At 71.6% G+C, this 114,092-nt stretch carries 103 protein-coding genes and 1 riboswitch (1 of these 104 only partly in view); of the genes, 55 read left to right on the top strand and 48 right to left on the bottom strand.

Going from position 1 to position 114,092, the window contains the following annotated elements:
- Positions 1-36: 36 nt before the first annotated feature.
- The 4 genes from ACWD11_RS06460 to ACWD11_RS06445 all read left to right on the top strand — a co-directional run bounded on the left by ACWD11_RS06460 (position 37) and on the right by ACWD11_RS06445 (position 8,998).
- On the top strand, positions 37-1,419 hold the full coding sequence (locus ACWD11_RS06460) for an alpha-amylase (RefSeq protein ID WP_451281611.1): 1,383 nt from the start codon (positions 37-39) through the stop codon (positions 1,417-1,419).
- 128 nt (positions 1,420-1,547) lie between these two features.
- Positions 1,548-6,938: a pullulanase-type alpha-1,6-glucosidase gene (gene pulA, locus ACWD11_RS06455; RefSeq protein WP_451281610.1), complete on the top strand. Its 5,391-nt coding sequence runs from the start codon at positions 1,548-1,550 to the stop codon at positions 6,936-6,938.
- 76 nt (positions 6,939-7,014) lie between these two features.
- A complete protein-coding gene (locus ACWD11_RS06450; RefSeq protein ID WP_451281608.1) occupies positions 7,015-8,619 on the top strand; it encodes a SpoIIE family protein phosphatase in 1,605 nt (534 codons plus the stop codon).
- A 28-nt stretch (positions 8,620-8,647) separates the two neighbouring features.
- Positions 8,648-8,998: a 5-carboxymethyl-2-hydroxymuconate Delta-isomerase gene (locus tag ACWD11_RS06445; RefSeq protein ID WP_389416399.1), complete on the top strand. Its 351-nt coding sequence runs from the start codon at positions 8,648-8,650 to the stop codon at positions 8,996-8,998.
- Here ACWD11_RS06445 and ACWD11_RS06440 read toward each other — a convergent pair.
- The 5 genes from ACWD11_RS06440 to ACWD11_RS06420 form a co-directional block, all read right to left on the bottom strand.
- Positions 8,995-9,684, bottom strand: a complete 690-nt coding sequence (locus ACWD11_RS06440; protein ID WP_389416400.1) for a TetR/AcrR family transcriptional regulator — start codon at positions 9,682-9,684, stop codon at positions 8,995-8,997. The genes ACWD11_RS06445 and ACWD11_RS06440 overlap by 4 nt on opposite strands.
- A gap of 57 nt (positions 9,685-9,741) precedes the next feature.
- Positions 9,742-10,788: a PDR/VanB family oxidoreductase gene (locus ACWD11_RS06435; RefSeq protein ID WP_451281605.1), complete on the bottom strand. Its 1,047-nt coding sequence runs from the start codon at positions 10,786-10,788 to the stop codon at positions 9,742-9,744.
- Entirely contained in the window at positions 10,788-11,735 is a 948-nt protein-coding gene (locus tag ACWD11_RS06430; RefSeq protein ID WP_389416402.1) for a metal-dependent hydrolase, read from the bottom strand. The genes ACWD11_RS06435 and ACWD11_RS06430 overlap by 1 nt, the downstream gene beginning before the upstream one ends.
- 69 nt (positions 11,736-11,804) lie before the next feature.
- Positions 11,805-13,727: a hypothetical protein gene (locus ACWD11_RS06425; RefSeq protein WP_451281603.1), complete on the bottom strand. Its 1,923-nt coding sequence runs from the start codon at positions 13,725-13,727 to the stop codon at positions 11,805-11,807.
- Positions 13,728-13,777: 50 nt separating this feature from the next.
- Positions 13,778-14,278: a tetratricopeptide repeat protein gene (locus ACWD11_RS06420; protein WP_451281601.1), complete on the bottom strand. Its 501-nt coding sequence runs from the start codon at positions 14,276-14,278 to the stop codon at positions 13,778-13,780.
- A 101-nt stretch (positions 14,279-14,379) separates the two neighbouring features.
- On the opposite strand from ACWD11_RS06420, the gene ACWD11_RS06415 reads away from it, so the two are divergent.
- A complete protein-coding gene (locus tag ACWD11_RS06415; RefSeq protein ID WP_451281599.1) occupies positions 14,380-14,781 on the top strand; it encodes a hypothetical protein in 402 nt (133 codons plus the stop codon).
- Positions 14,782-14,849: 68 nt separating this feature from the next.
- Here ACWD11_RS06415 and ACWD11_RS06410 read toward each other — a convergent pair whose 3' ends face one another.
- The 8 genes from ACWD11_RS06410 to ACWD11_RS06375 form a co-directional block, all read right to left on the bottom strand.
- The gene (locus ACWD11_RS06410) at positions 14,850-16,382 is read right to left on the bottom strand and encodes a DUF1996 domain-containing protein (protein WP_389416406.1); all 1,533 of its coding nucleotides are present in this window, start codon (positions 16,380-16,382) and stop codon (positions 14,850-14,852) included.
- 137 nt (positions 16,383-16,519) lie between these two features.
- A complete protein-coding gene (locus ACWD11_RS06405) occupies positions 16,520-17,176 on the bottom strand; it encodes a LuxR C-terminal-related transcriptional regulator (RefSeq protein WP_389416407.1) in 657 nt (218 codons plus the stop codon).
- Positions 17,161-18,414, bottom strand: a complete 1,254-nt coding sequence (locus ACWD11_RS06400) for a sensor histidine kinase (protein WP_389416408.1) — start codon at positions 18,412-18,414, stop codon at positions 17,161-17,163. The genes ACWD11_RS06405 and ACWD11_RS06400 overlap by 16 nt, the downstream gene beginning before the upstream one ends.
- 51 nt (positions 18,415-18,465) lie before the next feature.
- The gene (locus tag ACWD11_RS06395) at positions 18,466-19,494 is read right to left on the bottom strand and encodes an NAD-dependent epimerase/dehydratase family protein (RefSeq protein ID WP_451281596.1); all 1,029 of its coding nucleotides are present in this window, start codon (positions 19,492-19,494) and stop codon (positions 18,466-18,468) included.
- Between the two features lie 126 nt (positions 19,495-19,620).
- Entirely contained in the window at positions 19,621-20,649 is a 1,029-nt protein-coding gene (glnII, locus tag ACWD11_RS06390; protein WP_389416410.1) for a glutamine synthetase, read from the bottom strand.
- A 262-nt stretch (positions 20,650-20,911) separates the two neighbouring features.
- A complete protein-coding gene (locus tag ACWD11_RS06385; RefSeq protein WP_451281594.1) occupies positions 20,912-21,559 on the bottom strand; it encodes a hypothetical protein in 648 nt (215 codons plus the stop codon).
- A gap of 139 nt (positions 21,560-21,698) precedes the next feature.
- Positions 21,699-22,553: a hypothetical protein gene (locus ACWD11_RS06380; RefSeq protein WP_451281592.1), complete on the bottom strand. Its 855-nt coding sequence runs from the start codon at positions 22,551-22,553 to the stop codon at positions 21,699-21,701.
- Between the two features lie 74 nt (positions 22,554-22,627).
- A complete protein-coding gene (locus tag ACWD11_RS06375) occupies positions 22,628-22,990 on the bottom strand; it encodes an arsenate reductase family protein (RefSeq protein ID WP_389416413.1) in 363 nt (120 codons plus the stop codon).
- Between the two features lie 235 nt (positions 22,991-23,225).
- Here ACWD11_RS06375 and ACWD11_RS06370 point away from each other — a divergent pair, with 235 nt between their 5' ends.
- Entirely contained in the window at positions 23,226-23,534 is a 309-nt protein-coding gene (locus ACWD11_RS06370) for a hypothetical protein (protein WP_389416414.1), read from the top strand.
- 571 nt (positions 23,535-24,105) lie between these two features.
- Here the strand turns inward: ACWD11_RS06370 and ACWD11_RS06365 are convergent.
- Both ACWD11_RS06365 and ACWD11_RS06360 read right to left on the bottom strand, forming a co-directional pair.
- Entirely contained in the window at positions 24,106-25,293 is a 1,188-nt protein-coding gene (locus tag ACWD11_RS06365) for a winged helix DNA-binding domain-containing protein (protein WP_451281590.1), read from the bottom strand.
- A gap of 98 nt (positions 25,294-25,391) precedes the next feature.
- Positions 25,392-25,898, bottom strand: coding sequence for a DUF1269 domain-containing protein (locus ACWD11_RS06360; RefSeq protein WP_451281588.1), 507 nt, complete (start codon positions 25,896-25,898; stop codon positions 25,392-25,394).
- A 167-nt stretch (positions 25,899-26,065) separates the two neighbouring features.
- On the opposite strand from ACWD11_RS06360, the gene ACWD11_RS06355 reads away from it, so the two are divergent.
- Positions 26,066-26,341 (top strand): hypothetical protein, encoded by a 276-nt coding sequence (locus ACWD11_RS06355; RefSeq protein ID WP_451120501.1) that lies wholly within the window; start codon positions 26,066-26,068, stop codon positions 26,339-26,341.
- 32 nt (positions 26,342-26,373) lie between these two features.
- Here ACWD11_RS06355 and ACWD11_RS06350 read toward each other — a convergent pair whose 3' ends face one another.
- Entirely contained in the window at positions 26,374-26,634 is a 261-nt protein-coding gene (locus ACWD11_RS06350; protein WP_451281586.1) for an SCO2583/SCO2584 N-terminal domain-containing protein, read from the bottom strand.
- Positions 26,635-26,734: 100 nt separating this feature from the next.
- Positions 26,735-28,144, bottom strand: a complete 1,410-nt coding sequence (gene glnA, locus ACWD11_RS06345) for a type I glutamate--ammonia ligase (RefSeq protein ID WP_250070264.1) — start codon at positions 28,142-28,144, stop codon at positions 26,735-26,737.
- Positions 28,145-28,354: 210 nt separating this feature from the next.
- Here glnA and ACWD11_RS06340 point away from each other — a divergent pair, with 210 nt between their 5' ends.
- The 3 genes from ACWD11_RS06340 to ACWD11_RS06330 all read left to right on the top strand — a co-directional run bounded on the left by ACWD11_RS06340 (position 28,355) and on the right by ACWD11_RS06330 (position 30,633).
- Positions 28,355-28,822: an RDD family protein gene (locus ACWD11_RS06340; protein WP_389418444.1), complete on the top strand. Its 468-nt coding sequence runs from the start codon at positions 28,355-28,357 to the stop codon at positions 28,820-28,822.
- A 101-nt stretch (positions 28,823-28,923) separates the two neighbouring features.
- On the top strand, positions 28,924-30,075 hold the full coding sequence (locus ACWD11_RS06335; RefSeq protein ID WP_389418445.1) for an acyl-CoA dehydrogenase family protein: 1,152 nt from the start codon (positions 28,924-28,926) through the stop codon (positions 30,073-30,075).
- Positions 30,076-30,117: 42 nt separating this feature from the next.
- Positions 30,118-30,633 (top strand): flavin reductase family protein, encoded by a 516-nt coding sequence (locus tag ACWD11_RS06330; RefSeq protein ID WP_451281583.1) that lies wholly within the window; start codon positions 30,118-30,120, stop codon positions 30,631-30,633.
- 19 nt (positions 30,634-30,652) lie between these two features.
- Here ACWD11_RS06330 and ACWD11_RS06325 read toward each other — a convergent pair whose 3' ends face one another.
- The 4 genes from ACWD11_RS06325 to lipB form a co-directional block, all read right to left on the bottom strand.
- Complete coding sequence (locus ACWD11_RS06325; protein ID WP_389418447.1) at positions 30,653-31,354, bottom strand: DUF4191 domain-containing protein; 702 nt, start codon at positions 31,352-31,354, stop codon at positions 30,653-30,655.
- Between the two features lie 59 nt (positions 31,355-31,413).
- Positions 31,414-31,614 (bottom strand): SCO2195 family GlnR-regulated protein, encoded by a 201-nt coding sequence (locus ACWD11_RS06320; protein WP_389418448.1) that lies wholly within the window; start codon positions 31,612-31,614, stop codon positions 31,414-31,416.
- A gap of 246 nt (positions 31,615-31,860) precedes the next feature.
- Positions 31,861-32,826 carry a lipoyl synthase gene (gene lipA, locus ACWD11_RS06315; protein WP_451281581.1) on the bottom strand — a complete coding sequence of 322 codons (966 nt, stop codon included), beginning with the start codon at positions 32,824-32,826 and terminating at the stop codon, positions 31,861-31,863.
- A 106-nt stretch (positions 32,827-32,932) separates the two neighbouring features.
- The gene (lipB, locus tag ACWD11_RS06310) at positions 32,933-33,730 is read right to left on the bottom strand and encodes a lipoyl(octanoyl) transferase LipB (RefSeq protein ID WP_389418450.1); all 798 of its coding nucleotides are present in this window, start codon (positions 33,728-33,730) and stop codon (positions 32,933-32,935) included.
- 234 nt (positions 33,731-33,964) lie between these two features.
- Between lipB and ACWD11_RS06305 the strand changes: the two genes are divergently transcribed.
- Entirely contained in the window at positions 33,965-35,398 is a 1,434-nt protein-coding gene (locus tag ACWD11_RS06305) for a regulator (RefSeq protein WP_389418451.1), read from the top strand.
- A gap of 15 nt (positions 35,399-35,413) precedes the next feature.
- On the opposite strand, the gene ACWD11_RS06300 is transcribed toward ACWD11_RS06305, so the two are convergent.
- Both ACWD11_RS06300 and ACWD11_RS06295 read right to left on the bottom strand, forming a co-directional pair.
- The gene (locus ACWD11_RS06300; RefSeq protein WP_451281578.1) at positions 35,414-36,754 is read right to left on the bottom strand and encodes an NAD(P)/FAD-dependent oxidoreductase; all 1,341 of its coding nucleotides are present in this window, start codon (positions 36,752-36,754) and stop codon (positions 35,414-35,416) included.
- A 171-nt stretch (positions 36,755-36,925) separates the two neighbouring features.
- The gene (locus ACWD11_RS06295; protein ID WP_451281576.1) at positions 36,926-37,822 is read right to left on the bottom strand and encodes a TIGR01777 family oxidoreductase; all 897 of its coding nucleotides are present in this window, start codon (positions 37,820-37,822) and stop codon (positions 36,926-36,928) included.
- Between the two features lie 70 nt (positions 37,823-37,892).
- Here ACWD11_RS06295 and ACWD11_RS06290 point away from each other — a divergent pair, with 70 nt between their 5' ends.
- The gene (locus ACWD11_RS06290) at positions 37,893-38,390 is read left to right on the top strand and encodes a GNAT family N-acetyltransferase (protein WP_389418454.1); all 498 of its coding nucleotides are present in this window, start codon (positions 37,893-37,895) and stop codon (positions 38,388-38,390) included.
- A gap of 54 nt (positions 38,391-38,444) precedes the next feature.
- On the opposite strand, the gene ACWD11_RS06285 is transcribed toward ACWD11_RS06290, so the two are convergent.
- On the bottom strand, positions 38,445-39,629 hold the full coding sequence (locus tag ACWD11_RS06285; protein ID WP_451281574.1) for a MarP family serine protease: 1,185 nt from the start codon (positions 39,627-39,629) through the stop codon (positions 38,445-38,447).
- Positions 39,630-39,788: 159 nt separating this feature from the next.
- Here ACWD11_RS06285 and ACWD11_RS06280 point away from each other — a divergent pair, with 159 nt between their 5' ends.
- Together ACWD11_RS06280 and ACWD11_RS06275 are read left to right on the top strand one after the other, a co-directional pair.
- Positions 39,789-40,601: a peptidoglycan recognition protein family protein gene (locus ACWD11_RS06280; protein WP_451281572.1), complete on the top strand. Its 813-nt coding sequence runs from the start codon at positions 39,789-39,791 to the stop codon at positions 40,599-40,601.
- 104 nt (positions 40,602-40,705) lie between these two features.
- Positions 40,706-40,891 (top strand): hypothetical protein, encoded by a 186-nt coding sequence (locus ACWD11_RS06275; RefSeq protein WP_389418457.1) that lies wholly within the window; start codon positions 40,706-40,708, stop codon positions 40,889-40,891.
- Positions 40,892-40,898: 7 nt separating this feature from the next.
- On the opposite strand, the gene ACWD11_RS06270 is transcribed toward ACWD11_RS06275, so the two are convergent.
- The 7 genes from ACWD11_RS06270 to ACWD11_RS06240 all read right to left on the bottom strand — a co-directional run bounded on the left by ACWD11_RS06270 (position 40,899) and on the right by ACWD11_RS06240 (position 51,504).
- Positions 40,899-41,417: a DUF4240 domain-containing protein gene (locus ACWD11_RS06270; protein ID WP_389418864.1), complete on the bottom strand. Its 519-nt coding sequence runs from the start codon at positions 41,415-41,417 to the stop codon at positions 40,899-40,901.
- Between the two features lie 76 nt (positions 41,418-41,493).
- The gene (locus ACWD11_RS06265; RefSeq protein WP_451281569.1) at positions 41,494-42,480 is read right to left on the bottom strand and encodes a helix-turn-helix transcriptional regulator; all 987 of its coding nucleotides are present in this window, start codon (positions 42,478-42,480) and stop codon (positions 41,494-41,496) included.
- A gap of 87 nt (positions 42,481-42,567) precedes the next feature.
- Positions 42,568-45,270 carry a pyruvate dehydrogenase (acetyl-transferring), homodimeric type gene (gene aceE, locus ACWD11_RS06260; RefSeq protein WP_451281567.1) on the bottom strand — a complete coding sequence of 901 codons (2,703 nt, stop codon included), beginning with the start codon at positions 45,268-45,270 and terminating at the stop codon, positions 42,568-42,570.
- A gap of 252 nt (positions 45,271-45,522) precedes the next feature.
- A complete protein-coding gene (locus ACWD11_RS06255; RefSeq protein WP_389418460.1) occupies positions 45,523-46,152 on the bottom strand; it encodes a GntR family transcriptional regulator in 630 nt (209 codons plus the stop codon).
- A 270-nt stretch (positions 46,153-46,422) separates the two neighbouring features.
- Entirely contained in the window at positions 46,423-48,294 is a 1,872-nt protein-coding gene (sucB, locus tag ACWD11_RS06250) for a 2-oxoglutarate dehydrogenase, E2 component, dihydrolipoamide succinyltransferase (protein WP_451281565.1), read from the bottom strand.
- 60 nt (positions 48,295-48,354) lie between these two features.
- Positions 48,355-49,743, bottom strand: a complete 1,389-nt coding sequence (gene lpdA, locus ACWD11_RS06245; RefSeq protein ID WP_451281564.1) for a dihydrolipoyl dehydrogenase — start codon at positions 49,741-49,743, stop codon at positions 48,355-48,357.
- 243 nt (positions 49,744-49,986) lie between these two features.
- Positions 49,987-51,504 carry a leucyl aminopeptidase gene (locus ACWD11_RS06240; RefSeq protein WP_451281562.1) on the bottom strand — a complete coding sequence of 506 codons (1,518 nt, stop codon included), beginning with the start codon at positions 51,502-51,504 and terminating at the stop codon, positions 49,987-49,989.
- A gap of 345 nt (positions 51,505-51,849) precedes the next feature.
- Between ACWD11_RS06240 and ACWD11_RS06235 the strand changes: the two genes are divergently transcribed.
- The 5 genes from ACWD11_RS06235 to ACWD11_RS06215 all read left to right on the top strand — a co-directional run bounded on the left by ACWD11_RS06235 (position 51,850) and on the right by ACWD11_RS06215 (position 58,366).
- Positions 51,850-53,886 carry a hypothetical protein gene (locus ACWD11_RS06235; protein ID WP_451281560.1) on the top strand — a complete coding sequence of 679 codons (2,037 nt, stop codon included), beginning with the start codon at positions 51,850-51,852 and terminating at the stop codon, positions 53,884-53,886.
- 82 nt (positions 53,887-53,968) lie between these two features.
- Entirely contained in the window at positions 53,969-55,492 is a 1,524-nt protein-coding gene (gene pelF, locus ACWD11_RS06230; RefSeq protein ID WP_451281558.1) for a GT4 family glycosyltransferase PelF, read from the top strand.
- Positions 55,489-56,940, top strand: a complete 1,452-nt coding sequence (locus tag ACWD11_RS06225; protein ID WP_451281556.1) for a hypothetical protein — start codon at positions 55,489-55,491, stop codon at positions 56,938-56,940. The genes pelF and ACWD11_RS06225 overlap by 4 nt, the downstream gene beginning before the upstream one ends.
- The gene (locus tag ACWD11_RS06220; protein WP_451281554.1) at positions 56,937-57,587 is read left to right on the top strand and encodes a spherulation-specific family 4 protein; all 651 of its coding nucleotides are present in this window, start codon (positions 56,937-56,939) and stop codon (positions 57,585-57,587) included. Before ACWD11_RS06225 ends, ACWD11_RS06220 begins: the two co-directional genes overlap by 4 nt.
- A complete protein-coding gene (locus ACWD11_RS06215; RefSeq protein ID WP_451281552.1) occupies positions 57,584-58,366 on the top strand; it encodes an endo alpha-1,4 polygalactosaminidase in 783 nt (260 codons plus the stop codon). The genes ACWD11_RS06220 and ACWD11_RS06215 overlap by 4 nt, the downstream gene beginning before the upstream one ends.
- Here ACWD11_RS06215 and ACWD11_RS06210 read toward each other — a convergent pair.
- A complete protein-coding gene (locus ACWD11_RS06210) occupies positions 58,363-59,148 on the bottom strand; it encodes an adenosylcobinamide-GDP ribazoletransferase (protein ID WP_389418469.1) in 786 nt (261 codons plus the stop codon). The genes ACWD11_RS06215 and ACWD11_RS06210 overlap by 4 nt on opposite strands.
- 76 nt (positions 59,149-59,224) lie before the next feature.
- Between ACWD11_RS06210 and ACWD11_RS06205 the strand changes: the two genes are divergently transcribed.
- On the top strand, positions 59,225-59,989 hold the full coding sequence (locus ACWD11_RS06205; RefSeq protein WP_451281550.1) for a hypothetical protein: 765 nt from the start codon (positions 59,225-59,227) through the stop codon (positions 59,987-59,989).
- Positions 59,990-60,005: 16 nt separating this feature from the next.
- Here the strand turns inward: ACWD11_RS06205 and cobT are convergent, their stop codons facing one another.
- Entirely contained in the window at positions 60,006-61,127 is a 1,122-nt protein-coding gene (cobT, locus tag ACWD11_RS06200) for a nicotinate-nucleotide--dimethylbenzimidazole phosphoribosyltransferase (RefSeq protein WP_451281548.1), read from the bottom strand.
- Positions 61,128-61,260: 133 nt separating this feature from the next.
- Here cobT and ACWD11_RS06195 point away from each other — a divergent pair, with 133 nt between their 5' ends.
- Positions 61,261-61,989 carry a class I SAM-dependent methyltransferase gene (locus tag ACWD11_RS06195; protein WP_389418472.1) on the top strand — a complete coding sequence of 243 codons (729 nt, stop codon included), beginning with the start codon at positions 61,261-61,263 and terminating at the stop codon, positions 61,987-61,989.
- A 15-nt stretch (positions 61,990-62,004) separates the two neighbouring features.
- On the opposite strand, the gene ACWD11_RS06190 is transcribed toward ACWD11_RS06195, so the two are convergent.
- Positions 62,005-63,207, bottom strand: a complete 1,203-nt coding sequence (locus tag ACWD11_RS06190; RefSeq protein WP_389418473.1) for a bifunctional adenosylcobinamide kinase/adenosylcobinamide-phosphate guanylyltransferase — start codon at positions 63,205-63,207, stop codon at positions 62,005-62,007.
- Positions 63,208-63,386: 179 nt separating this feature from the next.
- Between ACWD11_RS06190 and ACWD11_RS06185 the strand changes: the two genes are divergently transcribed.
- On the top strand, positions 63,387-63,599 hold the full coding sequence (locus tag ACWD11_RS06185; protein WP_389418474.1) for a hypothetical protein: 213 nt from the start codon (positions 63,387-63,389) through the stop codon (positions 63,597-63,599).
- Positions 63,600-63,653: 54 nt separating this feature from the next.
- Here ACWD11_RS06185 and ACWD11_RS06180 read toward each other — a convergent pair whose 3' ends face one another.
- The 3 genes from ACWD11_RS06180 to ACWD11_RS06170 form a co-directional block, all read right to left on the bottom strand.
- Positions 63,654-64,721, bottom strand: a complete 1,068-nt coding sequence (locus tag ACWD11_RS06180; protein ID WP_451281545.1) for a S1C family serine protease — start codon at positions 64,719-64,721, stop codon at positions 63,654-63,656.
- Positions 64,722-64,779: 58 nt separating this feature from the next.
- On the bottom strand, positions 64,780-65,517 hold the full coding sequence (locus ACWD11_RS06175; RefSeq protein ID WP_389418476.1) for a class I SAM-dependent methyltransferase: 738 nt from the start codon (positions 65,515-65,517) through the stop codon (positions 64,780-64,782).
- 83 nt (positions 65,518-65,600) lie between these two features.
- Entirely contained in the window at positions 65,601-66,230 is a 630-nt protein-coding gene (locus ACWD11_RS06170) for a DUF3043 domain-containing protein (protein ID WP_389418477.1), read from the bottom strand.
- Positions 66,231-66,506: 276 nt separating this feature from the next.
- On the opposite strand from ACWD11_RS06170, the gene ACWD11_RS06165 reads away from it, so the two are divergent.
- From ACWD11_RS06165 to ACWD11_RS06140, 6 genes are all read left to right on the top strand, one after another.
- Positions 66,507-67,274: a PspA/IM30 family protein gene (locus ACWD11_RS06165; protein WP_451281870.1), complete on the top strand. Its 768-nt coding sequence runs from the start codon at positions 66,507-66,509 to the stop codon at positions 67,272-67,274.
- Positions 67,275-67,295: 21 nt separating this feature from the next.
- Complete coding sequence (gene pspAA, locus ACWD11_RS06160; protein WP_389418478.1) at positions 67,296-67,574, top strand: PspA-associated protein PspAA; 279 nt, start codon at positions 67,296-67,298, stop codon at positions 67,572-67,574.
- A 59-nt stretch (positions 67,575-67,633) separates the two neighbouring features.
- On the top strand, positions 67,634-68,863 hold the full coding sequence (locus tag ACWD11_RS06155) for a sensor histidine kinase (protein WP_389418479.1): 1,230 nt from the start codon (positions 67,634-67,636) through the stop codon (positions 68,861-68,863).
- Positions 68,860-69,543: a response regulator gene (locus ACWD11_RS06150; RefSeq protein WP_451281542.1), complete on the top strand. Its 684-nt coding sequence runs from the start codon at positions 68,860-68,862 to the stop codon at positions 69,541-69,543. Before ACWD11_RS06155 ends, ACWD11_RS06150 begins: the two co-directional genes overlap by 4 nt.
- 132 nt (positions 69,544-69,675) lie before the next feature.
- Positions 69,676-72,777, top strand: coding sequence for an efflux RND transporter permease subunit (locus ACWD11_RS06145; protein WP_451281540.1), 3,102 nt, complete (start codon positions 69,676-69,678; stop codon positions 72,775-72,777).
- A gap of 88 nt (positions 72,778-72,865) precedes the next feature.
- Complete coding sequence (locus ACWD11_RS06140; protein WP_451281538.1) at positions 72,866-75,085, top strand: protein kinase domain-containing protein; 2,220 nt, start codon at positions 72,866-72,868, stop codon at positions 75,083-75,085.
- A gap of 27 nt (positions 75,086-75,112) precedes the next feature.
- Here ACWD11_RS06140 and nadA read toward each other — a convergent pair whose 3' ends face one another.
- Positions 75,113-76,297, bottom strand: a complete 1,185-nt coding sequence (nadA, locus tag ACWD11_RS06135; protein WP_389418483.1) for a quinolinate synthase NadA — start codon at positions 76,295-76,297, stop codon at positions 75,113-75,115.
- A 325-nt stretch (positions 76,298-76,622) separates the two neighbouring features.
- Between nadA and erpA the strand changes: the two genes are divergently transcribed.
- The gene (gene erpA / locus ACWD11_RS06130) at positions 76,623-76,979 is read left to right on the top strand and encodes an iron-sulfur cluster insertion protein ErpA (protein WP_389418484.1); all 357 of its coding nucleotides are present in this window, start codon (positions 76,623-76,625) and stop codon (positions 76,977-76,979) included.
- A 72-nt stretch (positions 76,980-77,051) separates the two neighbouring features.
- Here the strand turns inward: erpA and ACWD11_RS06125 are convergent, their stop codons facing one another.
- Positions 77,052-78,623 (bottom strand): hypothetical protein, encoded by a 1,572-nt coding sequence (locus ACWD11_RS06125; protein ID WP_451281535.1) that lies wholly within the window; start codon positions 78,621-78,623, stop codon positions 77,052-77,054.
- Positions 78,624-78,716: 93 nt separating this feature from the next.
- The gene (locus tag ACWD11_RS06120) at positions 78,717-78,926 is read right to left on the bottom strand and encodes a hypothetical protein (protein WP_389418486.1); all 210 of its coding nucleotides are present in this window, start codon (positions 78,924-78,926) and stop codon (positions 78,717-78,719) included.
- Positions 78,927-79,060: 134 nt separating this feature from the next.
- Between ACWD11_RS06120 and ACWD11_RS06115 the strand changes: the two genes are divergently transcribed.
- The gene (locus ACWD11_RS06115) at positions 79,061-80,035 is read left to right on the top strand and encodes a carbohydrate kinase family protein (RefSeq protein WP_451120567.1); all 975 of its coding nucleotides are present in this window, start codon (positions 79,061-79,063) and stop codon (positions 80,033-80,035) included.
- Between the two features lie 2 nt (positions 80,036-80,037).
- Here the strand turns inward: ACWD11_RS06115 and ACWD11_RS06110 are convergent, their stop codons facing one another.
- Positions 80,038-81,429, bottom strand: coding sequence for an aminotransferase class V-fold PLP-dependent enzyme (locus tag ACWD11_RS06110; protein WP_451281533.1), 1,392 nt, complete (start codon positions 81,427-81,429; stop codon positions 80,038-80,040).
- Between the two features lie 246 nt (positions 81,430-81,675).
- On the opposite strand from ACWD11_RS06110, the gene ctaC reads away from it, so the two are divergent.
- The 4 genes from ctaC to ACWD11_RS06090 all read left to right on the top strand — a co-directional run bounded on the left by ctaC (position 81,676) and on the right by ACWD11_RS06090 (position 86,153).
- Entirely contained in the window at positions 81,676-82,635 is a 960-nt protein-coding gene (gene ctaC / locus ACWD11_RS06105) for an aa3-type cytochrome oxidase subunit II (RefSeq protein ID WP_389418489.1), read from the top strand.
- On the top strand, positions 82,632-84,365 hold the full coding sequence (ctaD, locus tag ACWD11_RS06100) for an aa3-type cytochrome oxidase subunit I (protein WP_389418490.1): 1,734 nt from the start codon (positions 82,632-82,634) through the stop codon (positions 84,363-84,365). The genes ctaC and ctaD overlap by 4 nt, the downstream gene beginning before the upstream one ends.
- Complete coding sequence (locus tag ACWD11_RS06095) at positions 84,362-84,760, top strand: cytochrome c oxidase subunit 4 (protein WP_389418491.1); 399 nt, start codon at positions 84,362-84,364, stop codon at positions 84,758-84,760. Before ctaD ends, ACWD11_RS06095 begins: the two co-directional genes overlap by 4 nt.
- 130 nt (positions 84,761-84,890) lie before the next feature.
- Complete coding sequence (locus ACWD11_RS06090) at positions 84,891-86,153, top strand: Ig-like domain-containing protein (RefSeq protein ID WP_451281531.1); 1,263 nt, start codon at positions 84,891-84,893, stop codon at positions 86,151-86,153.
- A gap of 3 nt (positions 86,154-86,156) precedes the next feature.
- Here ACWD11_RS06090 and ACWD11_RS06085 read toward each other — a convergent pair whose 3' ends face one another.
- Positions 86,157-86,558, bottom strand: coding sequence for a response regulator (locus tag ACWD11_RS06085; protein ID WP_389418493.1), 402 nt, complete (start codon positions 86,556-86,558; stop codon positions 86,157-86,159).
- Positions 86,559-86,736: 178 nt separating this feature from the next.
- On the opposite strand from ACWD11_RS06085, the gene ctaE reads away from it, so the two are divergent.
- The 6 genes from ctaE (at position 86,737) to ACWD11_RS06055 (ending at position 93,837) form a co-directional block, all read left to right on the top strand.
- Positions 86,737-87,357, top strand: coding sequence for an aa3-type cytochrome oxidase subunit III (gene ctaE, locus ACWD11_RS06080; protein ID WP_389418494.1), 621 nt, complete (start codon positions 86,737-86,739; stop codon positions 87,355-87,357).
- A 91-nt stretch (positions 87,358-87,448) separates the two neighbouring features.
- Positions 87,449-88,261, top strand: coding sequence for a cytochrome bc1 complex diheme cytochrome c subunit (qcrC, locus tag ACWD11_RS06075; RefSeq protein WP_389418495.1), 813 nt, complete (start codon positions 87,449-87,451; stop codon positions 88,259-88,261).
- The gene (gene qcrA / locus ACWD11_RS06070) at positions 88,258-89,313 is read left to right on the top strand and encodes a cytochrome bc1 complex Rieske iron-sulfur subunit (RefSeq protein ID WP_389418496.1); all 1,056 of its coding nucleotides are present in this window, start codon (positions 88,258-88,260) and stop codon (positions 89,311-89,313) included. Before qcrC ends, qcrA begins: the two co-directional genes overlap by 4 nt.
- Positions 89,310-90,947, top strand: coding sequence for a cytochrome bc1 complex cytochrome b subunit (qcrB, locus tag ACWD11_RS06065; protein ID WP_389418497.1), 1,638 nt, complete (start codon positions 89,310-89,312; stop codon positions 90,945-90,947). The genes qcrA and qcrB overlap by 4 nt, the downstream gene beginning before the upstream one ends.
- A 138-nt stretch (positions 90,948-91,085) precedes the next feature.
- Positions 91,086-92,150: an anthranilate phosphoribosyltransferase gene (gene trpD / locus ACWD11_RS06060; protein WP_389418498.1), complete on the top strand. Its 1,065-nt coding sequence runs from the start codon at positions 91,086-91,088 to the stop codon at positions 92,148-92,150.
- 75 nt (positions 92,151-92,225) lie between these two features.
- A riboswitch (SAM riboswitch) is annotated at positions 92,226-92,342 on the top strand.
- A 133-nt stretch (positions 92,343-92,475) separates the two neighbouring features.
- Complete coding sequence (locus ACWD11_RS06055) at positions 92,476-93,837, top strand: aminotransferase class V-fold PLP-dependent enzyme (RefSeq protein WP_451281528.1); 1,362 nt, start codon at positions 92,476-92,478, stop codon at positions 93,835-93,837.
- Between the two features lies 1 nt (position 93,838).
- Here the strand turns inward: ACWD11_RS06055 and ACWD11_RS06050 are convergent, their stop codons facing one another.
- Together ACWD11_RS06050 and ACWD11_RS06045 are read right to left on the bottom strand one after the other, a co-directional pair.
- Positions 93,839-94,120, bottom strand: a complete 282-nt coding sequence (locus ACWD11_RS06050; protein ID WP_389418500.1) for an Lrp/AsnC family transcriptional regulator — start codon at positions 94,118-94,120, stop codon at positions 93,839-93,841.
- Entirely contained in the window at positions 94,117-94,854 is a 738-nt protein-coding gene (locus tag ACWD11_RS06045) for a rhomboid family intramembrane serine protease (protein ID WP_389418501.1), read from the bottom strand. Before ACWD11_RS06045 ends, ACWD11_RS06050 begins: the two co-directional genes overlap by 4 nt.
- 154 nt (positions 94,855-95,008) lie before the next feature.
- Here ACWD11_RS06045 and ACWD11_RS06040 point away from each other — a divergent pair, with 154 nt between their 5' ends.
- The 5 genes from ACWD11_RS06040 to ACWD11_RS06020 all read left to right on the top strand — a co-directional run bounded on the left by ACWD11_RS06040 (position 95,009) and on the right by ACWD11_RS06020 (position 100,380).
- The gene (locus ACWD11_RS06040) at positions 95,009-95,248 is read left to right on the top strand and encodes a hypothetical protein (RefSeq protein WP_055541554.1); all 240 of its coding nucleotides are present in this window, start codon (positions 95,009-95,011) and stop codon (positions 95,246-95,248) included.
- A gap of 68 nt (positions 95,249-95,316) precedes the next feature.
- Complete coding sequence (locus tag ACWD11_RS06035) at positions 95,317-96,660, top strand: NYN domain-containing protein (protein WP_389418502.1); 1,344 nt, start codon at positions 95,317-95,319, stop codon at positions 96,658-96,660.
- A gap of 210 nt (positions 96,661-96,870) precedes the next feature.
- Positions 96,871-97,905, top strand: a complete 1,035-nt coding sequence (locus ACWD11_RS06030) for a C40 family peptidase (RefSeq protein WP_389418503.1) — start codon at positions 96,871-96,873, stop codon at positions 97,903-97,905.
- A gap of 218 nt (positions 97,906-98,123) precedes the next feature.
- A complete protein-coding gene (locus tag ACWD11_RS06025; RefSeq protein WP_451281525.1) occupies positions 98,124-99,137 on the top strand; it encodes an NlpC/P60 family protein in 1,014 nt (337 codons plus the stop codon).
- A 52-nt stretch (positions 99,138-99,189) separates the two neighbouring features.
- Positions 99,190-100,380 (top strand): hypothetical protein, encoded by a 1,191-nt coding sequence (locus ACWD11_RS06020; RefSeq protein WP_389418505.1) that lies wholly within the window; start codon positions 99,190-99,192, stop codon positions 100,378-100,380.
- Between the two features lie 43 nt (positions 100,381-100,423).
- Here ACWD11_RS06020 and ACWD11_RS06015 read toward each other — a convergent pair whose 3' ends face one another.
- Positions 100,424-101,659, bottom strand: a complete 1,236-nt coding sequence (locus ACWD11_RS06015; protein WP_451281523.1) for a glycosyltransferase 87 family protein — start codon at positions 101,657-101,659, stop codon at positions 100,424-100,426.
- 119 nt (positions 101,660-101,778) lie between these two features.
- On the opposite strand from ACWD11_RS06015, the gene ACWD11_RS06010 reads away from it, so the two are divergent.
- Entirely contained in the window at positions 101,779-102,921 is a 1,143-nt protein-coding gene (locus ACWD11_RS06010) for a glycosyltransferase family 4 protein (RefSeq protein WP_451281521.1), read from the top strand.
- Positions 102,922-102,984: 63 nt separating this feature from the next.
- Here ACWD11_RS06010 and ACWD11_RS06005 read toward each other — a convergent pair whose 3' ends face one another.
- Positions 102,985-104,781, bottom strand: a complete 1,797-nt coding sequence (locus tag ACWD11_RS06005) for an AMP-dependent synthetase/ligase (protein ID WP_451281519.1) — start codon at positions 104,779-104,781, stop codon at positions 102,985-102,987.
- Between the two features lie 310 nt (positions 104,782-105,091).
- On the opposite strand from ACWD11_RS06005, the gene ACWD11_RS06000 reads away from it, so the two are divergent.
- The 6 genes from ACWD11_RS06000 (at position 105,092) to ACWD11_RS05975 (ending at position 110,037) form a co-directional block, all read left to right on the top strand.
- Positions 105,092-105,889 carry a metallophosphoesterase family protein gene (locus tag ACWD11_RS06000; RefSeq protein WP_389418509.1) on the top strand — a complete coding sequence of 266 codons (798 nt, stop codon included), beginning with the start codon at positions 105,092-105,094 and terminating at the stop codon, positions 105,887-105,889.
- Between the two features lie 83 nt (positions 105,890-105,972).
- On the top strand, positions 105,973-106,416 hold the full coding sequence (locus tag ACWD11_RS05995) for an SRPBCC family protein (RefSeq protein WP_389418510.1): 444 nt from the start codon (positions 105,973-105,975) through the stop codon (positions 106,414-106,416).
- 35 nt (positions 106,417-106,451) lie between these two features.
- Positions 106,452-107,612 (top strand): ArsA family ATPase, encoded by a 1,161-nt coding sequence (locus ACWD11_RS05990; RefSeq protein ID WP_451281516.1) that lies wholly within the window; start codon positions 106,452-106,454, stop codon positions 107,610-107,612.
- 54 nt (positions 107,613-107,666) lie between these two features.
- Positions 107,667-108,170, top strand: coding sequence for a DUF5304 domain-containing protein (locus tag ACWD11_RS05985; protein WP_389418513.1), 504 nt, complete (start codon positions 107,667-107,669; stop codon positions 108,168-108,170).
- A gap of 129 nt (positions 108,171-108,299) precedes the next feature.
- On the top strand, positions 108,300-109,253 hold the full coding sequence (locus ACWD11_RS05980; protein ID WP_383372611.1) for an ROK family glucokinase: 954 nt from the start codon (positions 108,300-108,302) through the stop codon (positions 109,251-109,253).
- 64 nt (positions 109,254-109,317) lie between these two features.
- Complete coding sequence (locus ACWD11_RS05975) at positions 109,318-110,037, top strand: endonuclease/exonuclease/phosphatase family protein (RefSeq protein ID WP_451281514.1); 720 nt, start codon at positions 109,318-109,320, stop codon at positions 110,035-110,037.
- 215 nt (positions 110,038-110,252) lie between these two features.
- Here the strand turns inward: ACWD11_RS05975 and ACWD11_RS05970 are convergent, their stop codons facing one another.
- Together ACWD11_RS05970 and ACWD11_RS05965 are read right to left on the bottom strand one after the other, a co-directional pair.
- On the bottom strand, positions 110,253-110,825 hold the full coding sequence (locus tag ACWD11_RS05970; protein ID WP_389418515.1) for a hypothetical protein: 573 nt from the start codon (positions 110,823-110,825) through the stop codon (positions 110,253-110,255).
- Positions 110,818-111,597, bottom strand: a complete 780-nt coding sequence (locus tag ACWD11_RS05965) for an alpha/beta hydrolase (RefSeq protein WP_389418516.1) — start codon at positions 111,595-111,597, stop codon at positions 110,818-110,820. Before ACWD11_RS05965 ends, ACWD11_RS05970 begins: the two co-directional genes overlap by 8 nt.
- Before the next feature lie 150 nt (positions 111,598-111,747).
- Here ACWD11_RS05965 and ACWD11_RS05960 point away from each other — a divergent pair, with 150 nt between their 5' ends.
- The 3 genes in view from ACWD11_RS05960 to ACWD11_RS05950 are tightly spaced (at most 31 nt apart) and all read left to right on the top strand, a layout consistent with a single transcriptional unit that may run on beyond the window.
- Positions 111,748-112,509 (top strand): lysophospholipid acyltransferase family protein, encoded by a 762-nt coding sequence (locus tag ACWD11_RS05960; RefSeq protein ID WP_389418517.1) that lies wholly within the window; start codon positions 111,748-111,750, stop codon positions 112,507-112,509.
- Between the two features lie 31 nt (positions 112,510-112,540).
- Positions 112,541-113,752 carry a MacS family sensor histidine kinase gene (gene macS / locus ACWD11_RS05955; RefSeq protein WP_389418518.1) on the top strand — a complete coding sequence of 404 codons (1,212 nt, stop codon included), beginning with the start codon at positions 112,541-112,543 and terminating at the stop codon, positions 113,750-113,752.
- Positions 113,749-114,092, top strand: partial view of a response regulator gene (locus tag ACWD11_RS05950; RefSeq protein WP_389418519.1) — the 5' portion only. The gene runs 337 nt beyond the window's last position; only the first 344 of its 681 coding nucleotides appear in the window; its start codon is at positions 113,749-113,751; its stop codon lies off the right edge, out of view. The genes macS and ACWD11_RS05950 overlap by 4 nt, the downstream gene beginning before the upstream one ends.

Below are 114,092 nucleotides of genomic sequence, written 5' to 3'. Positions count from 1 at the left end.
GGCAAGGACGCCTGCTGTCCCCACAAGGAGTACCCCGTGATATCGAGATGGTCCGTCACCGCGACCGCGACCGCGCTCGCCGCCACGGCGGCCGGAGCTCTGGTCCCCGGCACCGCCCATGCCTCCCCACCCGGCACCAAGGACGTCACCGCGGTGATGTTCGAGTGGAACTTCGCCTCCATCGCAAGGGAATGCACCACCACCCTCGGCCCCGCAGGCTACGGCTACGTCCAGGTCTCCCCACCTGCCGAGCACATCCAGGGCGCGCAGTGGTGGACGTCGTACCAGCCGGTCAGCTACAAGATCGCCGGTCGGCTCGGTGACCGTGCGGCGTTCCGGAACATGGTCAACACCTGTCACGCGGCCGGGGTGAAGGTCGTCGTCGACACCGTCATCAACCACATGTCCGCGGGCAGCGGCACCGGCACCGGCGGCTCGTCGTACACCAAGTACGCCTACCCCGGCCTGTATTCCTCCTACGACTTCGACAACTGCACCGCGCAGATCACCAACTACGCGGACCGCGCGAACGTGCAGAACTGCGAACTGGTCGGCCTCGCCGACCTGGACACCGGTGAGTCCTACGTCCGCGGTGCCATCGCCGGGTACATGAACGACCTGCTCTCCCTCGGCGTCGACGGCTTCCGTATCGACGCGGCCAAGCACATGCCGGCCGCCGACCTCGCCAACATCAAGTCGCGGCTGACCAACCCGAGCGTGTACTGGAAGCAGGAGGTCATCTTCGGCAGCGGAGAGGCCGTCCAGCCCACCGAGTACACCGGCAACGGCGACGTCCAGGAGTTCCGCTACGCCTACGACCTCAAGCGGGTCTTCAACAACGAGAACCTCGCCTACCTGAAGAACTACGGCGAGGGCTGGGGCTACCTGAGCAGCGGCGTCTCCGGTGTCTTCGTCGACAACCACGACACCGAGCGCAACGGCTCCACGCTCAGCTACAAGGACAACGCCACCTACACCCTGGCCAACGTCTTCATGCTGGCCTGGCCCTACGGCGCCCCCGACATCAACTCCGGCTACGAGTTCACCGACCACGACGCCGGCCCGCCCAACGGCGGCCAGGTGAGCGCCTGCTGGCAGAACGGCTGGAAGTGCCAGCACGCCTGGCCGGAGATCAAGTCCATGGTCGCCTTCCGCAACGCCACCCGCGGCCAGGCCGTCACCAACTGGTGGGACAACGGCGCCGACGCCATCGCCTTCGGCCGCGGCAGCAAGGGCTACGTCGCCATCAACCACGAGCCGGGCAGTCTGACCCGCACCTACCAGACCTCCCTCCCGGCCGGCACGTACTGCAACGTGCAGAACAACACGACGGTGACCGTGAACTCCAGCGGTCAGTTCTCCGCCACCCTGGGCGCCAACACCGCCCTGGCGATCTACGCCGGCAAGTCCAGCTGCTGAGCCGGAGCGGCCTTCAGGGCTGAAAGCTCTTGCCAATCATTTCAGGACTCTTGCTGTAACGCTTACGGCGGCGATACGGTCGCGCGGGGTCGGACCCAACAGAGCCGTATCGCAAGGAGTTCACGTCAGTGATACCTAGATGGTTGGCGCCGCCCAGGCGTCGTACCGCGTATGCCGGACGGGTCGCCGCGGTCACCGTGACCGCGCTGGCCGCGGCGCTCGTCCAGCCCCTCGCGGCCGGGGCCGACACCCCGCCCGCGCCCCCCTCCGACGCAACGCTGGCGGCCGAGCCCGCCCGGCACGACGTCACCCGCGAGCAGTTCTACTTCGTGCTCCCGGACCGCTTCGCCAACGGCGACACCGGCAACGACAGGGGCGGCCTGACCGGTTCGCGCCTGGCGACCGGCTACGACCCCACCGACAAGGGCTTCTACCAGGGCGGTGACCTCAAGGGCCTGACGAAGAAGCTCGACTACATCAAGGGCCTCGGCACCACCTCCCTCTGGATGGCGCCGATCTTCAAGAACCAGCCCGTGCAGGGCACCGGGGCCAACGCTTCGGCCGGCTACCACGGTTACTGGATCACCGACTTCACCCAGGTCGACCCGCACTTCGGGACCAACAAGGACCTGGAGACCCTGATCGCCAAGGCGCACGCCAAGGGCATGAAGGTCTACTTCGACGTCATCACCAACCACACGGCGGACGTCGTCGACTACGAGGAGAAGTCCTACGGCTATCTCGCCAAGGGCGCCTTCCCGTACCTGACGAAGGACGGCGAGCCCTTCGACGACGCCGACTACGCCGACGGCTCCGCCGGGTTCCCGGAGACCGACGCCGACTCCTTCCCGCGCACCCCGAAGGTGTCCGAGAACAACAAGGTCCCGTCGTGGCTCAACGACCCGACGATGTACCACAACCGGGGCGACTCCACCTTCGCCGGTGAGAGCTCCGCCCACGGCGACTTCTCCGGCCTCGACGACCTGTGGACCGAGCGTCCCGAGGTTGTCAGCGGCATGGCGAAGATCTACCAGCGGTGGGTCAGGGACTTCGACATCGACGGCTTCCGCATCGACACCGTGAAGCACGTCAACATGGAGTTCTGGACCCAGTGGGCCACCGCCCTGGACTCCTACGCGGCCAAGCAGGGCCGGGACGACTTCTTCATGTTCGGCGAGGTCTACTCCGCCGACACCGACGTCACCGCCCCGTACGTCACCGAGGGCGGCCTCGACGCCACGCTGGACTTCCCCTTCCAGGAGGCGGCCCGCCAGTACGCCTCCCAGGGCGGCAGCGCACAGCGGCTGGCCTCGGTCTTCGCCGACGACTACAAGTACACGACCGGCAAGGCCAACGCGTACGAGCAGGTCACCTTCCTCGGCAACCACGACATGGGCCGCATCGGGTACTTCCTCAACCAGGACGACAAGGACGCCACCGACGCCGAGCTGCTGAAGAAGGCGAAGCTCGCCAACGAGCTGATGTTCCTCAGCCGCGGCAACCCGGTCGTCTACTACGGCGACGAGCAGGGCTTCACCGGCGCCGGCGGCGACAAGGACGCCCGCCAGACCCTGTTCGCCTCCAAGACCGCCGACTACCTGGACGACGACCAGATCGGCACCGACCGCACCCACGCGAGCGACGCCTACGACACCGGTGCGCCGCTCTACCGGCAGATCAGTGCTCTCGCGAAGCTGCGCAAGGCCCACCCGGCCCTGACCGACGGCGTCCAGACCGAGCGCTACGCGGCCGACGGCGCGGGCGTCTACGCCTTCTCCCGCTTCGCCACCGACACGACGGAGTACGTCGTCGCCTTCAACAACGCCGACGAGGCGAAGTCGGCGACCTTCGCGACCGGTTCGGCTGGCATGCGCTTCACGGGCATCCACGGCACCGAGGACTCCCTGAGGAGTGACGCCGAGAAGAAGCTCACCGTCACCGTCCCGGCCGGCTCGGCGATCGTCCTCAAGGCCGCGGGCCGGCTCACCGCCCCCGCCGCCAAGCCGGCGCTCACCCTCGAGGCCCCGGCCGCCGGCGCCACCGGCACCGTGGAGATCTCCGCCGACATCGACGGCGGTCAGCTCAACCGGGTCGTCTTCGCCGCCCAGACCGGTACCGGCAAGTGGCGCACGCTCGGCTCCGCCGACCACGCCCCCTACAAGGTCACCCACACCATCGGCAAGGACGTCGCACCCGGCACCGCCCTGCGCTACAAGGCGGTCGTGATCGACTCCGCCGGGCGCACCGCCTCGGCGACGGCCGCGTCCACCACCGGCACCCCGCCGGCCGCGGAGATCCCGACCGCCACCTCCCGGGACTACGCGATCGTCCACTACAAGCGCACCGACGGTGACTACACCGACTGGGGCCTGTACGCCTGGGGCGACCTCGCGGACGGCGAGGCCACCGAGTGGCCGGACAGCCACCCCTTCATCGGCCGGGACGCCTACGGCGCCTTCGCGTACGTCAAGCTGAAGCCCGGCGCCGCCGGCGTCGGCTTCCTGGTCATCGACAAGGACGGCAACAAGGACGTCTCCGCCGACCGCACGATCGATGTCACCAAGACCGGGGAGATCTGGATCGAGCAGGGCAAGGAGGACGTAGTGACCGAGCGGCCGGAGTACCCGGCGCAGGACACCTCCAAGGCCGTCCTGCACTACCACCGCGCCGACGGCGACTACGACGGCTGGGGCCTGCACGTCTGGACCGGCGCCGCGAACCCCACCGAGTGGTCCAACCCGCTCAAGCCGGTGCGGACCGATGCCTTCGGCGCGGTGTACGAGGTGCCGCTCACCGAGGGTGCCGGCAGCCTCAGTTACATCATCCACAAGGGCGACGAGAAGGACCTCCCCTCCGACCAGTCGCTGGAGCTGACGGCCAACGGCCACGAGGTGTGGCTGCTGAACGGCCAGGAGAAGTACCTCCTGCCGCAGCCCGCGGGCAGCGCGGCCGCCCTCGACCTGACCACCTCCAAGGCGGTCTGGATCGACCGGAACACGGTCGCCTGGAACGGCTCGGACGCGGCCGCCTCCACCCAGCTGCTGTACTCGCGCACCGGCTCCATCGCCGTCGAGGACGGCACGCTGACCGGCGCCGACCAGCGCTGGCTCCGGCTGACCAAGAGCACGCTCACCGACGCCCAGAAGGCGAAGTTCCCGCACCTGAAGTCGTACACCGCCTACTCGGTCGACCCCCGTGACCGCGACCGGGTCCGTGAGGCCCTGCGCGGCCAGGTCGTCGCCTCCCAGCGCGCGGTGAACGGCGCGGTGCTCGCGGCGACCGGTGTGCAGATCGGGGGAGTGCTGGACGACCTCTACGACGGCACGCGGGCCGACCTCGGCCCGACCTTCCGCAAGGGCCGCCCGGCGCTGGCCGTCTGGGCGCCGACCGCGCAGTCGGTCAAGCTGGAGATCGGCGGCTCCACCGTCGCCATGAAGCGCGACTCGGCCACCGGCGTCTGGTCCGTCACCGGCCCCGCGTCCTGGAAGAACAAGCCCTACCGGTACGTCGTGAAGGTGTGGGCGCCCAGCGTCCGCGAGGTCGTCACCAACAAGGTCACCGACCCCTACTCCCTCGCCCTGACCGCCGACTCCGAGCGCAGCCTGCTCGTCGACCTCGCCGACAAGTCCCTGACCCCGGCGGGCTGGAGGACGTACACCAAACCCAGGGCCGTTCCGCTGCGGGACGCGCAGATCCAGGAACTGCACGTCCGGGACTTCTCGGTCGAGGACCGCACCGCGTCGGACCCCGGCACCTACCTCGCCTTCACCGACAAGCTCAGCGACGGCTCCCGGCACCTGCGCGAGCTGGCCGAGGCGGGCACCTCCTACGTCCACCTGCTGCCCGCCTTCGACATCGCCACCATCCCCGAGAAGAAGGCCGACCAGGCGACCGTCGACTGCGACCTGGCCTCCTTCCCGGCCGGTTCCGACCGGCAGCAGGAGTGCGTGGCGAAGATCGCCGCGAAGGACGCCTACAACTGGGGCTACGACCCGTACCACTACACGGTCCCCGAGGGCTCCTACGCGACCGACCCGGACGGCACCGCCCGCAACGTCGAGTTCCGCAAGATGGTCAAGGCGCTGAACGAGGACGGCCTGCGGGTCGTCATGGACGTCGTCTACAACCACACCGCCGCCAGCGGCCAGGCCGCCACGAGCGTCCTGGACCGGATCGTGCCCGGCTACTACCAGCGGCTCCTCGCCGACGGCTCGGTCGCCAACAGCACCTGCTGCGCCAACACCGCGACCGAGAACGCCATGATGGGCAAGCTGGTCGTCGACTCGATCGTCACCTGGGCCAAGGAGTACAAGGTCGACGGCTTCCGCTTCGACCTCATGGGCCACCATCCGAAGGAGAACATCCTCGCGGTCCGCGAGGCCCTCGACGCCCTGACCCTGGAGAAGGACGGCGTCGACGGCAAGAAGATCATCCTGTACGGCGAGGGCTGGAACTTCGGCGAGGTCGCCGACGACGCCCGCTTCACCCAGGCCACGCAGAAGAACATGGCGGGGACGGGCATCGCCACCTTCTCCGACCGGGCCCGCGACGCCGTACGCGGCGGCGGACCCTTCGACGAGGACCCCGGCGTCCAGGGCTTCGCGTCCGGCCTGTACACCGAGCCCAACTCCTCGGAGAACAACGGCACCACGGCCGAGCAGAAGGCCCGGCTGCTGCACTACCAGGACCTGATCAAGGTCGGTCTGTCCGGCAACCTCGCGACGTACCGGTTCACCGACACCGACGGCAAGGAGGTCACCGGCGCCGAGGTCGACTACAACGGCCAGCCGGCCGGATACGCGGACGCGCCCGGCGACGCCCTCGCCTACGCCGACGCACACGACAACGAGTCCCTGTTCGACGCCCTCGCCTTCAAGCTGCCCACCACGGTCGGCGCCGACGACCGGGCCCGCATGCAGGTCCTCGCCATGGCGACCGCCACCCTCTCGCAGGGCCCGGCGCTCTCCCAGGCCGGCACCGACCTGCTGCGCTCCAAGTCGCTGGACCGCAACTCCTACGACAGCGGCGACTGGTTCAACGCGATCCACTGGAACTGCGCCGACGGCAACGGCTTCGGCCGCGGACTGCCGATGGCCGCCGACAACCAGTCCAAGTGGCCGTACGCCACCCCGCTGCTCGGCACGGTGAAGGTCGGGTGCGAGCAGATCGACGGCGCCTCGGCGGCGTACCGGGACCTGCTGCGGATCCGGTCCACGGAGGCCGCCTTCTCGCTCGGCTCGGCCGAACAGGTGCAGTCGAAGCTGGCCTTCCCGCTGTCCGGGAGGGACGAGACGCCCGGCGTGATCACCATGACGCTCGGCGACCTCGTGGTCGTGTTCAACGCGACGCCCGAGACGCAGGAGCAGCGGATCGCCGAACTGGCAGGAAAGGGATACGCGTTGCACGAGGTGCAGGCCGCGGGCGCGGATCTTATCGTCAGGACATCGTCGTACGAGAAGGAATCCGGGACCTTCGCCGTTCCGGGGCGCACGGTGGCAGTCTTCTCGCGAACTGCCTGACATCGCACTAAGTTGGGTGGAGCGGTCCCTGTCCGGGGTCCGCTCCACCCTCTCTGCGTTCTGAGGGCCACCGGTGATGGACGGTAACGACCAGCGGCCGAGCGCGACCACCGTGATGGTCGTGGACGACGTGGCGGCCAACCGATACGCCATGGGCGCCGTGCTGCGCCGCGCCGGTCACCGGGTGGTGCCGGTGGCGAGCGGCGGCGAAGCGCTCTACGAACTCGAGGCGCGACTGCGGGGCGGGGCCCTGCCCGATGTGGCGCTCGTGGACGTCGGACTGCCCGACATGAGCGGCTTCGAGCTGTGCCGCCAGGTGCGGGCCCGGCCCTCCACGGCGGATCTGCCCGTCGTCCACTTCTCCGCCGCCGCCATTGGCCCGGGCGACCGGTGCATGGGCCTGGACGCGGGCGGCGACGCCTATCTGAGCGTGCCGGCCGAACCCCAGGAGATCCAGGCCGTGGTGCGGGCGGCGGTGCGCGGCGCGCGCCGCCGCGGCGGCTTCGAACTCCTCGCGCACCGGCTGACCCTGCTGTCCGAGGCGATCGTCACCGTGCAGGCCGCCCGCTGCCCGCGGGAGCTGGCCGAAGCGGCCGCCGAGGGCGCGGCCCGGATCACCGGCACCGACGCCGTCGTCTTCGTCCTCGGCCCGAACGGCGAGATGGACTCGGGCACGTCCAGGAGCCGGCTCGCGATGCCGGACGCCACCGCGCACGAGGCGGTGGCCCGGCTCGTCACCCGGATCGCCGAGGGCCGCACCGGAGTGCACAGCACCGTCGTGCCCGCCCCGCTGTGGCCCGCCGGGTTCTTCCGGTCCGGCCGGCAGGACGACGCCCGGCTGGTGCTGGCGTTCACCCAGGAGGGGCGGACACCGGTGTGCGTGGCCACCCCGGCCCGGCACACCCCGCTGGACGACGTGTCGCTGCTCCGGCTCGCCCAGGCCACCGCCTTCGCCGCCGAACCGCTGTTCATGTACCGGGCGGAACGGCACATCGCGCTCACCCTCCAGCGCAGCTTCCTGCCCGCCCCGCGGCGCCTGCCTCCGCTGCCCGGCGTCGACCTCGTCGTGCGGTACGTGCCCGCCACCCGGGAGACCGAGATCGGCGGCGACTTCTACGCCGCCCTGCGCACCCCGGACGGCATTCTCACCGCGGTCGGGGATGTCGTCGGGCACTCGCTGGAGGCGGCCACGGTGATGGTCGAGATCCGGCACGCCCTGCGCGCCTACTGCGTGGAGGACGGCGATCCCCGGGTGCTGGCGGAGCGGCTCGACCGGATGCTCCAGCACTACCACGCCGAGGTCACGGCGACCGTCTGCCTGGTGCTGACCGACCCCGACTCCGGGCGCCTGCGGATCGCCAACGCGGGCCACATCCCGCCGCTGGTCCTGCGCGAGGACGGCGACTCCGAGTACGTGCAGGTGCGCGGCCCGCTGCTCGGCCTCGGCCTCGACCGGCCCGAACCCACCGAGGTGAAGCTGGCCGCCGGCGACCGCCTCCTGATGGTCACCGACGGTCTGATCGAGACCCGCGGAGTCGACCTCGCCGTGTCCATGGACCAGCTCCGCACCGCCGCGAGCGCGGCCCCGGCGGATCTCGCCTCGCTGTGCGACACCCTGCTGGGCTGCTTCGGCCATGAGCGGGAGGACGACATCGCGATGCTGGCGCTGCGGCTAGGGTGAGCGGTGTCGCCGTAGAACAGGAGTGCCCATGCCACAGATCCTCGTCACCCGGACCGGGCGGGACGATGTCGACTGGGAGGGGTTCGCGAGCGCGCTGCACCAACTGGTCGTCGAGAAGGCCGCCGCCCGCCTGGAGGCGTGCAAGACGCAGGTCGTGCGCGGTGAGGACGTGGCGGTCGGCGCCGACACCGAGGGCCACGGCCTGGTGCATGTCTCGATCGGCCTGCTCGCCGGACGCACCGACGAGACGAAGGCGGAACTCACGGAGGCGGTGGTGGACCTGCTGCGCAAGTTCGTCGAGCCGGAGGACGGCTACCGGATGCAGGTCTCCGCCGAGGTCCGCGACCTCGACCCCTCCTACCGCAAGGGCGAGATCTAGGACGCCAGGGTGATGAGCCGGGCGGCCAGGTCGCTGAAGGGGCCGTCGGCCGGCTCGTCCTTCAGGACGCGGCGCAGCAGCGCCGTCATCTCCTCGTCGAAGGCGGCGCTCACGGCGGCCAGCGCGGCGAAGTCGTGCACCAGCTGCACCTCCAGCTCGGCGCGCGGGATGCGCCGGCCGTCCAGCCAGATCAGCGCCGTCGACTCGGCCAGCGAGATCCAGGACCGGACGACCAGTTCCAGCCGCGCGGGCGGGTCCTGCACCCGCAGATGCGACAGGATCTGGACGTACGCGGCCTGCCGTACGGAGTCGATGAGCGCGTTCGTCGTCGACGAGCCGACCGCCGGGCCGCCGCGCATCAGCGCCGAGAAACCGGGGCCGTGCTCGTCGACGAAGTCGAAGTAGCGGCGCATCACGCGCAGCAGCCGCGCCCCCAGCGGACCCTCCTGCGGCTCCACGAACCGGGACGCCAGATCGTCCGAGGCCCGCTGCAACGCGGCCTCGTACAGGCTCAGTTTGCCGGGGAAGTAGTGGTAGACCAGCGGACGGGAGATGCCCGCGGCCGACGCTATCTCGTCGATGGAGACCTCGTCGGGCGAGCGGCGGCTGAACAGGTCGAGGGCGACGCCGATCAGCTGCTGCCGTCGCTCCTCGACGCCCATGCGGCGGCGCACCCCGGTACTCATACGAACACCTTACCGATCGGATTCGGCCCCCGAACGGGCCGCACCGGCCAAGGATGTTCACATGTCCAGCACCAGGCGCTCACCGCGTGCCCGCGACACACAGATGAGCATCGAGTCGTCACGCTCCGCGTCCGTCAGCAGCTCGTCCCGGTGGTCCACCGCGCCCTCCAGCACCCGCTGTTGGCAGGTCCCGCAGAAACCCTGCTCGCAGGAGTACAGGGTGTCCGGCAGCTCGGCCCGCACGGCGGCCAGCACGGACGAGCCGGCCGGGACGGTCAGCACCCGTCCGCTGCGCCGCAGTTCCACCTCGAACGAACCGTCGCCGCCGGCCGGGGCGCGGGGCGCGAACCGCTCCGTACGGACCCGCGGCGCCCGCTCCGCCACCGCCGCCATGAGCCCTTCGGGACCGCAGCAGTAGACGGCGGCCTCCTCGGGCGCCGCCGCGAACAGCCGGTCCAGATCGGGCAGTCCGTCGTCGTCCTCGGCGACCACGGTCACCCGGCCCTGCCCGGCGTCCAGCTTCTCGACCTCCTCCAGGAACGGCATCGAGGCCCGCGTCCGCCCGCCGTACAGCAGCCGCCAGTCGGTGCCCTCGGGCAGCGCCCGCAGCATCGGCAGGATCGGCGTGATCCCGATGCCCCCGGCGACGAAGACGTAACCGGGCGCCGCCACCAGCGGGAAGCGGTTCCGCGGCCCGCGCACCTCCAGCTCGACACCTTCCTGCACCTGTTCGTGCACCTCGCGCGAACCGCCCCGCCCGTCCTCGACCAGCCGGGCGGCGACGGTGTACGAGGAGGTGTCCTCCGGGTCCCCGCACAGCGAGTACTGCCTCACGAGCCCCGAGGGCAGCACCAGGTCCAGATGGGCGCCGGGCTCCCACCGGGGCAGGTCGTGCCCCTCCAGACGCAGCTTCACGACCCCGTCGGCGATCGTCTCGTGCGCGGTCACCAGCAGCCGCAAGGCCCGGCTCCGGGGCCGCCCGGAGACCGGCTCGTCCAGCGCCGGCATCGGCCACAGCGGCGAGGCCTCGATACGGCGGCGCAGGGCCCGCCTCGCGAGCAGCGCCGCGCCCGCGACGACCACGACCGTGCTGAGCCTCGGCATCACTTGCTCTCCTTCTCGGGGGCGACGGGGGCGACGGTGGCGGCAGCGGCCACGGCGGCAGGGGAGGACGCCAGATAGGCGACCGCCTGCTCGGTGGAGCCCTCCTGGGAGGGGTGGTACTCCCGGCTCAGATAGCGGGGGATCGAGCGGAGCATGTCCCCGGTGGAGGGCAGCACCCCGCGCCGTCCCCGGACGTAGAAGGCCCGGAAACTCGCCCTGCCGTCCAGCAGGGTCGGGTCGTTGGCCATGAAGAAGCGGGCCCCGCGCTGCCACAGGAACACCAGCGCCGTGAACGCCGTCGCCCACGTCCGCACCCGCCGCCGGTAGCCGCCGTCGACATGCAGGAACAGGTCGAAGGCCACGGACCGGTGCTCGACCTCCTCCGCGCCGTGCCAGCGCAGTAGGTCCAGCATGGTGGGATCGGCGCCCCGGCGGTCCAGTTCCCCGGCGTTGAGCACCCAGTGGCCGAGGAACGCGGTGTAGTGCTCGATGGCCGCGATCAGCGCGACCCGCTCCATCAGCCACCAGCGCCTGGCCCGGCCCGGCGGCAGGGTCCGGTCCCCGAGCAGCTTCTCGAAGAGCCAGTCCACCTGCGCGGTGTACGGCGTCGGATCGAGCCCCTGCTCCTTCAGATGCGGCAGGACCTCGTCATGGGCCTGGGAGTGCATCGCCTCCTGCCCGATGAACCCGATGACGTCCTCGCGCAGCCGCTCGTCCCGGATGTAGGGCAGCACCTGCTTGTACACGTGCACGAACCACCGCTCACCCGCGGGCAGCAGCAGGTGCAGCACATTGATGGTGTGCGAGGTGAACGGGTCACCCGGCACCCAGTGCAACGGGGTGCCGTCCCACGAGAAGGACACCTTGCGCGCCTTGAGCGCGGTCCACTCGTCCTCGACGGGCAGGGGCCCCCGGGCCTGCTGGTCAGACCTGGCCTTGTTAGACATGGCGTCAATGTACTGACGGGTAAGTCCGAGGGAAACCCTCCTGCACCGACTTCTTGCCGCCCTCGCGATCTAGCCGAGCGCGTTGATGGCCCGCCCGTCCTCGAGGGTGCCCTTCAGCTCGGCCTGCGCCCCCTGCCGGGTCTTCGCCGCCAGCACCGAGCCCTCGGCGGTCGCGCTCACTCCGCCCGTCGTCCGGATGGACTCCGTGTCCCGGCTGCCCGCCGCCAGCACGTACCAGGCCCCGCCCTGCGACTTCCACAGCACCCCGGCCAGCACATGCGGATCGCGCGGACCGCACGCCGGGACGTTCTCGGCCTTCGCGGCCACCGCCCCGTGGGTGCCGCCCGGCGTACGGAACTGGGCCAGCACGCGTGTGCCGCCGCCCCGCCAGGTCTCGGCGCGGGTGCACGCCCAGTCGGCCGTGCCGCTCGCGTCCGGCAGCGGCTGACTCGCGTACTCCCAGGCGTTCACCGTCCGCACCCCCTGCGCCCGCACCGCCGACAGCGAGCAGGCGTACGGCGCCCAGGTCCGCAGCTCCTCGGCGCCGGAGGCGTCCTTGACCGAGCCCGGGCGGCCGGTGGTCAGCCGGGCCGGGACCAGCTCGCCGAGGTCCGACATCAGGCGGGTGCCGTCGCCGTCGGTCACCTGAAGGACGTTCCAGGAGGTGCAGTTCGACTGCTGGGCGGCCGGGCTGGCCAGCGGTGCGGTCACCCCGTCGGTCAGGGGGAGCGCCATCGCCCCGGAGCCCGGCTTCAGCAGGTCCCGCTCGGCGGCCTTCTTCACCCACGGCGCCATCAGATAGCGGACGTTGACGTCGGCCCGCCCCAGCACCACGGCGTTCGCCTCGGCACCGGTGGCGTTGTCGACCCGCGCGAAGTCCATGGCGGCACCGGCCGTGCCGTCCTTGGGCTCGGCGTAGCGGGCGATGCGCAGTCCGTCGTAGAGGATCACCACGCGTGCGCTGTCCACTGTGCCCGCGTACAGCAGTTGCGGCGGGCCCGCGGGGCCGCCGGAGAAGGTGCCGGGGGTGACGGAGACACTGACCGTCCCGCCGGGGCGGGCCCACACGGCGAGGGCCCGGCGCAGCAGCGCCCGGTCGTCGGTCAGCTCGCCGCGCGCGGGCCAGACGGAGAAGTCGCGGCGGGACGCGGACTGCCAGGCGGCCGGCGGGACCTTCAGCAGCCGTTTCGGGTCGAGGGCGGCCTCGGCGGCCGGGTTCCGCGCGTACGAGGGCGCCGCCGCGCCGTCGGGGCCCCAGCCCTCACCGGGCAGCCCGAGCAGCGCCCCGCACACCACCAGCGCGGCACCGGCGACCAGCGCGGCCCGCATGTGCTGCCTGCGCCGCATCAGATCGGTGGGCCGGGCCTGGAGCGAGCAGGGGTCGAACTCGGGGGAGTCCAGCAGCGGATACTCGGCGGGCAGGTCGTCCGCCTCCTCCAGCGCCTCCTCCACGTCCTCGACCCCGGCCGCCGTCAGCAGCTCGCGTACGTCGCCGTCGGGCAGCTTCTCCAGACCGCGCAGGACGTACGCCGCGCGCCCCGGGCCGGTCAGCGCCGAGAGCCGCTGGTCCAGGGCGAGTTCGTCGGCGCCGCCCGAGCGCGGGAAGAGCCGCAGGCCCCACACCTGGGGCAACAGCGGCGGCAGTTGGGACCGCTTCGGCCAGGCCTTGCGGGCCAGCGGCAGGCCCGCCTCCAGCGCCGTCCGCACCACCTGGAGGCGGACGAAGGCGTACCCGGGGTCGCCCGGCCTGCCGGTCGACTGGGCCGGGATCACGGCGGCGGAGGTCCGGCCGCGGGGCAGGGCCCGCTGGGTGAGGGCGTGGGCGGTCAGGACCCGGCGGTTGCGGCCGAGCCCCGGCGGCAGCACCAGATAGGCGAGCCGGACCAGCCGGGGATAGTGCTCGACGAGCGCGGCCTCGGCCTGTTCGACGTCGACGACGGGGCCGGTGGCGGAGGAGGGCGTGGGGCGCGGGGCGACATCCTGTGACTGCACGTCCAGCCAAACGAGCGACCCGTTGGTTGGTCACCGCCGCCCGGGTGACCTCAGCCGCCGGGCTCCACCAGGGCCCGCGCGTAGTTCGCCATCGACCGCTGGTAGCGCGGCAGATGGGCCGCGAGCGCGCCCAGCACCAGGGAAAGCCCCTCGCGGTCCCGGCCGAGGCTGGACAGACACAGCGCGAGGGTGGCCCGTACCGCGTCGTCCAACTCGTCCGAAGGTGCGTGCAGTTCGGGCGTCAACAGCGCGACGCCCTCCTCGGCCCGCCCGATGTTCCGCAGCGAGCTGGACAGCTGGATCTTCGCCCGGCGGCCCCGGTAGCCGGTGAGCCCGCGCGCCAGGGCCTCCTGGTACAGCGGCACGGCCCGGTCGGGGTGGCCCGTGGAGTCCCAGGCGCAGGCTCGCTCGAAGGGGCCGAGGGGGCTGTCGTCCGGGAGTTCGGCGACCAGGGCGTCGATCACGTCCCGGAAGGCGTCCGCCTCCTCCTCGGCGTAATTCTCGAAGCCCGCCCAGGCGGCCGTTACGCGGTCTTCCCAGTCCTGATTCACCGCAGCACTCTCGCACGCGGGCGGGCACCGGGGCAGCGGTATTTTGAGTGCTCCGCGCGCGGGAGCCGTATCCACCGGGAGGCCCCTGTATGGAGGAACTGATGAAGGTGACCCGACCGATGCTCGCGGCGGTGGCGGTGCTGACGCTCGCGGGGTGCGGCTCCGGCGGTGACGAGGCGGCCGTACCGCAGACGGCGTCCGGCAGCCTGGAGCAACTGGCCGCAGAGGTGAAGTGCGCGCCCGACATACAGACCGACGCCGACGAGATCCGGCAGGCCATCTGCAAGAACCCCGACGGCAGGTTCATCCTCGCCACCTTCGCCACCGACCGCGGCCAGCGCGAGTGGATCAACGGCGCGAAGGACTACGGCGGTCACTACCTGGTCGGCCGCAAGTGGGTGGCCGTGGGCGACGAGACCAGCACCCTGACGTCGCTGCGCGAGACGCTCGGCGGGGACATCGAGGAGGGCACGGACCACTCGGTGCACACCGGCGGCCACTGAGACACGCGAAGGCCGGCGGTGAGGAATCCTCACCGCCGGCCTTCTTCATGGCGCCACCGGCAGCGGTGTCACTGGCAGCGCTGGCCGTTGTTGATGCAGTTGACCATCTTGTTCATCAGCCTCGTGGAGAAGAAGTTGATGAAGTCGTTGTGGTCGGTGATCGGCTTGTGCAACTGCTCCGGGAAGGTGTCCACCGCGTACGGGTTCACTACCTGGCCGTTCTCGATGGTCGGCGGCGGAACGTCGTAGACCAGCCGGACCTGGAGCTGGGGGATCGCCTTGAAGCCGTTGGCGCAGGTGCCGTCGGCCTGGACGAACGCCACATGGGTGCGGTGGTTGGCGCTGTCGATGTTCTGGCCGTCCCAGCAGCTCTGGAAGTTGGTCGTGCGGACCACGTCACTGCCCTCGGGGCAGATCGGGTACTTGTCCTTCAGCTGGACCCGGTTCTCGAAGCCGGTGCAGCTCCAGTTGACGTTGGCGTTGGCGTTGCCGTTGACGAAGGCCTTGGCGTCGCCGGTGATGATGCGCAGCGCCTGCGGCATCGCGACGACCGGACCCCGCTTGTTGCCGACGAACTTCAGCTGGGCCTGGACGGGTTCGAGGATCTTGCCGACGTTGCCCTCGGTGCCGCCACCGGCGTTGTTCTGGTCGAAGTCCTGCGTACCGTCCTGCAGACGCAGCACCGGCCAGAAGTACGACGACCGGTCGCCCTGGTTCTGGCAGGTGGTCTGCGCCCCCGCCAGGTCCTGGTCGCTCGCGAAGGCGTCGTTGTTCTGGTTGCCGACGTAGTCGTGCAGGTGGTGGGCGCCGTTGCTGACACCCGGGGCCACGATCACGTTGTCCGTGTTGTGGTTGTCGTTGCTGTTGGTGCCGCACTTCGTGGTGAAGCTGCCGCGCGAACCGGACCTGCCGTTCGCCTTCAGACCGTTGGCGCCGACCCCCGGCTGGGCGTTGGCCTGCACCTGGGTGATGTCGACGAAGTCGTCCGCGGTCGGGCCGTTGCCGGCCTGTCCGCCGTTGCCCTGGTCCTGGCCGTCACCTTGATCCTGGCCGTCCCCCTCCTGGCCCTGGTCCTGACCGCCGTCGCCGCCCTGGTCCTGGCCGGTCCCGCCGTCGTTGGTCTGCGGCTGATCGGCGGGCGTGCCGGTGCAGCCGGACAGGTTGTCCAGGTCCTCCGAGGCGTTGCCGCCGACGCGGTTGATCTCCAGCTGGATGCGGTCGATGAGGACCTTCCGCCGGTCCTTGAGCGGCTGGAGGATGGCGTTCTGGACGAAGGCGGCGTCCCGGGCCTGGGCGTCACGCGTCGTCGCGAGCCGCTGGTAGGCCTCGGTGATCTGCTGGTCCATCGTGGCCAGTTCGCCGTCGACCTCGCCACGCGCCTGACCCGGCACCTCGGTGAGTTTCTGGCCGACGTCCGGGCAGTCGATGGTGGCGATCTGCGCGCCGGCGGACCTCGTCCGGTTCTGGTCCGGGCCCGACTCGTGCGCGGATGCGTAGAAGTTCGCCCAGATCAGCCCGCCCCCACCGAGCGCTAGGGCCGCCGATGCGGCAATGGCCTTGGTGGCCAGCGGCGTACGGCGTTTTCGTGTGTTGCGTCCCATGGAACTCCTCTGACTTCCTTGCGGGGCAGCGAGGCGCCCGACAGGAGTGAAGCGGCTTCCTTCCATACGGACGCAGTCCCACGGGTGTTCAGCAGTCCCACGAATTTCACCGCAACTGCCCTTCGGCGCTTGTCATTTCACCGCCCTTGGTCCAGATAGGCGAGAACCGCCAGGACGCGGCGATTGTCGTCGTCCGACACCTCCAGATCCAGTTTGGCGAAGATGTTGGAGGTGTGTTTGGCGATGGCCCGTTCCGTGACGACGAGCTGGCCCGCGATGGCCGCGTTGGTCCGTCCCTGCGCCATCAGCTCCAGCACCTCCCGCTCGCGCGGGGTGAGCCGGTCCAGCGGCCGCCGGTCCTCCGCCGCCCGCCGGGTCAGCAGCTGCTGGATCACCTGCGGGTCCATCGCGGTCCCGCCGGCCGCGACCCGCCGTACGGCGTCCGTGAACTGCTCCGCGTCGAACACCCGGTCCTTGAGGAGATAACCGACCCCGCCGTCGCCGTCGGCGAGCAGTTCACGGGCGTAGAGCTGCTCCACGTGCTGGGAGAGCACCAGCACCGGGAGGCCGGGCCGGTCCCGGCGGGCCTGCAGCGCGCACTGGAGGCCCTCGTCGGTGTGCGTGGGCGGGAGCCGCACGTCCACCACGGCGACGTCCGGCTTCAGTTCGGCCAGCGCCCGCTGCAGCTCCGGTCCGCTCTCGACGGCCGCCGCGATCTCGAAGCCGTGTGCCTGGAGGAGCCGGACGAGTCCGTCGCGCAGCAGGAACAGGTCTTCGGCTAGGACAACGCGCAAGGGAGCTCCATGGTGACCAGGGTGGGACCGCCCGCGGGGCTGCTGACGGCCAGGACGCCGTCGAATGTACCCAGTCGGCGCTCCACCCCGGCCAGCCCCGAACCGGCGCCGATCACCGCGCCGCCCTTGCCGTTGTCGGTGACCGTGGCCCGCAGCATGCCCTCGCCGTGATGCAGGTCGATCCAGATCCGGTCGGCGCCGGAGTGCTTGACCGCGTTGGTGAGGACCTCGCTGACGGCGAAGTACACGGCCGACTCCACCGGCGCCGGTGCCCGCCCCGGCAGCTCCACCGTCACCTCGGTGGCCACCGGCAGCCGCAGCGCCAACGCCCGTACGGCGTCGCCCAGTCCGCGTTCGGCGAGGACCGGCGGATGGATGCCGCGCACCAGGTCGCGCAGTTCGGCGAGCGCGTCGACGGAGGACTTGCGGGCCTGCGCGAGGAGCTGCCTGGCCTGCTCGGGGTCCTTGTCGAGGAGCATGTCGACGGTGCTGAGGTCCATGCCCATCGCCACCAGCCGGGCCTGCGCCCCGTCGTGCAGGTCGCGTTCGATGCGGCGCAGTTCGGCGGCGGAGGTGTCGACGGCGTCCCGCCGGGTCTCGGTCAGCACGCGCACCCGCTCGGCGAGCCGGCCCTGGTTGGAGGCGAGAACCGCCCGGGTGAGCGTGAAGTGGGTGTGCAGCAGCCGGGTGGTGTAGAAGTGCGCGAGCACCAGGAACCCGGCGGCCAGCACGGCCGCGCCGAACGCCGAGGCCTGCCCGGTGATCGGCACGAATCCGTACCAGTACCCGTCGGGGAAGATCCGCCACAGCCCCAGCGCCAGCGCGAATCCCTCCAGCGGGTACAGCACGAGCACCGCCGGGAGCAGCGCGGTGACGAAGCCGACCGTCATGTCGAACGGCAGCCACCGCAGATCCCGCCAGGTCGCCGGGTCCCGGAGCATGGCGAAGGTGCGGGTCCAGGGGTTGGCGTCCGGCGGTATCGGCCGGTACGCCGGGGGGATCCGCACCCCGCCCCACCGGGCCGCGACGAGCCGCCGCCAGTCGGCGAACGCCCGCACCCCCGTGAGCACCCACGGCGTGGTGACGATCCCGACGCCGATGGGGATCAGCGCGATGGACACCAGGGAGAGCGTGAAGCAGAGCACCGCCCCCGGCAGCAGCACCAGCGCCAGCCCCAGTCCCCGTACCGCCGCGAGCATCATGCCGCGGGCCCTGCTGTGCGTCTCTGTGGTGGTCATGGCGCAAGTCTGGACCAGCCCGGGGACCGGGTCACGGGGCCGGGCCCCCGCTCAGGGGGTGTCGCCAGGTACACCACCGGGACCATCCAGCGACGCCAGCACCTTCGCCTCCACCTCCGGGTCGAGCCCCTTCGTCGAGCGGTCCGCGCGCATCGGCGCCGTCCCGCCGAGGCTCCGCAGCCAGCTCCAGGTGTCGGCGACGGTCTCCTCGACGGGACGGCAGCGCAGCCCCGTCGCCACGGCCCGGGAGACGTCGGCGCCGTGCAGCGCGGCATGCAGATCGCTGTTCGGCGGCACCCACACCGGCAACTGGACCCACGGCTCGATCCCGGCCTCCAGGATCATCTCCGGCCCGGCCCAGCGCAGTTCGGCCGTACCGCCGGTGACCGCCGCGCACGCGTCGAGCAGCGCGCCCATCGTGGCGTGTCCGGAGGGGCCGATCAGGTTGTACGGGCCGCTCAGCCCCTGCTCCGCGGCGCCGAGGAGCCAGTCGGCGAGGTCACGGGCGTCGATGTACTGGATCGGCAGCTCCCGCGGCCCCGGCGCCAGCACCGGTCCGCCGCGCGCCGTACGGTTCAGCCACCAGGGCAGCCGGCCGACGTTCTCGTACGGGCCGATGATCAGCCCCGCCCGCGCCAGCACCGCGCGGTCGGGGCCGAAGGCGTCCAGCACCGCCAGCTCGCCGCCCCGCTTGTCCTCGGCGTACGCGGTCTGCCCGGCGTCGGGGGAGGCGCCGCTCACCGTCGGCGCGTCCTCGGTGTAACCGGCGGGCGGAGCCCAGTCGTACACCGAGCAGCTGGACACGTACAGGTACCGCCCGACGCGGTCCCGCAGCAGCTGTGCGGCGTCCCGCACCGCGCTCGGCGCCGCCGACCAGGTGTCGACGACGACATCCCACTCGCCCTCCTCCAGCGCGGCGAGCCCGCCCGGGGCGGTGCGGTCGCCGTGCAGCGCCCTGACCCCTGCCGGGGCCTCGTGCCGCCCCCGGTGGAAGACGGTCACCTCCCAGTCCCGGCCGAGCGCCGCCTCGACCACGGCCCGCCCCACGAACTCCGTACCACCCAGCACCAGAAGTCTCATGGGGTGACTCTGCCCGGCCCGGGCGCGCAGGGGAACAGGCGTCTGCCGTCAGCAGAGCGCCGCCGCCCGGCATGCGGAAGGGGCGCCCGCCATGACGGCGGGCGCCCCTTGCCGGGCAGTGGCGGATCAGACCTGGCCGGCCTTCTCCAGGGCGGCGCAGCAGGTGTCGACGATCAGCCGGGTCACCACGTACGGGTCGACGTTGGCGTTCGGGCGGCGGTCCTCGATGTAGCCCTTGCCGTCCTTCTCGACCTGCCACGGGATACGGACCGAGGCACCGCGGTTGGAGACGCCGTAGGAGTACTCGTTCCACGGGGCGGTCTCGTGCAGACCGGTCAGGCGGTCGTCGATGCCGGCGCCGTAGTTCTTGACGTGGTCGAGCGGCTTGGAGCCCTCACCGAGCGACTCGCACGCGGTGATGATCGCGTCGTAGCCCTCGCGCATCGCCTTGGTGGAGAAGTTGGTGTGCGCGCCGGCGCCGTTCCAGTCGCCCTTGACCGGCTTGGGGTCGAGGGTCGCCGCGATGCCGAAGTCCTCGGCCGTGCGGTAGAGCAGCCAGCGGGCCACCCACATCTGGTCGGAGACCTCCAGCGGGGCGAGCGGGCCGACCTGGAACTCCCACTGGCCGGGCATGACCTCGGCGTTGATGCCGGAGATGCCCAGACCCGCCTTCAGGCAGTTGTCCAGGTGGGCCTCGACGACGTCACGGCCGAAGATCTCGTCGGCGCCGACGCCGCAGTAGTAGCCGCCCTGCGGGGCCGGGAAGCCGCCCTTGGGGAAGCCGAGCGGGTAGCCGTCCTTGAAGAACGTGTACTCCTGCTCGATGCCGAAGATCGGCTCCTGGGCGGCGAACTTCTCGGCGACCTCGGTCAGCGCGGCACGGGTGTTCGTGGCGTGCGGGGTCATGTCGATGTTCAGGACCTCGCACAGGACCAGGATGTCGTCGCCGCCGCGGATCGGGTCCGGGCAGGAGAAGACCGGCTTGAGCACGCAGTCCGAGGCGTGGCCCTCGGCCTGGTTGGTGGAAGACCCGTCGAAGCCCCAGATCGGCAGCTCGGCACCCTTCGCGTCGTCGCCAATGATCTTGGTCTTCGAACGCAGCTTGGCCGTCGGCTCGGTGCCGTCGATCCAGATGTACTCAGCCTTGAAGCTCACGGGCCACATCCTTCGGGGTGGGTCTCTAGGCGCACTTGCGGGTGCTGCGGCGCTGCGGCACTGGGGCGCCGCGTTGATGCCCGCGAGCCTGTCAACAGGCGATTTCCCGGTCATTGCTCCCATGTGAACCCCGTGTTACCTGGTGGTGCTGTGGTGCGTCTCACGCTGTGAGCCGTACCCGCGGCGACGAGGGGCATGGCGAGGCGACCGGCTGCCCCCCGAGGTACAGCCGGTCGCCGCTCCGCCTCAGCAGGTCAGGAGCTCACCCGACCTTCTCGATCACGGCCCGGCGGATCAGGAACTTGCCGGGCTCGCGGACCTGCTCGAAGGCCGCGTTGTTCAGCAGGACACAGGAGCCGGAGACCGAGGTGACCTCCACCGTCGTGGACTTGTTGTTGTCCAGGTTGGTGACCTTCAGCTTGGTGCCGGCCGGGAACTGGCTGCTGGACGCGGCCGGGGCGCCGCCCTCCCCGGAGAGGGTGACGGTGGAGCCGTTGCAGACCTGCTGCCCGGCTTCCGCCGGTGGCTGCGAGGGCTGGGCCTGCTCCGCCGGCGGCTGCGACTGGGCGGGCGGCGCGGCGGGCGGCGCGGCCTGGGAGCCCTGAGCCGACTCCCCGACGACGCACCCGGACGCCTCCTGCTGGACCTTGATCTGCGCGACGACCGCCTCGCGGTTGGTGATCCGGGCCGCCGACTGGGCGTCGGGCTCGGCCCGCTGTTCCTCGATGAACCGCAGATTGTTGCCGAGGGCGGTGGCGAGTCCCTGGCAGACACTCGACTCCGCGGCGGTCTTCGGCGGGGCGGCGTTGGAGGTGCTCGCCATGACGAAGGCACCGCCGCCCGCCACCGTCGTGGCGCTGACGAGCAGCGCCACCTTCTTCTTCGTGCTGAGGGTTCTCCTGCGTGACATACGCGCCTCCTGGGAGGTGGGGAGCTGTATGCCGCTAGGTACGAGATACCGAACGAAGTTGCTCAGGGGTTGCGGGAGTGATCGAAGTGACCTGTGCCACAAGGGAGTTGTCCACTTCCGCTGATTCACTCCCGCTGGGTCACTCCGGGGGTGCGGCGTCCTCGTAGGCCACCACGTCGTCGTTCACGTACTGGAGCAGCCCCTGGGTCTGACGGGTGAGCTCCTCCTGGCGGGTCTCGGAGCCGTCGCCCCACTGCCCGTTGGCGAACACCACGGACCGTACGGTCATCAGCCGCTCGAAGAGCCCCGGCGACCCCGGCGGCACGGTCGGCAGCCCCGCCTCCGGCGCCGGGTCCAGCGAGACGACCTGGTAGGTCACCGGGTCCATGGAGGCCATCATGAACACCCGCGAGGCGTCCTCGGGGCGCTCGAAGCTCAGCACCGAGACCGTCACCTGCGAGCGCCGGTCCGCGTCCGTGAACAGGGCCGCGGTCATCCGTGCGCACGGCCCGCCCTGCTCGATCAGCTCCGCCAGCGCCTGCGACATCCCGCGCGCGCAGTCGGTGGTGGTGGCGCGGTCGACTCGCTCGAAGGTGGAGCCGTCCTCCAGCGTGACCGTCTCGCGCGGGAACGCCTGGTCGGCGCTGATGATCGGGCGCTCCAGCAGCGAGGGCAGCGCGCTCGGGACGCCGGAGGGCGTGCCGGCGTCGACGCGGGGGACACTCTCGGTGCCGGACGGCTCGGCGGCGGCGCTCGGTGTCGTGTCCGCGGCCACCGCCGGGTCCTCTCCGTCGCCGCCCACGAGCAGCAGGGCTCCGGCCATGACGGCCCCGACCAGCACTCCGCCCGCGACCCCGGCCGCGGTCCGGCGCAGGCGCCGCCGGCGTATCAGCTCCTGCTCGGCGACCCAGGCGGCGTGCGGGTCAGGGGGGCCGGGGTACACGTACGGGCCGCCGGGATGACCGTACGGCGTTCCGTGCTCGGGGGACGTCATGGCGGCGGAGGGTAACAGGGCGCCCGGCCGCCGTTCACGCCGAGCGACAAACCCTCAACAACCGTGCGCCCGCGTCACTTTCGGGACAGTGCGTCCCGTACGGCCTCCTCGGTGCGGGCCACGACCGCGGTGCCGTCGTCGGCGGTGATGAGCGGGCGCTGGATGAGCTTCGGGTGCTCGGCGAGCGCCTTGACCCACCGGTCGCGGGAAGCCTCGTCCCGCGTCCACTCCTTCAGCCCGAGCTCCTTGGCCGCGGCTTCCTGGGTGCGGGTGATGTCCCACGGTTCGAGGCCGAGCCGGTCGAGTACGGCGCGGATCTCGTCCTCGCTCGGGACGTCCTCCAGATAGCGGCGGACGGTGTAGTCGGCGCCCTCGGCGTCCAGCACGGTGAGGGCGCTGCGGCACTTGGAACAGGCGGGGTTGATCCAGATCTCCATGAGGGCAACGGTAAGCGGATGGGGGCGCAAGTCACCTCTGTTCGATTTCCTGTGGCCCCAGGAGCCCCTCCCGGATCCGCTGTGGCAGACCGCCAATTCCCTTTCTCACCAGGGCGTTTGATGGCGGAGGCGTTCTGCTGATTGTCAGTGGTGGGCGGTAGACTGGAAGCAGTGTTCGAGGGTGTCGCCGGAGCGTCCGGACGGACGGCGCCCTGACCGCGACAGGAGGATGCCTGTGCCCGCTGCCGCACTGAAGCCGAAGCCGACCCAGTCCACCGCGAAGCGCCCGGTCCTGCTGGACCTGCCGTACGTCCCGCTGGAGAAGCGCCCGCTGCCCGCGGGCCGCCCCCGCGAGTGGTACGTCACCCACAACCGCCGCCTCAAGGCCATGCGCCTCGCCATAGCCCTGCTCGACTCGGGCGTCTACGTCCCGAACCAGGCCCGCAACGAGACGATCCGCGACACCGCGGAGCAGATCGGCATCCATCCCCCGTCGGACACGACGTGCCACATGGTGCGGGCGTTCATGCGCTACAACCGCTGAGCCCCATGCCGGGCGCCTTGCCTCCGCGAGGCACCCGGCACCCCGCAGGTGAGGGCAAGCGAATCCACCTTCACCCGCACCCCGGCCCGCACTCCGTGGACGGCGACCGCCCCCTGTCTCCCTTCGCCTCGCCAACTCCCGCTCCAGCGGAGCCCGGATTCACCGAACTCCAGGCGTACCGGCAGCCAGCCCGACCCAGGTCCTCGACCCGCAACTCCCGTTCCAGCGCCGTCGGGAATCACACCCACCCGCACCTCCGCCCCCACTCTGGGCCAGCCCCCACGCACCCCGGCCCGCACTCCGCGGACGGCGACCGCCCCGGCCCTCACCCCGTCAGCTCCCGCTCAAGCGGACCCCGACCCACCCGCGCCCGCGCTCCAGGCCGTACCGGCAGCCAGCCCGACCCAGGTCCTCGACCCGCAACTCCCGTTCCAGCGCCGTCGGGAGTCACCCCCACCCGCACCTCCGCCCCCACTTTGTGTCGACCCCGGTCCGCCGACCCGCAACTCCCGCTCCAGCCGCGTCGGGAATCACACCCACCCGCACCTCAGCCCCCACCCGACCCCGGCCCTCACCCCGTCAGCTCCCGCTCCAGCGGGGTGCGGAAGCGGGGCGTGACACGGGTCGTGCCCAGCCACTCCCGCAACCGCTCCGCCTCGGCCGAGATCGCCGTCTGTGCCTCCCCGCCCACCCCGGAGGAATCCAGCAGGCGCCACACGATCTCCCCGTCAGGGCGCTGCGCCCACCCCCCGACCACCCGTCCGTCCCACCACACCGTCGGCCCCACGTTCCCGCTCCGGTCGAACAACGCCCCCCGCAGCGACGGCGCCAGATACCAGTCCCGCCCCTGCCACCCCATCGCCGTGGGATCCAGCCCCGGCAACAGCGCCGCCCACGGCCGCCGCGGCTCCGCCACCGGCCCGGCGTCCCCGGCGACGACATATCCGGTGCCCTCGTCCAGCCCCACCGCCTCCGCCCCGATCGCCGCCAGCGCCCGCCGCACCTCGGTCACCCGCCACCCCGTCCACCACTTCAGATCCGCCTCCGTGGCAGGCCCGCACACCGCCAGCCACCGCCGCAGCAGCTCCGCCTGTGCCCCGGCAGGGCCCAGCTCGGGATGCTCCGGCGCCGGCGCCCACCGGAACTGCGTCGACGTCCACGAGCCGAGCGGCCGCCCCCGTACGACCTTCCCCTCGATCCCCAGCACCCTCAGCAGCCGCGACGAAACGGTGTGCACCCCCTCGTAGCTCTTCCCGGCCGCGTACACGAACTGCTCCCGCAACCGCGGCTCGTCCCGGGCCAGTTCGGCCGCCGTCGCCTCCCCGCGCCGCGCCAGCGCGGACAGCGCCGACGCCTCCACCTCCCGCAGCCACTCCGCGTCCGGCGCCCCCGCCTTCGCCATGTCCTTGACCAGTGAGGCGCGTTCCCGGGCGGCGACCGCGAGCCCGGTGGAGGCGTGCACGACGGCGGTCAGCTCGGTCGGGAACACGAACACCGTGTGCCGCATGCCGTGCATCCGCACCAGTGAACGGTCCTCGTACAGCGCCCGCTCCGTACCGGCGACGGTCTTCGCCGGGTCCGCCAGCCGCGCCCCGACGGCGAGGAACACCGTCGCCGGATCGGTACCGTGCAGCGCCACCAGCGACCCGGCGACCTCCTCCGGACTCCCCGCCCGCGCCTCCCCGGCCAGCCGATGCCGCACCGCCAGCCGGGCCCGCCGCTCGGCCACCCCGATGTACCGCGGCCCGCCGTCACCCATGTCCGACCTCCACCCGTCACAGCCGTCACCACATCCTGACGGAAGCCACTGACAGTCCCGGCGGGGCGAGTCCGGACAAGGGGCCTAGACCTGCGCCGTCACGCGGGCTCCGTCTTCCGCGTCGCCGCCGCGATGGCCTCCCGCAGGTGGTCCTCGTCGGCCTTGCTGAGCGAGGTCTGCACCAACTCACCGCCATAAGGCGTCAGTTGCGGGATCACCTTGTCGTCGGCCGCCTTCTTCACCAGTACGAACAGCGCGGCGGCACCCGGCCGCAGATTCGCGCTGAGGTCCTTCATGAAGTCGTCGTTGATGCCCGTGTCGGTGACCGCGCCCCCGGCCGCACCGGCCGCCGCGCCCACCGCCGCCCCCAGCAGCGGGGCCAGGAAGAGCAGTCCGATCACACCGCCCCACAGCGCACCGCCGGCCGCGCCCACGGCCGTGTGGTTGACCGCCTGATGCAGTTTGATCTTGCCGTCCTGGTGGCGCTCGACGACCACCGCGTCCTCCAGCTCCACCACATGCTGCTTGGACAGCTCGAACAGCTTGTCGCGGACCTGGCTCGCGGTGGCGACGTCCTTATAGGCGATGACGAAGAGATCGCTCATGGTGGGGCACCCCTTGTTTCCCGTACGGCATCGTCCCGCACGTCCGTATTGCGGCATTTGCGCAATCGATCCGACTCTAGGCCGGTGGAAAAGGGGATGCACGCCGAGTGCTCGGCTCCCTAGCCTGGACTAATCTCAGCCACCACGCCCATGGAGGGGAGGCCGTCATGGGCACCATCGTTCTTTCCGGGACCGTCGTCCTGGTTGTCATGGGATTCGGGAACCCTCTCTACTGGCTCGCCGCCGTCGCCGTGCTCTTCCTGTACGTGCGGTACGGGCGCGTCGCGTCGCCGACCCCCCGGTCGGGCGGCGGACCCGGCTCGATGCCGTCGGACTACCGCGCGTACCGGCAGCGTCGTGACACGCAGGCCAAGTGGGAGCGCCGCTACCGCCGCGAGCGGCCCATGCAGTTCCGCCGCCAGGACCGCGGCCGTAACAGCTGAGCGAAGGTTCGTGACCCAGGGGCGCCCCGAAGTCAGTAGGCGCCCCTGAGGTTCACGTACCCGAGCAGCACGATGATCGCCGCGACGCTCCCCAGGACCACGGCGGTGGATATCCAGGACCGCCGCCGGCTGTGCCGCACCGGGTCCGGATCGCCCCGGAACGGCACGGGACCGGGCGGGTTCTCCTTCCACCGGGCGGCCAGCATCCGCGCCCGCGCGGACGGCTCCTTGTGCGCGGCCGCGTCCGCCCACATGATGTCGAACTCCCGCTCGCCGTCGTCCCGTTCGGACATCCCCGTAGCCCTTCTCGAACAGCCGTACCCCCACGATACGACGACGCCCCCGCCCTGAGAAACAGGAACGGGGGCGCCGGCACAACGGCTCAGGCGTCGATCACACGTCGAAGTACAGCTCGAACTCGTGCGGGTGCGGACGCAGCTGGAGCGGGGCGATCTCGTTGGCGCGCTTGAAGTCGATCCACGTCTCGATCAGGTCGGACGTGAAGACGTCACCGGCGAGCAGGAACTCGTGGTCGCGCTCCAGGGAGTCGAGGACGGCCGGGAGGGAGGTCGGGACCTGGGCGACGTTCGCGTGCTCCTCGGGAGCCAGCTCGTACAGGTCCTTGTCGATCGGCTCGGCCGGCTCGATCTTGTTCTTGATGCCGTCCAGGCCCGCGAGGAGCAGGGCCGAGAAGGCCAGGTACGGGTTGCCGGAGGAGTCGGGCGCGCGAAACTCGACGCGCTTGGCCTTCGGGTTGGAGCCCGTGATCGGGATACGCATGGCAGCGGAGCGGTTGCGCTGCGAGTACACCAGGTTGATCGGCGCCTCGAAGCCCGGCACCAGGCGGTGGTAGGAGTTCACCGTCGGGTTGGTGAAGGCCAGCAGCGACGGGGCGTGCTTGAGGATGCCGCCGATGTAGTAGCGCGCCATGTCCGACAGGCCCGCGTAGCCGGCCTCGTCGTAGAACAGCGGGTCGCCGTTGCTCCACAGCGACTGGTGGACGTGCATGCCCGAGCCGTTGTCACCGAAGATCGGCTTCGGCATGAAGGTCGCGGTCTTGCCGTTGCGCCAGGCCACGTTCTTCACGATGTACTTGAAGAGCTGGAGGTCGTCGGCCGCGGCGAGCAGCGTGTTGAACTTGTAGTTGATCTCGGCCTGGCCGGCGGTGCCCACCTCGTGGTGCTGGCGCTCGACCTTCAGGCCCTGCTTGTCCAGCTCCAGGGAGATCTCGGCGCGCAGGTCGGCGAAGTGGTCGACCGGCGGGACCGGGAAGTAGCCGCCCTTGTAGCGGACCTTGTAGCCGCGGTTGTCCTCCAGCGCACCGGTGTTCCAGGCGCCCGCCTCGGAGTCGATGTGGTAGAAGGACTCGTTCGCGGAGGTCGCGAAGCGGACCGAGTCGAAGACGTAGAACTCGGCCTCGGGACCGAAGTACGCGGTGTCCGCGATACCGGTCGAGGCGAGGTAGGCCTCCGCCTTCTTCGCCACGTTCCGCGGGTCACGGGAGTACTGCTCGCCCGTGATCGGGTCGTGGATGAAGAAGTTGACGTTCAGCGTCTTGTCGCGGCGGAACGGGTCGACCCGGGCGGTCGACAGGTCCGCGCGCAGCGCCATGTCGGACTCGTGGATGGCCTGGAAGCCGCGGATCGACGACCCGTCGAAGGCGAGCTCCTCGTCCGGGTCGAACGCCTCGACGGGCACCGTGAAGTGCTGCATGACGCCCGGCAGGTCGCAGAAGCGGACGTCGACGAACTTGACCTCCTCGTCCGCGATGAACTTCTTGGCCTCGTCGGCGTTCTGGAACATCCAGCTCCTCCTACTCCCGACGGTCCGTGCCGGGGTGGTAGTTCGTTCGTGCGGCCAGTGCGGTGGCACACGCTGACCTCGACCCTAGGGACGCGTGATTTCTCTGGCGTGACCCATTTGTTTCGCACAAGTTAACCGGCCCTCGTTCCACCGTAGCCCCGACGCACCCCGACTGTCCTCGGTCATATGGGGGCGCAGTACCGTGGACGGGTGGACAACAGGCAAGCAATCGGATCGTGGCTCTCCGGGCCCCGCGCGGCCATGGAGGACGCCGGTATCGACCTCGGATACCGGGGTGAGCAACTCGGTCTGCCCGAGCACGGGCCCGGTTCCATCGCCCGTCCGGGCAGGCGCCTGGGCGCCCTCGCCGTGGACTGGGGCCTGTGTCTCTTGATCGCATACGGCCTGATCACGGAGGGCTACGACAGCACCACCGGCAACTGGGCGCTGCTGATCCTGTTCGTGATGAGCGCCCTGACCCTCGGCAGCGTCGGCTTCACGCCCGGCAAGCGCCTGTTCGGTCTGCGGGTGCTCGCCCTGGACACCGGCCGGGTCAATCCGCTGCGCGCCCTGCTGCGCACGGTCCTGCTCTGCCTCGCCGTCCCGGCCCTGATCTGGGACCGCGACGGCCGCGGCCTGCACGACCGGCTGGCCCGCACGGTCGAGGTCCGGATCTGACGCCGGTCGGGTGACCGTCGCGGCGGTCACGGCCCGGGGTCCCCGCCACGTCGAATGTTGTTCGAAACACTGCCGCCAACTCTGGCGGAGGTGGTTGGACAGTGTCGTACGACAGCACGTCGACGATCGTGGACCGGGCGACCGAGGTCGCCGACATCGCGGCCCGGCACAGCGAGGAGGCCGAGGCCGCACGGCGGCTCTCGCCCCAGGTGGTGCACGCGGTGCGGGACGCCGGTTTCGCCCGGCACTTCGTTCCCCTCGCCCACGGCGGCACGGCCGGCGGCTTCACCGAACTGACCTCGGCGGTCTTCCGGGTCGGCGAGGGCTGCACCTCCGCGGCCTGGGCGGCCTCCCTGGCGGCCTACGCCGGACGCTACGCGGCGTTCCTGCCCGAGCGGGGGCAGGCGGAGATCTGGGCGGCCGGACCCGACGCCCTGCTCGCCGCGGCGCTGATGCCGTCCGGCACCGCCCGCCGCGTCGACGGCGGCTGGCGGCTGAGCGGTGAGTGGAAGTACATCAGCGGGGTGCACTTCGCCGACTGGGCGCTCGCCTGCGCGCCCGTCCCCGACGAGCCGTCGGCGGACCCCGAGGGGCGGCCCGAGGTGCGGTACTTCGCGGTGCCGCGGGACGACTTCACCATCGCCGACAGCTGGTACTCCGTGGGCATGCGGGGCACCGGCAGCGACACCCTGGTGCTCTCCGACGTCTTCGTGCCCGGGCACCGCACCCTGGCCCGCTCCGCCGTCCACGCCGGCCGCGCCCCCGCCTCGGACGCCCGCTGCCACATCGTGCCGATGTACGCCGTGAACGCGCTGCCCTTCGCCGCCCCGCTGGTCGGCGCCGTGCGGGGCGCCATGCGGGCCTGGGTCGAGCGGACCGGATCACGGGTCGACCGGCGGGGGAGGGCCGTACGGGAGATGCCCTCGGCGCAGGTCTCGCTGGCCCGCTCGGCCGCCGAGGCGGACGCCGCGGAACTCCTCGTCCGGCGTACCGCGGCGGTCGCCGACGGAACGGAGTCCCCGGCCGAGGGCGAGGCGGCGGTCCGCGGGGCCCGGGACCTGGCGCTGGCGGTGGAACTGCTGGTCTCGGCCGTCGACCGGGTCTTCCGCAGCAGCGGAACCTCCGGCCAGTCCTCGACCGACCCGGTGCAGCGCTTCTGGCGGGACGTGAACAGCGCCGCCTCCCACGTGGCGCTCTCCTTCGAGTCCACGGGCGCCGCCTACGGTGCCTGGGCCCTGTCCGACCGGAGCTGACGTCCGGTTGCCGGGGCGGCGGGGCTCGCGGATAGTCGCGTCATGACCGAGCTGGACACAGACATACCGGACACGACGCTGGCATCCGAGGTGGCATCCGAGGAGTTCCGGGCCGCGATGGGCCGCTTCCCCTCGGGTGTCGTGGTGGTGACCACCCGGTGCCTGGACGGCACCCCCCGCGGCTTCACCGCGAGCTCGTTCTGCTCGGTGTCGCTGGAGCCGCCGATGGTCCTGGTGTGCCTGGCGGACTCGGCCGACTCGGCCGCGTCCTTCGCCCGCTGCGACCGCTTCGCGGTGAGCGTGCTCTCCCCGGTCCACCGCCCGCTCGCGGAGCGCTTCGCCACCAGGGGCGCCGACAAGTTCGGCTCCGCCGGACTGCGGCTGAGCCCCGGCGGACTGCCGACGGTCGAGCGGGCCCCGTCCGTGCTGGAATGCGCCGTACACGCACGTCACCCGGCCGGGGACCATACGGTCCTGATCGGCCGGGTGACGGGTGTACGACTGGGTGAAGGAGCCCCGATGGTCTATTACGACCGGTCCTTCAGAACGCTGGCCTGAGGCTCAGCGGGCCTCAGGCTCAGCGGGCCTTCGGGCCGCCCTTGGGAAGCTTCATGCCCTTGGGCATCGGCCCCTTCGGCAGCGGCATGTTGCTCATCAGGTCGCCCATGGCCTTCAGGCGGTCGTTGGTCGCGGTCACCTGGGGGCCCGAGAGCACCCGCGGCAGCTTCAGCATGGTCGTCCGCAGCTTCTTCAGCTCGACCCGGCCCTCGCCGACGCCCACGATCAGATCGTGCACCGGCACGTCCGCCACGATGCGGTTCATCTTCCTCTTCTCGGCCGCCAGCAGGCTCTTCACCCGGTTCGGGTTGCCCTCGGCGACCAGTACGATCCCGGCCTTGCCGACCGCCCGGTGCACCACGTCCTGGCTGCGGTTCATCGCCACCGCGGGGGTGGTCGTCCAGCCCCGGCCGATGTTGTCCAGTACGGCGGCGGCCGCGCCCGGCTGGCCCTCCATCTGACCGAAGGCGGCCCGCTCGGCCCGCCGCCCGAACACGATCGCCGTGCCGAGGAAGGCGAGCAGCACCCCCAGGATGCCGAGGTAGATCGGGTGACCGATCAGGAAGCCGATCGCGAGAAAGACACCGAGGATGAGGAGGAAGACGCCCGCCAGCACGAAGCCGATCTTCTTGTCGGCCCTGCGAGTCATCTTGTACGTCAGGGCGATCTGCTTCAGACGCCCGGGGTTAGCGGCATCCGCCGCGCTGTCACTTCTCGCCATGGCACGAAGTCTACGTGGCCCCGCGAGCGCCGACGACGGCAGTGCCGGTCACCGAACGGTCAGGGACCGGGGGTGAGCACCCGCTCCAGGATCTGCTGCGCCTCGACCCGGTCCTTGGCCCGGCGGCGGTCCTCCAGGACGGACGTCCAGGCGTTGCGGCGGGCGGTGCGCTGGCCGCCGCTCAGGAGCAGCGACTCGACGGCACGGAGTGCAGTGCTGACGGACGGAATGGCGGTGGCGCGTACCGGCGCGGCCTGCATGGGTGAGGTCCCCCCTCGGAGTGGGTTCGGATGTACGTGATGTGAGTCCAGCGTCACTGTTTGGTGTTACCAGGGCGTGACCGGCCGGTCAAACGCGAATGAAGCCCCGAGGAGTGGCCCGAAAACGCCGACGCGGTCCTGAAGCGCCCCCATCTGCGGGGACACCCAGGACCGCGTCAATCGGCCGCTACCGGGCGGTAGTTGCTTGTGCGCAGGTTCACACGCGCACGGTGGCACCGCGTGCCGTCAGACCGCCTGCGAGGCGACGTACGAACCGCGCTTTTCCACGGCCATCTGGTACAGCCGTCCGGCGCGGTAGGACGAGCGCACCAGCGGCCCGGACATCACGCCGGAGAAGCCGATCTGCTCGGCCTCCTCCTTCAGCTCCACGAACTCGTGCGGCTTGACCCAGCGCTCCACGGGGTGGTGGCGCACGGAGGGGCGCAGGTACTGGGTGATGGTGATCAGCTCGCAGCCGGCCTCGTGCAGCTGCCGCAGCGCCTCGCTGACCTCCTCGCGGGTCTCGCCCATGCCGAGGATCAGGTTCGACTTGGTCACCAGGCCGAAGTCGCGGGCCTCGGTGATGACCTTCAGGGAGCGCTCGTAGCGGAAGCCGGGACGGATGCGCTTGAAGATCCGCGGGACGGTCTCGACGTTGTGCGCGAAGACCTCGGGGCGGGACTCGAAGACCTGCCGCAGCAGCTCCGGCACGGCGTTGAAGTCGGGGGCCAGCAGCTCGACCTTGGTGCGGCCGGCCTCGCGGCCCGCGGTCTGCTGGTGGATCTGGCGGACCGTCTCGGCGTACAGCCAGGCGCCGCCGTCCTCCAGGTCGTCGCGGGCGACGCCGGTGATGGTGGCGTAGTTCAGGTCCATGGTGACCACGGACTCACCCACGCGGCGCGGCTCGTCGCGGTCGAGGGCCTCGGGCTTGCCGGTGTCGATCTGGCAGAAGTCACAGCGCCGGGTGCACTGGTCGCCGCCGATGAGGAAGGTCGCCTCGCGGTCCTCCCAGCACTCGTAGATGTTGGGACAGCCGGCTTCCTGGCAGACCGTGTGCAGGCCCTCGCTCTTCACGAGGTTCTGCATCTTGATGTACTCGGGACCCATTTTCGCCCGGGTCTTGATCCACTCGGGCTTGCGCTCGATGGGGGTCTGGGCGTTCCGGACCTCAAGGCGCAGCATCTTGCGTCCGTCGGGTGTGACTGCGGACACATCGGCTCCCTGTAGCTTCGATTCTTCGGCGTACACCAGGGTACGCCCGTGTTTACTCAGCCCTGCTGTCAGGCCAACCCCACGGCCCGATGGCGGATTCCCGGCGTCAGACGGCCGCCCGCTCGATCTCCCGTGGCTTCAGCTCCGCGTTCCGCAGCACGTCGGTCAGGTGCCGCTCGACGACCGGCAGCACCTCGCCGATGGTCACGTCCCGGCCCAGCTCGGCGGCGAGGGAGGCGACGCCCGCGTCCCGGATGCCGCACGGGATGATGCGGTCGAACCACTTGTTGTCGGGGTTCACGTTCAGCGCGAAGCCGTGCATCGTGACGCCCTTGGCCACCCGGATGCCGATCGCGGCGATCTTGCGGTCCTCGCGGCGCTGGCCCGCGTTGGACGGGGCGTACTCGGGGCCGTTCAGCCGCGGGTCGAACTCCTCGTCCTGCAGCCGGGGGTCGAAGTCGAGCGAGAGGCCGCCGAGCACGGGACGCTGCTCGACCGGGTCGCCGAGCACCCACACTCCGCTGCGGCCCTCGACGCGGGTGGTCTCCAGGCCGAACTCCGCGCAGGTGCGGATCAGGGCCTCCTCCAGCCGCCGTACATGCGCCACGACGTCCACCGGGCGCGGGAGCTTCTGGATCGGGTAGCCGACCAGCTGGCCCGGGCCGTGCCAGGTGATCTTGCCGCCGCGGTCCACGTCGATCACCGGGGTGCCGTCCAGCGGCCGCTCGTTGTCCGCCGTGCGCCGGCCGGCCGTGTAGACCGGCGGGTGTTCGAGGAACAGCACGGTGTCGGGGATCTCGTCGGCGAACCGGGCCGCGTGCACCCGGCGCTGCTCGTCCCACGCCTCCTGGTACTCGACGGCGTTCGCTCCGAACCCCATCCGGACGAACCGCAACTCACTCACGGCAAGCGCCTCCCTGGACGTCGTAAGGCACGAAGGGTGCCTACGCCACTGTACGACTGCCGGTCGAGCGTCAGTCTTGCGGCCAATCCTCACACGATCGGATGAACGGGTGACGAAATGTGCGATGGCCTGCTCACTCTCCGCTACATTCGCGCCGTTCACTGAGGCCATAAGGGCTGCTCACAGGCAATCCGGGCAAGTCAGAGGCCTGGAAGGCAGGAGACCGCACCGCAGATGACGGAACGACCCGCGCAGCGCACCCCCAACCGCCAGCTCGCCGCGCTCATCGCAGAAGCGGGGTTCTCCAACGCGGGTCTCGCCCGTCGCGTGGACCAGCTCGGACTCGAACACGGGCTGGACCTGAGATACGACAAGACATCCGTGACCCGCTGGCTGCGCGGACAGCAGCCGCGCGGCACCACCCCCGCCCTGATCGCCGAGGTCTTCACCCGCCGCCTCGGCCGCCGGCTCACCGCCCAGGACCTCGGCCTGGACGCCTGCGCCCCCGTCTACGCGGGCCTGGAGTTCGCCGCGACCCCCGAGGAGGCCGTCGACATCGTCAGCGGGCTGTGGCGCAAGGACTCCGGCAGCCATGCCGAGCTGCGCAAGATCGCCTTCACCCCAGCCGGACTGGTGGTGCCGAGCCGGGACTGGCTGATCGGCCGGCCCGACGACCGGGTCGCGCACGGCGAGGCGCCGGTCCGGGTGCCGGTGCAGAACCGCCCCTCGGTGCCCCGGCAGCGCGGCGCCGAGCGCGGCCCCGGCCAGAAGGTCACCGCCGGCGACATCAACGCCCTGCGCTCGGTCGGTGAGCTCTTCCGCACCCTGGACAACATGTACGGCGGCGGCCACGCCCGCCAGGCCCTCGTGCGCTACCTGGAGCACGAGTGCGAGCCGATGCTGCGCGGCACCTACGGCGAGCAGACCGGCCGCCGCCTGTTCGCCGCGGCCGCCGACCTGACCCGGCTCGCGGGCTGGACGTCGTACGACATCGCAGCCCACGGGCTCGCGCAGCGGTACTACGTCCAGTCGCTGCGGCTGGCCCAGGCGGCCGGGGACCGGGCGTACGGCTCGTACGTGCTGGTCACCATGAGCCGGCAGGCCGTCTACCTCGGGCACGGGCGGGAGGCGGTGCAGCTCGCGCGGGTGGCCCAGCAGGGCGTCGGCACGACCGCCCCGCCCACCGTCCAGGCCCTGCTGCACGCGGCCGAGGCCCGCGGGCACGGGGTGCTGGGGGAGGTACGGGCCTGTACGGCGTCCCTGGCCCGCGCCGAGCGCGCCCTGGAGGCGGCGCGGCCCGGCGACGAGGTGCCGCACTGGGCCCGGTTCTTCGACGAGGCGCAACTGGCCGACGAGCTCGGCCACTGCCACCGCGACCTGCAGCAGTTCCGGGCGGCGGCGCAGCACGCCGAGCGCTCCCTGCAGCTGCGGGCCCCCGCCTTCGCCCGCAGCCGCCTGTTCTGCCGCGTGGTCCTCGCCACCGCACGCCTGGGCCTCGGCGAACTCGACCAGGCGTGCGCGCTGGGCGTGGAGGCCGCGGGCCAGGCGGCGGAGATGCGGTCGGTACGGGCGGTGGAGTACATCCGGGACTTCGAGCGAAGGCTGGAGCCGTACAAGGACGCCGCCCCGGTGCGCGGGTACCGGGACAGGGTGGCCGCGCTGGGGTAGGCCGGCCGGCCCGCCTCAGGCCGCCTGGGCCGTCGGCAGGGGGTCCGCCCGGTGCAGGGAGCCGGTCACTCCCAGGTCGCTCACGATCGACCCCGCCGCGCGGCGGGCCGAGTGCAGGGCGCCCTGGACGGTGCTGGTGTCCCGGTGGTCGCCGCAGACGTACAGGCCCGCCAGCAGGCGCACCGGGCGGTGCGGGTCGTGCGGGGGGCGCATGGACGGCACCGCGTCCGCCGTGTGGTGGACCGCCAGGGTCTCCCAGCGGGTGGTGGACGTGCCGTACAGGCGGGCCAGATGCCTGCGGACCGCCGTGTCGAGGTCCGCGGGCGGTGCGCCGAGCACCGTCGACGACACCAGGGCGCGGCCCGCCGGGGCCCGGGCCGGGTCCACCGCGCTGGCCACCGCCGTGTGCGCCACCGGGCCGCCCCGGTCGGCGTCGAGGAGCAGTGCGGCGCCGCTCGACGGCGGCTCGTCCGTCGTGTGGTGGACGACCGTCACCGGATGGAAGTCCGGGACCCGCAGCCCGGGCAGCAGGCCTGCGGCGGTGCGTGCGCCGGTGGCGAGGAGCACGGCACGGCAGCGGTACACCCCGTGCTCCGCGGTGGTCACCGAGGTCGTGGAGACCGAGGTGACCCGCACCCCGGTGTGCACGGTCCCGGCGGGCAGGGACCGGGCGAGCAGCCGGGGCAGGGTCTCCGCGCCTCCCTCCGGCACGCACAGCCGCCCCCTGGCGAAGGAGTGCAGCGCCAGGTCCGCGCACCGGCTGGAGACCGTCAGCTCCGGATCGCCCAGCAGGGCCGAGAGCAGCGGCCGTACGAAGTTGTCGACCGTGCGGGCGGGCAGGACTCGGGCCGTCAGCGACCGCCCGGCCGTCGACTCCGGGCGGGCCAGCAGGCGGGCGGCCGGGGTGCCCGCGAGCCGGGCCAGCGCGGCGGCGAGCCGCGCCTGGTCGACCGCAGTGCCCAGCGGCGCACGGGGCGCCGACGTCGGCCGGGGGGCGCTCGCCAGGGCGCGCACCGTGTGGAGTGCGCCCCTTGCGCCACCCTGGGACGCCGGAGCGCCCACGCGATGGTGGCGTCCGTCGCTGTGCAGCAGGATGTCGGGGGCGAAGGTGCGCAGGGCGAGCGCGTCGAGTCCCGGGGTCAGTCTCAGTTCGGGGTACGACGTGGACATCAGCTGCCCGACGCGGTCGAGCCGGAAGCCGTCCACCTTCTCGGTCGACATGCGGCCGCCCACCTCATGGGCGGCCTCCAGGACTGTGACGCTCACTCCTGCACTGATCAGCCGTTGCGCCGCCGCGAGGCCGGCGATCCCGGCTCCCACCACGACGACGTCCGCCTGGTACGCGGGCTCAAGCACGTGCCCCTCCTCGAGGTTGCGCGGCCGGTGGAGACGTCATGCCCCCAACAGGCTCCGGGGATACCCGAGTTCGGGTCGAGGTTAGGGCGGCAATCGGTCAGCGGGAGTCGCGCATCGACAGGGCACGGTCGCACAACGGTCGCATGCGGGCGGCGAACCGGGCTCACCTCGTCACAGCGCGGCCCGTACGGCCGCCTCCGCATCGGGGAACGCGAAGCTGAACCCCGACTCCAGCAGCCGCTTCGGCACCACCCGTGCGCTGCCGAGCACATCCCCGGCCATCTCCCCGAGCACCGTCCGCAACACCGGCGCCGGCACCGCGAACAGCGTCGGCCGGCGCAGCACCCGCCCCATCACCTCGGTGATCTCACGGTTCGTCAGCGGCTCGGGCGCGGTCACGTTGAACGGCCCCGACAGCCCGTCGGCCGCCATCAGATGCCGGATCGCCGCCACCTCGTCGTGCAGCGAGACGTACGACCAGTACTGGCTCCCGTCGCCCATCCGCCCGCCGAGCCCCGCCTTGAACAACGGGAACAGCCGCGCCCAGGCCCCGCCCTGCCGGGCCACCACGAGCCCCGTGCGCACGAACACCGTCCGCACCCCCGCCCGCTCGGCCGGCGCCGCCGCGCCCTCCCACGCCACGCACACCTCGGGCAGGAAGCCGGTCCCGGGCGGCGCGTTCTCGTCGACGGCCCGGTCGCCGGTCTCGCCGTAGTAGCCGATCGCGCTGCCGTTGACGAAGACCCGCGGCGGCTCGGGCAGCGCCGCCATGGCCTCGGCGAGCGTCGCCGTGCCCCGCACCCGGCTGTCCCGGATCCGCTGCTTGTACGCGTCCGTCCACCGCCGCCCGCCCACCCCGGCCCCCGCGAAGTTGAGCACCGCGGCGCACCCGGCGAGCCCGGCCGGATCGACGTACCCGGCGTCGGGGTCCCAGCGGACCTCGTCCTTCGCCCGCGCCGCGCGCCGCACCAGGCGCACCACCTCGTGCCCGTCCGCCCGCAAGGACCGGACCACGGCGCCGCCGATGAGCCCCGACGCGCCGGCCACCACGATCTTCGAGTGTTCCATGGCCCCATCCTCCGCCCGCCGTCCTGCCTGCCCGGTCAGCCCGGTCCGCCGCCGCCGTAGGGTGACCCGCATGTCCGAGTCCCGACAGCCGCACCTACGCATCGCCACGCCCGCCGACGAGGAGCGGCTGGCCCGGCTCGACCGTGACACCTGGTCGACGCTGCACGCGGTCACCCCCCGCCCGCAACCGCCGTACCGCGCCTTCTTCGACGAGCGCCACCTCCCCGAGGACTACCTGGTCGCCGAGCTCGACCGCCGCCTCGTCGGTTACATCCGGCTCGCCTTCCCCACCCCGCTCGCCTCGAACGCGCACGTCCGGCAGATCCAGGGCCTCGCCGTGTCCGAGGAGGCGCGCGGCCTGGGGGTGGGGCGCGCGCTGATCCGGGCGGCCGTGGCGGAGGCCCGCCGCCGCGGCGCCCGCCGCCTCACCCTGCGCGTCCTCGGCCACAACACCCCGGCCCGGAAGCTCTACGAGTCCGAGGGCTTCGTGGTGGAGGGCGTCCTGCCCGAGGAGTTCTGCCTGGACGGCGTCTACGTCGACGACGTCGCCATGGGCCGCGCGCTCTGATCTCTACGGCGCCCTGACCTCTACGAGGTTCTGGTCTGCACCGGGTTCTGGTCTCTACGGCGTGATCAGCTCGCCCGTGTCCACCGCCCGTGTCGCCTCTGCCGCCCGCCCGGCCTCCTCGGCGACCTCGTCCGCGGTCAGCACATAGCCGGTCTCGGCGTCGGAGGTGGAGCGGGCGAAGACCACGCCGTACACCCGGCCCTCCGTGGTCAGCAGGGGACCGCCGGAGTTGCCCGGGCGGACGGTGGAGCGGATCGAGTAGATCTCACGGGTCACGGTCTCGTCGTTGTAGATGTTCCGGCCCGTCGCCTGCACCCGGTTGGCGACCGTGGCCGCCTGGAGGTTCAGGGCGCCGTCCTGGGGATAACCGGCGACCACCGCCGAGTCGCCCCGCGCCGCGCTGTCGTCCCACTTCAGCACCGGCGCGCTCAGCTCGGGCACGTACAGCACCGCCACGTCCTTGCCCGGGTCGAACAGCACCACCCGGGCGTCGTACGCCGGACCCACCCCGCCCACCCGCACGCTCGGCTCGTCGATGCCGGCCACCACATGGGCGTTGGTCATCACATGCCGCGCCGCGTACACGAAACCGCTGCCCTCGCGGCCCTGGGAGCCCGAGACGCCCTCGATCTTGACCGTGCTCCGCTGGGCGGCGTCGGTGGCGGCGGCGGTGACGCTGTCGCCGGTGGGCCGGGCGACCTCGGCGGCCGACTCTTTCTCGAACGGGTTGAACACCTGCGGGAAGCCTGCCTCGGTGAGCGCCGAGGTGGCCCCCGAGAACCAGGCCGGGGTGGTGTCCGGCATCGCGTCCTGCACGGTCCCCAGCACCCGGGAGTCCCGGATCGCCGAGGTCAGCAGCGGCGAGGAGGACGCGGCCAGCACGCTCGCCGCGACCCAGGCCACGATCAGCACGGCCACCGAGTTGGCCACCGCCCCGCCGATGCCGTCGGCCACCCGCAGTGGACCCCGGTCCAGCTCCCGGCGCAGCCGCAGCGCGAGACGCCCCGCCAGCTCGTGCCCCACCGCCGCCGGGACCAGCACCGTCAGCACCGCGGTCACCGTCGCCGCGGTCGTCCCCGGCGTCACCAGCTCCATCACCCACGGCAGCACCCACACACCGATGACCGCGCCGCCCACGAACCCGGCGAGCGAGACGCACCCGGCGACCAGACCACGCCGGTAGCCGGAGGCCGCGTAGGCGAGGATCGCGAGCAACAGCAGGATGTCGAGCAGGTCCACGGAGCCGCCTTTCTCTCGGACCATCCAGTACGCACGGAACAGGTCCTGTGATCAGCCACGCGCGCGTGTACCCGGAAAACGCCGCAGACCATGACGATGGTTCCACCGGGTGGCAGAGCACACATCGCGGGCGGAGCGGATCCGTCGGACAGTGGGTCCATGCGTGTCTTCCGACCGGCCTTCCGAAGAACGCGGGGGGCACGAAGGCGTCGTCCCGGCCGAATACCCCGTCCGGCGCTCGCCGCACTCGGCTGTCTGCCGGGGCTCGCCGCCGTCACCGCCCTCGCCCTGTGCGCCAGCGGCGTGGAGCGCCCCGCGGCCGGGCGCGCCCTCGCGGCCCGTCCCGCCGCCCTGCACAGCGCCACCCGGCCGCCCATCGTGCCGCGCTCGGCCTGGCTCGACGAGGACACCCGGCGCTCCCAGCCGCCACCGCGCTACGACGACGAGGTCGTGGCCGTCTTCGTCCACCACACCGACTCGCCCAACGCCTACGACTGCGCCGAGGCGCCCCGCATCCTCCGCTACCTGTACACCGGCCAGACCGGCTCCCGGGACTGGGACGACATCGGCTACAACTTCCTCGTCGACCGCTGCGGCACCATCTACGAGGGCCGCGCCGGAGGCGTCGCCCGCGCCGTCACCGGCGCCCACACCCAGGGCTTCAACCACCGCACCGCCGGGATCGCCGCCCTCGGCACCTTCACGGCCGGAGCGGAGGTGCCCCAGGCCATGACGGACTCCATCGCCGCGCTCGCCGCCTGGAAACTGGGCCTGTCCGGCACCGACCCGCGCGCCGAGGTCCGCCTGGTCTCCAGCAACAGCCTCAGCCGCTATCCGCGCGGCACCCGCGCCACCCTGCACGCCCTCGCGGGGCACCGGGACGGCTACATGACCAGCTGCCCCGGCGCGGCCCTCAGCGCCCGGCTGCCCCAGATCCGGCAACTGGCGGCCTACCTCCAGGGCCGCCACTGAGCCTGCCGGGACCGCTCTCACAGGAACGCCACAGCGGGCGCGCAGGGCGCTCAGATCCCGCCGCCCTAGCGTCGTGCCCACAAGCCGACCGGAGGTGGGGACACATGAGGAGCAGCAGTCGGATGTGGACGGTGGTCTGCGCGGTCACGACCGTCGTTCTGGGACCGGCGGCCGTCACGGCATCGGCCCTCGAACAGGCCAACGCGGCACCGCAGCACCACACGGTGAAGGTGAAGGCCGAGGCCGCGCAGGCGTACCTCCCCTCGGACCCGAACCGCCGCAGGGTCTAGGCGCGTTCTAGGCGCGGAAGCGTTCCCAGAGCCTGGGGTAGCGCTCGGCCAGGGCCGGCTCGTTCTCGAAGTCGACCGGGGTGCCCTGCGGTTCCGTGGCGGCGGGCGGGATGCCGAGGTCCGGGGCGACGGTGCCGGTGAGCTGTTCGTAGGCCTCGTCGGCCGCGTAGCCGAGCTCCTCGCCGTCGCCGTCGTACTCCTCGTCGAACTCGTCCAGGAGGTCGGCCAGCGAGTCGGGGTCGTGCACCGCGCCCTCGTACACCTCCCGGCCCTGGCCGATCAGCCAGCACCGGAAGAAGTCGAAGGCGTCGTCGCTCGCGCCGTCCAGCAGCACCCAGGCGGCGCCCCACAGATCCCAGGTGTAGGCGCGGTTGTAGCGGGCCTCGAAGTGGCGGGCGAAGTCCAGGACCATCTCGGGGTCCAGCTGGAGCAGCCGGTCCACCAGCAGGTCCGCCTGCTCCTCGGGGTCGCCCTCGGCGGCCTCGCGCGTGGCGTCCACCAGCTCCCAGAACTCCGTCTCGTCCATCACGGGTCCAGCATCGGCCCTTGACGGGTGGGGCGCACGTGGAGTGGGGCGGATTGTTATCGGGCGTCCGCGGTTGTTATCGCGCCTGTTCCGTGCCGTACAGGGCGGCCAGCCGCCGCGTGTCCGCCGCGAAGCGCGCCCGCAGGGAGTCGGGGGCCAGCACCTCGGCCTCCGGACCCAGCGACGCGAGCTGGCTGTGCGCGACCTCCTCGGACTCCACCGGCACCGTCACGCGCACCCACCCGTCCCCGTCCGGCTCACCGGCCCGCGCGAGCGCTTCCCGCGCGGACAGCGGATCGAGGAGGTACGGCAGCCTGCGCGCCCCGTCCGGGGACAGCCGTACCACCACCTCCGCGCGCAGCAGGGACCGCGCGAACTGCTCGGCCCGCTCCTCCCAGAAGGCGGGCAGCTCGAACTCCTCGTCCCGCTCGAACCGCTCCTCCCCGGCCTCCACGGCGGCGAACCGGTCGATGCGGTAGACGCGGTACGACCCGTGCCCGGCGACCCGCGCGCACAGGTACCAGACCCCCGCCTTCAGCACGAGCCCGTACGGCTCCAGCTCCCGCCGCACCTCGCCCTCGCCCCGCCGGTACACCGCCACCACCCGGCGGTCGTCCCACACGGCCTCCGCGACGGCGGGCAGCAGCGCGGGCGTCTCGGGCTCCTTGAACCAGTTCGGCGCGTCCAGATGGAACCGCTGCGAGGCGGTCCGGGACGCGTCCCTGAGGGAGGGCAGCAGCGCGGCGGACACCTTCAGGCGTGCGGCGGAGGCGGCGTCGTCGAGGCCCATCTCCCGGAGCGCACCGGGCACCCCGCTCAGGAACAGCGCCTCGGCCTCGCTGCGGTGCAGCCCCGTCAGCCGCGTCCGGTACCCCCCGATCAGCCGGTACCCCCCGGCCCGCCCCCGGTCCGCGTAGACCGGCACCCCCGCCTCCGACAGCGCCTGCGCGTCCCGCGTCACGGTCCGCTCGGACACCTCCAGCTCCCGGGCCAGCTCGGCGGCGGTCATGGAGGGCCGGGACTGCAGGAGCAGGACCATCTTGATCAGGCGGGCGGCGCGCATACGGCCATCATGCAGGAGGCCCCCACCGAGGTGGGGGCCTCCTCCTTGACGCCCTGTCCTGCGGGCCGTTGTCCTACAGGCCTGGTCCTACAGGCCGTACTTGGCGCGCGCTTCCTTCACCGCCGTGGCCTGCGTCTCGCCGCGCTTGGCGAGCTGGGCCAGGGCCGCGACCACGATGGACTCGGCGTCGACACCGAAGTGGCGGCGGGCCGCCTCACGGGTGTCGGAGAGACCGAAGCCGTCCGCGCCCAGCGAGGACCAGTCCTGCTCGACCCACTGCGCGATCTGGTCCGGGACCTGCCGCATGTAGTCGGAGACCGCCAGCACCGGGCCCTCGGCGCCCTGCAGCGCCTGCCGGACGTACGGCACCCGCTCCTCGCCCCGCAGCAGCGCCGCGTCCGCCTCCAGGGCGTCGCGCCGCAGCTCGGTCCAGGACGTCGCCGACCAGACGTCGGCCGCGACCCCCCACTCCTCGGCGAGCATCCGCTGCGCCTTCAGCGCCCAGTGGATCGCCGTACCGGAGCCCAGCAGCTGGATGCGCGGGGCGTTCGCCGGCACGGTCACACCCGCCGACTCGGCCGTGTTGAAGCGGTACAGGCCCTTGACGATGCCCTCGTCGATACCGAGCCCGGACGGCTTCGCGGGCTGCGGCAGCGGCTCGTTGTAGACGGTCAGGTAGTAGAAGACGTTCGGGTCCTCGCCGGGCGCCGCCTCGCCGTACATCCGGCGCAGACCGTCCTTGACGATGGCCGCGACCTCGTAGGCGAAGGCCGGGTCGTACGTCAGGGCCGCCGGGTTCGTCGCCGCGATCACCGGCGAGTGGCCGTCGGCGTGCTGCAGACCCTCACCGGTCAGCGTCGTCCGGCCGGCGGTGGCGCCGATCAGGAAGCCGCGGCCGAGCTGGTCGCCGAGCTGCCACATCTGGTCGGCCGTGCGCTGCCAGCCGAACATCGAGTAGAAGATGTAGAACGGGATCATCGCCTCACCGTGCGTGGAGTACGCGGTGGACGCGGCGATGAAGTCGGCCATCGAACCGGCCTCGGTGATCCCCTCGTTGAGGATCTGGCCGTTCTTGGCCTCCTTGTAGTACATCAGCTGGTCACGGTCGACCGGCTCGTACGTCTGGCCCTTGGGCGAGTAGATGCCCAGGGACGGGAAGAGGCTCTCCATGCCGAAGGTGCGCGCCTCGTCGGGGACGATCGGCACCCAGCGCTTGCCCGACTCCTTGTCGCGGACCAGGTCCTTGACGAGCCGCACAAAGGCCATCGTGGTGGCCACGTTCTGGGAACCCGACCCCTTGTCGAAGGAGGCGAAGGCCTTCTCGGCGGGCGCGGGCAGCGGGGCCAGCGCGTGCGTACGGCGGGCCGGGGCCGGGCCGCCGAGGGCCGCTCGGCGCTCCTGGAGGTACCGGACCTCGGGGGAGTCGGCGCCGGGGTGGCCGTAGGGGACCTGGCCGTCGACGAAGTCGCTGTCCTTGATGGGCAGTTCAAGAAGGTCACGCATCGTCTTGAACTCGTCCACCGTCAGCTTCTTCATCTGGTGGTTGGCGTTCTTCGACGCGAAGCCCTCGCCGAGGGTGTGGCCCTTGACGGTCTGGGCCAGGATCACGGTCGGCGCGCCCTTGAACTCGACGGCGGCCTTGTAGGCGGCGTACACCTTGCGCGCCTCGTGACCACCGCGGGAGAGGTGGAAGCACTCCAGGATCTTGTCGTCGCCCAGCAGCTTCGCCATCTCCACGAGCGCCGGGTCCTTGCCGAAGAAGTCCTGGCGGATGTAGGCGGCGTCACGCGTCTGGTACGTCTGCACCTGCGCGTCCGGTACCTCGCGGAGCCGGCGTACCAGCGCGCCGGTGGTGTCGAGCCGGAACAGCTCGTCCCACGCCGTACCCCACAGCGTCTTGATGACATTCCAGCCGGCGCCGCGGAACTGGGCCTCCAGCTCCTGCACGATCTTGAAGTTGGCGCGGACCGGGCCGTCGAGGCGCTGCAGGTTGCAGTTGATGACAAAGGTGAGGTTGTCCAGCTCCTCGCGGGCGGCGAGCGCGAGGGCCGCCGTCGACTCGGGCTCGTCCATCTCACCGTCGCCGAGGAACGCCCACACGTGCGAGGCGGAGACGTCCTTGATGCCGCGGTGGGTGAGGTACCGGTTGAAGCGCGCCTGGTAGATGGCGGAGAGCGGACCGAGACCCATGGAGACGGTCGGGAACTCCCACAGCCAGGGAAGGCGGCGCGGGTGCGGGTACGACGGGAGGCCGTCACCGCCGGACTCCTGGCGGAAGCGGTCGAGGTGGTGCTCGTTCAGCCGGCCGTCGAGGAAGGCACGGGCGTAGATACCGGGAGAGGCGTGCCCCTGGATGTAGAGCTGGTCACCGGAGCCATCCGCCTCCTTCCCCTTGAAGAAGTGGTTGAAGCCGGTCTCGTACAGCCACGCGGCGGAGGCGAAGGTGGCGATATGACCGCCGACGCCGTACTTCGAGCCGCGGGTCACCATGGCGGCCGCGTTCCAGCGGTTCCAGGCGGTGATCCTGCGCTCCATCTCCTCGTCACCGGGGACGGCCGTCTCCGCGGCGGTGGGGATGGTGTTCAGGTAGTCGGTTTCCAGCAGCTTGGGCAGCGCGATGCCGGTGCCCTCCGCGCGCTCCAGGGTGCGGCGCATCAGGTAAGCCGCACGGTGCGGGCCGGCCGCCTTGGCGACCGCGTCGAGGGAGGCCTGCCATTCGGCGGTCTCCTCCGGGTCCCGGTCGTGGAGCTGGTCGAGCTCGCTCGGCTGGATGGCGTTGGGGTCGGTCATGTCGCCGCCTTCCTCAGTCGAAGGGGGTTCCCTCATCGGTAAGGGTTCGGGGGTGCCCTTGGTCTTTGGCAGGACAGGGCGTGGGTCTCGGTTCAGACCCGTCGGCGACTGTAACTCCCTGATCGATGATCGATCAAAGGGTTGAAGGAGAAAACCTCTCGATAACGAGAAAGTCGGCACGGGGTGCCTCGCCCGGAGACACCGGGTGCCGTCTGTTTATGCAGGTGGGGCGACGTATGAGCGGGGGTCCGCTCAGGGCTCGTGGCGCGGGGCGCAGCCGAGGACGTGCGCCTTGACCAGCTCCGCGATCCGCGGGTCCCGCCGCCGGAACGCCTGCACCAGCTCCTCGTGCTCCTCGGCGTACGACTGCTGGACGGTCCCCAGCCAGCGAATGGAGAGGGCGGTGAAGACCTCGATACCGAGCCCTTCCCAGGTGTGCAGCAGGACGGAATTCCCGGCGGCCCGCACCATCTCCCGGTGGAAACCGACCGTGTGCCGCACCTGCCCCGTCCCGTCGGCGTTCCGGTCCGCCTCGTACAGCGCGGCGACGTGCGGCTCCAGCGCGGAACAGTCCTCCGCGAGCCGCGCGGCCGCCAGCTCCGCGGCGATGGCCTCGAGACCGGCCCGTACCGGGTAGCTCTCCTCGAGATCGGCGGCGGTCAGATTCCTCACCCGTACGCCCTTGTTGGGCGCCGACTCGATCAGCCGCAGCGACTCCAGCTCCCGCAGCGCCTCGCGCACCGGCGTCTGGCTGACCTCCAGCTCGGTCGCGATCCGCCGCTCCACGATCCGCTCGCCCGGCTGCCAGCGTCCGCTGATGATCCCTTCCAGGATGTGCTCGCGGATCTGTTCGCGCAGCGAGTGGACGACGGGCGCGGTCATGAGGGCTCCTTAGGGCGCGCGTTTGACATCTAGACAATACGGCCGCCAGCCCGTCCCGGAGGGGCGCACAGGGGCGCTTCCACGCAGGTGAGACGAGGCTTACACGGCGTGTGGCGGGGGTGGTGGGCGGCGGTGGCGTCCGCGGGACGGAGTCGCACATCGAGGCCGCCCGCGTCCCTCGGGGCGTCGCAGTCGGCCTTCCGCAACGGCGGCGCCCCGCCCGGAAGATTTCCGGACGGGGCGCCGTACAGGCAGAAAAGCCCAGGTGGGTTACAGGCCGAGCTCGACCTCGAACTCGCCCGCCTCCAGGATCGCCTTGACCGCCGTCAGGTAGCGGGCCGCGTCGGCGCCGTCCACCAGGCGGTGGTCGTAGGAGAGGGTCAGGTACGTCATGTCGCGGACGCCGATGACCGGGCCATCCTCCGTCTCGATGACGGCCGGGCGCTTGACCGTGGCGCCGATGCCGAGGATCGCGACCTGGCCCGGCGGCACGATGATCGTGTCGAAGAGCGCGCCGCGCGAACCGGTGTTGGAGATGGTGAAGGTCGCGCCCGACAGCTCGTCCGGCGTGATCTTGTTGGCCCGGACCTTGCCCGCCAGGTCGGCGGTGGCCTTGGCGATGCCGGCGAGGTTGAGATCACCGGCGTTCTTGATGACCGGGGTCATCAGGCCCTTCTCGGAGTCCACCGCGATACCGATGTGCTCGGTGTCGAAGTAGGTGATGGTCCCCTCGGCCTCGTTGATCTTGGCGTTGACCGGCGCGTGGGCCTTCAGCGCCTGGGCCGCGGCCTTGACGAAGAACGGCATCGGGGAGAGCTTGACGCCCTCCCGGGCCGCGAACGCGTCCTTGGCGCGGGCGCGCAGCTTCATCAGGCGGGTGACGTCGACCTCGACGACCGAGGACAGCTGCGCCTGCTCGTGCAGCGCCTTGACCATGTTGTCGCCGATGACCTTGCGGATGCGGGGCATCTTGACGGTCTGGCCGCGGAGCGGGGAAGCCTCCAGCGCCGGAGCCTTCTTGGCGGCGGCGGCCGGAGCCGCGGCGGCCGGAGCCGGAGCGGCGGTCTTCGCGGCCTCGGCGGCGGCGATGACGTCCTGCTTGCGGATGCGACCGCCGACGCCGGTGCCCTTGACGGAGGCCAGGTCGACGCTGTTCTCGGCGGCGAGCTTGCGCACCAGCGGGGTGACGTAGGCGCCCTCGTCGGTGGCCTGCGCGGCGGGCGCCGGAGCGGCCGGAGCGGGGGCGGCCTGGGCCGGGGCGGCAGGAGCGGCCGGCGCGGGGGCCGGGGCAGCGGCCTGGGCCGGGGCGGCCTGGGCCGGGGCGGCCTGGGCCGGGGCGGCCTGGGCCGGAGCGGCGGGGGCGGCCGGAGCAGCCGGAGCCTGAGCCGGGGCGGCCGGGGCGGGGGCCGGGGCGGCCTGGGCCGGAGCGGGCTCGGGCTCGGGCGCCGGAGCGGCAGCCGGGGCCGGGGCCTCGGGAGCCGGGGCAGCGGCCGGAGCCGCACCCGGCGCGCCGATGACGGCGAGCTTGGCGCCGACCTCGGCCGTCTCGTCCTCGCCGACCGTGATCTCCAGCAGCACACCGGAGGTGGGCGCCGGGATCTCGGTGTCGACCTTGTCGGTGGAGACCTCGAGCAGCGGCTCGTCGGCCTCGACGCTGTCCCCGACCGACTTCAGCCAGCGGGTGACGGTGCCCTCGGTGACGGACTCACCGAGCGCGGGCAGGACGACGTCGGTGCCCTCGGCGGAGCCGGAGCCGGCAGCGGCCTCGGCGGTGGGAGCCGGGGCCGGAGCCGCCTGCTCCGTGGACGGCTGGGCGGCCGGGGCCGGCTCGGGAGCCGGCGGGGCCGCCTCCTCGGCGGCCGGGGCTTCGGCGGCCGGGGCTTCGGCGGCAGCGGGCGCGCCCGTGCCGTCGTCGATGACGGCCAGCTCGGCGCCGACCTCGACGGTCTCGTCCTCGGCGACCTTGATGGAGGCCAGGACACCGGCGGCAGGCGAAGGGATCTCGGTGTCGACCTTGTCGGTCGAGACTTCGAGCAGCGGCTCGTCGGCCTCGACGCGCTCGCCCTCGGCCTTCAGCCAGCGGGTGACAGTGCCCTCGGTGACGCTCTCGCCGAGCGCCGGAAGGGTTACGGAAACCGGCATGGTTTCGGTTGCTCCTAACGGATTGCGGAAGTCTGTGTCGTCGCTTCGTCGACCGAGGGATCAGTCGTGCGAGTGCAGCGGCTTGCCCGCGAGGGCCAGGTGGGCCTCACCCATCGCCTCGTTCTGCGTCGGGTGGGCGTGGATGAGCTGGGCGACCTCGGCGGGCAGCGCTTCCCAGTTGTAGATCAGCTGAGCCTCGCCGACCTGCTCGCCCATGCGGTCGCCGACCATGTGGACGCCGACCACGGCACCGTCCTTCACCTGGACGAGCTTGATCTCGCCCGCGGTGTTGAGGATCTTGCTCTTTCCGTTGCCCGCCAGGTTGTACTTCAGAGCGACGACCTTGTCCGCGCCGTAGATCTCCTTGGCCTTGGCCTCGGTGATGCCGACGGAGGCGACCTCCGGGTGGCAGTAGGTCACCCGCGGGACACCGTCGTAGTCGATCGGGACGGTCTTCAGACCGGCCAGACGCTCCGCCACCAGGATGCCCTCGGCGAAGCCGACGTGCGCGAGCTGGAGGGTCGGGACGAGGTCACCGACGGCGGAGATGGTCGGAACGTTGGTGCGCATGTACTCGTCGACCAGGACGTAGCCGCGGTCCATGGCGACGCCCTGCTCCTCGTAGCCCAGGCCCTGGGAGACGGGGCCGCGGCCGACGGCCACCAGCAGCAGCTCGGCCTCGAACTCCTTGCCGTCGGCGAGGGTGACCTTGACACCGTCCTGGGTGTACTCGGCCTTCGAGAAGAAGGTGCCCAGGTTGAACTTGATGCCGCGCTTGCGGAACGCGCGCTCGAGCAGCTTGGAGGAGTTCTCGTCCTCGACCGGGACGAGGTGCTTGAGGCCCTCGATGACGGTGACGTCCGCACCGAAGGACTTCCAGGCGGAGGCGAACTCGACGCCGATGACACCGCCGCCGAGGACGATCGCCGACTTCGGCACCCGGTCCAGGACGAGGGCGTGGTCCGAGGAGATGATGCGGTTGCCGTCGATCTCCAGGCCCGGCAGCGACTTCGGCACGGAGCCGGTCGCGAGCAGGACGTGGCGGCCCTGGACACGGCGGCCGCCCACGTCGACGGAGGTCGGCGAGGAGAGGCGGCCCTCACCCTCGATGTACGTCACCTTGCGGGAGGCGATGAGCCCCTGGAGCCCCTTGTACAGGCCGGCGATGACGCCGTCCTTGTACTTGTGGACGGCCGGGACGTCGATGCCCTCGAAGGTGGCCTTCACGCCGAACTGCTCGCTCTCGCGGGCCTGGTCGGCGATCTCGCCCGCGTGCAGCAGGGCCTTGGTGGGGATGCAGCCCCGGTGCAGGCAGGTGCCGCCGACCTTGTCCTTCTCGATCAGGGCGACGTCCAGGCCCAGCTGCGCCCCGCGCAGGGCCGCGGCGTAACCACCGCTACCACCGCCGAGGATCACTAGGTCGAAAACGGTGCTGGCGTCGTTCGCCACGTCACGTCCTCCATGCATGTGCGCCACGCCGGTCTCCAGTGACCGGTCGGCGGCTGGTGTCCGGCCGCTCTTTGCTTTCGGCCCTTCGGTGGGGGCCCTGTCCTGCCGAGCCCCATCTTCGCACTTGTCGCCATCGGGCGAGACGCCGGGCCGACGTGTGAGACACCACACGCGGCGGTGATCCACCCGTCCTCGAGCGGCGGGGCCTCGCGCTACCCGCGAGCGAGGCCCCGCCGGACCGGATCAGCCCAGGTCGCCGGCGGCCGTGAGCTCGGCGAGCCGCACCAGCGTGCGGACACCGGAGCCCGTGCCGCCCTTCGGCGTGTAGCCGAACGGCCCCTGCTCGTTGAAGGCCGGGCCCGCGATGTCGAGGTGCGCCCAGGTGATGCCGTCGCCGACGAACTCCCGCAGGAAGAGGCCCGCGACCAGGCCGCCGCCCATCCGCTCGCCCATGTTCGCGATGTCCGCGGTGGGGGAGTCCATCCCCTTGCGCAGGTGGTCCGGCAGCGGCATCGGCCAGGACGCCTCGCCGACCTCCTCGGCGGCCTCCACGATCGCCGTACGGAAGGCGTCGTCGTTGGCCATGACGCCGAACGTCCGGTTGCCCAGCGCCAGCACCATCGCGCCGGTCAGCGTCGCCACGTCGACGATCGCGTCCGGCTTCTCCTGCGAGGCCGCCCACAGGGCGTCCGCCAGGACCAGCCGGCCCTCGGCGTCGGTGTTGAGCACCTCGACGGTCTTGCCGCTGTACATCCGCAGCACGTCACCCGGGCGGGTGGCGGAGCCGGAGGGCATGTTCTCGGCCAGCGCCAGCCAGCCGGTGACGTTGACCGGCAGACCCAGCCGCGCCACGGCCACGACGGCCGCGAACACCGCCGCCGCCCCGCTCATGTCGCACTTCATCGTCTCGTTGTGCCCGGCGGGCTTCAGCGAGATGCCGCCCGAGTCGTAGGTGATGCCCTTGCCCACGAACGCGAGGTGCTTCTTCGCCTTCGAGTGCGTGTACGACAGCTTCACCAGCCGGGGGCCCGCCGCGGATCCGGCGCCGACGCCGAGGATGCCGCCGTAGCCGCCCTTCTGGAGGGCCTTCTCGTCGAGCACCTGCACCTTGATGCCGTGCTCCTTGGCCGCCACCTGGGCGACCGCGGCGAACGCCTCCGGGTCGAGGTCGTTCGGCGGGGTGTTGATCAGGTCACGGGCGCGGTTGAGCTCCTCGGTGACGGCGGCGGCCCGCTCGAGCGCGGCCTTGAACGCCTTGTCCCGCGGCTTCCCGCCGAGCAGGATGACCTCGCCGAGCGGCCCCTTGCCCTTGCCGTCCTCGCCGCTGTCCTTGTACGCGTCGAAGGAGTACGCGCCGAGCAGCGCGCCCTCCGCGACGGCACCGGCGTCCGCGGCGTCGGCGAGGGGAAGAGCGAAGGCGGCCTTCTTCGAGCCGGCCAGCGCACGCGCCGCCGCACCCGCGGCCTTGCGCAGCGCCTCCGCGCCGTACCCGGCGTCCTTCTCGGGCTCCGCGCCGAGGCCGACGGCCACCACGAGGGGGGCCTTGAAGCCGGACGGGGCCGGGAGCTTGGTCACCTCGCCCTCGCCGCCGGAGGCACCGAGGGTCTCCAGGACGCCGGCGAGCCTGCCGTCGTAGGCCTTGTCCAGGGCTTCGGCGCCCGGGGCGACCACGGGGCCCTTGGCGCCCTTGGCGACACCGATCACGATCGCGTCGGCCCGCAGGCCGGGCGCCGCGGCGGTGCTGTGAGTGAGAGCAGTCACGGTGGTGAAATCTCGCTTCCGATGTGAAGTTGCAGTGGCCGAGAGGTGTGGGTCGACCGGGCCCGAGGGCCGACCCTATTCGGCTGAACGGGTGCGGGCTCAGCGGGGCCTTCCCCGGTGCGGCTGACACTCGGGACGAGCCTACGCGCGTACGGTCCGTTCGCTCATTCCTGCGGGCGTTCACCTGTCGGTGGCGTCATGGCCATTACCGGCCCTCACTCCCGGTGAGCTGAGACACACTCATCGCGTTCCGGTGAGCTGGTGGCTCGCCGCTTCGCATGATTTCCAAGGATCCTCCCCGATTCGGTTCCGTCCAGGGGGGTCTTCTGGGGGAGGGGACGACACATGGCGCACCGTGCGCGCAGATGGAGAAGGACCGCAGCCGCCCTGACGGTCGTGGGAGTCATGACGCTGGGACCGGGGGTGCCCGGCGCCTCGGCGGCCGTGGATCCGCGCGTCGACCTGAGGGTGCTGGTGGTGGACGACGGCGGCAGCGCCGTGCGGGCCATCGCCGCCCAGTTGCGCGGCACCGGCATCCCGTACACGACGATCGACCTGAACGACTCGGCACGCCCGGCGGTGACCGCCGCGTTCCTCAGCGACACGGTCGGCGGCCGCCCGCGCGCCAGGTTCCAGGGCGTCGTCCTGCCGAACGAGGCCCCGTTCGGCAGCGGTTCCGCCGAGCAGACCGCGCTGGAGACCTACGAGCGGACCTACGGCATCCCGCAGGTCGACGCCTACACCTGGGCGCACCCCGGCGTCGGCCTCGACTACACATCCGAGGGCGGCTGGTCCGGCAGCCTCGACGGACGCCAGGCCGCCGTCACCGACGCGGGGAAGTCCTCGTCCTTCGGCTACCTCGACGGCGCGTTCCGGTTCGAGGACAACGCCCCCACGATCCAGGAGAGTTACGGCTACGTCGCCCGCCCCCGCGCCGGCTTCACCAGCTACGTCGACGTCCCCGTGCCCGACGGCACCGGGCGCGGCAGCCTGATCGGGGAGTACGCCCACGACGGGCGCCGCGAGCTGGTGGTGACCTTCGCCTACAACCAGCACCAGCAGCAGTTCCGGGTGCTGGCCCGCGGCATCGTGGAGTGGCTGACCCAGGGCGTGCACCTGGGCCAGGACCGCAACTACTTCGCGGTGCACGTCGACGACGTCTTCGCCCCCGACGCCCGCTGGGACTCCGAGCGCAACTGCACCCCCGGCGACATCGACTGCGTCGGCGGCGGCGAGGAGACCGACCCGATCCGCATGACGGCCGAGGACGCGGGGTACGCCGCCCAGTGGCAGCGCACCCACGGCTTCACCATGGACATGGTCTTCAACGCCGGTTCCGGCGAGGAGTGGAAGACCGAGCGCGGCGGCACCGACCCGCTCGCCGCCCGGATGCTCGCCGACAAGGCGCAGTACCGCTGGATCAACCACACCTGGACCCACCCCTTCCTCGGCTGCGTCCAGGACACCTCCACCGTGCCGTGGAGCTGCGCGAAGAACGCCGACGGCTCGACGAAGTACATGAGCCGCGCCGAGATCGCCGCGCAGATCCGCGACAACCACAACTGGGCCGTGGCCAAGGGCCTCCCCGTCGACCGCACCGAGCTGGTCACCGGCGAGCACTCCGGGCTGAAGACGCTCCCGCAGCAGCCGGTCGACAACCCGAACCTGGCCGGCGCCCTCGCCGACAACGGCGTGAAGTGGATCGCCTCGGACAACTCCCGTGAGCCCGAGCAGCGCGCGGTGGGCGCCGCCCTGACCGTGCCCCGGCACCCCATGAACGTCTACTACAACACCGGCACCGAGGCCGAGATGGCCGACGAGTACAACTGGATCTACGCCTCCGCGGAGGACGGCGGCAGCGGTGTCTGCGCGACCAACCCCGCCTCCACCTGCCTCGACGAGCCCCTGGACCCGGCCACCGGCTTCGACGAGTACATCGTCCCGCAGGAGGCCCGTATCGCCCTCGGGCACGTGGTCGGCAACGACCCGCGCCCGCACTACGCCCACCAGTCCAACCTCGCCGAGGACCGGCTCCTCTACCCGGTGATGGAGAAGGTCCTGGCCGACTACCGGGCCCTGTTCGCCGACAACACCCCGGTGGAGAACCTCACCCAGAAGGCCATCGGCACCGAGCTCCAGCGCCGCGCGGCCTGGCGTACGGCGGTGGCGGACAACCGGGTCACGGCGTACCGCATCGGCACGACCGTGACGGTGAGCGCCCCGTCGGGAACCCAGATTCCGGTGACGGCACCGGAGGGCACCAGGAAGCAACTGGTGCTCGGCACCACCGTGTTCGGCACGCCGTACGCGGGCGAGCGCTCGGCCTGGACCACACCGGCGACGCTGCAGTCGGCGCTCACGCTGAAGCTTCCGTCGGCCTGAGCCGGCCCGCGCACCCCGGAACCTGACCACCCGGGGTGCGCGGTCGGTCCGTAAGACCCGTTCCGCAGGGGGGAACTCACGCATGAGGCGATCGGGCCTTCATGTCACCATGCTCACCGAAGGCACCTACCCGCACGTCCACGGCGGCGTCAGCACCTGGTGCGACCAGCTCGTCAAGGGCATGCCGGAGGTCGACTTCGACATCGTCTCGCTCACCGGCAGCGGCCGCGAACCCGTCACGTGGGAGCTGCCGCCCAACGTCCGCCGGCACACCTCGGTGCCGACCTGGGGGCCGCGTCCGGGACACCGGCGGGCGCCGAGCGGCCGGGCCCGCCGCCGCTTCCTCGACTCCTACGAGCGCTTCCTGCTCTCCTTCCTGGACCCAGAGGCCGGCTGCGACTTCGGGGAGGCGCTGTACGAGCTGGCCCGGCTCGCCCGTGCCGGACAGCTGTCCGCGGCGCTGCGCTCCGAGTCCGCGCTGCGGTCGCTGCTGTGGATCTGGACGATGCCGCATCTGCCGACGGCCGCCGCCGGGCCCACCGTGCACGACGCGCTCACCGCGACCGACCTGCTGGAACACGCGCTGCGCCCGCTGGGCACCCGGATCCCGGAGGACTCGGTGGCGCACGCGGTGAGCAGCGGACTGGCCACGCTGCCCGCGCTCGCCGCCCACCGACTGGACGGCGTGCCGTTCCTCCTCACCGAGCACGGCATCTATCTGCGCGAGCGCTACCTGGGCTACCGCAGCGCCGAACAGCGCTGGCCCGTGAAGGCGTTCATGCTCGGCTTCTACCGTGAACTCAATTCACACGGGTACCGGGCGGCCCACCTGATCACACCGTGCAACCAGTACAACCGCCGCTGGGAGGAGCGCGGCGGCGCCGACGCCGGCAAGATCCGCACGGTCTACAACGGCGTCGACCCGCACGCCTTCCCGCACGCGGGCCCCGAGCCCGACATCCCCACCCTCACCTGGTGCGGCCGGGTCGACCCCATCAAGGACCTGGAGACCCTGCTCCACGCCTACGCCATGGTCCGCGCCGAACTCCCCGAGACCCGGCTGCGGCTGTTCGGCCCGGTCCCGCCCGGCGGCGAGGCGTACCGGACGAGACTGGAGAAGCTCGCCGCCGAACTCGGCGTCACCGACGGCCTCACCTTCGAGGGCCGCATCACCGAGGTCTGGCGCGCCTACGCCGCCGGACACGTCGTCATGCTGTCGTCGATCTCCGAGGGCTTCCCGTTCTCGATCATCGAGGCCATGTCCTGCGGCCGTACGACGGTCTCGACGGACGTCGGGGGAGTGCGCGAGGCGGTCGGCGACACCGGACTGGTCGTCCCGCCGCGCGAGCCGGAGAAGATGGCCGCGGCCGCCCTCACCCTGCTCAGGGACGACGAACGCCGCCTGGCCCTGGGCGAGCTGTCCCGGCAGCGGGTGATCGACCGGTTCACCCTGCGCCGTTCCGTGGACGCCTTCCGGACGATCTACCAGGAACTCGCGGGCCTGCCCGAGGTGTACGAGCCGACCGTCGAGACCGTCGCCGACTGGACCCTCGAACTGCGCGACCCCTGGTACGAGAAGGTCGCGACGGACGGGACCGACTGGTGAGCGGCGGCCTCCGGATGCCTCCGGGCGCCCCCGGCACCCTGCCCGTGATCCCCCGGCAGCGCACCCCCGGCTGGGCGGGGCCCGATCCGGTCGACGAACTCGCCGAGCGGCTCGACGACTTCGTCGCCGCCGCCGTCCACCCCGACGAGATCGCCGCGCTGCTGGAATCCGACGGCCTCTCGGACGACCAGATACGCGAGCGCTACGGCGTCAGGAACTCCTTCGCGCTGGCGGAGGAGCTGTACGAGCGGGTGGCCCGCCGGTACCCCGAGCCCGAGGGACCCGCCCCCGACCCGTGGCGGGCCGGCCTCCTGGGCTGTCTCCTGCGGGGCGTCGTCTTCGCCCTGCCCGGCTTCGGCTACGTCCTGGGCGCCCCCCTGCTCGTGGGCCCGCCGGGCGACCACGGCCTCCCGGCGGGCACGGTTCCGCTGCTGGCCGCCGCCCTGTTCGGCTGGGCCTGGAACCAGGGTCTCGCGCACCGGGCGTACACCTGGCTGGGCCTGGGCGACAGGGCCGCGGCCCGGCGCTCCCTGCTGCTGGGCGGGCCGGCCGGAGCGCTGCTGGGCGCCCTGATGGCCCTGCTCGCCGCCGGTACGGCGGCCCCGGCGGCGGTCGCCTTCGCGGCGGGGCAGTCCTGCTACCTGGGCGCGGCGACGGCCCTGCTGGTGCTGGGCCGCGAACGGGCCCTGCTGGCGGCCCTGTCGCCGATGACGGCCGGGGCGGTCCTGGCGCTGGTCCACCCGGTGCCGGACGCGGCCCGGCTGACGCTGCTCCTCGGCTCGGCGGCCGCGGTGGCGGTACTGGCCGTGCTGGCGGCGGCACCGCGCGGCGACACCCCGACGGCGGCCCCGGAGCCGGGCACCGTCCCCCTGGCCGCCTCCCTCCCCTACGCCCTCTTCGGGCTCAGCACCGGTGTTCTGGTGGTGTACGCGGCCCTCGGCGACGTCCTCGCGGGCGACGGGCACTCCGCCGTGGCCGCCCCCGCCGCCGTGGCCCTCACCCTCAGCATGGGCCCCGCAGAATGGCTCCTGCACCGCTTCCGCAGCCGCGGCCTCGCCGGGCTGCGGGCCAGCAGCACCCCGAGGGCGTTCCGGCGCACGACCGCCCGCACGGTCGCCGTCTGCCTCGCCGCCTACCTGGCCGCCCTGCTCACGCTCAACCTCGCCACCACCGCCCTGTGGCCGCACGCTCCCGCCGTCTCGGGCCTCCGGCTCGCCGGACTGCTCCTGCTCGGCGTGGTGATGTGGACGGGCCTGCTGCTCCAGTCGTTCGGCGCGGTCACCGGCGCCGCCCTGATCTGCCTCCTGGCCGCCCTGGCCCACACGCTCGCCCTGGTCACCCACACCGGGGGCCCGCACACCGTGGGCGTGGCGGTGTACGGGGCGGCGGCCGTGGCGCAGTCCGCACTGGTGTGCGTTTTGCTGGGAAGGGCAACCGCCCACAGATGAAGAACCTGCTGGTGCCCTACTACGAGCACCCCGCCGTCCGCCCGGCGGAGTGGGACGCGGTCGTCGCCGCCGCGCCCCGCCTCTACGGCGTGATCCTCAACCCGGCCAGCGGCCCCGGCGACCGCCCCGACCCGGCCTTCGCCGGCCTCGCCGCCCGGCTGCGCGCGGCGGACGTCCGGGTCCTCGGCTACACCGACACGGGATACGGCCACCGGCCCCACGCCGACGTGCTCCGCGACCTCACCCGGCACCGCGACTGGTACGGCACCGACGGCGCCTTCTTCGACCAAGTAGCCACCGGCCGGGAGGAGTTCGCGCACTACCAGCGGCTCGCGGTCGCGGCCTGGGGCCTCGGCAGCGCCACCCTCGTCCTCAACCACGGCACCCCACCGCACCCCTCCTACGGCCGCATCGCCGACGTGCTGGTCACCTTCGAGGGCACCTGGTCGACGTACCGCGAACTCCCCGCGCGGCAGGAGAGCTACGGCGCCGGGGTGCGCGTATGCCATCTGCTGTACGGCGTCCCGGCGGGCGTCGACGCGGAGCGGCCGGCGCGGGCGCGCGGGGCCACCGTGCACTGTGCGGTGCCCGGAGTGGGGGATCATCCCTGGGGTACGTTGCCGCACACCTTGGAGCCCGCCCGGTGAGACGCCTGTACCCGCTGGCCGCCCTGTTCGTCCTGCTGCTCGCGGGCTGCACCACCGCCTCCGACGGCAAGCCGCCGGGCGCCCGCTGGCAGCCCCGCCCCGGCACGGACTGGCAGTGGCAGCTGAGCGGACGCCTGGACACTGCCGTCGACGTGCCGGTCTACGACATCGACGGCTTCGACCACTCGGAGCGGACGGTCGAGGGCCTGCACCGGGACGGCCGCAAGGTGATCTGCTACCTGTCCACCGGCGCCTGGGAGGAGTTCCGCCCGGACGCTGAGGGGTTCCCCGACGAGGTGCTGGGCCGGGGCAACGGCTGGGAGGGCGAGCGCTGGCTGGACATCCGCCGTACGGACGTGCTGGAGCCGCTGATGGCGGCCCGGCTCGACATGTGCCGGGACAAGGGCTTCGACGCGGTCGAGCCGGACAACATGGACGGCTACCGCAACCGCACCGGCTTCCCGCTCACCGCCCGCGACCAGCTCCGCTACAACCGCCTGATCGCGAAGCTGGCCCACGACCGGGGCCTCGCCGTCGGCCTGAAGAACGACCTGGACCAGATCCCGGAACTGGTGGGGGACTTCGACTTCGCGGTGAACGAGCAGTGCGCGCAGTACGGCGAGTGCGGCGCGCTGAAGCCGTTCATCGACGCGGACAAGGCGGTCTTCCACGTCGAGTACGAACTGCCGACCAGCCGCTTCTGCACCGACTCCCGTCGCCTGGGCCTGAGTTCGCTGCTGAAGAAGTACGAGCTGGGGGCGTGGCGCGAGCCCTGCTAGAGGCCGAGCGTCAGCACGACGAGGGCCCCGGTGGCGGCGGTCTCCGCGACCCCGCCGAAGACATCGCCGGTGACCCCGCCGAAGCGCCGGACACAGCGCCGCAGGAGCAGTTCGGCGACGGCGAGGGCGGCGAGGACGGCGAGGAGGGTGCGTACGGCGTCACCGGCGCCCAGGAGCGCCCCGGCGGCGCCCGCGCCCAGGGCGACGGCGACGGTCACGCCCACCGCCGACCGCACCGGCACCACCCCGGCGACGGCCGCGCCGAGCCCCTCCGGCCGGGCGGCGGGCACCCCGGCACGGGCGGCGAGGGTGAGCGCCAGCCGGGCGGCGACGGCGCAGACGAGGGCGGCGAGGGCGCCGCGGGCCCAGGAGTCGGCGTAGAGCTGCGCGAGGGCGGCGACCTGGGCGAGCAGGACGAACAGCAGCGTGATGACGCCGAAGGGCCCGATGTCCGACTGCTTCATGATCCGCAGCGCGTCCTCGGCGGGCTTGCCGCTGCCGAGCCCGTCGGCGGTGTCGGCGAGGCCGTCGAGATGCAGCCCCCGGGTGAGCAGAGCGGGCACGGCGGCGGAGGCGACGGCGGCGAGCAGCGGCCCGGCGCCGAGGCGGAGCAGCACCAGCCCCAGGGCGCCGGCCAGGGCCCCGACGACCAGCCCGACCACCGGAGCGCCGAGCATGCCGCCGCGCGCGGCGTCCCGGTCCCACCGCTCGACCCCGACCGGGAGAACGGTGAGGGTGCCGAAGGCGAAACGGAGGCCGTGGAGGGCGGGAGCGCGGGACATCCGGGCAGGCTAGCCGCACCACTCCCACGGCCCAACACCGGCCGCGGCCCCGTCCCGTGCCGGGCACACTCGCCCCATGGGGTCATGGCTGGAGCGCAACATCATCGAACCGGGCAAGCTGCCCCTGCTCCTCGCCCTCACCGCCTTCGTGCTCACCTTCGTCGTCACCCGGCTCGTCACCCGCCTCATCCGGGCGGGCAAGGGCCCCTTCGGCAACGTCCAGGCCGGCGGGGTGCACATCCACCACGTCGTCCCCGGCGTGATCCTCACCGTCCTCGGCGGGTTCGGCGCGGTCGCGAGCGGCCGGAACGGTTTCGGCGCGGCCCTGTGGGCCGTGGTGTTCGGCATCGGCGCCGGACTGGTCCTGGACGAGTTCGCGCTGATCCTGCACCTGGCCGACGTCTACTGGACCGAGGAGGGCCGCCGGAGCGTCGAGGTCGTCGTCCTCACCGCCGCCCTGGTCGGCCTCGTCCTCTCCGGCTTCGCACCGTTCGGCGTCAACGACCTCAGCGAGGACGAAGTCCAGGGCCGGGGCAGCGTGATCTGGACCGTCGCCGTGAACTTCCTCTTCTCCCTGGTGGCCCTCTCCAAGGGCAAGACCTTCCTGGCCGTCTTCGGGGTGATCATCCCCGTCGTCGCCCTGATCGGCGCCCTCCGCCTGGCCCGCCCCGGCTCCCTGTGGTCCCGCCGCTTCTACACCCGCCGCCCCCGCGCCCGCGCCAAATCCACCCTCCGGGCCACCCGCCACGACAAACGCTGGTCAGGCCCCACCAGAACCCTCCAGAACTGGATCGGCGGCACACCGGACCCGGACACCGGCCACACCCCGGACGACCGCTGACGGCGGCCGGGCAGGGTCAGTTTTCGGGCTTTTCCAGGTCCTCTCGGGTCGATTCCGGCGGTGCGTCTCGCGTCGCTTCCGGCAGTGCCTCCCGCGTCGTTTCCGGTAGCTCCGCTGCCAGGGATGCCGCCGCCTGGACCATGGGGAGGGCCAGCAGGGCTCCCAGTCCTTCGCCGACCTTCACGCCCTGGCTGAGCAGGGGCTCCAGGGCCATCCGGTCCAGGGCCTTCGCCTGGCCGGGCTCGCCGCTGTCGTGGGCCGCCAGCCACCAGTCCGGCGCCCGGAACGCCACCCGCTGGCCCACCAGCGCACACGCGGCCACGACGACGCCGTCCAGGATCACCGGCATCTTCCGCACCGCGCTCTGCAGCAGGAAGCCGGTGATCGCGGCGAGGTCGGCCCCGCCCGTCGTCGCCAGCAGCTGCAACTGGTCCCCGAGCACCGGCCGGGCCCGCCGCAGCGCGTCCCGGATCGCCGCGCACTTGCGCATCCAGGCCAGGTCGTCGATGGCTAGCCCACCCCGCCCGGTCACCACGGACGCGTCCGTCCCGCACAGCGCGGCGACCAGCACGCCCGCCGCCGTCGTACCGCCCACGCTCACATCGCCGAGCACGACCAGATCCGTACCCGAGTCGGCCTCTTCGTCGGCGATCCGGACGCCGACCCGGAAGGCTGCCTCCGCCTCCTCCAGGGTCAGCGCGTCCTCGATGTCGATGCGCCCACTGCCACGCCGCACCCGGTGCCGTACGACGTCCTCGGGCAGGGTCTCGGGGTCGCAGTCGAGACCCAGGTCCACGACCCGCACCGGAACACCCAGCCGCCGGGCGAGCACCGACACCGGGCGGCCGCCCTCCAGGACGTCCCGCACCAACTGCCCCGCGCTGCCCGCGGCCCGCGCCGAGACACCCAGCTCGGCGATCCCGTGGTCACCGGCGAACAGCACCACCCGCGGTCGTTCCACCGGCCGCACCGGCGCGACGCCCTGCGCCGCGGCCAGCCACTCACCCAGGTCGTCGAGGCGGCCCAGCGACCCGGGCGGCACGATCTGACGCTCCCGGCGCGCCTCGGCGTCGCGGCGGACCCCGCCGTCGGGGCGCTCGATCAGATCGGTGAAGTCGTCGAGATTAAGCGAGCTCATTCGCCGAACAGTACCGGCCTCGGTCGAACGGATCGCCGCCACATCGCGGCCACGTCGTTGCACCCGAGATCGCGATCCCATACGTTCCGTTTTGCAGCTAAATGTCGTATCTCTCTCGCGCCCGGAGCCGCCCATGTCCGCCCTCTTCCACGGCACGGACCTTCGCGCCCCGCAGCGCGACGACTGTCCCTGGTGCGGCTCGACCCGACTGCGCACCCGCCTGCGTACCGACGGCTTCACGCTCGACGCCTGCGGCGACTGCGCCCACGCCTTCCAGAACCCCGGCCTCCTCCACTACCCGCACCAGGACCGACCGCGCCGCGGCCGCCTGCTGGCCACCGCCCGCGCGATGCTGCGCTTCCCGGAACCGGAGAGCTGGCTGGACGTCGGCACCGGCGACGCGGCGTTCCCCGAGGCGGCCAAGGAGTTCTTCCCCTACACCTCCTTCGACGGCGTGGACATCACCTCCCGCGTGGAGTGGGCCCGAGCCGCGGGCCACCTGGAGGAGGCCTACACCGGCGAGCTGACCGAACCCCACCTCACGGCACATCTGCGCGCCCGCTACGACGTGGTGAGCGTCCTGCACCACCTGCACCGCACCCCCGAGCCCCGCGAACAGCTCCGGGCGGCCCTGACGGCCCTGCGCCCCGGCGGCCACCTGCTGCTGGAACTCCCCGACCCCGACAGCGCGTTCGCCGCACTCCTCGGCCGCTGGTGGCACCCCCGCACCCGCCCCGGCCACCTCCTGCCCCGCTCCAACCTCCGCGCGGAACTGGCGGAACAGTCCTGCACGGTCGTCACCACGACCCGCTGCGACTACTCCCGGGCGTACCGGATCATCGCCCGCAAGCAGCCCGCGTAGCCGTCACCCCGACCGTCACCCCCGCAACGTCACCGCCTGGCCCGCCACCACCAGCAGCACGTGCTCGCACTCACCCGCGAACGCCGCGTTCAGCCGCCCCAGTTCATCCCGGTACCGCCGCCCCGACGCCGTCGCCGGCACGATCCCGGACCCCACCTCGTTGGAGACCGCCACCACGGTCCGCCGCGTGCCGCGCACCGCCTGCGTCAACTCCCGCACCCGTTCCCTGAGCGCCCGTTCCCCGCCGTCCGCCCACACCGCGTCGTCCCACGCCCCCACGGCGTCCATCGCGTCCGTCAGCCACAGCGACAGGCAGTCGATCAGCAGCGGCGAGCCGTCCTCGGCCAGCAGCGGCACCAGGTCGCAGGTCTCCGTCGTACGCCAGGACCCGGGCCGCCGCTCCCGGTGCGCCGTCACCCGGGCCGTCCACTCGGAGTCCCCGCCGCGCAGCCCACCGGTGGCGACGTACAGCACGTCCGGGAACGCCTCCAGCCGCCGTTCCGCCTCCACCGACTTCCCGGACCGCGCCCCGCCCAGCACCAGGGTCCGCCGCGGCACGTCCGGCACCTCCTCGTACGCCCCCACCACCAGCGTCGTCCCGTCCGGCACCGCCCGCGCCCCCAGGGAGGCCAGCCGCCGCCGCACCTCGGCCCCCGGCGGCACGTCATGGTCCAGATGGACGGCGATCACATCCGTCGTCGGCCGGACCGCCCCCACCGCCCGCAACCGGGCCAGCGCGTCCGGCCGCCCCAGCACATCGGCGACGACCATGTCGTACGCCCCGCTGTCGCCGTTCTCGAGCCCGGCCGGCGCGCTGCCGGGCGGCAGATACAGCAGCCGCTGCCCGTCGGGCCCGGTCACCGCGTACCCCGTGCCCCCCGCGTCCATCGCCATGGCCCGCACCCGGTGCCCCGTCAGCAGCGCCAGCTCCCGCCCGTCCGGCACCCGGCCCGGCGCGGGCAGCCCGGCGGGCACCTCGACGGCCGGTCCGTCGTGCGGATGCGACAGCAGCACCTGCCGTACGCCCGCCAGGGAACGCCCCGCCCGGGCGGCCGCGAACGCCGCCCCGGGCGTCAGGTCCAGCAGCAGGGCCCCGTCCACGAGCAACGCGGTCGCGGCCCGGGCGGCCGGACCCAGCGCGGTGGCGCAGGCCGCGCAGGGGCATTCGGGACGGGGGAGGCCCGCGGGGGCGCCGGTGCCGAGCAGAGTCAGTTCCACGGACTGATTTTCACCGGTCAGGATGCAACCCGCGCGACTGGGGCGCCCTCACAGGGGTACGGGGGACCGCGCGACCGGCCCCCACCCGCCCCCAGATCACCAACCGCCTCGATCTTGTTCGCGGCGGCTTGCGCAGCCAATAGGCTGACGTGGACCACAGCTCACCTAGGAGGCCCCGCATGGCAGCTTGGATCTGGCGCTTCGAGAAGGCCGACGGGACGGAGACCGCTCCCGCCGTGGAGCCGGAGGAGTTCACCACCCAGGGAGACGCCGAGTCCTGGATCGGCGAGGTGTGGAAGGACCTGGTGGCCGGCGGCGTGGACCAGGTACGGCTGTTCGAGGACGCCACGGAGATCTACGGCCCGATGAGCCTGCACGCCGACGAGGCGTAGCTCCGAGCGGCGGCGCCGGAGAGCGGGGCGCCCGCAGATGCCCCGCCCTCGCCGTCACTGCTCGCCCAGCGTCACGTCCACCGTCCGCTCGCGGCCGTCCCGGGTGTACGTCACCGTCGTCCGCTCACCCGGCTTCTCCGCCGCGAGCGCCTCGGTCAGCGAGGTGATGGTCGTGATCTCCGCGTCGCCCAGCCGGACGATGATGTCGTCGGGCCGGATCCCGGCCCGGTCCGCCGCGCCGTCCTCCCTGACCTCGACCACGTCGACGCCGACGGCCCGGTACTCGGCGTCCACGACGGTCCGCGCGGTGATGCCGAGCGCCGCCCGCCCCGAGTCCGTGACCCGGCCGTCCTCGATGATCTGGTCCGCGATCGTCCTCACCATCGACGCCGGGATCGCGAACCCGATCCCGGGCGCCGCGCTGTCCCCGAGACCGGGATCGGTGGCGGCGAGCGTCGGGATGCCGATGACCTCGCTGTCCAGGTTCACCAGGGCGCCTCCGCTGTTCCCGGGGTTGATCGCGGCCGACGTCTGCACCATGTTGCCGATCGTCGCGCCCGTGCCACCCGCGGAGCGGCTTTCGGTGACGGTCCGCCCGGTCGCCGAGACGATGCCCTGGGTGACACTGGAGGAGAGGCCGAGCGGCGAGCCCATCGCCAGGACGATCTGGCCGACCTCGACCTTCGCGGAGTCCCCGAACCGGGCCGCCTTCAGCCCGTCGGGGGACCGGTCCAGCTTGATGACCGCGAGGTCCTGCTCGGGGTAGGAGTACACGAGCCGGGCGGAGAGCTCCTCCTCGCTGTTGGCGGTCGTCACCCGGAACGTCCGCCCGTCCCCGACGACATGCGCGTTGGTGACGACGTGCCCCCGGCCGTCATAGACCACCCCCGACCCCAGATCGTTGCCGGCCTGGATCTGCACCACCGACGGCAGGACGTCCTCGATCACCTTCCGGTAATCGTCCTGGAGATCGTTCGCCGCGGCGGGAACCGCGGCCTGCGTCGTCGTGGCGTCCGCCTCCGCCCCGGAGCCGGACCCTGAACCGGTGCACCCGGAGAGCAGGGCGGCGGAACACAGCAGCACGGCGGCGCCGAGCCGCGAGCGGGCACGGGAAGCGTTCATGCCCCCGAGTCTCACGTCGCCGGGCAGGTCCGGCCTTCGGTGCACACCCGAACGGGGTTCAGCCCCGTACCCCGCACAGGTGCAGCAGCGCCGCCAGGCCGCGGTAGGGATCCGTGCGTCCCGCCCGCTCCTCGGCCGCCAGCAGCGTCTCCACGTCGGCCGGGATCGGCGCGTCGTCCGCCGCGGTGTCGGTGAAGACCCGTACGCCGTACCAGGACTGCAGCGGGGCACCGATGCCGGCGAGGGTCGCGGTGAGGGTGGAGAGGCGGTCGGCCCGTACGTCCAGGCCCAGCGGGATGGGGGTCCCCCTGTTCGAGTCTGTTCGAGGATGGGGGAGGTAGGCGGTGGTGTCGAAGGCGGCCAGCGCCCCGGCCCAGTCGCCGGACAGGCCGGGCCGCATCGCCAGCGCGTCGCCGTTGCGGACCAGCAGCGAGAGCAGGCCGCCCGGGGCGAGCACCCGGGCCAGACCCGCCAGCAGCGGATCGGGTTCCTCCACGTACATCAGCACACCGTGGCAGAGCACCACGTCGAAGCTGCCCGGCAGGAAGTGCGCCCCGGTCTCCCGGCCGTCCCCCTCGATGACCCGCATGCGCTCGCGGATCCCCTCCGGCTCGCCCGCCAGCGCCTGCCGCGCCGCGGCGATCATCGTCGCGTCCTGCTCCAGGCCGGTCACCTGGTGCCCGGCCCGCGCCAGGCGCAGGGACTGAGTGCCCTGGCCCATCCCGACGTCGAGGATCCGCAGGCGCCGCCCGACCGGGAAGCGCCCGGCTATCTGCTCATCGAGCTGCCGGGCCATCAGCTCCTGCCGTACGACGTCCCGCAGTCCACCCGGCTTGGTCAGCCAGGCATGCGCCGCGCCCCCGGAGAACGGCGTCGTGCTCAGGGCCGCTCCCCGCGCTTGACCTGCGGCTTGGGCAGCCGCAGCCGGCGCATCTGGAGGGACCGCATCAGGGCGTAGGCGACGGCGCCGCGCTTGTTGTCGTCCGGGTAGCGCTCGTTCAGCTGCTTCTTGAGGCGGTAACCGGTGACGATCGAGTCGAGCACGATCAGCACGATCACGACCAGCCACAGCAGCAGCGCGATGCTCTGCATCGCGCCCACCCGGACCATGCTCAGCACGAGGATGATCACGGCCATCGGGAGGAAGAACTCCGCGACGTTGAAGCGCGAGTCGACGAAGTCGCGCGCGAAGCGGCGCACCGGGCCCTTGTCACGGGCCGGCAGATACCGCTCGTCGCCGTTGGCCAGCGCCTCGCGCTGCCGGCTCAGGGCCTGCCGGCGCTCCTCGCGCTGACGCTTGGCGGCCTCCTTGCGCGTGGTCGGCGTATGGGCGACGCTGCGCCGCTGGGACTGGGCCTCACTGCGCTTGGGCGTGGGCCTGCCCTTCGGGGCCTGCGGGTCGCGGGGCTGATTGGAGTCGGTCAGGGTCGCCTTGTCGGCGACCGATGCCTTCTCATCCTTGGCACGGCTACGGAACACAAAACCCAAGGGTACGGGGTCGTCGCGCATGGACCCCAGCCCGGTGGGGAACGAATCGGCAACACCGGTCGTCCTGTAGGGGACAGAGGGGACGTTGCATGCGTTTCCGGGAACCCCGGGGAACACCTACTCCCTACGCCGGAGCCCGAGCGCACGCAGTCGTCCTTGGGGATGAGCGCATCCGTCCCCGAACAGTGCGGTAATGGATGCAGGGCCCGTACTGTGGGTTCTGTCGCAGGTGCTGGAGCTGGAGTCGTCAGAAGGGGGCGCGCGAAGCCCATGAGCGGTGTCATGAAGCGTATGGGGATGATCTTCCGCGCGAAGGCGAACAAGGCCCTTGACCGGGCCGAGGACCCGCGCGAAACCCTCGATTACTCGTACCAGAAGCAGCTGGAACTGCTCCAGAAGGTGCGCCGCGGAGTCGCGGACGTGGCGACCAGCCGCAAGCGCCTGGAGCTCCAGCTCAACCAGCTCCAGTCGCAGTCGTCGAAGCTGGAGGACCAGGGCCGCAAGGCGCTCGCGCTGGGCCGGGAGGACCTGGCCCGCGAGGCGCTGTCCCGACGGGCGGCGCTCCAGCAGCAGGTGACCGACCTGGAGACCCAGCACGCCACCCTCCAGGGCGAGGAGGAGAAGCTGACCCTCGCCGCCCAGCGACTCCAGGCCAAGGTCGACGCCTTCCGCACGAAGAAGGAGACCATCAAGGCCACCTACACCGCCGCCCAGGCCCAGACCCGGATCGGCGAGGCCTTCTCCGGCATCTCCGAGGAGATGGGCGACGTGGGCCTGGCGATCCAGCGCGCCGAGGACAAGACCGCCCAGCTCCAGGCGCGGGCCGGCGCCATCGACGAACTCCTCGCCTCCGGTGCCCTCGACGACCAGTCCGGCATGCACAAGGACGACATCCAGGCCGAGCTGGACCGGCTCTCCGGCGGCACCGACGTGGAGCTGGAACTGCAGCGCATGAAGGCGGAGCTGGCCGGGGGCACGTCCGGGCAGCAGGCCCTGGAGGGCGGCAACGGCCAGTCCCAGTCCCAGCAGCAGCCGCAGGACACCCCGCGCTTCGACAAGCAGTAGGCCCACGCCGAGGAGGGCGACATGATCGTACGGATCATGGGGGAGGGGCAGGTGAGACTGGCGGACAGCCACCTCGCCGAACTCAACGAACTCGACAACGATCTGCTGGCCGAGATGGACAGCGGCGACGGCCCCGGCTTCCGCCGCACCCTCCAGGCCCTGCTGACCCGGGTCCGGGAACTGGGCGACCCCCTCCCGGACGACTCCCTCGAACCCTCGGAACTGATCCTCCCGTCCCCGGACGCCACCATCGAGGAAGTCCGGGAACTGCTCAGCGACGACGGTCTGATCCCGGGGTGACCAAGGGGGCTTCCCGGTGTGGGTCCGGTTTCCCCGGACCCCGCGTACCGTAAGCAGCCGTGAACACCCTCGACCGCGCCAGAGCCCACCTCAAAGCGCATCCCCTCGCACTGGACGCGGCGCTCGCCACCGGCGTCCTGATCTGCATGGTGGCCGGCTCGTTCGTGGACCCGCACGGCGAGGACGGCGTCACCTGGGGCCTGCGCACCCCGGACGCCCCCAGCATCGTCCTCATGGCCGTCGGCGCCGGCGCCCTGGTCTTCCGCCGCCGCGCCCCCCGGACCGTCCTCGCCGTCGCCGGCACCCTCTCCGTCATCGAGAGCGTCACCGGCGACCCGCGCGCCCCCGTCGCCATGTCCGCGGTCGTCGCGCTCTACACCGTCGCCTCCACCACCGACCGGCACACCGCCTGGCGGCTCGGCCTGCTCACCATGACCGTCCTGACCGGCGTCGCCATGCTCGCCGGCCCCCTGCCCTGGTACGCCCAGGAGAACCTCGCGATCTTCGCCTGGACCGGCATGGCCGCCACCGCCGGCGACGCCATCCGCAGCCGCCGCGCCTTCGTCGACGCCATCCAGGAACGCGCGGAACGCGCCGAGCGCACCCGGGAGGAAGAGGCCCGCCGCCGGGTCGCGGAGGAACGCCTGCGGATCGCCCGCGACCTGCACGACGTCGTCGCCCACCACATCGCCCTGGTCAATGTGCAGGCCGGGGTCGCCGCCCACGTCATGGACAAGCGCCCCGACCAGGCCAAGGAGGCGCTGGCGCACGTACGCGAGGCCAGCCGCTCCGCGCTCAACGAACTCCGCGCCACCGTCGGACTGCTGAGACAGTCCGGCGACCCCGAGGCACCCACCGAACCCGCGCCCGGCCTGGACCGCCTCGACGAACTCGTCGGCACCTTCCGCAGCGCGGGCCTCCAGGTCGAGGTCGCCCGCGCCGACCAGGGCACCACACTGCCCGCCGCCGTGGACCTCGCCGCCTACCGGGTCATCCAGGAAGCCCTCACCAATGTGCAGAAGCACGCGGGCAACGAGGCGAAGGCCGAGGTCAGCGTCGTCCGCGTGGGACCCCAGGTGGAGATCACGGTGCTGGACGACGGCCGCCACGACGAGCAGGCCCCGCCCTCCGGCGGCGGCCACGGGCTGCTCGGCATGCGCGAACGCGTCACCGCCCTGCGCGGCACCCTGACCACCGGTCCCCGCTACGGCGGCGGCTTCCGGGTGCATGCGATCCTGCCGGTCAAGACCCGTGCCGCCGCCACGGGAGAGCCGGGGGAGACCGTATGACCATCCGTGTCCTGCTCGCCGACGACCAGGCGCTGCTGCGCAGCGCCTTCCGCGTGCTGGTGGACTCCGAACCCGACATGGAGGTCGTGGGCGAGGCGTCCGACGGGGCCCAGGCGGTGGCGCTGGCCAAGGAGCAGCGCGCCGACGTCGTCCTGATGGACATCCGGATGCCCGGCACCGACGGTCTCGCCGCCACCCGCATGATCAGCGCCGAGCCGTCCCTCGCCCAGGTCCGCGTGGTCATACTGACCACCTTCGAGGTCGACGACTATGTCGTGCAGTCGCTGCGGGCGGGCGCCTCCGGCTTCCTCGGCAAGGGCTCCGAGCCGGACGAACTGCTGAACGCCATCCGGGTCGCCGCCGGCGGCGAGGCCCTGCTCTCCCCGGCCGCCACCAAGGGCCTGATCGCCCGCTTCCTCGCGCAGGGCGGACCGGGCGACGACGAGCGGGAACCGGCCCGCGCGGAACGGCTCGACGCGCTCACCGTGCGCGAGCGCGAGGTGCTGGTGCAGGTCGCCGGCGGCCACTCCAACGACGAGATCGCCGAGCGCCTGGAAGTCAGCCCGCTGACCGTGAAGACCCACGTCAACCGGGCCATGGCCAAGCTGGGCGCGCGGGACCGGGCCCAGCTCGTGGTGATCGCGTACGAGTCGGGCCTGGTCCGTCCGAGGGTGGACTGAGCGACGCGGGCGCGTACTGCGCCGGGAGTATGCGCGGCGTGAGGAACAGCACCTCGGGGCTACGAATGAGGGGTTCCGGATGGCTCAGGGTGTAGGAGCCGCTCTGCTCGACAGAAGAGAGACCCTGATCCCATGTCCTGGCTGTCCAGATTCAGCCTCGCGCAACGAGCCCTCGTCGGGCTCATGTCGATCATCGCGCTCGCCTTCGGAGCGATCGCCATACCCCAGCTCAAGCAGCAGCTGCTGCCGTCCATAGAACTGCCCATGGTGTCCGTGCTCGCCCCCTACCAAGGCGCCTCCCCGGATGTGGTGGAGAAGCAGGTCGTGGAGCCCATCGAGGACAGCCTCGAAGGCGTCGACGCCATCACCGGCGTCACCTCCACCGCCAGCGAGGGCAACGCCCTGATCATGGCGTCCTTCGACTACGGCAACGACACCCAGCAGCTCGTCGCCGATGTCCAGCAGGCCGTCAACCGGGTCCGCGCCCAGCTCCCGGACGACGTCGACCCGCAGGTCGTCGCCGGTTCCACGGACGACATGCCGACCGTGGTGCTCGCCGTCACCGCCGACAAGGACCAGCAGGCCCTGGCGGACCAGCTGGACCGGACGGTCGTGCCGGACCTGAAGGACATCGACGGCGTCGGCCAGGTCACCGTCGACGGCGTGCGGGACCTCCAGGTCACCGTCACCCCGGACGACGCGAAGCTGGCCGTGGCCGGTCTGACCGCGCAGTCCCTCACCGAGGCCCTCCAGGCGGGCGGCGCCACCGTGCCGGCCGGCTCCTTCGACGAGGCCGGCGCCAACCGCACCGTGCAGGTCGGCGGCGGCTTCACCGCGCTGGACCAGATCGAGAACCTGCGGATCAAGGGCGACGGCAAGCCGGTCCGCCTCGGCGCGGTCGCGAAGGTCGAGCAGGAGCAGGCACCGGCCGACTCCCTGACCCGGACCAACGGCGAGCCGAGCCTCGCCGTCATGGTCACCATGGACCGCGACGGCAGCGCGGTCGCGATCTCCGACGCGGTGGACGACAAGCTCGCGCAGATGCGCGAGGACCTCGGCGCCGGTGCCGAGGTGACCGTCGTCAGTGACCAGGGCCCGGCGGTGGCGAAGGCCATCGACGGCCTGACCACCGAGGGCGCGCTCGGCCTGCTCTTCGCGGTCCTGGTCATCCTGGTCTTCCTGGCGTCGATCCGCTCCACGCTGGTCACCGCGGTGTCCATCCCGCTGTCGGTGGTGCTCGCGCTGATCGTGCTGTGGACGCGGGACCTGTCCCTGAACATGCTGACGCTGGGCGCCCTGACCATCGCCATCGGCCGGGTCGTGGACGACTCGATCGTGGTCCTGGAGAACATCAAGCGCCACCTCGGCTACGGCGAGGAGCGCGAGGAGGCCATCCTCAAGGCGGTCCGCGAGGTGGCGGGCGCGGTGACGTCCTCCACCCTCACCACGGTCGCCGTGTTCCTGCCGATCGGCCTGACCGGCGGCATGGTGGGCGAGCTGTTCGGCTCGTTCAGCCTGACCGTGACCGCGGCCCTGCTGGCGTCGCTGCTCGTCTCGCTGACGGTCGTACCCGTGCTGTCGTACTGGTTCCTGCGCGCCCCCAAGGGCACCCCCGAGGACGCCGAGGAAGCCCGCCGCCGGGCGGAGGAGAAGGAGGCGAAGAGCCGCCTGCAGCGCCTGTACGTCCCCGTCCTGCGCTTCGCGACGCGGCGCCGCCTGACCAGCGTGGCCCTCGCGGTCGTCGTCCTCATCGGCACCTTCGCCATGGCGCCGCTGCTGAAGACGAACTTCTTCGACCAGGGCGAGCAGGAAGTCCTCACCGTCAAGCAGGAGTTGCAGCCCGGCACCAGCCTGGCCGCGACCGACGCCCAGGCACGGAAGATCGAGCGGCTGCTCGGGGACACCGAGGGCGTCAAGGACTACCAGGTCACCATCGGCTCGTCCGGTTTCATGGCGGCCTTCGGCGGCGGCACGGACACCAACCAGGCGTCCTACTCGGTGATGCTGGAGGACTCCGCGTCCTCCGAGGAGGTCACCGACCGCATCGAGGACGGCCTGAAGAAGCTCGACGGCGTCGGCACCACGACCGTCGCCGCCGGTGACGGCTTCGGCAGCCAGGACCTGAGCGTCGTGGTGAAGGCGGCGGACGCCGGGGTCCTGCGCGCGGCCGCGGAGGAGGTCCGCAAGGAGGTGGCGGGCCTGGACGACGTCACCGACGTCACCAGCGACCTGTCGCAGAGCGTCCCGCGGATCTCGGTGCGCGCCAACGGCAAGGCGGCGGCGGCCGGTTTCACCGACGCCACCCTCGGCGCGGCGGTCGCCCAGGCGGTGCGCGGCACCACCGCGGCGCAGGCCACCCTGGACGACACCGAGCGCGATGTCGTGATCAGGACGGCGAAGCCCGCGCGGACCCTCGACGAACTCGGGGACCTCCGCCTGGGCCCGGTGCGGCTGTCCGACGTGGCGACGGTGAAGCTCGTCGACGGACCGGTGTCGATGACCCGGATCGACGGCCAGCGGGCCGCGACGATCACGGCGAAGCCGACCGGTGACAACACCGGCGCGGTCAGCGCGGATCTCCAGTCGAGGATCAACGGCCTGGACCTGCCCGCGGGCGCCACGGCCGAGATCGGCGGGGTCTCCGAGGACCAGGACGAGGCGTTCGCCAACCTGGGCCTGGCCATGCTGGCGGCCATCGCGATCGTCTTCATGCTGCTGGTGGCGACCTTCCGCTCGCTGGTCCAGCCGCTGATCCTGCTGGTCTCGATCCCCTTCGCGGCCACCGGCGCGATCGGCCTGCTGGTCGCCACCGGCACCCCGATGGGCGTTCCCGCGATGATCGGCATGCTGATGCTGATCGGCATCGTGGTGACCAACGCGATCGTGCTGATCGACCTGATCAACCAGTACCGCAGGCAGGGCTACGGCGTGGTCGAGGCCGTGCTGGAAGGCGGCCGGCACCGGCTGCGCCCCATCCTGATGACGGCCCTGGCGACGATCTTCGCCCTGCTCCCGATGGCGCTCGGCGTCACCGGCGAGGGCGGCTTCATCGCCCAGCCGCTCGCGGTGGTGGTGATCGGCGGTCTGATCACCTCGACCCTGCTCACCCTGCTCCTCGTCCCGACGCTCTACACGATGCTGGAGCTGCGCAAGGAACGCCGGGCGAAGAAGCGCGCGGCGAAGCGGGAGCAGCAGGCGGAGGTACCGGACCGGCCGGAACCCGTGAAGGTGTGACCGAAGCGGCCGGGTCCCGTCCATGGCGGAACGGGGCCCGGCCGTATCCTGTGCCCTCAACGGACGTACGGGGGAGAGGGATCGGGGCGTGCCACTGCACAGGGACGATCCGAAGTCGGTCGGCGGGTACCGGCTGGTCGACCGGCTGGGAGCCGGCGGCATGGGCGTCGTCTACCGGGGAAGGTCGCGCTCCGGCCGCGAGGTCGCGGTCAAGGTGGTGCACGCCCAGTACGCCGAGGACCCGGTCTTCCGCACCCGCTTCCGGCAGGAGATCGCCGCCGTCCGCAAGGTGAGCGGCGCCTTCACCGCGCCGGTCGTGGACGCCGACCCGGAGGCGGCCCGGCCCTGGATGGCGACGCAGTACGTGCCGGGGCGCTCGCTCGCCGAGCGGATCCGCGAGCTGGGCCCGCTGCCGGAGTCCGAACTGCGGCGGCTGGCGCTGGGGCTGGTCGAGGCGCTGCGGGACATCCACCGGGCGGGAGTGGTGCACCGCGACCTCAAGCCCGCCAACGTCCTGATGGCCGACGACGGCCCCCGCGTCATCGACTTCGGCATCTCCCGCGCCGCCGGGAACAACACCCTCACCGAGACCGGCCAGATGATCGGCACCCCGCCGTTCATGTCCCCGGAACAGCTGACGGACGCCCGCTCGGTGGGCCCCGCCTCGGACGTCTTCTCGCTCGGCGCGCTGCTGGTGTACACCCTGACCGGCCGGGGCCCCTTCGACGCGGACAGCCCCTATCTGACGGCGTACCGGGTGATCCACGACGAGCCCGTGCTGGACGGCGTGAGCGAGCCGCTGCGGGCGATCCTGGAGCGCTGTCTGACGAAGGAGCCCGCGGACCGGCCCGGACTGGACGAGCTGGCCGGACAGTTCGCTCAGCTGCGGCCCGACGCCTCGGCGGAGGCCCCGACCACGGTGCCGTTGCGCTCGGAGGCGGCGGCGGTGCAGCTGACCCGGGCCGAGCCGGACCCCGGGTCCGGCCCCCGGCGCGTGCGCGGGCTGCTGTGGGCCACTACAGGCACGGTGGGCGCCCTCGCCCTCGGCCTGACGGCGTATCTGCTGACCGGACCCTCCGCCGGGGACGACGTCACCCGGGCGGGCTCCGCCGCGCCCGCCCGGTGGGCGCCCCCGCCGGCCGGCTGGCGGCCCTGGCAGACGACGGTGTACGCCCCCGCCGAGCGCGGCGAGGAAAAGGGACGTGACCTGGTGGCTGAGGGGCCGGACAGCGGCCCGGAGTGCCGGCTGTACGAGGGCTCCGTCTACTGCGCGGGCGACGGGGTGCTGCCCGTGCGGGTGGACGGGCTCACCGGGCGCACCGACTGGCGGGCGGACGTGGCCCGACCGGCCCGGGGCAAGGTGTCGTACGTCTACGAGTTCCTCGGCGTCGTCGACGACGCGATGCTGGTCGAGCACCGGCCCCAGATGGGGCAGGACAGCATGGGCTCGGTCGCCGCCTTCGACACGGACACCGGGAAACGGCTCTGGCAGCGCGCGGTGAACACCCGATGGACCCGCCCGCACCTCTCCGGCGACCTCCTGATCCTGCCCGACGGCGGCGAGGGCGGTTCGGTGACCGCCCGCTCGCCCCGCACCGGCACCGGGCGCTGGACGACGCCGCTCCCGAAGGGGCAGTACTGCTATGCGGCGACCACCGTGGCGGACCTCTACCTGGAGTGCGTCCCGGGCATCACGGCCACCGACGACATGCTGCTCGTGGGGTTCGACCGCTCCGACGGCTCCACGCGGCGCCTGACGGTGCCCCACCGCGGCACCCTCGCCGGGATGCAGGACGGTCACCTGCTCTACCTCGACCCGGCCGCGAACGAGTACGGGCACGTCCTCGCGGGCGACGAGGGGCCCTTCTCCCGGATCCGGCTGGTGCACCCGGACACCGGCGCCGGGACGACGACCGAGCTGGCGGCGGACTTCGAGGGCAAGGTGACCCTGGCGGAGGGCACGCTGTGGTTCACCGGCTCCTCCGGCCGGGTGACCGCGGTGTCGGTCCGCACGGGCAAGCAGCTGTGGCGGAAGTCGACGAGCCTGGAACAGCCGGGCGCCGTCACCCACGACCCGCGCGCCGGCGTGGTCTACGTGTCCAGCGCCAGCGGCCGGGTCGCCGCCCTGGACGCCGGGAAGGGCACGCTGCTGTGGGAGACCCTGCCGCGTGCCCGGTGGGTGGCGGGCCGGTCGGCCCCGCTGCCCGAGGTACTGCGCCGGCGGGGCGCCCTGGTCGTCGCCACCCCGGCCGGCGACCTCTTCACCCTCGACCCCGCCCACCCCGACCGGAAACCGGTGCCGGGGTGAGCGGGGTCGCCGTCAGGGCCTGACGGGCTACGGCAGCGCCAGCATCCGCTCCAGCGCCAGCTTCGCGAACGCCTCGGTCTCCTTGTCGACCTCGATGCGGTTGACGAGGTTGCCCTCGGCCAGGGACTCCAGGGCCCAGACCAGGTGCGGGAGGTCGATGCGGTTCATGGTCGAGCAGAAGCAGACCGTCTTGTCGAGGAAGACGATCTCCTTGCCCTCCGGCGCGAAACGGTTCGCCAGACGGCGGACCAGGTTCAGCTCGGTGCCGATCGCCCACTTGGAACCGGCCGGGGCCGCCTCCAGCGCCTTGATGATGTACTCGGTCGAACCGACGTAGTCCGCCGCGGCCACGACCTCGTGCTTGCACTCGGGGTGGACCAGGACGTTGACGCCCGGGATGCGCTCGCGGACGTCGTTGACCGAGTCCAGCGAGAAGCGGCCGTGCACCGAGCAGTGGCCGCGCCACAGGATCATCCGGGCGTCGCGCAGCTGCTGTGCGGTCAGGCCGCCGTTCGGCTTGTGCGGGTTGTAGACGACACAGTCGTCGAGCGACATGCCCAGGTCCCGTACGGCGGTGTTGCGGCCCAGATGCTGGTCCGGCAGGAAGAGAACCTTCTCGCCCTGCTCGAACGCCCAGTCCAGGGCCCGCTTCGCGTTGGACGACGTACAGATCAGGCCACCGTGCTTGCCGGTGAAGGCCTTGATGTCGGCGGACGAGTTCATGTACGCCACCGGGACGACCTGTTCGGCTATCCCGGCCTCGGTCAGCACGTCCCAGCACTCGGCGACCTGCTCGGCCGTGGCCATGTCGGCCATGGAGCAGCCGGCCGCGAGGTCGGGCAGGACCACCTTCTGGTCGTCGCCGGTCAGGATGTCCGCGGACTCCGCCATGAAGTGCACGCCGCAGAACACGATGTACTCGGCCTCGGGGCGGGCGGCCGCGTCCCGGGCCAGCTTGAAGGAGTCGCCGGTGACGTCCGCGAACTGGATGACCTCGTCGCGCTGGTAGTGGTGGCCGAGCACGAACACCTTGTCGCCGAGCTTCTCCTTGGCCGCGCGGGCACGCTCGACCAGATCCGGGTCGGACGGCGAGGGGAGGTCGCCGGGGCACTCCACACCGCGCTCGCTCCTGGGGTCGGCCTCACGGCCGAGGAGCAGCAGGGCGAGGGGCGTCGGCTGTACGTCGAGCTCCTGGGTCTGGGCGGTGGTCACGACACGCACCCTTTCTGTTCTGCGGTTCAGCGGCCCGGCGGGACCGGGTCGGTGGGGTCACCATCTGGCTTTTCGTCGAAATGACGCTATCTATCATAACCGCTTCACGTCAGTTTGACGATGGGCATAGCGTCCATGTGACGTGAATCCCTGTGAGCGGTCTTTCATTCCCGAAAGAGCCGTTTTCCGCTCCGCGGCGGGTGTGCGAGCATGAAGAAGGAACCGCACGAACCGGTAAGACAAGCGCCCCGCCCGGAATGAATCCGGGGCCGCGCAGGTTGCAACCGTCGGCAAGCAGTCTCCGTACAACCCGGGAGAGATGTAGATGTCCGTATCGGACGAGACCAGCACCGTCACCGACGGCATCGTCCTGACCGACGCCGCCGCGTCCAAGGTCAAGGCCCTGCTCGACCAGGAAGGCCGCGACGACCTGGCCCTGCGCGTCGCCGTCCAGCCCGGCGGCTGCTCCGGCCTGCGCTACCAGCTCTTCTTCGACGAGCGCTCCCTCGACGGCGACGTGGTGAAGGACTTCGACGGCGTCAAGGTCGTCACCGACCGGATGAGCGCCCCGTACCTGGGCGGCGCCACCATCGACTTCGTCGACACCATCGAGAAGCAGGGCTTCACGATCGACAACCCGAACGCGACCGGCTCCTGCGCCTGCGGCGACTCCTTCAACTGACAGGCAGCACCCGTCATGACGGCGGCGCCCCCGGACGACCGGGGGACGCCGCCGTCGGCGCGTCCGGCCCCGCTACCGCGCCGAGGTCTCCGGCAGCCGGGCGCCCGGCTTCTCCAGCGGGATCGCCTCGCCGTCCGGGCCGACGACCTTCCGATCGCCGAGCGGCTCGTCCAGTCGCACCGTGCGGTGGTACACCTTGGCGACCAGGATGCAGACCTTGTCGGCCCGAGGGGTCTCGGTCACCGTGACCGTCACCGCGTCCCCGTTCTCGCGCGCGCTGACGTCGTAGTCGGCGCACACCCCGCCGGTGAAGGCGACGGTGAGCTCCCTGCCCTCGCTGGTGTAGCCGTCGGCGCTCATCTCGCGGGTGGTCCGCTCGTCGTCCGGCCCGGTCGGCCGCGGGCTCGGCTGCTCGGTCGGCGGCCCGGACGGCGCCGTCGAGGCCAGGAACCTCGGGTCGATCGCCGGATGGGTCACCGTGAAGCTGTCCTGCGCGCCCGGCGCCCGGACCCGGAACAGCCAGGACGGCACGAGCGCCTGGCGGGCGTCCACATGGTGCGCGGCCAGGCCGAACACGGCCTTCTCGACCGTGATGGTGTCCTTCTTCCCGGCCTCCCCGCACGCCGCCTCGTCCTCCAGCGGTACGGGACTGGCGCAGCCCCCGATGCCCGCGCGCGGGTCGTCCGCCGGCGCCGAGTTCATCAGCGCGAGCGTCTTCTCGGCGCTCAGCACGGGATAGGTGTCGTTCTTGCCCGGCGCCTTCAACTGACCGCTGCCGCCGACCACCTCGCCCTGCGCGCTCACGGTCACGCCCGTCGTCCAGCCGTAGGTCGGCAGCCCGCCGACCACCGGCTCGGCGTTCACCACCCGCTGGGCGTCCATGACCTGGCTCGCGTCGAGCTTCGCGTCGTCCTGGCCCACCGCCTTCAGCACCGGGGCGGCGGCCTTCTTCGCGGCCTCCTCGCTCACCGGGTCGACGGCGTCGCCGCCGGGCTTGTCGGTGCAGACGGCCGGGCTCTCACAGCTGTCCCCGCCGGGGGCGTACCGCTGGAAGGTCCAGGTGCCCGGCGCCTGCTGGTTGACCTGCAGACTCGGCCCCGACCCGTCCTTGCCGCCGATCCGCCAGGCCTGCCCCTGGAGCACCGGCTTCCCGGCGACCCCGAGCGCCGCCGCGAGCCGGGTCACCTCGTCCGCGGTGACCTCACCCCGGGCCCGGTACACCGGAGCCGAACCGGGCCCCTGCGGCAGCGCGCCGGGGACCTCGAAGGTGGCGCCGTACGGATTCGGCTCCCCGGGCGCGATCCCGCTCGCCGGGCCCTCGGAGTACCCGTCGAGCGCGAGCGGCGGGGGAGTGTCCGCCCCGGGTGCCCCCGAGGAGGTGCCGTCGTCCGAACCGTCGGAGGCACCGGCGGCGAGGTAGGCCCCGCCACCCCCGACGAGCAGCACCGCCGCGGCCACGGAGGCGATGATCACGGGGGAGCGGCGCCTGCCCGCACCGGAGTCCGTGCCGTGCTCCTCCGCGGCGCCCTCGCGTCGCGCGGAGTTCTCGTCGGCCCCGACGGTGTCATCGGCGTCCCGCGCGGGGCCGGTGTTCTCGACGGCGCCGGGCTCGGCCGCGTCGTCGTCGGGTCGCTCGGTGTTCACCGCATCGCTCCTTGGGTCGTATCCCGCATCCCCTTTCCGGGGGACAGCGATGGGACGCGGCACACGAGCGCACGGTTCCCGCGAGGGACGGATTCAGTCACCGTAGTCCGACATCGCGTCCAGCAGCCGGGCGGACCTGTGCGGCACCTCCACCCCGTGGATGAGCGAGGGGGAGACCGGTCGCGGGGTGATCCGGTCGGGAACCGCCCAGTGGGGAGCCATCCGGGCGCAGTCCCCGCGCAGCGCCGCCAGACCGCCGTCCAGGTCGGCCGGAGCGGGAACCGGAGCCTTGAGTTTCGTCATAGCCGAACCGTAGACACGCCATGGCCTGCGAAGAAAGATCTACTATCGGGTAGTTTTGGGCGCTTCTGAGTCACTCCCGAACCGGGTAGCGTGAACTGTCAATCCGCCTCCGCATCCGCAGGAGAACCCCAGCCGTGCGCATCGCAGTCACCGGCTCCATCGCCACCGACCACCTCATGACCTTCCCCGGCCGCTTCGCCGACCAGTTCGTCGCGGACCAGCTGCACACGGTCTCGCTCTCCTTCCTGGTCGACAACCTGGACGTCCGCCGGGGCGGCGTCGGCGCGAACATCGCCTTCGGCATGGGCCAGCTGGGCACCCGGCCGATCCTCGTCGGCGCCGCGGGCTTCGACTTCGACGAGTACCGGGCCTGGCTCGACCGCCACGGCGTCGACACCGAATCGGTGCGCATCTCCGAGACCCTGCACACCGCGCGCTTCGTGTGCACCACCGACGCCGACCACAACCAGATCGGCTCCTTCTACACGGGTGCCATGAGCGAGGCCCGGCTCATCGAGCTGAAGACCGTCGCGGACCGCGTCGGCGGCCTCGACCTGGTCCTCATCGGCGCCGACGACCCCGAGGGGATGCTGCGCCACACCGAGGAGTGCCGTTCGCGCGGCATCCCCTTCGCCGCCGACTTCTCCCAGCAGATCGCCCGGATGAACGGCGACGAGATCCGGATACTGCTGGACGGAGCCACCTACCTCTTCTCCAACGAGTACGAGAAGGGGCTCATCGAGTCCAAGACCGGCTGGTCCGACGCGGAGATCCTGGCCAAGGTCGGCTGCCGCGTCACCACGCTGGGCTCGCAGGGCGTCCGGATCGAGCGGTCCGGCGAGTCCCCGATCGAGGTCGGCTGCCCCGAGGAGGAGCGCAAGGCCGACCCCACGGGCGTCGGCGACGCCTTCCGCGCCGGATTCCTGTCGGGACTGGCCTGGGGGGTCTCCCTGGAGCGCGCCGCGCAGGTCGGCTGCATGCTCGCGACGCTCGTCATCGAGACGGTGGGCACCCAGGAGTACCAGCTGCGCCGCGGGCACTTCATGGAGCGCTTCATGAAGGCGTACGGCGACGAGGCCGCGGCCGAGGTCCAGGGCTACCTGCGCTGATCTCAGCTCACCCGGCGGACGAGATACGCCGTTCCTCGCTCCGCCGGTTCCTCACCCGCGTACTCCTGCCCCCGCATCTCGCACCACGCGGGGATGTCGAGGCGCGCCGCCTCGTCGTCGGACAGCACCCGCACCGTGCCGCCGACCGGCACGTCCCCGATGACCTTCGCCAGTTCGATCACGGGGATCGGGCAGCGCTTGCCCAGGGCGTCGACGATCAGGGCATCGACGATCAGGGCGTCCTCGCGTACGGCGGTCGTGGGCGTCGGCGCACCGAGCTTCTCCCGCACCGACGCCACCGTCTCCGGCAGCACCTCCAGGAACCGCTCCACGTCCTCCCGCGCGGTGCCGGGCGGCAGGGACACCCGGACGTTGCCCTCGCTGAGCACCCCCATCGCCCTCAGCACATGGCTGGGCGTCAGCGTGCTGCTCGTACAGGACGAACCGGATGAGACGGAGAAACCGGAACGGTCCAGCTCGTGCAGGAGTGTCTCCCCGTCGACATAGAGACAGGAGAAGGTGACGACCCCGGGCAGCCGGCGCACCGGGTCGCCGACCACCTCCACGTCCGGCACCAGTTCCGGCACCCGGGCCCGGATCCGGTCCGTCAGCTCCCGCAGCCGCGCCGCCTCCTGGGCCGCCTCGGCCCGCACCGCCCGCAGCGAGGCCGCCGCCGCCACGATCGCCGGCAGGTTCTCGAACCCGGCCGCCCGCCCGGACTCCCGCTCGTCCGACGGCCCTTGCGGGGCGAACCGCACCCCCTTGCGCACCACGAGCAGTCCGACTCCGGAGGGCCCGCCCCATTTGTGCGCACTGCCGGTGAGCAGCGACCAGTCCCCGTCGACCCGCCCCCACCCCAGCGACTGCGCCGCATCCACGAGCAACGGCACGCCCGCCTTCCGGCACACCGCGGCCACCTCGGCAACGGGCTGCTCGGTCCCCACCTCGTGATTGGCCGACTGCAGACAGGCCAGCGCGGTGTCCTCCCGAAGCGCTTCCGCGTAGTCCGAGGGGGCCGCCTTTCCCATTCGGTCGACCGCCACCTGGGTGACCGAACCGCCCTCTTTCTCGTGGATCTCGGCGGAATGCAGCACGGACGAATGTTCAACGGCTGACACGATGAGGTGACGTCCCACCCGCCGCCGCCCACCCAACGCCCCCGCGATCCCGGCATGCACGGCCTGGGTACCGGAAGCGGTGAAGCTCAGCTCGTCAGGACGGCACCCCACGGCCTCGGCAGCCGCCTCCCGAGCGGCATCCAGCAACATCCGAGCCCTGCGCCCCTCGCGGTACAACCGCGCAGGATCAGCCCACCCTTCATCAAGGGAGGCCAACAGCGCCTGACGAGCAACGGGATGGAGCGGAGAAGCGGAAGCAGCGTCGAAGTAGGACACACGGCAACGCTAACCCCCTCAGGGGCGCGGGGAACTGCGCGATCAGCCACAAACTGCCCGCACCCGCCAATTCAGCTAACCCACGGAGCGACTAGGCACCCCTCCCCGCGAACCCTCGGAGAGGGTCGGCTAGGGTTTGGTCCGCATAAACATCCAAACCCCTGCCCGACGCAGGGCGGCGACCGACCACCGAGTAAGGCAGGCCGCAGCCAATCCGCGCGGGCGAGACTCTCGGGAAGGCGCTACGTGAGTCCCAACGGCTCCGACCGCTCGCCGCGGCGCCCGATGCGGCGGAAGCTGCTGCAGGCACTGACCGCGGGCCTGGTCCTGGCGACCGCCACCGGTTGCACATACAAGGACTTCCCCCGCCTTGGTATGCCCACCCCGACCACGGAAGAGGCTCCGCGGATCCTCTCCCTGTGGCAGGGATCCTGGGCTGCCGCGCTCGCCGTCGGCGTGCTGGTGTGGGGCCTGATCCTGTGGAGTGCGATCTTCCACCGGCGCAGCCGCACCAAGGTCGAGGTCCCTCCGCAGACCCGGTACAACATGCCGATCGAGGCGCTGTACACGGTGGTCCCGCTGATCATCGTCTCGGTGCTCTTCTACTTCACGGCCCGGGACGAGTCGAAGCTCCTCGAGCTCAAGGACAAGCCCGACGTCACCATCAACGTCGTCGGCTTCCAGTGGAGCTGGTGCTTCAACTACGTCGAGGGCGTCGGCGGTTCCACCGGTGACGCCACCAAGGCCAAGGAACTGGACGCGATTCCGGACCGCTACAAGGAAGACTTCCCGGCGAATGCCGGCGGCGTCTACGACTGCGGCACCCCCGGCGCGCGCAACCCGCAGACCGGCAACCCGGGTCCGACCCTGTGGCTGCCCGAGGGCAAGCGCGTCCGCTTCGTCCTGACCTCGCGTGACGTCATCCACTCCTTCTGGGTGGTGCCGTTCCTCATGAAGCAGGACGTCATCCCGGGCCACACCAACGCCTTCGAGGTGACCCCCAACCAGGAGGGCACCTTCCTGGGCAAGTGCGCCGAGCTCTGCGGCGTCGACCACTCCCGGATGCTGTTCAACGTGAAGGTCGTCTCCCAGGAGCGCTACGAGCAGCACCTTCAGGAACTCGTGAAGAAGGGGCAGACCGGTTACGTTCCCGCCGGCATCGCGCAGACGAGCCACGAGAAGAACCGGGAGACGAACAACCTGTGAGCATCCTCAACGAACCCCAGGGTGCCGCGGCAGGGTCCCACTACGAGGACGAGCTGCCGGTCCGGCGCCAGAACCGTGGCAGCGTCGTGATCAAGTGGCTCACCACCACTGACCACAAGACGATCGGCACGCTGTACCTGGTCACGTCGTTCGCGTTCTTCTGCATCGGTGGCCTGCTGGCGCTGTTCATGCGCGCCGAGCTGGCCCGTCCGGGTCTGCAGATCATGTCGAACGAGCAGTTCAACCAGGCGTTCACGATGCACGGCACGATCATGCTGCTGATGTTCGCGACGCCGCTGTTCGCGGGCTTCGCGAACTGGATCATGCCGCTGCAGATCGGCGCCCCCGACGTCGCCTTCCCGCGGCTGAACATGTTCGCCTACTGGCTGTACCTGTTCGGCTCGCTGATCGCGGTCGCCGGCTTCCTCACCCCCGACGGCGCCGCCGACTTCGGCTGGTTCGCCTACACCCCGCTGTCCGACGCGGTCCGCTCGCCCGGCATCGGCGCCGACATGTGGATCATGGGCCTGGCCTTCTCCGGCTTCGGCACCATCCTCGGCTCGGTCAACTTCATCACCACGATCATCTGCATGCGCGCACCCGGCATGACGATGTTCCGCATGCCGATCTTCACCTGGAACGTGCTGCTGACCGGTGTCCTGGTCCTGCTCGCCTTCCCCGTCCTGGCCGCGGCGCTGTTCGCGCTGGAGGCGGACCGCAAGTTCGGCGCCCACATCTTCGACTCCGCCAACGGCGGCGCCCTGCTGTGGCAACACCTCTTCTGGTTCTTCGGCCACCCAGAGGTGTACATCATCGCCCTGCCGTTCTTCGGCATCATCTCCGAGGTCATCCCGGTCTTCTCCCGCAAGCCGATGTTCGGCTACATGGGCCTGATCGCGGCGACGATCTCGATCGCGGGCCTGTCCGTGACGGTGTGGGCGCACCACATGTACGTCACCGGCGGAGTGCTGCTGCCGTTCTTCTCCTTCATGACGTTCCTGATCGCCGTACCGACCGGCGTGAAGTTCTTCAACTGGATCGGCACGATGTGGAAGGGCTCGCTGTCCTTCGAGACACCGATGCTCTGGGCGACCGGCTTCCTGATCACCTTCACCTTCGGCGGTCTGACCGGCGTCATCCTGGCCTCGCCGCCGATGGACTTCCACGTCTCGGACTCGTACTTCGTGGTGGCGCACTTCCACTACGTGGTGTTCGGCACCGTGGTGTTCGCGATGTTCTCCGGCTTCCACTTCTGGTGGCCGAAGTTCACCGGCAAGATGCTCGACGAGCGGCTCGGCAAGATCACCTTCTGGACGCTGTTCGTCGGCTTCCACGGCACCTTCCTGGTCCAGCACTGGCTGGGTGCCGAGGGCATGCCGCGGCGGTACGCGGACTACCTCGCGGCCGACGGCTTCACCGCCCTGAACACGATCTCCACGATCAGCTCGTTCATCCTCGGCGCGTCGATCCTGCCGTTCTTCTACAACGTGTGGAAGACCGCCAAGTACGGCGAGAGGATCGTCGTCGACGACCCGTGGGGCTACGGCCGCTCGCTCGAGTGGGCGACGTCCTGCCCGCCGCCGCGGCACAACTTCCTCACCCTGCCGAGGATCCGCTCCGAATCCCCGGCGTTCGACCTGCACCACCCTGAGATCGCCGCTCTCGACCAGCTCGAGAACGCCCCGCACGACGACAAGGCCCTCGCTGGCGGCAAGGAGGCCGGCAAGTGAAGATCCAAGGCAGGATGTTCATCTGGCTGAGCGTCTTCATCCTCGTCATGGCGATCGTCTATGGCATGTGGTCGAAGGAGCCGGCCGGTACGACGGCCCTCTTCCTGGCGTTCGGTCTGGCGATCATGATCGGCTTCTACCTGGGCTTCACGGCCAAGCGGGTGGACGCCGGGGCGCAGGACGACAAGAACGCGGACGTCGCGGACGACGCGGGCGAGGTCGGCTTCTTCAGCCCGCACAGCTGGCAGCCGCTCGCGCTGGCCATCGGCGGCGCGTTCGCCTTCCTCTCGGTCGCCATCGGCTGGTGGCTGATGTACTTCTCCGCCCCGCTGGTCCTGATCGGCATCTGGGGCTGGGTCTTCGAGTACTACCGCGGTGAGAACCGCACCCAGTAGCACGCGCCGAGCGCACGGGAGCCCGGACACTCCGTCAGGAGGGTCCGGGCTCCCTCTTCGTCCCGCACCCCGTCACCCGTACGGATGACTCGGCGCGCCGCTCCTGACCCGGCTCCCTAGCGTCGTAGGCATGAACCGAACTCCGCGCACCCGCACCGTCGTCGGCTGCACGCTGCTGGTGATCGCGCTCGGCGCGAGCGTCACGGCGTGCGGCGGGGACGGCAACCCCCTGTCGGCCGCGCCGTACGACGCGGCGGACCAGATCGCCTTCAGCGGCCCCAAGGGCGCCGGGAAGAAGGCCGACCCGGACAAGCCCCTGGAGGTCACCGCAGAGGGCTCCGACGGCCGCATCACGGACGTCACGGCCATGGACGCCGCAGGACGCTACGTCAGCGGCGAACTCTCCGCCGACGGCAGCCGCTGGCACAGCACCTCCCCGCTGGCCGCCGACGCCCGCTACACGGTCCGGGTGTCCACCGAGGACGAGGACGGGGCCCCCGGCCGCCGCGTCCTCACCTTCGACACCGGCAAGCCGCTCACCAAGAAGCGCCTGGACGTCACCTTCGGCCCCAAGAAGGGCACGTACGGCGTAGGCCAGCCCGTCACGGCCGAACTGAGCAAGCCGGTCAAGGACGAGGCCCAGCGCGCCGTCGTGGAACGCGCCCTCAAGGTCGACTCGAAGCCCGCCACCGAGGGCGCCTGGCACTGGGTGGACGACAAGGAGCTCCACTACCGCCCCAAGGACTACTGGCCCGCCCACGCCACCATCCGGGTGCGCAGCAACCTGGAGGGCATCAAGGTCAGCGACCGCCTCTGGGGCGGCCGGGCCAAGCCGCTGACGATCACCACGGGGGACCAGGTCATCGCGGTGACGGACGCCTCGACGCACTGGATGACGGTCTACAAGAACGGCGAGGAGATCAAGTCCATGCCGGTCACCACCGGCAAGCCCGGCTTCGAGACCCGCAACGGCGTCAAGGTCGTCCTCGGCAAGGAGTACTTCGTACGGATGCGCGGCACCAGCATCGGCATCGCGGAGGGCTCGGCGGAGTCGTACGACCTGCCCGTCTACTACGCGACCCGGGTCACCTGGAGCGGCGAGTACGTGCACGCCGCCCCCTGGTCCGTGGGCTCCCAGGGCTCCGCCAACGTCAGCCACGGCTGCACCGGCATGAGCACCGCCAACGCGGCCTGGTTCTTCGACAACATCCGCGAGGGCGACCTCGTCAAGGTCGTGAACTCCTACGGCAACACCATGGAGACCTTCGGCAACGGCTTCGGGGACTGGAACGTCGCCTGGGCGAAGTGGCGCAAGGGCAGCGCCCTGGTGGGCGGCGAGCCGGACGGCCCCCGCCCGGCGGACGCGGCACGACTGCGGCCGGCGGCGGTGTGACGCCTAGGCGCTCTGGAGCCGCTGGGTGCGCAGCAGGGACGCCAGCGAGGCCGCGAACTCCACGGGATCCACCGGCAGGGTCACCGCGGCCTCAGCCCGGCTCCAGGTGGCCAGCCAGGCGTCCTGGGGGCGGCCCATGAGCAGGAGCACCGGCGGGCAGTTGAACACCTCGTCCTTGAGCTGGCGGCACAGCCCCATGCCCCCCATGGGCACGGCCTCGCCGTCCAGCACGCAGACGTCGATCCCGCCCTTGTCCAGCTCGCTCACCACCGCGGCGGGCGTCGCGCACTCCACGAACTCCACCAGCGGGACATCGGGAGCCGGTCGCCGGCCGGCGGCCAACCGCACCTGCTCGCGGGTGTTGGAGTCGTCGCTGTAGACCAGCACCGTGGCGGTCGGCCGCATGTTTCCTCCGGGACATCAGCGTCGTACGGACAGAACCGATGCCGCGGATGCTACTCCTCCGAACACGCCGTCAACAGCGGTTGGAGCACCTGCGCGATGGGCCATCCGGGCAGTACACGAGGTGCGAACACTCCGAACGGCACCCCCCGGAGTGAGGGCGGGATAAGCGACCGACATAATGTCGGTCGTGGCGACAGCAACGACAGTAGAAACCGGGCACGCGCACCCGTCGGTCAATCGGCCGAACCTCACCAGCGTCGGAACCATCATCTGGCTGAGTTCCGAGCTGATGTTCTTCGCGGCCCTCTTCGCGATGTACTTCACCCTGCGATCGGTGACGGGCCCCGACTTCTGGTCGGAGAAGGCCCACGCCCTGAACTTCCCGTTCGCGGCGACGAACACCACGATCCTGGTGCTCTCCTCCCTCACCTGCCAGCTCGGCGTCTTCGCCGCCGAGCGCGGTGACGTGAAGAAGCTCCGGATGTGGTTCATCGTCACCTTCGTGATGGGTGCGATCTTCATCGGCGGCCAGGTCTACGAGTACACCGAGCTGGTGAAGAAGGACGGGCTCTCGCTCTCCTCGGACCCGTACGGCTCGGTCTTCTACCTGACCACCGGCTTCCACGGCCTGCACGTGACGGGAGGCCTCATCGCCTTCCTGCTGGTCCTCGGCCGTACGTACGCGGCCAGGAGGTTCACTCACGAGCAGGCAACCGCCGCCATCGTCGTGTCCTACTACTGGCACTTCGTCGATGTCGTCTGGATCGGCCTCTTCGCCACGATCTACATGATCAAGTAGCCGGGCCCGTCCCGCGCGCTGCGAGCAGGCAAGCAAGCAAGCGCACATCCCAGAAGCATCGACGCAGAAGATCCTGACACCGGGGTAATCCGTGAAAAAGCTCTCCGCACGACGACGCCATCCGCTGGCGGCGGTCGTCGTCCTACTCCTCGCGCTGGCGGCCACTGGGGGGCTGTACGCCTTTGTCGCGCCCACGGGCAAGGCGCAGGCAGAGGAAACCGCCCAGTCTCTCGCCATCGACGAGGGTAAGAAGCTCTACGCCGTCGGCTGCGCAAGCTGCCACGGAACCGGCGGTCAGGGCACCTCCGACGGTCCGAGCCTGGTGGGCGTCGGCGCCGCGGCCGTGGACTTCCAGGTGGGCACCGGCCGCATGCCGGCCGCGACCTCCCAGAGCGCCCAGGCGCCGGAGAAGCCGGTCGTCTACTCGCAGGCCGAGATCGACCAGCTCGCGGCGTACGTCGCGTCCCTGGGCGCCGGTCCGTCCATCCCGACCGAGGCGGAGTACGGCCCCGAGGGCGCCGACATCGCCAAGGGTGGCGACCTGTTCCGCACCAACTGCGCGCAGTGCCACAACTTCACCGGCAAGGGCGGTGCGCTGACCCACGGCAAGTACGCGCCCTCCCTCGAGGACGTCGACCCGAAGCACATCTACGAGGCCATGCAGACCGGCCCGCAGAACATGCCCTCCTTCCCCGACACCACGCTGTCGGAGCAGAACAAGAAGGACATCATCGCGTACCTCGACGCGGTCAACAGCGACGACACCGAGAGCCCCGGTGGCCTTGAGCTGGGCGGACTCGGTCCGGTCGCCGAAGGCCTGTTCGCCTGGGTCTTCGGACTCGGCGCGCTGATCGCGGTCGCCGTCTGGGTCGCCGCTCGGACCGCAAAGGCCAAGAAGTCATGAGTAGCCAAGACATTCCAGAAGAGAACCTGCCCGCTGAGCAGGACGCACACGGTGCGGTGAGCGTCGCGGACGAGAAGGACCCGTTCGCGGATCCCGGTCTGCCGCCCCACGAGCACCGGATCCAGGACATCGACGAGCGGGCCGCCAAGCGGTCCGAGCGCGCGGTCGCGATGCTGTTCGTGCTGTCGATGCTGGCCACCGTCGCCTTCATCGCCTCCTACGTGGCGATCCCGGTCGACAAGTCGGTCTACATCTTCCCGATCGGCCACGTCAGCGCGCTGAACTTCGCGCTGGGCATGACGCTGGGCGTCTCGCTGTTCTGCATCGGCGCGGGCGCGGTCCACTGGGCCCGCACCCTGATGTCGGACGAGGAGGTCGCCGAGGAGCGGCACGCCGTCCAGTCGCCGCCGGAGGTCAAGGCCAAGGTTCTGGCCGACTTCGCGGCGGGCGCCAAGGAGTCCGCGCTCGGCCGTCGCAAGCTGATCCGGAACACGATGTTCGGTGCGCTGGCCCTGTTCCCGCTCTCCGGTGTCGTCCTGCTGCGCGACCTCGGTCCGCTGCCCGGCACCTCGCTGCGGCACACCCTGTGGTCCAAGGGCAAGCTGCTGGTCAACATGAACACCAACGAGCCGCTGCGTCCCTCGGACGTCGCGGTCGGCTCCCTCACCTTCGCCAAGCCGGAGGGCCTGGAGGAGCACGACCACGACTTCCAGAAGGAGATCGCCAAGGCGGCCCTGATGATCGTCCGCATCCAGCCGGACAACATCAAGGACAAGCGCGAGCTCGAGTGGTCGCACGAGGGGATCGTCGCGTACTCGAAGATCTGCACCCACGTCGGTTGCCCGATCTCCCTGTACGAGCAGCAGACGCACCACGCGCTGTGCCCCTGCCACCAGTCCACCTTCGACCTCTCCGACGGTGCCCGAGTGATCTTCGGTCCCGCCGGTCACGCCCTGCCGCAGCTGCGCATCGGTGTGAACGACGAGGGCTACCTCGAGGCGCTCGGCGACTTCGATGAGCCCGTCGGTCCTGCCTTCTGGGAGCGCGGATGAGCACTACAGAGACCACAGAGTCCCGCGCACGCGGGAAGGCGCCGGCCGGCGAGCGAGTCGCCGACTGGGCCGACGGCCGACTGGGCATCTACGGCCTGGCCAAGGCCAACATGCGCAAGATCTTCCCCGACCACTGGTCGTTCATGCTGGGTGAGGTCTGCCTCTACAGCTTCATCATCATCATCCTCACGGGTGTGTACCTGACGCTGTTCTTCCACCCGTCGATGAACGAGGTGGAGTACCACGGCAGTTACGTCCCGCTGCAGGGTCAGCTGATGTCGGAGGCGTTCAGCTCCACGCTGCACATCTCCTTCGACGTCCGCGGTGGTCTGCTCATCCGGCAGATCCACCACTGGGCCGCGCTGATCTTCCTGGCCGGCATGTTCGTGCACATGATGCGCGTGTTCTTCACCGGCGCGTTCCGCAAGCCGCGTGAGATCAACTGGCTGTTCGGCTTCCTGCTCTTCGTCCTCGGCATGTTCACCGGTTTCACCGGTTACTCGCTCCCGGACGACCTGCTCTCCGGCACCGGTGTCCGGTTCATGGAGGGCGCGGTCCTGTCCGTGCCGATCGTCGGCACGTACCTGTCGTTCTTCCTCTTCGGCGGGGAGTTCCCGGGCGGCGACTTCGTGGCCCGGTTCTACTCGGTCCACATCCTGCTGCTGCCGGGCATCATGCTCGGCCTGGTGGTCGCCCACCTGATCCTGGTCGTCTACCACAAGCACACGCAGTACGCGGGTCCCGGCAAGACCAACAAGAACGTCGTCGGCATGCCGCTGCTGCCGGTCTACATGGCCAAGGCCGGAGGCTTCTTCTTCCTGGTCTTCGGTGTCATCGCGGCCATCTCCGCCATCGCCACGATCAACCCGATCTGGGCCCTGGGCCCCTACCGTCCGGACCAGGTGTCCACCGGCGCCCAGCCCGACTGGTACATGGGCTTCTCCGAGGGCCTGATCCGTGTGATGCCGGGCTGGGAGATCAACTTCTGGGGCCACACGCTCGTCCTGGGTGTGTTCATCCCGCTGATGATCTTCCCGCTGGTCCTGGTCGCCATCGCGGTCTACCCGTTCATCGAGGCCTGGGTCACCGGCGACAAGCGCGAGCACCACATCCTGGACCGCCCGCGCAACGCGCCGACCCGTACCGCCTTCGGTGTCGCGTGGATCACCTGGTACATGATCCTGCTGATCGGTGGTGGAAACGACCTGTGGGCCACCCACTTCCACATGTCGATCAACGCCATCACCTGGTTCGTCCGGATCGGCTTCTTCGTCGGCCCGGTCGTCGCCTTCATCATCACCAAGCGGATCTGCCTCGGCCTCCAGCGCCGGGACCGGGAGAAGGTGCTGCACGGCCGCGAGTCGGGCATCATCAAGCGCCTGCCGCACGGTGAGTTCATCGAGGTGCACGAGCCGCTCAGCCAGGAGCAGCTGCACACCCTCACCGCGCACGAGCAGTACAAGCCGGCCGAGATCGGCCCGACGGTCGACGAGAACGGTGTCGAGCGCAAGGTGAAGGGCTCCGAGAAGCTGCGCGCCAAGCTCAGCAAGGCGTACTACGGCGAGGAGTCCCAGATTCCGAAGCCGACCGTCGAGGAGTACAAGGAGATCACGAGCGGCCACGGCCACCACTGATCGCTGCGCACGCCACGCCACGGCGAAGGGCCCCGTCCGTACACCGGACGGGGCCCTTCGCCGTGCCCGGGGCTGGATAGGGTGGGGAGCGCACTCCTTTCGGGGTGCATCTCTGCTACGACACTCAGGAGCGGCCCCATGAGCGCTGTGACCCCCGCTGGAGGCGACACCGCGGCGGGCCGTTCCTGGCCCCGGTTGCTGAACGGCCTGCTGGAGGGGCGCGATCTGGGCGCCGACGACACGGCCTGGGCGATGGACCTGATCATGCGCGGCGAGGCGACCGACGCGCAGATCGCCGGGTTCGTGGTGGCCCTGCGGGCCAAGGGCGAGACGGTCGAGGAGATCACCGGCTTCGTCCGGACGATGTACGCGCACGCCCATGTGATCGAGGTGTCCGGTGACACCGTCGACATCGTCGGCACGGGCGGGGACGGCGCGAAGACCGTCAACATCTCCACGATGTCCGCGATCGTGGTGGCCGGCGCGGGCGCCAAGGTCGTCAAGCACGGCAACCGCGCGGCGTCCTCCGCCTCCGGTTCCTCGGACGTCCTGGAGAAGCTCGGGGTCAACCTGGAGCTGCCGGTCTCCCGGGTGCCGCAGGTCGCCGAGGAGGCCGGGATCACCTTCTGCTTCGCGGCGAAGTTCCATCCGGCGATGCGTCACGCGGGCGCGGCGCGCGGGCAGTTGGGCATCAGGACCGTCTTCAACGTCCTCGGTCCGCTCACCAACCCGGCCCGGGTGCGGGCGCAGGCGGTCGGGGTCGCCGACCCGCGGATGGCGCCGATCGTCGCCGGGGTGTTCGCCGAGCGCGGCAACTCCTCGCTGGTGTTCCGCGGCGACGACGGACTGGACGAACTGACCACCACCGCCACCTCCCGGGTCTGGATCGTCCGGGACGGCAAGGTCACCGAGGAAGCCTTCGACCCGCGGGACGTGGGCCTCGAACTGGTGCCGGTTCAGGCGCTGCGGGGCGCGGACGCCTCCTACAACGCGGACGTCGCGCGGCGGCTGCTGAACGGCGAGCCGGGCCCCGTCCGGGACGCCGTGCTCCTCAATTCGGCGGCGGCCCTGGTGGCGTTGCACCCGACCGGGGAGCCCCTGGCCGAGCAGATCCGCACCGCGATGGCGAAGGCGGCGGAGTCGATCGACTCCGGCGCGGCCAAGCGGACGCTGGAGCGCTGGGTGGCCGCCAGCAACGCCTAGCGGTCCCCGGTCGTCGTCCCGTGATCCGGACACGGGTTGCGGGACGACGATCACTTCCCCTAGATTTCCGTACCAGGTCATGAGTGACAGTCATGAGGCCCCGGCCGACTGTCCGGCAACCCTCCGTCCGTGGCGGGGTGCCCCGGGTGAGGACCAGGCCGTGAGCAGCAAGGCTCGCGGCAAGCGCGGACCCCTCGCGATACACCAGGGGTCCTGGGTCGTTCGAGGGAGCCTTCCGTGAGCAAGCGAATGCGATAGGGCCGCCGAGCCCCGCCTCCGCGCACCCCTTTCCCCTGCTTCTTCCCTTCTCTCACGGGAGCCCTCCATGTCTGTCTCCACCGCTGCCTCCGCCCAGACCATTTGTGCCCCGCTGCCCGTTCTGGGTCGGGATGTCACCGTCCCGCTCGTCACCGGCGGTGAAGTCACCTACGCCGCGCTCGACTACGCCGCCAGCGCCCCCGCGCTCCAGCGGGTCTGGGACGACGTGGCCGCCTACGCCCCGTACTACGGCAGCGTCCACCGAGGCGCCGGGTACCTCTCGCAGCTGTCCACCGACCTCTTCGAGAACGCCCGCCGGACGGTCGCCGAGTTCCTGGACTGCCGCGCCGACGACCAGCTGATCTTCACCCGGTCCACGACCGACTCCCTGAACCTGCTCGCCGCCGCCCTGCCCGCCGGCTGCCAGGTCTTCGTCTTCGAGACCGAGCACCACGCCTCCCTGCTGCCCTGGCAGGACGCCGAGGTCACCTACCTCGACGCCCCCCGCACCCCGCGCCAGGCCGTGCAGACCCTGGAGCGCGCCCTCGCCGCCCGCGACCCGTACGCCCCGGCCCTGGTCTGTGTCACCGGCGCCTCCAACGTCACCGGCGAGCTGTGGCCGGTGCGGGAACTGGCCGCCGCCGCCCATGCGCACGGCGCCCGGATCGTCCTGGACGCCGCGCAGCTCGCCCCGCACCATCCGGTGTCGGTCCAGGACCTGGATGTCGACTGGATCGCCTTCTCCGGGCACAAGCTCTACGCCCCCTTCGGCTCCGGCGTCCTGGCCGGCCGCGCCGACTGGCTGGTCGCGGCCGAGCCGTACCTCGTGGGCGGCGGCGCCAGCCGCAAGGTCAGCCGGCGCGCGGACGGGGGAGTGGACGTGGAGTGGCACGAGAGCGCGGCCCGGCACGAGGCCGGCTCGCCGAACGTGATCGGCGCCTACTCCATCGCCTCGGCCTGCAAGGCCCTCACGGAGGCCGGCTTCGACACCCTGGTCGCCCGCGAGCGGTACCTGATCGAGAAGGTCCGCCAGGGGCTCGCCGGGGTGCCCGAGGTCCGGATCCTCTCTCTCTTCGGCGACGACGCCCCGCGGGTCGGCGTGCTCTCCTTCGTGGTCGACGGCTGGAACAGCTCCCACTTCGCCGCCGCCCTGTCCGCCGAGTACGGCATCGGCGTCCGCGACGGTCTGTTCTGCGCCCACCCGCTGGTCCGCACCCTGCTCGGCAGCGACCCGGGGACCCAGGGCGAGTGCGGCGCCCCCGAGGCGGCACCCGGCGAGAAGTCCCTCAACGCCATCCGGGTCAGCTTCGGCGCCGGCACTCCGGACGAGCACGTGGAGCGTTTCGTGACCGCGGTGCGCGAGCTCGTCACCGACGGCGCGAAGTGGAACTACCGCACGGAGGACGGCCGTTGCGTGCCCGCCGTATGAGCTAGCTGTCCAGCCCCAGGGCGAAGGCCGCCTCCAGGTCGTGCTGGGAGTACGTCCGGAACGCCACGTGCGTGTCCGTGCCCTCCACGCCCGGGATCTTGCTGATGCGGCCGGGGATGACCTCGGCGAGGTCCTCGTGCTCCTTGACCCGGACCATCGCGATCAGGTCGTAGGTGCCGGTGACGGAGAAGACCTCGCTCACGCTGTCCAGCGAGGCGATCTGCTCGGCGATCTCGGGGATCCGGTCCACGCTGGTCTTGATGAGGACGATCGCGGTGATCACGGCTGGTTCTCTCCCTCGGGGGCGGGCGTCGCTGGGGCGGCCTTCACTCTAGTCGTACGGCCGAACCGCACCCAGGCGTAACTGCACCCCAGGCCGAAGCCCACGAGATGGGCCAGATACGCCACGCCGGGCCCGCTCGTGGCCCGGCCCGCGGCCAGCCACTGCAGGGTCGCCCAGAACGGCAGCACCACCCAGGCGGGCAACCGCACCGGCAGGAAGAACAGGAACGGCAGCAGGCTGGTCACCCTCGCCCGCGGGAACAGCGCGAGGCAGGCGCCGAGGACCGCCGAGATCGCGCCGGACGCGCCGACCAGGGACTGCTCGGAGTCGGCGTTGGCGGCCGCGTACCCCAGCAGGGCGAGATAGCCGCAGCCCAGATAGAAGAGGGTGTACTGGACGCGGCCCATGCGTTCCTCGGTCAGCGCGCCGAAGACGTAGAGGAAGAGCATGTTGCCCAGCAGGTGCACCCAGCTGCCGTGCACGAAGAGCGCGGTGGCCGGGGTGAGGGCGGCGCGCGCCCCGCCCTCGAAGAGTTCGGCCGGGATCACGCCCCAGCGCCGGAAGTAGGCCCGCTGCGCGGCGAGCAGTTCGTCACCGGTGCCGTAGGCCGGGTTCAGCCCCGAGGCCGGGCCGATCAGGAAGATCAGCGTGCACAGGCCGATCAGTGCGTAGGTGACCGGCGCGGACGGCATCCGCATGCCTCTGACGACCGTGCTGCTCCACTTGCTGATCATGACCACAGAGCATGACGTAAGGGGACGCAACGGACCGGACCGCCTCGCCGCTGTGGACGGCCGAGCGGCGGGTACCCGCCAGGCCGTAGGGTTACGAGCCACACGCACCGGGACTCCGGTGAGTCACCGACACTGGAAGGAAAGAACGGTCGCGATGACGGTTCCCCTGCCGACGGCCACCACGCGGTGGCGCTGCACGCTCTGCGGCAACCTCACCCGTTTCGATGTGACCCGCTCGTCGAAGGTCGTCGAGTACGTCCACCTCGACCTCGCCGGTGAGCCCAAGGTCGAGGAGCGCGAGGTGGTCAGTGAGACCATCGAGTCGGTGCGCTGCCGCTGGTGCAACGCCGTGGACCAGGTGGAACTCGTGGACAGGCCGGGCGCCGGCTCCTGAGGGAGCGGGCCCCGCTCGGGTGATCCCCCACGCCAGGGGGATCGCGCACAGGCGATGAGGTGAGACGGATGGTGGAGACCGCAGGCGGGGGGCCGGGCGACGGCGCCGCTGAGGTGCTCGACCGTCCGCTGCCCGACGGAGTGCGCCGCCGGGTCGTGCAGATCGTCTCCGACGGGTTCGGCGGGCTGACCGTCGGTGAACTGCCCGCCCAGCTGAGACAGTACGCCCGTTTCGCCCCGAACCGGCGGGTCAAGTTCGCCGGCAACGCCATGGCCGCGGCCCTGGAGACCGATCCGCTCTTCCGTCAGCGCATCGGGGAGAAGCTGAGAGAGGCCCAGCCGGAGCTCGCCGGCGCCCTCGACTCCGGCTCGCCGCCCCCGGCCGCGGATCCGCTCGACGTGGCGGCCGCGGCCTATGTGCTGCGGCCCACCGGCTGGGTCAAGCTGGTGACCGCGGCGGGCGAGGAGGCCCAGCGGGCCGACGCCGAGCGCGTCGACGAGGAGAGCCGGGCCGAACTGGAACGGCTGCGCGCCGACCTCGCCCAGGCCAGGGAGCAGATCCGGACCGAGACCGAGCGGCTGCGCACCGAGCTGGACGCGTCCAAGAAGGAAGCGGAATCGCTTCACCGCAAGCTGCGGGCGGCGCTCAGCGACGTCAAGCGCGGCGAGGCGGCGCTGCGCAAGGCGCACGGCGAGATCGAGGCCGTACGGGCGGAGACGCACGGGCAGGTGTCGGCCGCCGAGAGCGAGACCCGGCGGCTGAAGTCGCGGCTCGCCGAGGCGGAGGCCGCCCTGGAGGCCACCCGCCGGGCGGCGCGCGAGGGCCGCAGCGTGGAGGACATGCGGGTACGGCTGCTGCTGGACACCCTGCTCGACGCCACCCAAGGGCTGCGCCGGGAGCTGGCGTTGCCGCCGGTGTCGGTGCGTCCGGCCGAGACCGTGGACGCGGTCGAACCGGGACGTATGACCCCCAAGGACATCGCCGCGCGGGCGTTGTCCGAGAACGACCCCGCCATCATCGACCAGTTGCTGGCGCTGCCCCAGGCGCATCTGGTCGTCGACGGCTACAACGTCACCAAGACCGGCTATCCCCAGATGCCGCTGGAGAAGCAGCGCCTGAGGCTCCTCGGGCAGCTCTCCCAGCTCGCCGCGCAGACCGGCGCCGAGGTGACCTGTGTCTTCGACGGGGCCGAACTGGCCGCGCCGGTGCTGCTGGCGCCGCCGCGCGGGGTGCGGGTGCTGTTCTCCAAACCGGGGATCACCGCCGACGAGTTGATCCGTCAGCTGGTGCGCGCCGAGCCGCCGGGGCGTCCGGTCATCGTCGTCTCGACCGACCGCGAGGTGGCCGACGGGGTGGCCCGGGCGGGCGCCCGTCCGGTGGCATCTGCGGTGCTTCTGAAGCGACTGTCCTGAAGGTCAATCTACAGCGGCAATGCCCGAATTGACGGAACCGTCACGCAACGTAGCGTCAAGTGCACATCACTGCACGTGGGTTGATGGTAAAGAATGCGGACCGTAACCGGGATAAATCGCCCAGGGATTTGAACTGATCACAGCTGTATCACTAGGGTCTGCCTTCGAACCTCCGCTCGGAAGATCACTCAGAAGAAGGAGTTCGCCTCCGTGGCGTCCCACCGTCGACCCAAGCAGCCGAGCCGCGCACGTGTGACCGTGCTGACCACCGCCGCTGCTGCCGCCGTGGCCATCAGCTCGCAGGCGGCCAACGCCGCGCCCAGCGAGAAGCCGAGCAAGGACGAGGTCAAGGCCAAGGTCGACAAGCTCTACGAGGAGGCCGAGCAGGCCACCGAGAAGTACAACGGCGCCAAGGAGAAGCAGGAGAAGCTCCAGAAGGAGATCTCCACGATCCAGGACAACGTCGCGCGCGGTCAGGAAGACCTCAACGAGATGCGCGACTCCATAGGCCTGGCGGCCGCCGCCCAGTACCGCACCGGCTCCATCGACTCCTCGGTCCAGCTGTTCCTGTCCTCCGACCCGGACGACTACCTCGACAAGGCGTCCACGCTGGACCAGTTGAGCAGCCAGCAGGTCGAGTCGCTGAAGAAGATCCAGGACAAGCAGCGCGAACTCGCCCAGGACCGCTCCGAGGCCACCGAGAAGCTCAAGGACCTCGCCTCCACCCGGACCGAACTGGGCAAGAAGAAGCAGGAAGTCCAGGACAAGCTCGCCCAGGCGCAGAAGCTCCTGAACTCCCTGACCGCCGCCGAGAAGGCCGCCCTCGCCGCCGAGGAGGACCGCGCCAGCCGCTCGTCCGCCGACCGCGTCGACCTCAGCGGCGCCAGCGCCGGCTCCGGCCGCGCCATGGCCGCCTTCCAGGCCGCCCAGAGCAAGATCGGCTCGCCCTACATCTACGGCGCCTCCGGCCCCTCCTCCTTCGACTGCTCGGGCCTGACCAGCTGGGCCTTCGCCCAGGCCGGTGTCGGCATCCCGCGCACCTCGCAGGCCCAGGCCAACGCCGGCACCCGCATCTACAGCCAGTCCGACCTCAAGGTCGGCGACCTGGTCATCTTCTACGGCGACCTGCACCACGTCGGCTTCTACGCGGGCAACGGCCAGGTGCTGCACGCCCCGCGCTCCAACACGGTCGTCCGCTACGAGTCGATCAACAACATGCCGTACCAGTTCGGCGTCCGCATCTGAGCACCCTCAAGATCACGACACCGTGCCGCCCGAACGGGCGAATCCCGGTGACGTGAACTGACCCCGCGCCCCGCCCATGACCTGCGTCCTAGGCGGGGCGTCACGTTGCGTGTGCACGGCGGTCGTTGGTCGGTGGCCCGTAGCGGGGCTACTGTCTGCCGCGTTTCCCCCTCGCCGGGGAAGGTCCTTGTCCGCCAGCGGAAGGGGTGCGGCTTCTCGTGGGGTCCCATCGTCGCCTTGTACCGTCCGGGTTCGACCGGGGCGCGAGCGCCGCGCTCTGCGTCATCTCCGCCACCGCCGCGGCCTTCGCAGCCGTACCGGCATCGGCCGCTCCGCACGACGACACCCGGGCCGAGGTGGACCGCCTCTACGAGGAGGCCGAACAGGCCACCGAGGCCTACAACAAGGCCGATGAGCGCGCCGACTCGCTGCGCAGGGAGGTCACCACCGCGCAGGACCGGATCGCCCGGCAGCAGGAGCGCATCAACTCCATGCGGGAGTCGCTCGGTTCGCTGGCCGGAGCGCAGTACCGCTCCGGCGGGCTCGACCCCTCCCTCGCCCTGCTGTTCTCCGAGGATCCGGACGACTACCTCGACAAGGCCGCCGTACTGGACCGGATCAGCGCCCGTCAGGCGGGCGAGCTGAAGGAACTCCAGGACGCGATGCGCGACCTCTCCCTGGAGCGCGCCGAGGCCTCCCGCAAGCTCGGGGAGCTGGAGAAGAGCCGCAAGGCCGTCGCCGCGCACAAGCGGACGGTGGAGGGCAAGCTCGCCAAGGCCCGGCAGCTGCTCAACTCGCTGCCCTCCGACGAGCGCGCCGCCTACGACCGGGCCTCCCGCTCCGGCCGCTCCGACATGCCCGACCTCGGCGGCGCCGCCCCGGCGTCGGGCCGTGCGGCCGCCGCGATCGCCGCCGCCCGCTCCGCCCTCGGCAAGCCGTACGTCTGGGGCGCCAGCGGCCCCAGCGGCTTCGACTGCTCGGGCCTGATGCAGTGGTCGTACGCGCAGGCCGGGGTCGCCCTGCCCCGCACCTCGCAGGGCCAGCGCTTCGCCGGCCGCCAGGTCCCCCTTTCCCAGGCCCAGCCCGGCGACCTGGTCACCTACCGCTCCGACGCCAGCCATGTCGGGATGTACATGGGCAACGGCCAGGTGATCCACGCGCCCTATCCGGGGGCGCCGGTGCGCTACGACCCGGTGGGGATGATGCCGGGGGCCACGGTCACCAGGGTCTGACGGCTCCGCCGGGGGTCTGACCCCGGTGGCCTGATCGCCGTACGATCGCGGCATGGCTGGTCGAGGGCGGGCGTCCGGATCCGGTGTGGTGGTGCTGTGTCTGCTGTTCGTCTCGCTCGTGGCGTGCGGGGGGCGACCGGCCACGGACGCGGCGCGGGAAGCGGTGCAGCGGGTGCTGGACCGGCGGGCCGCGGCGATCGTCGAGCGGGACGAGTCGGCCTTCGTCCGCACCGGCGCGCGGAGCGGCTTCGACGATCTGCGCGAGGTGCCGTTCGCCGAGTGGTCCTACCGGGTGACCGGGCTCCGGCGCAGCGGGGACAGCGCCACCGCCCAGGCCGAACTGCGCTACCGCCTGCGGGGCGACGACCGGGCGCCGGTCACCGCGGCCCGCAGCCTGCGGCTCAGCCTCGACGCCGGCGGCGCGTGGTACGTCGAGTCCGAGCGGCCCGCCCGCGAGGCCGCCGACCAGCTGTGGGACCAGGGCCGGGTGGACGTGGTCCGCGGTGAGCGCAGCATCGTGCTCGGCGTCGGACAGAGCGGCGCCCGGCTGCGCACCTTCGCCGACCTGGCCGACCGGGCCGTGCCCGCGGTGAACCGGGCCTGGGACGCCGAGTGGCCGCGCCGGCTCGTCGTCCTCGTACCGCAGTCCCTGGAGGCGATGGCGGGACTGCTCGGCTCGCCCGCCTCCTCGTACCGCGGGATCGCGGCCGTGACCACCGGCGAGACCGGCGCCCCCGCCGACGCGCCCGCGGACCGGATCATCCTCAACCCGGTCGCGTACGGCGTCCTCGGCCAGAGCGGCAAGCAGGTGGTGCTCACCCACGAGGCCACCCATGTCGCCACCCGGGCCCACACCAGCGCCGCCACCCCGCTCTGGCTCTCCGAGGGGTACGCCGACTGGGTCGGCTACCTCGGCACCGGGCGCTCGCCCGTCGAGGCCGCCCCGGAGCTGTGGCAGGCGGTGACCGAGGGCGAGATCCCGGCGGGGCTGCCGACCGACGAGGACTTCGGGTTCACCGGGGACTCGGCCGGGCTCGCGCAGGCCTACGAGAGCGGCTGGATGGCCTGCCGGATGATCGCGGAGCGCTGGGGCGAGGAGCGGCTCGCCGAGTTCTACCGGGCCGTCGGCGGGCACGAGAAGCGGCCCGGCGCGGTCGAGGAGGCCATGGACCGGGTCCTCGGCACGACCGTGGCGGACTTCACCGTGCAGTGGCGGGACTATCTGCGCACGCAGTTCGGCTGACCGGGGTCCCGGACTGCCGGATCCCCCTGGGCCCGGCCCCGGCTCAGGAGGGCAGCGAGGTCTCCTTGGCGCGGGTGGCCTGGGCGGGCAGCGGAGCGGCCTCGGGGACGGAGACCGTCGAGCGCCACAGGACGCGGGCGGCCAGGACCGTGGCCAGCACCAGCAGGCCGTTGCGCAGGAACAGCAGGGTGATGCCGAGCCAGTCGCTGGACACCACGTGCGAGAACCAGACCGGGAACTCCAGCACCGTCAGCAGGCACGCCGCCAGCACCAGGGCGACCGGCACGCCCATCCGGCTGCCCCGGTAGCACAGGCACACCGCGGCCAGCCCGACCAGCCACACCAGGTACTGCGGGCTGATCACCCGGCTGGTCGTGGTGAACATCAGCACCGCCACCAGGGCGGCGTCCGCGAGCGTGTGCGGCAGGAACCGGTTCGCCCGGAACCGCCACAGCAGCAGCCAGCCGAAGGCCAGCGCGGTCAGCACCAGCGCGGCCGTGCTGACCACGCTCACGTACGGGCCGAGGAACTCCACCGAGCCGTAGTTCAGCAGCACCTCCCCGTCCCAGCCGAAGTGCCGGGCCACATGGAAGACCAGGGCGCCCAGCGACTCCACCTCGGTGCCGCGGTCCCGCTGGAAGGTCAGGAACGCGAACGCGCCCGGCATCGCCACGCCGAACAGCACCGCCAGACCGGCGGCGGTCACCGCGGCCCACACCCAGGCCGAACGGCGGCGGGCGGCGACCAGCAGCAGCACCGGCCACACCTTCAGCAGCGCCGCGAACGCCGTCAGCGTCCCCATCACCCGGGGGTGCCGGGCGCCCGCCAGCAGGGCGGCCACCGCCACCGCGGTCACCATCACGTCGTAGCGGGCGTAGACGGTCGGCCCGAGCAGCGGGACACCCGCGGCCCACACCCAGGGGCCGCGCAGGCTCCGGCCCGGGCGCAGGCCCGCGTACAGCAGCAGGGCGAGGACGGCGAGGTCGGCGGTGAAGGCGAGGACGAAGAAGGCGGAGGCGTAGTCCAGATGGAACAGCACCGCGGGGGAGAGGATCGCGAGGGCGGCGGCGGGCGGGTACTGCCAGGTGACGTCGTCCTGCGGGAACGTTCCGGTGCGCAGCACCTCGTACCAGCCCTGGTAGATCACCGAGACGTCGCTGGTGACGTCCGGGCCTGGGAAGACGTACACCTTGAACACGAAGAGCAGCAGGACCACCCTGGTCAGGGCCCAGATGACGAGCAGCCCCGCCAAGGACCGCCGCGTGCCCGTCGTCTCCACCTGGTCCCCTGCCGTCCGCGTCCGTCTTGAGGGGAACATGATGTCCCGGGAAACTGTGCGTCGGCCACCAGCGCGGCCGTGACGCGCTGTGCGGTACGCCTCGGATAAGGTCGGCCGCGATGCACAAGACGCTCATCGTGACGAACGACTTCCCGCCCCGCCCCGGCGGCATCCAGGCCTTCCTGCACAACATGGCGCTACGGCTGGAACCGGAGCGGCTGGTCGTCTACGCCTCCACCTGGAAGCGCGGCCAGGAGGGCGCCGAGGCCACCGCCGCCTTCGACGCCGACCAGCCCTTCACCGTCGTACGCGACGCCACGACGATGCTGCTGCCCACGCCCCGGGTCACCCGGCGGGCGGTGGGACTGCTGCGGGAGCACGGCTGTACGTCGGTGTGGTTCGGGGCGGCGGCGCCGCTCGGCCTGATGGCCCCGGCGCTGCGCAAGGCCGGTGCCGAACGCCTGGTCGCCACCACCCACGGCCACGAGGCCGGCTGGGCCCAGCTGCCCGCCTCCCGGCAGCTGCTGCGGCGGATCGGGGACTCGACGGACACCATCACCTACCTCGGCGAGTACACCCGCTCCCGCATCGCCGGCGCGCTGAGCCCCGCGGCGGCCCGGCGGATGGCGCAGCTCCCGCCGGGCGTCGACGAGAAGACCTTCCACCCCGGATCCGGCGGCACCGAGGTCCGCGCCCGCCTGGGGCTGACCGACCGCCCGGTGATCGTCTGCGTCTCCCGGCTGGTCCCGCGCAAGGGGCAGGACACCCTGATCCTGGCCATGCCCCGGATCCTGGCGAAGGAACCGGACGCGGTCCTGCTGATCGTCGGCGGCGGCCCCTACGAGCGGGACCTGCGCAAGCTGGCCCACGAGACCCGGGTGGCCGACTCCGTCCACTTCACGGGCGCGGTCCCCTGGTCCGAACTGCCCGCCCACTACGGCGCCGGTGACGTGTTCGCCATGCCCTGCCGTACGCGCCGGCGGGGCCTGGACGTGGAGGGGCTCGGCATCGTCTACCTGGAGGCCTCGGCGACGGGGCTGCCCGTGGTCGCGGGTGACTCGGGCGGAGCGCCGGACGCGGTCCTGGACGGCGAGACGGGCTGGGTGGTGCGCGGCGGCTCGCCCGAGCAGGCGGCCGACCGGATCGTCACCCTCCTCGGCGACGCGGAACTGCGCCGCCGGATGGGGGAGCGGGGCCGCGAGTGGGTCGAGGAGAAGTGGCGCTGGGACCTGCTGGCCGAGCGGCTCAAGGACCTGCTGTAACCGGACGGACGACGAAGGCGCGGGGCCCCCGACGGGGACCCCGCGCCTTCGCGAACCGGCGGGTCACTTGGCGTAGATCGCCTCGATCTCCTGCGCGAAGTCCTTCGCCACCACGTTCCGCTTGAGCTTCAGTGACGGCGTCAGATGCCCCGACTCCTCGGTGAACTGGGAGGGCAGGACGCGGAACTTGCGCACCGACTCCGCCTTGGAGACCGCGGCGTTGCCGTCGTCGATCGCCGACTGGATCGCGGCCAGCAGGTCCGGGTCGTCGATCAAGGACGCCGCCGTGGCGTCCGCGGGCTTGCCGTGCTCGGCGGCCCAGCGGCCCAGGAACTCCTCGTCGACGGTGACCAGGGCGCCCACGAACGGCCGCCCGTCGCCCACCACCATGCACTCCGCGACCAGCGCGTGCGCGCGGATCCGGTCCTCGATCACCGCCGGGGCGACGTTCTTGCCGCCCGCGGTGACCAGGATCTCCTTCTTGCGGCCGGTGATCCTGAGGTAGCCGTCCTCGTCCAGGGTGCCGATGTCACCGGAGTGGAACCAGCCGTCCCGCAGCGCTTCCTCGGTCGCGCCCGGGTTGTTCCAGTACTCCTTGAAGATGTGCTCGCCGTGCAGCAGCACCTCGCCGTCGTCGGCGATGCGCACCACCGAGCCGGGCAGCGGCTGGCCGACCGTGCCGATCTTCTGGCGGTCCCAGGGGTTGAACGCGGTGGCGGCGCAGGTCTCGGTCAGGCCGTAGCCCTCCAGGACCGAGAAGCCGATGCCGCGGAAGAAGTGCCCCAGCCGCTCGCCCAGCGGGGCGCCGCCGGAGATGGCGTACTCGCCCCGGCCGCCGAGGACCGCGCGCAGCTTGCTGTAGACGAGCCGGTCGAAGACCTTGTGCTTGATCCGCAGGCCGACCGACGGGCCCGAAGCGGTGTCCAGCGCGCGGCTGTAGGCGATGGCGGTGTCCGCCGCCTTGTCGAAGATCTTGCCCTTGCCGTCCGCCTGCGCCTTGGCCCGCGCCGAGTTGTAGACCTTCTCGAAGACACGCGGCACACCGAGGATCAACGTCGGCCGGAACTCGGCCAGTTCGGTGGTGAGGTCTTTGATGTCGGGCAGGCAGCCCAGCTTGATCGGCGCGATCATCGGGGCGATCTGGACCAGCCGGCCGAACACGTGCGCCAGCGGCAGGAACAGCAGCACCGAGCACTCGCCGGTCCGGAACAGCGGGCGCAGCCGCTCGACGATGTTGCCGCACTCCGCGAAGAAGTTGCGGTGGGTGAGCACACAGCCCTTGGGGCGGCCGGTCGTGCCGGAGGTGTAGACGATGGTCGCCGGGTCGTCGGCTTTCGCCAGCGAGCCGCGCTCCTCGATCGTCTCGTCGCTGACGTCCTGCCCGAGCCGGCCCAGCTCCTCGACGCCGCCGCCCTCGATCTGCCACAGGTGCTTCAGGGCGGGCAGCCGGTCGCGCACCGACTCCACGGCCGCCGTGTGGCTGTCCAGTTCCGTCAGCACCGCGGTGGCGCCCGAGTCACCGAGGATCCACTGCACCTGCTCCGGGGAGCTGGTCTCGTACACCGGCACGGTGACCGCGCCCGCCGACCAGATCGCGAAGTCCAGCAGGGTCCACTCGTACCGGGTGCGGGACATCAGTCCGATCCGGTCGCCCGGCTGCACTCCGGCCGCCACGAGCCCCTTGGCGGCGGCGCGCACCTCGGCGAGGAAGGCGGTGGCCGTCACGTCCTGCCAGGCCCCGCCCACCTTGCGCGCGATGACGGCGACATCCGGGTGCTGCGCGGCGTTTCTGCGGACGATGTCCGTCAGATTCCCGTCCGCGGGGACCTCGTACATGGCCGGAAGGCTGAACTCGCGCAAGACTGCTGCTCCTCATAGGGCGCCGGCGCCACGACGGTGTGTGATGCGACGGTGCGGTCCAAGGCTCGGGCAGGTACCCAGGCATTTCGTTGGTTGAAATCCTGAGCACGACTGGACTGCCCGGACGTTACCCGCCGGTATGGCGTCTTCGACAGAGGGCCCGGCGAGATGTTCGCTGCGTCACACGGATCGGTACCGCGTGCATGGTGTTTCTGCGCGCACAGTAGTCGACCCCTTTCACGACTGGCCAGTAACCGCAGGTCTGGCCGCCACTGTTCACGCATGCCGCACAGGCTTACGCTTGATCGCCATGGCATCCACACCATCCGGCAACAGCAGGACGCGCGTTCATGTGGTCAGCGACGTACACGGAAACGTCCGTGACCTGGCCAGAGCCGGCGACGGGGCGGACGCTCTGATCTGCCTGGGTGACCTGGTCCTCTTCCTCGACTACGCCGACCACTCCCGCGGCATCTTCCCCGACCTCTTCGGCGCCGAGAACGCCGACCGCATCGTCGAGCTGCGCACCGCGCGCCGCTACGACGAGGCCCGCGAGTTCGGGGCCCGGCTGTGGGCGGGGATCGGCTCGGACCGCGGCGCGGTGATCGAGAAGGCGGTGCGCAAGCAGTACGCCGAGCTGTTCGCGGCCTTCCCGACACCGACGTACGCGACCTACGGCAATGTCGACATGCCGCCGCTGTGGCCCGAGTACGCCGGGCCCGGCACCACCGTGCTGGACGGGCAGCGGGTGGAGATCGGCGGCCGGACCTTCGGCTTCGTCGGGGGCGGACTCAGGACACCGATGCGCACGCCGTACGAGATCAGCGACGAGGAGTACGCGGCGAAGGTCGAGGCGGTGGGCGAGGTGGACGTGCTGTGCACCCATATCCCGCCGGAGGTGCCGGAACTGGTCTACGACACGGTGGCGCGGCGCTTCGAGCGGGGCAGCAGGGCGCTGCTGGAGGCGATCCGGCGGACCAAGCCGCGGTACTCGCTGTTCGGGCACGTCCACCAGCCGCTGGTGCGGCGAATGCGGATCGGGTCCACGGAGTGCGTGAACGTGGGGCACTTCGCCGGGACCGGCAAGCCGTGGGCGCTGGAGTGGTGACCTCGGCTGCGCGGTAGCCTTCACGCTGCACACTCGTGCGCACGAGGACGACACACCGGCCCGCATCTGGAGGAGCCACAGCGATGGCGGAACACACCAGCTCGAGCATCACGATCGAGGCGGCACCGGCCGACGTCATGGGGGTGATCGCCGACTTCGCCCGCTACCCGGACTGGACCGGCGAGGTGAAGGAGGCGGAGGTCCTCGCCACGGACGGCCAGGGCCGCGCCGAGCAGGTACGCCTGGTGATGGACGCGGGGGCGATCAAGGACGACCAGGTGCTGGCGTACACCTGGACCGGTGCGCACGAGGTCTCCTGGACGCTGGTGAAGTCCCAGATGCTGCGCTCGCTGGACGGCTCCTACCTCCTGAAGCCGACGGGGTCCGGCGCGACCGAGGTCACCTACCTGCTGACCGTGGACGTCAAGATCCCGATGCTCGGGATGATCAAGCGCAAGGCGGAGAAGGTCATCATCGACCGGGCGCTGGCCGGGCTGAAGAAGCGCGTGGAGTCGGGTTCGCAGTAAGGGACCCGGGTGGGCCTCGGTTACCGTTCACCCTCATGCGCACCCTCTTGATCACGGGCCCGGGCGGCAGCGGTCGTACGACTGTCGCGGCCGCCACCGCACTCGCCGCCGCCCGCGCCGGTGATCGGGTCCTCGTGCTGAGCGCCGACCGCGACGACACCCTCGGCGCCGTGCTCGGCACACCCACCGGCCCCGAGCCGGTGGCGGCCGGCGAGCGGCTCACCGCCTGGCGGCCCGATGCCGCCGCCGGGTTCCGGGACGACCTCACCGCCTTCCAGGAGCGTGCCACCACCGCACTCGACCTCCTCGGCGCCTCCCGGCTCGACCCGGAGGAGGTCACCCCTCTTCCCGGCGCCGAGGAACTCACCCTGCTGCGCGCCCTGCGCGACGCGGCCCTGTCCGAGCAGCACGACCTGCTCGTCGTGGACCTCCCGGCCACCCCGCACGCCCTCGCCCTGCTCGCCCTCCCCGAGGAACTGCGCCGCTACCTGCGCCGGCTGCTGCCCTCCGAGCGGCAGGCGGCCCGCGCCCTGCGGCCCGTGCTCGGCCGGCTCGCCGGCGTCCCCATGCCCGCCGAGTGGCTCTACGAGACGGCCGCCCGCTGGGACGTCGAACTCGCCGCCGTCGAAGCCGTCGTCGCCGACCGGCGCACCGCCGTACGCCTGGTCGCCGAGCCCGGCCCGGCCGGCGCCGACGCCGTGCGGGCCGCCGTCCTCGCTCTTGCCCTGCGCGGACTGCGCCCCGACGTCCTGATCGCCAACCGGGTCGCCCCGGAGGAGTGGCCCGCCGCCCTCGTCGCGCAGCAGCGCAAGGTCCTGGAGGAGTGGCAGGAGGCGCACGACGTCCACGCCGTGCCCCACCTCGGGCACGATCCGCGCGGCGCCGACGACCTCGCCGCCCTGGCCGTCCCCGACACCGTCAACCCGGTGTCCTCCACCGTCGAGTGGCCCGTCACCGACCACCTCGCCGACGACGGGGTGCTGGTGTGGAGCCTCCCGCTGCCCGGCGCCCTGCGCGACGACCTCGACCTCGTCCGGCGCGGGGACGAACTCGTCGTCACCGCGGGCCCCTTCCGCCGTATCGTCCCCCTGCCGTCCGCCCTGCGCCGGTGCTCCGTCGACGGGGCCGCGCTGCGCGACGGCGTGCTGCGGATCCGGTTCGCGCCGGACCCGCGATTGTGGCCCGGGACCCGGTGAAGGCGGTACGGCCGTTCGGGTAACGTCGTAGGGAACCGTAGTCAGGAGTCCGCCATGAGCGAAGAGCTTCCGCCGTCCGACGCCGCGGGACAGGAGGCGCTCGACGAGACACGGGCGTCCGATCCCGACGCGTGGGCGACGGCGTGCGCCGAGGACCTCGCCGCGGAGCAGTCCCGCCGTCGCACCCAGTACGGCCCGCCCCCCGGCTCGGCCGCCGAGGAACTGCGCAAGCTCGTCGACGCGGTCGGCGACAAGCTGACGTCGCTGCAGTCCCCGCTGCTGGGCGCGGTCGCCGGACCCGCCGCCCAGCAGGTGGTCAAGCAGGTCGTGGAGCAGGCGAAGGCCGCCGTCGAGCCCGTCATCGAACGCAACCCGGACGTCTTCGACCACCTCGCGGCGGCCGGAAACGAACTCCTCGCCGCCTACCGCTCCGCCGTCCAGGCCCAGGAACGCCGCTGGACCACCGGCGACGAGCGCGACCCGGACAGGCGTGACCCGGACAAGCGCCGGGACCGCGGCGACGAGTCCGGCCCCGGCGAGCGCATCGACCTCGACTGAGGGGGCCGCGGCTGCAGACGCCCTCGAACCGGGCTCGTGCTCCTGTCCTCAGTGCGGACGACAGGAATCGCGGGGCAGGGCCTCGGGTACGGTTGGCCGTAGCGGGGCTCGACCGAAACTGAGGGATTCATGGGACTCACCATCGGCGTCGACATCGGCGGCACGAAGATCGCGGCCGGGGTGGTCGACGAGGAAGGCAACATCCTCTCGACCCATACGGTGCCGACCCCGGGCACGCCCGAGGGCATCGTGGACGCCATCGCCTCCGCAGTCGAAGGCGCGCGCGCCGGGCACGAGATCGTCGGCGTGGGCATCGGCGCCGCCGGCTATGTCAACCGGCAGCGCTCGACGGTCTACTTCGCGCCGAACATCGACTGGCGCCAGGAGCCGCTGAAGGAGAAGGTCGAGGCCCGCGTGGGCCTTCCGGTCGTCGTGGAGAACGACGCCAACGCCGCGGCCTGGGGCGAGTACAAGTTCGGCGCCGGCAAGGGCCACCGCAACGTCATCTGCATCACGCTCGGCACCGGCCTCGGCGGCGGCATCATCATCGGCAACAAGCTGCGCCGCGGCCACTTCGGCGTCGCCGCCGAGTTCGGCCACATCCGCATGGTCCCGGACGGGCTGCTGTGCGGCTGCGGCTCGCAGGGCTGCTGGGAGCAGTACGCCTCCGGGCGCGCCCTCGTCCGGTACGCCAAGCAGCGCGCCAACGCCACCCCCGAGCGCGCCGAGACGCTGCTCGCCCTGGGCAACGGCCACCCCGACGGCATCGAGGGCAAGCACATCTCCGTCGCCGCCCGGCAGGGCGACCCGGTCGCCGTCGACTCCTACCGCGAGCTGGCCCGCTGGGCCGGCGCGGGCCTCGCCGACCTGGCCTCCCTGTTCGACCCGTCGGCGTTCATCGTCGGCGGCGGTCTCTCCGACGAGGGCGAGCTGGTCCTGGACCCGATCCGCAAGTCCTACAAGCGCTGGCTGGTGGGCGGCAACTGGCGTCCGGTGGCCGACGTGATCGCGGCCCAGCTGGGCAACAAGGCGGGCCTGGTGGGGGCGGCGGACCTGGCGCGGGAACCCGACCCGGTCATGTGACTCCCCGACGGGGCGCGGGGCGTACACGCCCCGCGCCCCGAGTCGGGGGCGTAGATTGATCCACATGTCTGACGGTTCGGCCCTCGTCCGAGTCCTGAGCTACAACATCCGCTCGATGCGGGACGACACCGCCGCGCTGGCCAGGGTGATCCGGGCCTGCGTACCGGATCTCGTACTGGTGCAGGAGGCTCCCCGCTTCTTCCGCTGGCGCAAGAAACTGGCCCGCCTGGCCCGGGCGTCCGACCTGGTCGTCCTCACCGGCGGCGGCACCGCGGCGGGCCCCGCGATCCTCTGCGGCCTGCGCGCCGGGGTCGAGCGCACCGAGGACGTCCTCCTCCCGCTCACGCCGGGGTTGCACCGCCGCGGCTTCGCCACCGCGGTGGTCCGCTTCGGCTCCGCCCGGGTGGGCGTCCTCAGCTGCCACCTGAGCCTGCAGAAGGACGAGCGCTACGACCAGGGCGGCATGCTCCTGGACCGGCTGGCCGCGCTGGGCGTGGACCACGCGATCGTCGGCGGCGACCTCAACGAACGCCCCCACGGCCGCACCTTCCGGCGCCTCGCCGACAGTCTCCAGGACTGCTGGGCCGTGGCCCCCTGGGGCGGCGAGTACACCTCCACCCCAGCCCACCCGCATCAGCGCATCGACGCGATCTTCGCGACGAAGGGCATCGAGGTGCTCAGCTGCGGGGTCCCGCTGGGGCATCCCGGAGTCTCCGAGGCCGACCTCATGGCGGCGACGGATCACCTGCCGGTGCTGGCGGCACTGCGCGTGCCTGGGGCCTGATGCGGCGTCGGGCTGCCCTCATGGGGGCGAGCCATCATCCGCGCGTGTCCGGGGGCTGCCCCGGCGTCGGGCTGCCCTCATGAGGGCGACCCCTCACCTGCCCGTGCCGCCCGCGGCCTGCCCCGGCGTCCAGCGGCACAGCCGAGGGCGGCCGCGGACCGTCTCCCGGTCCTGGCCGCCCTCCGCATCCTCCGCATCCCCGGCATCCCCGCGTCCTAGACGACCGCGCCCCGCCCGGGATCGTCGTCGTCCTCGTCGCCCGTCCGCATCCGCATCACCAGCGTGGCGAAGCCGCCCAGGAAGCCGCCGATGCCCAGCGTGGTGAGCCACCAGGTCATCTCCCAGCCCAGCAGCACCGCGAGCAGCAGCAGTATCGGCCCGCCGAGCACCGCCAGCCACGCGAACTTCGCCGTGGCGTCCGCCGCGGGCAGCTCCGGCGGCTCCGGCGGCACGAAGTGGCCCTCGTCGTCCTCGTCGAAGTCCTCGTCCGTCGGCTCGGGCGCCGTGTAGTCGCGGGGGCCGACGCCGGGCGCGAAGGCGACGGAGCCGCCCAGGGGCCGCACCGGCTCGGTCAGCGTGTCCCCGTCGGCCTTCTCGGTCTCGTCGTCGTTGGTCTCAACCTCCAGCAGCGCCAGGTCCTCGACGGACTTGAACGGCTTGGACCCCGGCGGGTCCGTCGGCTCGTCGCCGTACCCGGCGACGATGGCCGCCCAGGCGGCGTCTTCGTCGAAACGGGCACCCTGGTCGTCCGGCTCGCGATCCTCGCGGTCGGAGTCGTGCTCAGCCACCTACGGCCGTCCCTTCCTTGCCGAGACCGGTTGCGATCCGGGTCATGAACGCGTGGCTCTCCTCGAAGATCCGGTCCGCGTCATGGTCCAACGTCGCCACGTGGTAGCTCTGTTCCAGCACGACCTCCGTCACGTCCGTCGACGACACCCGGCTCAGCACGCGCGCCGAGTCGGCCGGCGGCACCACATGGTCCTGCGGGCTGCGCAGCAGCAGCAGCGGCTGGGTGACCTGCGGCAGCTCACCGTCGACCAGCCGGAAGAACTGCCGCAGCGAGTGCGCCGCGTGTAGCGGCACCCGGGTGTAGCCGATCTCCTCGCTGCCCTCCTTGGCGATGTCGCTGGCGATGCCCTTCGTGGTGGGCACGAAGTGCCGGACCACCGGGAGGGCGTGTGCGGCCAGGCCGTGGACCTTGTTGGCGGGGTTGACCACGACCACGCCGTCGATCGCGTCGCCGTGCTTGGCGGCCAGCCTGAGCGCCAGGGCGCCGCCCATCGACAGACCGGCCACGAAGACCCGCGCGGAGCGCTCCCGCAGCGCGCGCAGCTCGCGGTCCACCTCCGCGTACCAATCCTGCCAGCCGGTGAGCCGGAGGTCCTCCCAGCGGGTGCCGTGCCCGGGCAGCAGCGGCAGCGAGACGGTCAGACCGCGCTCGGCGAGATACTCCGCCCAGGGGCGCAGCGACTGCGGGGAACCGGTGAAGCCGTGGCAGAGGAGAACGGACGTCTCCCCGCCCTCATGGCGGTACGGCTCGGCTCCAGGAAGGACCGGCACCTTCGGTCTCCTGTTCATGAGGTCGGTTGCAGGTACTTCACCGTACGCGACCGCACTGACACCGACCAGGGCCGACGGCCTCTTTGACGGCGCTCCGGGTTAAGGTCTCATCGACAGACATCAGGAGGCACTCGGTTGTTGTACGGCGCGATGAAGGTATCCATCGGGGGGCCGCTGAAGCTCGCCTTCAGGCCCTGGGTGGAAGGCCTGGAGAACGTCCCCGCCGAGGGCCCCGCCATCCTGGCGAGCAACCACCTCTCGTTCTCCGACTCGTTCTTCCTGCCCGCGGTCCTCGACCGCAAGGTCACCTTCATCGCGAAGGCCGAGTACTTCACCACCCCGGGCCTCAAGGGCCGGCTGACGGCCGCGTTCTTCAAGGGCGTCGGCCAGCTCCCCGTGGACCGCTCCGGCGCGCGCGGCGCGGGCGAGGCGGCCATCAAGAGCGGTATCGAGGTGCTGGAGCGCGGCGAGTTGTTCGGCATCTACCCCGAGGGCACGCGCTCGCCCGACGGCCGGCTGTACCGGGGCAAGCCCGGCGGCCTCGCGCGCGTGGCGCTCGCCACCGGGGCACCGGTCATCCCGGTCGCCATGATCGACACGGAGAAGATCCAGCCGCCGGGGAAGGTGATGCCCAAGCTGATGCGGCCGGGCATCCGGATCGGCAGGCCCCTGGACTTCACCCGCTACCAGGGCATGGAGCACGACCGCTTCGTCCTGCGCGCGGTGACCGACGAGGTCATGTACGAGATCATGAAGCTCTCCGGCCAGGAGTACGTCGACATGTACGCCACCGCCGCCAAGCGCCGGCTCGCGGAGGAGGCCAAGGCCGAGAAGGAAGCGGAGAAGGCGGCCCGGGCCGCTCTCGCCAAGGCCGCGAAGGAACAGGCGGACAAGGAGAAGTCCGAGTCCTAGACACGGCAGTGCCGTTCGGGGGGTGGGGGAGTTGGCCAGGCGCGAGAAGGTCCTGAGGATGTCGGTCGAGCAGCCGCTGTGGCGTGCGCTCATGGGGTACCGGATCCTCACCCTGCTGTACGCGATCGGCCTGTTCATCAGCGCCTACGACGAGTTCGCGCGCCCCTGGGCCGCCATCGCCTACTTCGCCGTACTGACGGTGTGGACGTTCGCGACCCTGCCCAAGGTGGCGAACGCCGCCGCCTGCACCAAGCCCTTCCTCGCCGCCGACCTGACCCTCGCGCTCGTCGGCATCCTCCTCACGCGGGTCGCCGACTCGGCCGCCCACATCGAGTCGGGCAGCCCGACCCTGCCGTCGATATGGACGGCCGGTTCCGTGCTGGCCTTCGCCATCAAGGGCGGCTGGCGCTGGGCGGCCTTCGCCTCCACGCTGGTCGCCGTCGCCAACCTCGTCCACCGCGGCTCCCCGACCCGCGACACCGTGCACGCGGTGATCCTCGTCTGGGTCGCCTCCATCGCCATCGGCTACGTCGTCGAGGTCGCCCGCGCCTCCGAGCGCACCCTCGCCCGCGCCCTGGAGATCGAGGCCGCGACCCGGGAACGCGAGCGGCTCGCCCGGGACATCCACGACAGCGTCCTGCAGGTGCTCGCCATGGTGCAGCGGCGCGGCGCCGTCATCGGCGGCGAGGCGGCCGAGCTGGGGCGCCTGGCGGGCGAGCAGGAGGTGGCGCTGCGGACCCTGGTCTCCGGCGGTCTGACCCCGGTGTCGCGGGTGTCGGAGGACGCCTCCCAGGGGGCGCTGGTCAGGGCCGTGGAGGAAGAGACCCACGACGACGGGCCGCTGGATCTGCGGGCGCTGCTCGCGCCCTACGCCGGGTCCCGGACCAGTCTCGCCGAGCCCGGGGCGCCCGTGGTGCTGGCGCCGGCCGCCGCGCGGGAGCTGGCCGCGGCCGTCGGGGCCGCACTGGACAACGTCCGTGAGCACGCCGGTGAGCACGCGCGCGCGTGGATCCTGGTCGAGGACGAACCGGACGCGGTGATCGTGACCGTCCGGGACGACGGCCCCGGCATCCCCGAGGGGCGGCTCGCGCAGGCCGAGGGCGAGGGGCGGCTCGGGGTCGCCCTGTCGATCCGGGGGCGGCTGCGGGACATCGGGGGCAGCGCGGAGCTGATCTCGGTGCCCGGGCAGGGCACGGAAGTCGAACTGAAGGTACCGAAGCAGATGTCCCGGGGGATGCGATGAGCGAGCAGGGCGGACCGATCAGGGTCATGGTGGTCGACGATCACCCCATGTGGCGCGACGCCGTCGCCCGGGACCTCGGCGAGTCCGGGTTCGAGGTGGTGGCCACCGCGGGCGACGGCGAGCAGGCCGTGCGCCGTGCCAAGGCCGCGGGCCCCGACGTGCTCGTCCTCGACCTCAACCTGCCCGCCAAGCCCGGCGTCCAGGTCTGCAAGGAACTCGTCGCCCACAACCCTGCCCTGCGCGTGCTGGTGCTGTCCGCGAGCGGCGAGCACGCCGACGTGCTGGAGGCCGTGAAGTCCGGCGCCACCGGTTATCTGCTGAAGTCGGCCTCCACGGAGGA

Source organism: Streptomyces sp. NPDC002776 (assembly GCF_053592195.1).
This window is presented reverse-complemented; position numbering and strand designations above follow the sequence as displayed.

Excerpts from the sequence above, each read along its gene's own strand:
- ACWD11_RS06450 (WP_451281608.1), top strand. The coding sequence starts at position 7,015 with ATGGACGGTAACGACCAGCGGCCGAGCGCGACCACCGTGATGGTCGTG.
- ACWD11_RS06445 (WP_389416399.1), top strand. The coding sequence starts at position 8,648 with ATGCCACAGATCCTCGTCACCCGGACCGGGCGGGACGATGTCGACTGG.
- ACWD11_RS06440 (WP_389416400.1), bottom strand. The coding sequence starts at position 9,684 with ATGAGTACCGGGGTGCGCCGCCGCATGGGCGTCGAGGAGCGACGGCAG.
- ACWD11_RS06435 (WP_451281605.1), bottom strand. The coding sequence starts at position 10,788 with ATGCCGAGGCTCAGCACGGTCGTGGTCGTCGCGGGCGCGGCGCTGCTC.
- ACWD11_RS06430 (WP_389416402.1), bottom strand. The coding sequence starts at position 11,735 with ATGTCTAACAAGGCCAGGTCTGACCAGCAGGCCCGGGGGCCCCTGCCC.
- ACWD11_RS06415 (WP_451281599.1), top strand. The coding sequence starts at position 14,380 with ATGAAGGTGACCCGACCGATGCTCGCGGCGGTGGCGGTGCTGACGCTC.
- ACWD11_RS06410 (WP_389416406.1), bottom strand. The coding sequence starts at position 16,382 with ATGGGACGCAACACACGAAAACGCCGTACGCCGCTGGCCACCAAGGCC.
- ACWD11_RS06400 (WP_389416408.1), bottom strand. The coding sequence starts at position 18,414 with ATGACCACCACAGAGACGCACAGCAGGGCCCGCGGCATGATGCTCGCG.
- ACWD11_RS06395 (WP_451281596.1), bottom strand. The coding sequence starts at position 19,494 with ATGAGACTTCTGGTGCTGGGTGGTACGGAGTTCGTGGGGCGGGCCGTG.
- ACWD11_RS06385 (WP_451281594.1), bottom strand. The coding sequence starts at position 21,559 with ATGTCACGCAGGAGAACCCTCAGCACGAAGAAGAAGGTGGCGCTGCTC.
- ACWD11_RS06380 (WP_451281592.1), bottom strand. The coding sequence starts at position 22,553 with ATGACGTCCCCCGAGCACGGAACGCCGTACGGTCATCCCGGCGGCCCG.
- ACWD11_RS06375 (WP_389416413.1), bottom strand. The coding sequence starts at position 22,990 with ATGGAGATCTGGATCAACCCCGCCTGTTCCAAGTGCCGCAGCGCCCTC.
- ACWD11_RS06365 (WP_451281590.1), bottom strand. The coding sequence starts at position 25,293 with ATGGGTGACGGCGGGCCGCGGTACATCGGGGTGGCCGAGCGGCGGGCC.
- ACWD11_RS06360 (WP_451281588.1), bottom strand. The coding sequence starts at position 25,898 with ATGAGCGATCTCTTCGTCATCGCCTATAAGGACGTCGCCACCGCGAGC.
- ACWD11_RS06355 (WP_451120501.1), top strand. The coding sequence starts at position 26,066 with ATGGGCACCATCGTTCTTTCCGGGACCGTCGTCCTGGTTGTCATGGGA.
- ACWD11_RS06350 (WP_451281586.1), bottom strand. The coding sequence starts at position 26,634 with ATGTCCGAACGGGACGACGGCGAGCGGGAGTTCGACATCATGTGGGCG.
- glnA (WP_250070264.1), bottom strand. The coding sequence starts at position 28,144 with ATGTTCCAGAACGCCGACGAGGCCAAGAAGTTCATCGCGGACGAGGAG.
- ACWD11_RS06330 (WP_451281583.1), top strand. The coding sequence starts at position 30,118 with ATGACCGAGCTGGACACAGACATACCGGACACGACGCTGGCATCCGAG.
- ACWD11_RS06325 (WP_389418447.1), bottom strand. The coding sequence starts at position 31,354 with ATGGCGAGAAGTGACAGCGCGGCGGATGCCGCTAACCCCGGGCGTCTG.
- ACWD11_RS06320 (WP_389418448.1), bottom strand. The coding sequence starts at position 31,614 with ATGCAGGCCGCGCCGGTACGCGCCACCGCCATTCCGTCCGTCAGCACT.
- ACWD11_RS06305 (WP_389418451.1), top strand. The coding sequence starts at position 33,965 with ATGACGGAACGACCCGCGCAGCGCACCCCCAACCGCCAGCTCGCCGCG.
- ACWD11_RS06295 (WP_451281576.1), bottom strand. The coding sequence starts at position 37,822 with ATGGAACACTCGAAGATCGTGGTGGCCGGCGCGTCGGGGCTCATCGGC.
- ACWD11_RS06290 (WP_389418454.1), top strand. The coding sequence starts at position 37,893 with ATGTCCGAGTCCCGACAGCCGCACCTACGCATCGCCACGCCCGCCGAC.
- ACWD11_RS06280 (WP_451281572.1), top strand. The coding sequence starts at position 39,789 with ATGCGTGTCTTCCGACCGGCCTTCCGAAGAACGCGGGGGGCACGAAGG.
- ACWD11_RS06275 (WP_389418457.1), top strand. The coding sequence starts at position 40,706 with ATGAGGAGCAGCAGTCGGATGTGGACGGTGGTCTGCGCGGTCACGACC.
- ACWD11_RS06270 (WP_389418864.1), bottom strand. The coding sequence starts at position 41,417 with ATGGACGAGACGGAGTTCTGGGAGCTGGTGGACGCCACGCGCGAGGCC.
- ACWD11_RS06265 (WP_451281569.1), bottom strand. The coding sequence starts at position 42,480 with ATGCGCGCCGCCCGCCTGATCAAGATGGTCCTGCTCCTGCAGTCCCGG.
- aceE (WP_451281567.1), bottom strand. The coding sequence starts at position 45,270 with ATGACCGACCCCAACGCCATCCAGCCGAGCGAGCTCGACCAGCTCCAC.
- ACWD11_RS06255 (WP_389418460.1), bottom strand. The coding sequence starts at position 46,152 with ATGACCGCGCCCGTCGTCCACTCGCTGCGCGAACAGATCCGCGAGCAC.
- sucB (WP_451281565.1), bottom strand. The coding sequence starts at position 48,294 with ATGCCGGTTTCCGTAACCCTTCCGGCGCTCGGCGAGAGCGTCACCGAG.
- ACWD11_RS06235 (WP_451281560.1), top strand. The coding sequence starts at position 51,850 with ATGGCGCACCGTGCGCGCAGATGGAGAAGGACCGCAGCCGCCCTGACG.
- pelF (WP_451281558.1), top strand. The coding sequence starts at position 53,969 with ATGAGGCGATCGGGCCTTCATGTCACCATGCTCACCGAAGGCACCTAC.
- ACWD11_RS06220 (WP_451281554.1), top strand. The coding sequence starts at position 56,937 with ATGAAGAACCTGCTGGTGCCCTACTACGAGCACCCCGCCGTCCGCCCG.
- ACWD11_RS06210 (WP_389418469.1), bottom strand. The coding sequence starts at position 59,148 with ATGTCCCGCGCTCCCGCCCTCCACGGCCTCCGTTTCGCCTTCGGCACC.
- ACWD11_RS06205 (WP_451281550.1), top strand. The coding sequence starts at position 59,225 with ATGGGGTCATGGCTGGAGCGCAACATCATCGAACCGGGCAAGCTGCCC.
- cobT (WP_451281548.1), bottom strand. The coding sequence starts at position 61,127 with ATGAGCTCGCTTAATCTCGACGACTTCACCGATCTGATCGAGCGCCCC.
- ACWD11_RS06195 (WP_389418472.1), top strand. The coding sequence starts at position 61,261 with ATGTCCGCCCTCTTCCACGGCACGGACCTTCGCGCCCCGCAGCGCGAC.
- ACWD11_RS06185 (WP_389418474.1), top strand. The coding sequence starts at position 63,387 with ATGGCAGCTTGGATCTGGCGCTTCGAGAAGGCCGACGGGACGGAGACC.
- ACWD11_RS06180 (WP_451281545.1), bottom strand. The coding sequence starts at position 64,721 with ATGAACGCTTCCCGTGCCCGCTCGCGGCTCGGCGCCGCCGTGCTGCTG.
- ACWD11_RS06175 (WP_389418476.1), bottom strand. The coding sequence starts at position 65,517 with ATGGCCCGGCAGCTCGATGAGCAGATAGCCGGGCGCTTCCCGGTCGGG.
- ACWD11_RS06170 (WP_389418477.1), bottom strand. The coding sequence starts at position 66,230 with ATGCGCGACGACCCCGTACCCTTGGGTTTTGTGTTCCGTAGCCGTGCC.
- ACWD11_RS06165 (WP_451281870.1), top strand. The coding sequence starts at position 66,507 with ATGATCTTCCGCGCGAAGGCGAACAAGGCCCTTGACCGGGCCGAGGAC.
- pspAA (WP_389418478.1), top strand. The coding sequence starts at position 67,296 with ATGATCGTACGGATCATGGGGGAGGGGCAGGTGAGACTGGCGGACAGC.
- ACWD11_RS06150 (WP_451281542.1), top strand. The coding sequence starts at position 68,860 with ATGACCATCCGTGTCCTGCTCGCCGACGACCAGGCGCTGCTGCGCAGC.
- ACWD11_RS06145 (WP_451281540.1), top strand. The coding sequence starts at position 69,676 with ATGTCCTGGCTGTCCAGATTCAGCCTCGCGCAACGAGCCCTCGTCGGG.
- erpA (WP_389418484.1), top strand. The coding sequence starts at position 76,623 with ATGTCCGTATCGGACGAGACCAGCACCGTCACCGACGGCATCGTCCTG.
- ACWD11_RS06120 (WP_389418486.1), bottom strand. The coding sequence starts at position 78,926 with ATGACGAAACTCAAGGCTCCGGTTCCCGCTCCGGCCGACCTGGACGGC.
- ACWD11_RS06090 (WP_451281531.1), top strand. The coding sequence starts at position 84,891 with ATGAACCGAACTCCGCGCACCCGCACCGTCGTCGGCTGCACGCTGCTG.
- ACWD11_RS06085 (WP_389418493.1), bottom strand. The coding sequence starts at position 86,558 with ATGCGGCCGACCGCCACGGTGCTGGTCTACAGCGACGACTCCAACACC.
- ctaE (WP_389418494.1), top strand. The coding sequence starts at position 86,737 with ATGTCGGTCGTGGCGACAGCAACGACAGTAGAAACCGGGCACGCGCAC.
- qcrA (WP_389418496.1), top strand. The coding sequence starts at position 88,258 with ATGAGTAGCCAAGACATTCCAGAAGAGAACCTGCCCGCTGAGCAGGAC.
- qcrB (WP_389418497.1), top strand. The coding sequence starts at position 89,310 with ATGAGCACTACAGAGACCACAGAGTCCCGCGCACGCGGGAAGGCGCCG.
- trpD (WP_389418498.1), top strand. The coding sequence starts at position 91,086 with ATGAGCGCTGTGACCCCCGCTGGAGGCGACACCGCGGCGGGCCGTTCC.
- ACWD11_RS06055 (WP_451281528.1), top strand. The coding sequence starts at position 92,476 with ATGTCTGTCTCCACCGCTGCCTCCGCCCAGACCATTTGTGCCCCGCTG.
- ACWD11_RS06045 (WP_389418501.1), bottom strand. The coding sequence starts at position 94,854 with ATGATCAGCAAGTGGAGCAGCACGGTCGTCAGAGGCATGCGGATGCCG.
- ACWD11_RS06040 (WP_055541554.1), top strand. The coding sequence starts at position 95,009 with ATGACGGTTCCCCTGCCGACGGCCACCACGCGGTGGCGCTGCACGCTC.
- ACWD11_RS06035 (WP_389418502.1), top strand. The coding sequence starts at position 95,317 with ATGGTGGAGACCGCAGGCGGGGGGCCGGGCGACGGCGCCGCTGAGGTG.
- ACWD11_RS06020 (WP_389418505.1), top strand. The coding sequence starts at position 99,190 with ATGGCTGGTCGAGGGCGGGCGTCCGGATCCGGTGTGGTGGTGCTGTGT.
- ACWD11_RS06010 (WP_451281521.1), top strand. The coding sequence starts at position 101,779 with ATGCACAAGACGCTCATCGTGACGAACGACTTCCCGCCCCGCCCCGGC.
- ACWD11_RS06000 (WP_389418509.1), top strand. The coding sequence starts at position 105,092 with ATGGCATCCACACCATCCGGCAACAGCAGGACGCGCGTTCATGTGGTC.
- ACWD11_RS05995 (WP_389418510.1), top strand. The coding sequence starts at position 105,973 with ATGGCGGAACACACCAGCTCGAGCATCACGATCGAGGCGGCACCGGCC.
- ACWD11_RS05990 (WP_451281516.1), top strand. The coding sequence starts at position 106,452 with ATGCGCACCCTCTTGATCACGGGCCCGGGCGGCAGCGGTCGTACGACT.
- ACWD11_RS05985 (WP_389418513.1), top strand. The coding sequence starts at position 107,667 with ATGAGCGAAGAGCTTCCGCCGTCCGACGCCGCGGGACAGGAGGCGCTC.
- ACWD11_RS05980 (WP_383372611.1), top strand. The coding sequence starts at position 108,300 with ATGGGACTCACCATCGGCGTCGACATCGGCGGCACGAAGATCGCGGCC.
- ACWD11_RS05975 (WP_451281514.1), top strand. The coding sequence starts at position 109,318 with ATGTCTGACGGTTCGGCCCTCGTCCGAGTCCTGAGCTACAACATCCGC.
- ACWD11_RS05960 (WP_389418517.1), top strand. The coding sequence starts at position 111,748 with ATGAAGGTATCCATCGGGGGGCCGCTGAAGCTCGCCTTCAGGCCCTGG.